This is a genomic window from Arthrobacter sp. DualSoilB13, from assembly GCF_055389195.1.
Genome location: NZ_AP035865.1, coordinates 3,370,264 through 3,485,155, shown reverse-complemented (window position 1 = coordinate 3,485,155; position 114,892 = coordinate 3,370,264). Strand labels below are relative to the sequence as shown.

The window sequence follows — 114,892 nt, the reverse complement described above, 5'->3', positions numbered from 1 at the left end:
TGCGTGGTCGTCATCGGTGGTGTTGCACGTGACGTCAACAACGATCTTCTCGTGGTGGGATTCCGTGACGTCCAGCGCGGTGATTGCTGCACCGGCGGCGCCGACTGCTGCGGCAAGTTCGCTGGTTGCGGTGAAGCTCGACGGTGCGGCGACGCGCAGGGTGATCGAGTTTCCGGGGCTCGGATTCGCCATTGAAATTCCTCCTGTTAGGCCCGTTCCCGGGCCGCCGTTCCAACTAAATGTTTTCGTATTATGGATATTATTATCTACAAAGTGGAAACACAACCCCCTGCTTGGTCATGTTCGGTGTCATCGCGCAGCTTGCACGCGTGCTGTATGTTGGGTGTTCTAAGCAATTCTTTTCACGATGCGGATAAGAGTTGTCGGAATCTGAGTCATTGGAGACAAGGGAATGGCTGAAAAAGCCTCCGGAGGCGTGCAGTCCGTTGAGCGCGTCTTTGAACTGCTGGAACTGATCACGGACGCGGGCGGAGACGTCACGTTGAGCGAACTCTCGTCGTCCACTGACCTGCCCCTGCCTACCATCCATCGCCTTTTGCGGACCCTGGTGTCCCTTGGCTACATCCGGCAGCTGCCCAACCGCCGCTACGCCCTGGGCCCGCGGCTCATCCGCCTCGGCGAAGGAGCCAGCAAGCAACTCGGCGCCGTGGCCCGTCCGCAGCTCAAGACCCTGGTGGAGCGGCTGGGCGAGACGTCCAACATGGCCGTCCTGGACTCGGACATGGTCATTTACGTGGCACAGGTCCCGTCCATGCACTCCATGCGCATGTTCACCGAGGTTGGCCGGCGCGCCCACACGCACGACACCGGCGTGGGCAAAGCAATTCTCGCCCAGCTGGATGACGAAGTGGTCCGTGGCATCGTGGCCCGCACCGGCATGCCCACTCCCACGGCCAAGAGCATCGGTGACATCGACTCCCTGCTCGCAGACCTGGCACTGATCCGTGAGCGTGGGTACTCCATCGACGAGGAAGAGCAGGAACTGGGCGTCCGGTGCTTCGCCATGGCCGTTCCCAACGCACCCACGCCGACGGCGATCTCCGTCTCGGGCCCGATCACACGCGTTGACCAGAGCTTCGCAGACCGCGCCGTGCCCATGCTGCGCGAGGCTGCCCTGGCGATCTCCGCGGAGCTCAACCAAAACTAACCCCCGCCTCCCGCGCGCGGAATGGCAAAAGATGGCAACGTTTCCCAGAAACATTGCCATCTTTTGTCGTTTCGGCGAGGTCCTGGAGCGGGCTAGTGGCCAAGCCGCAAAGGCGAGAGCCGCCGTCATACATTCCATGCAAAGGCGACAACAGGCGGCAGTGTCCCCCAAGGAAAACACTGCCGCCTGCTGTCATCTGCGGAAGGGTGCTAGTGCTCAGAAGCGCTGGACGTCTTGAGCGGGACTTCCTTGCCGTCGGCGTCAATCAGCTTGCCGTTCTCAAAGCGGTCGCCTTCGCTGAGGCACTTGATGTCCTCTTCGCTGACAACGCGGTCAGTGCCCGCCACAAACACCGACTGGTTGTCCGAGTTGCCGGCCTTGAAGTGGTTGAAAAGGATGTTCAGCAGAATCGCCATGACCGCTGCCGAGCTGATGCCGGAGTGGAAGATCGTGGCGAACCAGGAGGGGAACTGGTCGTAGAACTTCGGGGCGGCGATCGGGATCATGCCGAAGCCAATCGAGGCCGCCACGATGATCAGGTTCATGTTGTTCTTGTACTCAACCTTGGCCAGGGTACGGATACCGCTGGCGGCCACCGTACCGAAGAGCACGACGCCGGCGCCGCCCAGGACGGGCGTCGGAACCGCTGCGACTACTCGCCCAAGAATCGGCAGGAGGCCGAGGATCACCAGGATGAGGCCGCCGGCGCTGACCACGAAGCGGCTCTTGATGCCCGTGATGGCCACGAGGCCGACGTTCTGGGCGAAGGCACTCTGCGTGAAGGAGTTGAACAGCGGGGAGATGGCGCTGGAGAGCATGTCTGCGCGGAGGCCGTCGCCGATGCGGCGTGAATCAACCTTGGTGTCCACGATCTCGCCCACGGCGATGATGTCCGCGGAGGTTTCGGTGAGGGTCACCAGGATGACGATGAGCATGGAGATGATCGCGGCGATTTCAAACGTGGGAGCGCCGAAAGCGAACGGCGTGGGGAATGCGACGATGTCGCCCTGGCCAACCTTGGAGAAGTCAGCCATGCCCGCAATCAACGCGATGATGGTGCCGATGACCATGGCCAGCAGGATGGAGAGCCGGGAGATGGCGGCGTTGCCAACCTTGCTCAGGAGCAGGACAACACCCATGGTTGCTGCGGCCAGGCCGATGTTGGCCATGCTGCCGTAGTTGTCAGCCTTGGCGTTGCCACCCATGGCCCAGTTCGCGGCCACCGGCATCAGGGTGAGCCCAATGGTGGTGATGACTGTGCCGGTAACTACGGGCGGGAAGAATTTGATGATCTTGGAGAACAGGGGTGTGATTGCCAGGCCAATCAACGAGGCAACAATCACCGATCCGAACACCGCCTGGATCCCGCCGCCACCTTGGACAATCGCCACCATGGTGGAGACTCCGGCGAAGGACACGCCCTGGACCAACGGCAGTTGCGAGCCGAACCACGGGATGCCCACCGTTTGCAGGATGGTGGCCAGGCCGCCAACGAACAAACAGGCAGCGATCAACAGGCCGATGTCCTGTGAGTTCATGCCGGCCGCCGCGCCGATGATCAGGGGCGGGGCAATGATTCCGCCATACATGGTGAGGACGTGCTGGAAGCCGTAAGCGAAGGTGCTTCCGATGGAGAGTCGCTTGTCCTCGGGCCGCTCGGGTCGTCCTGCGCGTTCTGCGCGGGACGAGGTGGTATTCGCGGGGCGGGACTTCTTCTTGATGTTCATGGCAGACTTTCTGGGTTCATGGCAGACGTCTTCGTCTGGCTAACTGTGTCTGGCTAACAAATCTTTGGTTTTTGGGGTTGGCATTGTGTGCAGGTCCGGCCTTTACGGGGCGCCGTTGGGGGGACCTGCACACAAACCTTTGAGATGGTGCGGCTTAGTCCGCGTTTGGTGCGGGTTTAGCAGAAGCCGGCGATGCCGCTCCATGCCACCGGTGCAGCCTCGATGTTCTCGCGCTGGACCGTGGCTTCGATGAGGCCGTACGGGCGATCCGCGGCGAAGAAGACCTCGTTGGGGTTGTCCAGGCCGAACGGGCTCAGGTCAACCAGGAAGTGGTGCTTGTTGGGCATGGAGAACTTGATCTCGTCCACTTCGCTGTGTGCTTCCAGGACCTTCTTGCCCATGTCGAACAGCGTCTGCTGCAGTGCGTGGGAGTAGTTCTCGGTGAAGCCTTCAAGCAGGAGTGCTTTGATGTCCTCGTAGCTCTTGTTGAAGTCCGTGCCGGCGAAGTCCAGGTTGGTGTTGTAGCGCCAGCGGGCGGATACATCGGTGGCCAGGATGCGGTCGGTGGTCTCCGGCAGGGTGGTGTACTTGTCGCGCGGGTAGCCGACAAAACCGGACTGCGTGGTCTTCAGGACGGTCAGGTCCTTGAGGCCGCTGATGACGTGCGTGGTTGCGCCATCACGGACGACGACGGCGGTACGCACCTCTTGCCCGTTGCGGACGAAGCTGTGGTCGTGTCCCTCGCCGTGGGCCTGGATGCGATCCCAGCTGTAGGCTTCGGCTTCCCAGCGGCCGCCGGTGACCCAGTCAAAGCCGCCGGTGAAGTGGTCTGCGAGACGAAGCAGGAAGGACTCGGGTGAGCCGATGCCTTCACGGGCGAAGGCGTAAACCGTGTTCTTCTGGGTGTCGGTGGCAACGACGTGGCCGTTGTCGCCTTCGAGGTGGGCCGCCTGGAAGTCACCGCGCAGCTGCGAGGTGACGTTCAAGTCTTCGATGTGGTGGCGGTCGGTATCCCGGGTGACCTTGACGACGCGGACTTCTGCTTTGCCGTACTGGTTTTCGCCGAGGACGATGTTGTTGCTCATGGTCATATCCCAACTTCTGTGAGGTGGAACCTAGGTTCCATCAATGAAATTAAGCGCGTGTTTCCACTGCGTTTCTGGTGGAGCCGACCCAACAAAAAAAGAGCCGACATCCATTGATGCCAGCTCATTACGACCCTGCCTGCTGCTCTCAGGTTACGTGACCTACGCCACGAACTCATTCGAGAGTAGCGCACTATTTCGTCTTGTGTATACGGGTTCCCGTGGATCGTTATGAACCATCCAAATGTGACCGGGGCAACTCGGTATGGCTTCTCGGGGGTCTTGACGGCTCGTTTCCCGACTGCCTAGACTTTCCACATAACAATAAAAGTTTTCCGAAGAGCGGAAACTGGGTGCATGAGAAAGAGGAGGAACAGATGGACTCGAAGGATACGAACAACGTCGTGGAATTCCCGGCGCCGGGTCAGGAGCTGTACCTGCCTTTCGGTGCGACAGATCCGGACTTCTACATTCCGGCCGACTGCGACCGCAAAGCCGGCGGGTTCTCCCGTTGGCTGCGCGCGCTCCCTGTGTTCGGTCGGCAGCGCCCCTAGGCACTTAGGGGCGCGGACTCTGCGCAACAGAGCCAAAGAGGCGGGCGATACCTGGGGAGGTATCGCCCGCCTTTCCGCATGCTGCCTGCACCGCCTCCGCTCCGCCGCCCGTTTCGACCCTTCGCTGCGTAGGGTGCCGTGCGCGACATCGAGTGCGCAGCGAGCCCACGAATTGGGTGGCCCTATTCCCGGAGAGCGCGCAGGAGTCGAACCTTGAACTCGTGCTCGCGGAAAAGGTCCTGCCACGTGATCCGGATGAACCTCCAGCCGAGTTCCATGAGGGCCTTTTCGCGCTGGCGTTCCCGGTAGATCACTTCGTCGGTGGGGGCGTAGTCGAAGTACTTGACCTTCCCGTCAAACTCCAACGCCAACCTCTTCGCGCGCCACGCGAAGTCCAGGCGGTGTTTGCCCTTCTTGGTTGTTACCTCAACTTGCAGCTCAGGCATGGCGATTCCCAGCCGTAGGATCAGCTCACGGGTAAGCGTTTCACCTGGTGATTCCGATTTTTGATCGGCATTCTCCAGAGCCCTTCGAAGATTAATGACGCCATTCCGCCCACCCAGGCTGTGGCACATGTCCTGCAAAACAAGGGCGTTGGCACCCATCCTGAGCGCGTGGTCCACCACGATGAGGCATTGCTTGAAGTTGAGCATGAGGCAACAGTCCACGACGGTTCGTTCCAGGGACGTGCATGGCATGCCCTGCACGGTTTCCACCTCTAGGGGACTCAATGCCCCCGTGTGTGGAATAACGTCAACGCCGTGCGAAGTGCGGGATGGGGTTGTCACGGTGTTGATGTGTACGCGGTCATCCACATCCCAGAGAAACAAGCCGTGGAGGCGGGCGGCGGAGGTATGGCTGTAGACAAAGCCGCCGGCCGCCGTCGTGAGTGTTCCGTGGGCATGTGCGGCAATCAGCTGACGGCTTCGAATCCAGGGTTTCTGCGCCTCCCAGGTGCTGCCGCGGATGTAACAGCCTCGGCGAAGCCGGACCAAAACTCCGCTCCGCACCAAGGCTGCAATTTTCCGATCATTGAATCCGGCAGCGTGAAGTTCTTCTGTTCGCCACAGATCCATACCTTCAGGGAGTTTGCGCTGGGTAATCCTCGTCATCTGACCAGCCTCGAAGGTGCGCGGCTCGGGGAAAAGGATCCAATTGCCCTATGTGGAAAACGCCCGATTCGTGGAATCGCTGCGTGCTGTGCCGAACGCACGGCATAGTACGCAGCGAACCATCGAATCGGGCGAGGCCTCAGCGCCCCGGAGCTACCCCGCCACCAGCTTCCGGGCCGCGGCCGAGTGCTCAGCGATCAGCCCGGCCACGTCCAGCCCGGGAATCGCGCCATCAACAACCCGCCAAACACCCCCAACCATCACGCGATCAGCACGGTCAGCCCCGCAGAGCAACAACGCTGCCACGGGATCGTGGCTGCCGGAGAAACGCAGCTCGTCCGGCTTGAACAGGGCGAGGTCTGCTTGGAGACCCGGAGACAACTGGCCAATGTCGGAGCGCCCCAGGACTGCGGCGGAGCCACGGGTGGCCCAGCCGAGTGCACGTTCCACGGGAACGGACGCTCCGTAGCGGAGTCGCTGCAAATACAGGGCCTGCCTGGCTTCAAGGATCATGTTGGAAGCGTCATTGGACGCCGAACCATCCACTCCCAGCCCCACGGGAACACCCGCAGCCTCGAGTTCCAGGACCCGCGCGGTGCCGGATGCCAGGCGCATGTTCGACGTCGGGCAGTGGGCCACCGCTGTTCCGGCAGCACCCAACCGCGCAATTTCCTCGTCGTTGAAGTGGATGCCGTGACCCAGCCAGGTGCGTGATCCCAGCCAGCCCACGGACTCCAGGTAATCCACGGTCCGCAGCCCGAACATGGATTTGCAGAAGTCTTCCTCGTCGATCGTTTCGGCAAGGTGCGTGTGGAGCCGGACGTCGAACCGTTCGGCCATGGCGGCAGATTCGGCCATGATTTCCTTGGTCACCGAGAATGGCGAGCAGGGGGCAAGGGCGATCTGAACAACTGCCCCGTCACCCGTCTCGTGATACTTGCGAATCAGCCGTTCGCTGTCCGCAAGGATCGCCTCAGGTGACTGGACCGTGGTCCTGGGCGGCAGCCCGCCGTCGTCCTCTCCCAAGGTCATGGAGCCGCGGGTCAGCGTGGCCCGCATCCCCATGGCTCTGACCGCGGCCACCTCGATGTCGATTGCGTCTCCCATGCCGTCGGGGAAGAGGTAGTGGTGGTCGGCGGCGGTGGTGCAGCCTGAAAGCAGCAGCTCGGCCAGTGCCACTTGCACGGCTAGTTCGAGGCTGCGAGGAGTAAGCCGGGCCCAGACGGGGTAGAGGTTCTGCAACCAGGGGAACAGGGGAGCGTTGGCCACGGGACCCCAGGCGCGGGTGAGGGTTTGGTAGAAGTGGTGGTGCGTGTTGATGAGCCCCGGGAGAACCACGTGCCCGGATGCATCAAAAACGGTTGCGGGAGAAGAAGGCTGCCCGCCCGACGGCACCAGCTCAATGATGGTGCCGGAGTCGGAAACCACCAGGCCGCCGCCGGCGTCGTGGTCATTTGCGGTGAAGATACCCAGCGGGTTCTTGATCCAAAGAGGGGTCATTACAGGTTCCTTGTCTGGTCGGCATGTATGCGTTCCAGCTCAGTTAGGCCCTGTCTGCTGATCCAGGTTGCCGGACCGTCAGAACGCGGCCCAGTCCGAAAAGCGTAAAATGCTCGACGGCGGCAGTCAACGCTTGCGGGCGGGCTGCGGTCATATTCGGGCACCAGGACCGCAGAGCAAGTAATTTCGCATGACGAAATTAAGTTTTCAAAAAACTATGGCGCGGCTCACAAACCTGGTGCTACGCTCTAACTGCCAAAGGCGGGCACCCGGACCCCGGGAAGCTATCTACCAGGCGCAACTTAACCTTCATCGCACATGCTGAAGCCTGGTAACCAAGCTAACTGGAGCTCATCTCTGTGGCGCCCCCAAACAGGTCACCTGGCTTCCTCAGCACTAAGGAAGTCGCAACATGAGTACAACCGTCACGGCCGAGCAATTCCTGGCCACATCCATTGAGCTGGCAACAGCCAATGTCCTCAACAGTGGGGGCCCCTTCGGCGCCGTCATTGTCACCGCGGACGGACGAGCCTTCGAAGGCGTCAACCGCGTCACCGCCACGAACGATCCCACCGCACACGCAGAAGTCACGGCAATCCGTAACGCCTGCCGCGAACTGGGTACCTTCGATCTCAGCGGAGCAACCCTCTACACCAGCTGCGAGCCATGCCCCATGTGCTTGGCCTCCGCACTCTGGGCACGCGTGGACCGCGTGTTCTTTGCCGCAGACCGTCACGACGCCGCATCCGTTGGCTTCGATGACGCAGTCTTCTACGAATACTTTGAGAACGACAACCGGGACGCGCTGATGCCGGTAGCCAAGCTGGAACTGGGCGACCCCCAGGCTCCGGAGGCCCTCCAGCCGTTCACCACATGGAACACGCTTGATTCCAGGATTGACTACTAGGGCCCGGTGGCTGACATGACAATCCTGGACAATTCAGCTGAGAAGCAGGCTGCACTCTTTCCCAAGGGAGACGGCGCAGAGCCCACAGCTGCAAAGCACACGGCAACGGGCCTGGCGGATGGCAACAAGAAGCCTCCGGTGTCGAACTCCTTCCTGGATAAGTTCTTCCAGATCTCCAAGCGTGGCTCCACGTTGGCCCGCGAATTCCGCGGCGGCTTGGTCACCTTCTTCACCATGGCGTACATCGTCATCCTCAATCCGCTCATCCTGGGTGGTTTCTCGGCAGACAACGCCCCTGTGGACGTTGCCGGGGGGTGGCTGTCGGCTGCACAGGTTGGTGCCGTCACGGGCCTGACTGCCGGCGTCATGACCATCGTTTTCGGATTGGTGGCCAACCTGCCGTTCGGCCTCGCTGCCGGCTTGGGCATCAACTCGTTCCTCGCCGTCGCGGTCATTCAGGAAGTCACGTGGCCCGAAGCCATGGGCCTGGTGGTTATCAACGGCATCCTGATTGTCCTCTTCGGCGCTACCGGTGCCCGAACGGCGATCTTCAAAGCAGTTCCCAAGGAGCTCAAGGCCGCCATCACCGTTGGCATCGGCCTGTTCATCGCCTTCATTGGCTTCGTGGACTCCGGCTTTGTCCGCGCCACCACAGGCGGACCGCCGGTTCAGCTGGGGGACAACGGCTCCATCACGTCCATCCCCACCCTCGTCTTCATTGTGGGACTGCTGACCATGGGCATCCTCGTGGCACGCAAAATCCAGGGCGGCCTGCTGATCGGCATCGTCGCCACCACTGTCCTCGCCGCTGTAGCCGAGGCCGTGTTCCGGATTGGTCCCGGAAGCGCCCAGAACCCCGGCGGCTGGCACCTGAATGTCCCCATCCTGTCCAGCCAGCTCGTTTCGGTCCCGGATCTGAGCCTGGTAGGCCAGTTCGATCTGTTCGGCTCCTTCGCCAGGATCGGCGGATTGGCGGCCACCATGTTGGTCTTCACTTTGGTGTTCACCAACTTCTTCGACGCCATGGGCACCATGACGGGCCTGGCCAAGAGCGCTGGCGTGGCACACAAGGACGGTACGTTCCCCAAGCTGAAGTCGGCCTTCATTGTTGAAGGCATGGGCGCAGTGGTGGGCGGCGCAACGTCCGGTTCGTCCAACACCGTGTACATCGACTCGGCGGCGGGCATCGGCGAAGGCGCACGCACCGGCCTGGCCTCGGTGGTCACCGGCTTGCTGTTCCTGGGTTCGATGTTCTTCACACCGCTCACCTCCGTGGTTCCGCTGGAAGTTGCAGCTGCAGCCCTGGTGGTAGTGGGTGCCATGATGATGGCCCAGATCCGGGAGATCAAGTTCACCAAGTTCTCCATCGCACTCCCGGCGTTCCTGACCATCGTGACCATGCCCCTGACGTACTCCATCGCCAACGGCATCGGTGTCGGCTTCATCTCCTTCGCCGTCATTAGCGCGGCGTCGGGCAAGGCCAAGAAGGTCCACCCGCTGATGTGGGTTGTCACGGCGGGCTTCATCATCTACTTCGCCCGGGGCCCCATCAACGCCCTGATGGGCGTCTAGCCAGGAGCCCCACCCCGCGCCGGCGGGCACCATTCCGGCACTCCGATCGACGGTCCACCGGTACCCACCGCACGAATAGGCGTCCGCCGTCGTGGTCCTTCCCGACCTTTACGGACTGGAAAAGGCACGACGGCGGGCGGCGGCTGGTTACCGCGCGCTCCGTCAGGGAACGGGGGCAGGGAGATGAAGCCCTCGCCCCCGTTCCTATGAACTCTTGCTGATTGAACTTTTGCTGATTACCCGCGACTACCCCTCAACATCCTCTGTCAATGAGAATATGAGGCAAGATCGCGCACTGCTCCGGACGGGCCACCCGGCCGGGACACCTGGAATAAGGATGTGTTGCCATGCTGGATCTAATGCCTTCACTGGGCAGCTGGCGGCCTGCGGTCTCTGGCCAACTGTGTGCTGTGGCCACGATCGTAGGGACCGGCGGCTCCGTGCCGCGGCCCCTGGGGACCTCCATGATGGTCTCCGAAGACGGCGAAATCCTGGGCAGCTTGTCCGGCGGTTGCGTGGAAGGCGCCGTGGTTGAGGCGGCACTGGAAGCAATGCGCGACGGCGGCCCTCGCCTTGAGTCTTTTGGCTACAGTTCCGAGGACGCGTTCGCCGTTGGACTCACCTGTGGAGGGGAACTGGAAGTCCACATCCAGCCGCTCATGGCTGGATCGCCCGAACTTTCCGTGTTTGCTGAAGCGAAGCGTCCAGCGGCCCTGATCCGCCGGCTCGATGCTAAGGGCGGAGTCATGGTGGTCCATGACCCTGTCCGTTTCCGGGCCATGGAATCCGAGGAACTCGCCACTTTGCTGGGCGACCATCCCTCCACACTTTTCGCCGCCGCTGCCCAAGTGGAGCCACTGCTCCAAGGTGGCCGCGCCGGACTGGTCCGTCTGGCACCGCCGGAAGGGTGCATTGACGGGTGGATGACCACCGAAAGGCTGGCTATGCCTCCACAGGAAGAAACCCAGCCGGAACCGATCACCCTGTTCATCGAAAGCCGTTTGCCGGCCGCGCGGATGCTGGTTTTCGGTGCCAACGACTTCAGCGCAGCCCTTCTGCCTGCCGGGCAGCTCCTCGGCTACAACGTCACCCTTTGCGACGCCCGGCCTGCCTTCTCGACGCAGAGCCGCTTTGCCGGAGCAGAGCAAGTGGTCACCGAGTGGCCGCACCGCTACCTCGAATCCGAAGCCGCTGCAGGACGCATCGACGCCCGCACGGTGGTGTGCATCCTGACCCACGACCCCAAGTTCGATGTCCCCTTGCTCGAAAGCGCCCTCCGGTTGAGGCTGGCATATGTTGGGGCAATGGGCTCGCGGCGCAGCCACCGCCAACGGATCGACGCCCTGCTTGAGGCAGGCACGCCGTTGGAGTCCCTGGAACGGCTGCACTCGCCCATCGGCCTGAACCTCGGCGCCGTGACTCCTGCCGAGGTCGCCGTGTCCATCACGGCAGAAATCATCGCCCACCGCGGTGCCGGCGGACAAACCAGCACCCCCGGGTTCCCTTCCCTGAAGGACAGCACCGGCCCGATTCATCCAGCACCTCAACACCTCACTCAGGAGGACCCATGGACATGAACACCATCGAGGCCGTGGTCCCCACCACGGACCCGGCACAATGGCGCGACGGCGACGCCTGGCTCGCCGGAGGCACTGTCCTTTTCTCCTACGGCAGCACCGTCCTGAAGCGGTTCCTTGACCTCGGACAAGCAGGGTGGCCTGCCATCAGTGTCACGGATGCGGGCCTCGAACTGGCCGCCACCTGCACCGTCGCCGAACTTTACGCCCTGCCACGGTCCGCGGAAGCAGCCAACCGCGAATGGCCTGGACTTGCCCTGATCCGCCCGTGCTGCGACTCGTTCGTGGCCTCGTTCAAGATCTGGAACATGTCCACCGTGGGTGGCAACATTTGCACCGGCCTGCCGGCGGGGCCCATGACCTCACTCTGCGCAGGTCTGGACGGCATCGCCACCATCCTCAGCCCGGACGGCAGCAGCCGGGATGTTCCGGTGGCGGACGTCGTCACCGGGGATATGCAGACTCTCCTGGCACCGGGGGACCTGCTCCGCAGTATCCATCTTCCCGCGTCCGCATTGTCCGCCCGCGTCGCTTTCCGGCGTTTATCGCTTAGCAACCTTGGCCGTTCCGGTGTGCTCCTGATCGGGCGGCTCGATCCCGACGGCGCCCTGGTCATCACCGTCACCGCGTCCACTAAACGGCCTGTGCAACTGAGGTTCCCCGCAGGTCAGGTTCCTGACGCCGGGACGCTGGCTGACGCCGTCGGCGATTCCATTCCCTGGCCGCTGTACCACGACGACATCCACGGGCTCCCTGCCTGGCGGCGGGACATGACGTTCAAGCTTGCCGAGGAGATCAGGGCGGAGCTGCTGGGCGAGTCCATGAGCGTGTCCGGTGATTTTTGGCCGCCGCATAACACCTCACCCCAGCTGTCCACCCAGCCCACCACATCAAGCACCCAGCAGAAGGAGGCCCCGAATGGCAATTGAGATCAACGGAACTGCCTGGCAGGCCACCCCCCGCCCCGGCCAGTGCTTGCGCACGTTCCTCCGCGAAGAGGGCAATTTTGGCGTCAAGAAAGGCTGCGACGGCGGTGACTGCGGTGCGTGCACCGTGCACGTTGACGGCATGCCCGTCCACAGCTGCATTTACCCTGCTGTCCGTGCCGAGGGCAAAGCGGTCACCACCATCGAGGGCCTCGCCTCCGCTGATGGGCTGCACCCTGTGCAGGAGCAGTTCCTGGAGGCCCAGGGGTTCCAGTGTGGTTTCTGCACCGCCGGCATGATGATGACCGCTGCAACGTTCGACGACGAGCAGCGCGCCAACCTGCCCCGCAACCTCAAGGGCAATCTGTGCCGCTGCACCGGCTACCGCTCCATCGCGGACGCGGTCTGTGGCCACGGCAGCGATCACCAGCACGACGCCGGTGCGGACGTTTCGGGGGCCCAGACAGTTTCGGGGGCGCATTCCGTGTCGGGTACTCAGCCGCCAGTCGCTGTAGAAGCGACGCCGGGCCAGCTCGGCGACAACGTTCCGGCACCCGCCGGCCAGGCGATCGTCACCGGAACTGCCCGTTACACCCTTGATGTTCCGGCTGAGCAACTTCCGGGCTTGCTGCACATGAAGTTGCTGCGTTCGCCGCACCCGCATGCCCGGATCGTGTCCATCGACAAAGCGCCTGCTCTGGCAGTTCCCGGCGTCGTGGCGGTCTTCACTTATGAGGATGCTCCGCAGCTTCTGTTCTCCACAGCCCAACACGAGAATTACACGGACGACCCCGACGACACCCGTGTGCTGGACAACGTGGTGCGGTTCATCGGGCAACGGGTTGCAGCGGTGGTGGCTGAGTCCGTGGGCGCAGCCGAGGCTGGTGCGCGGGCCTTGGAAGTGCAGTACGAACTCCTGGAACCGGTGTTCACTCCGCAGGAAGCCATCCTCCCCGGCGCCCCGGCGATTCACGGTGAAAAGGACGGCGTCTTCTCCCGGATTTCCCGCCCGCATCACAACGTAGTGGCCGAGGTCCACGCCGAACTGGGTAGCGTGGCCGACGGCTTCGCGGCTGCCGACTTTATCCACGAGCACACCTACAAGACGCAGCGGGTCCAGCACGTGGCCATGGAAACCCACGCGTCCATTGCCTGGCTTGATGAGGATGGCCGCTTGATGATCCGGTCCTCCACGCAGGTTCCCTTCCTGGTGAAGAGGACCCTGAGCCGGGTGTTCAACCTGGCGCCGGAGACCATCCGCGTAGTTGCCGGCAGGGTTGGCGGCGGATTCGGCGGAAAACAGGAAGTCCTCACTGAGGATCTTGTAGCCCTCGCGGCCCTGGCCCTTCGCAGGCCGGTGCAGTTGGAGTTCACCCGCACGGAGCAGTTCACGTCAACCACCACCCGGCACCCCTTCACCATCAAGCTCAAGGCCGGCGCCAGCCGCGATGGGTATCTCACAGCGCTCCAGCTGGACGTCCTTACCAACACCGGCGCCTACGGAAACCACGCTCCCGGTGTGATGTTCCACGGCTGTGGAGAATCGCTGGCCGTCTACAAGTGTGTGAACAAGAAGGTTGACGCCCACGCGGTCTACACCAACACCGTCCCAGCAGGTGCTTTCAGGGGCTATGGGTTGAGCCAGATGATCTTCGCGATCGAGTCGGCCATTGACGAACTCGCCATCGGCATCGGCATGGATCCGCTCGAGTTCCGGCTCAAGAACATGGTTCGGCCCGGCGATCACATGCTCTCCACAACACCCGAGCCCGAGGAAGACGTCCACTACGGCAGCTACGGCCTGGACCAGTGCGTGGCGTTGGTCCGGGACGCGCTGGACCGTGGCAAGGAACGCTACCGCGCCGCGGGCTTGGATGATCTGGGGCCGGACTGGGTGGTGGGGGAGGGCTCGGCCTTGTCCATGATCGACACCGTCCCGCCCCGCGGCCACTTCGCCCACACCCGGGTGAGCCTGGAAGCGGACGGAAGGTTCGCCGTCGACGTCGGTACTGCCGAATTCGGGAACGGCACCACAACTGTTCATGCGCAACTGGCTGCCACCGCGCTGGCCACGACCGCGTCCAAAGTGACCGTGCGTCAGTCGGATACCGACCTCGTGGAGCACGACACCGGTGCGTTCGGTTCTGCCGGCACGGTGGTGGCCGGGAAGGCGACGCTCGGGGCCGCGCTGGAACTCGCCACGCGGATCCAGACGGTTGCCGCTTCGCTGACCGGAGCGGCCTTGACGGATTGCCGTTTGGTGGATGGCGCCGTTGAATGCGGCGATCGGGTGTTGTCTCTGACGGAAATCGTTGACGCCGCCCGGTTGCAGGGCGTTCGGCTCGCCACGGACGGCAACTGGGGAGGAACGCCGCGGTCGGTCGCATTCAACGTGCACGGGTTCAGGGTTGCTGTTAATACGGGAACCGGTGAGCTGCGGATCCTGCAAAGTGTCCAGGCCGCCGATGCCGGTGTTGTGGTGAATCCGCGGCAGTGCCGCGGCCAGATCGAGGGCGGCATTGCGCAGGCGCTCGGCGCGGTGCTGTACGAGGAAGTGAAAGTGGACGACGCCGGACGCGTCACCACGGACATCCTGCGGCAGTACCACATACCGTCGTTCGCGGACGTGCCCAGGAGCGAGGTCTACTTCGCAACCACTAACGACTCCACCGGCCCTCTGGGTGCAAAGTCCATGAGCGAGAGCCCGTTCAACCCCGTGGCTCCCGCCCTGGCCAACGCGATCCGCAACGCAACCGGAATCCGTTTCGGCGAGCTGCCCATCGCGCGGGACAAGATCTACCTGGCGCTCCGCGACCGCACCACTGCGCCCGTGTAACCCAACTCACCCACCCACCCGCACCCAACTGAGTCGCAGCAGAGCCCTCAAAACGCGCTCTGCTGCGACTTACTTGGGTGAGACGGTGAGCTCCATGAACACGCTGTTGGGATCCAGGGTGTAGTCCCCGAACGGCGGGCACTCCGTAAATCCGTGCCGGGCATATAGCCTGCGGGCAGGAGCAAAGTAGTCTTCCGTTCCTGTCTCCAGGCTCACGCGCTCGTAGCCCCGCCGGGCCGCCTCGGCCACAATGTGCTCAAGCATCAGCGTGGCCACACCACGTCCGCGGGCACTGGCTGTGGTCCGCATGGACTTGATCTCGGCGTGCCCGGAAGAGAGCACCTTCAGCGCCCCACATCCCAGCAGAACCCCGTCCTCGCGTGCAGTCCAGAACGTGATCGACTCGTGCGACAATGCCGAGTGGTCCAGGGCATGAACACTCTCCGCAGGGGAGGTGGCGAACATATCGGCCAAGTGCTCGCTCAGGAGCTGATGGACATCAGGGCGCGCGAGATCATCAGTTTCGATGCGGATCATGCCCCTAACTTACCCGCCTCTACCCGTCCAAAAGATGCAGTTGATCCTTGGTGTCCAGGTCTTCGCCGGAGCAGAGGTCGCTGCAGTCCACCAAGTCCACCAGGCCGGGATGCGCCTTGAGGAAGGAGCGCGCACCCGTGTCACCATTCGCGGCTGCGGCCGCTTCGGAGCGAAGCCCGACGTCGATAATCACCGGGTGCCTGCGTTTCAGGTGGCCGTGCTCATCAGGGTATGCGGCTGCGGTGACCCGGCCGGGACGGTGGCTGCCCAGCAGCCTGCTCACCGCCGTCGGGGTTAACCCGGGCTGGTCCACCAGCGCCACCATGATGCTGTTGCCTGGCGTGGCCGCGTCAATGCCGGCGCGGAAGGAACCGGCCATTCCTTTGGCCCAGTTCTGGTTCTCCACCACCGTATGAGTGCCCAAATCGGTGCTCCGCCGGACGTGGTCGGCCTCCGCGCCGAGCACCACCACAACTTCGCGGCAGCCGCCGTCGAACAGGGTGTCGGCCAAGACTTCCACCAAAGTCCTGCCCCGGAAGGGGAGCAGCGCCTTGGGGCCACGGCCCAGCCGTGTTCCGGCGCCTGCAGCGAGGAGCACGCCCGTGGTGGGGGCCGTGCCGGTGTCAGTCATATCCTCACGATACGCGCGGCGGTCCATGCGGTCTCTAGCTCCTAGGGGTTGTTTCCAAGAGATCTACCAAAATCGGTTGTAGATTACCGATCAGTAGGGCTTTTGGTCGCCAGAAATGGCCGATATGGTCTTTGAGGGAGTTATGAAGTCAGCTCGGTACGCAATGTCGCGTGAAAGAACAGGGGAACATGGCTGGCAGTTTTGAAATTCTCAAGGCAGGAACCAACTCGTTCCGGTTCCGGCTGACCGCGGAGGATGGAACGGTTGTGGCAGTGTCGCCACAGTTCCCGAATCTGAAAGCTGTAGTGGCTGGTATCAACGCAGTTCGCGAGAACGCGGCAACCGGCTTCGTGGTTGATAGAAGGAACCTGGGCACCTGAGCCCGTTTCCGCAAAACCCGTTCAACCACAAATTGGCGGCAGTGTTCTTCACGAACACTGCCGCCAATTGTGTTGTGCGGGCTGTTTAGGCGTCGCCGCCTGCTCCGCCGGTAGTACCGGCGTTCACGTCCAGCAACTTGTAGCGGTCAATGGCGTACGACGGCGCGCCCTCCTCTACCTCGCCCCTCGCCGCCAGCAACTGGAGGGTTTTGGCGACGATGGAGTGGGTGTCGTTTTTGAAGTAGCGGCGTGCGGCTTGGCGGGTGTCGGAGAAGCCGAAGCCGTCTGCTCCGAGGGAGGCGAAGTCGTTGGGGATGAATTGGCGGATTTGGTCGGGGACGGCTTTCATGTAGTCGGACACGGCGATGACGGGTCCGGTGGTGTCTTTGAGTTGTTCGGTGATGAACGGGGTGCGGGCGGGTTGGCCGGGGTTGAGGAAGGCGTGTTCTTCGGCGGCGAGTCCGTCGCGGCGGAGTTCGTTCCAGGAGGTCACGGACCAGACTTCGGCGGCGACTCCCCAGTCTTCGTTCAGGATCCGGGCGGCTTCGATGGCCCAGGGCACGGACACGCCGGAGGCGAGGATGTTCGCGGTGGGCCGGTTTGAGTCGCCTTGCGGGGCTTCTGCGAGGCGGTAGATGCCTTTGAGGAGTCCGTTGATGTCGAGGTTTTCCGGTTCCGCGGGTTGGGTGATGGGTTCGTTGTAGACGGTGAGGTAGTACATCACGTTCCGGTCTTCACCGGTGCCGTCAGTACTGTCGGGTCCGTACATTTCTTCGAGGCCGTGGCGGATGATGTGGCCGATTTCGTAGCCGTAGGCGGGGTCGTAGGTTTTCACGGCGGGGTTGGTGGAGGCCAGGACGGGGGAGTGTCCGTCGGCGTGTTGGAGTCCTTCGCCGGTGAGGGTGGTTCGTCCTGCGGTGGCGCCGATGATGAAGCCGCGGGTCATTTGGTCTGCTGCGGCCCAGAACGAATCCCCGGTGCGTTGGAAGCCGAACATGGAGTAGAACACGTAGATCGGGACCAGGGGTTCGCCGTGGGTGGCGTAGGAGGTCCCGGCGGCGGTGAACGCTGCCACGGCGCCGGCTTCGTTGATGCCGGGGTGGATCAGTTGCCCGGCGGGTGATTCTTTGTAGGCCAGGACGAGGTCGCGGTCCACGGAGAGGTAGTTCTGGCCTTTGGGGTTGTAGATTTTCGCGGTCGGGAAGAACGCGTCCATCCCGAAGGTCCGGGATTCGTCGGGGACGACGGGCACGAACCGGGCGCCGAAGTTCTTATCCCGCATCAGGTCCTTCAACAGCCGGACGAAGGCCATGGTGGTGGCGGCTTGTTGTTTACCGGATCCGCGTTTGGCGACCTCGTAGGATTTGGCCTCGGGCAGGGTCACGGGGGTGTGGTTGCGGCGGCGTTCGGGGACGAACCCGCCGAGCTCTGCCCGGCGTTCCATGAGGTATTTGATTTCGGGGGCGTCCATGCCGGGGTGGTAGTACGGGGGACGGTAGAGGTCAGCGTCGAGTTGGTCATCGCTGATGGGGATGCGGAGGTGGTCACGGAAGGCTTTGAGGTCTTCCATGGTCAGTTTCTTCATCTGGTGGGTCGCGTTGCGGCCCTCGAAGTGCGGGCCCAGGCCGTAGCCCTTGACCGTTTTGGCCAGGATCACGGTGGGTTTGCCCTTGAACTCGGTGGCTGCCTTGTACGCGGCGTAGACCTTGCGGTAGTCGTGACCGCCGCGTTTGAGGCCCCAGATCTGTTCGTCGTCCAAATCCGCCACCATGTCTTTGGTCTGCGGGGATTTGCCGAAGAAGTGTTCCCGGACGAACCCGCCGGACTCGGCCTTGTAGGTTTGGTAGTCACCATCGGGGGTTTCGTTCATGATTTTCACCAACGCCCCGTCCTTGTCCGCTTCCAGGAGGGAATCCCACTCACGGCCCCAGACGACCTTGATCACGTTCCAGCCCGCACCGCGGAAGAACGCTTCGAGTTCCTGCATGATCTTGCCGTTACCGCGGACCGGTCCGTCCAGGCGCTGGAGGTTGCAGTTGATCACGAAGTTCAGGTTGTCCAGGTTCTCGTTCGCGGCGAGCTGGAGCAGGCCACGGGACTCGGGCTCGTCCATTTCCCCGTCCCCCAGGAACGCCCAGACCTGCTGATCCGAGGTGTCTTTGATGCCACGGTTCTGCAAATACCGGTTGGACTGGGCCTGGTAGATCGCGTTCATCGGGCCGATACCCATGGACACGGTCGGGAATTCCCAGAAATCCGGCATCAGGCGCGGGTGCGGGTACGAGGACAGGGCATGGCCTTCTTTGGACTTTTCCTGACGGAACCCGTCCAAGTCCTCTTCCGTGAGGCGGCCTTCCATGAACGCCCGGGCGTACATGCCCGGCGAGGCGTGACCCTGGAAAAACACCTGGTCCCCGCCACTGGGGTGGTCCTTGCCGCGGAAGAAGTGGTTGAACCCCACCTCATACAGGGTCGCAGCACCGGCATAGGTGGAAATGTGCCCGCCGACACCAATATCGGAGCGCTGCGCACGATGGACCATCACCGCAGCGTTCCACCGCATATACGCACGGTACCGGCGCTCGAACTCCTCGTTCCCCGGGAACTGTGCTTCCTGGTCCACCGGGATCGTGTTCACATAATCAGTGGTCGTCACCATCGGCACACCCACCGACCTGGCACCAGCACGCTGCAACAACGAACGCATAATGTACTGGGCACGCTCGGTACCCTGCTCCGCGATCAACGCATCAAGGGACTCAATCCACTCCGCGGTCTCTTCCGGATCACGATCAGGCAGCTGGGCAGTCAACCCGCTGAGGATGTGTGAGGTCTCTTCTCCTGCAGCCACGTCCAACCTCTCTTCATTGAATGTCTGGGCGCTTGCTCTGTGGGGGCGCTCAAGGAATTTCGTATTGTGAGAATAAAATTCTGCAATTCGAGATTACGTCTGCTGATGGGCAGCGTCAACACGGATTGCGTAACCAAAACAGTCAACTGGGAAAGCAGTGCTCAAGCAACCGAATGTGACCCTGCATACACCGGGAACTCTTGACGTTACGTGACCTGAGTCATAAAGTGCTTTCACTATTCAATAACTAGATTCCGCATTATGGAATCAGTACGAAGTGGAGATCCACGATGCAGACGACTTCATCAGTCGGCGTCACTGAGACTCCGGGAGACAAAAACGCAGGTGGCCCCAACCACCCAGTGGTGGGAAACACTGACCTCTGCGCCATTGCTTCCGAAGCCGCAGGCCGTACCATCAGCCCCAGCCTTTACAACATTGACCTTGCGCCCACTAGGGCCAAGGGCCGCAAGTGGACCAGCTACAGCATCTTTACCCTCTGGGCCAACGACGTCCACAGCCTGGGTAACTATGCCTTCGCCATCGGCCTCTTCTCCCTCGGTCTGGGCGGCTGGCAGATCCTGGTAGCACTGGGTATCGGTGCCATTCTCCTCTTCGGGCTCCTGAACTTTTCCGGGTTCATGGGCGAGAAGACCGGCGTCCCTTTCCCGGTCATGAGCCGCATCAGCTTCGGTATCCGTGGAGCGCAGATCGCCAGCCTGGTTCGCGGCGCCGTTGCCGTGGCATGGTTTGGCATCCAGACCTACCTGGCCTCGGTGGTCCTTCGCGTGATGCTGGTGGCCATGGCTCCCGGTCTGAAGGACCTGGACAGCAACTCCATTCTTGGCCTCTCCACTCTGGGCTGGTTCTCCTTCGTGGCGCTCTGGATTGTCCAGCTGATCATTGTCAGCTTCGGTATGGAAATGATCCGTAAATACGAGGCCTTCGCAGGACCCATCATCCTGGTCACCATGGCCGCGATTGCCGTGTGGGTCTTCATCGAAGCCGGCGGTGCTATCCAGTGGAGCGGCATCAAGGGCCTTGAGGGGACCGAGATGTGGTTGACCATCTTTGCCGGCGGCGCACTGTGGGTCTCCATCTACGGAACGTTCGTCCTGAATTTCTGCGACTTCACGCGTTCTTCCGCCTCCAAGAAGTCAATCGTCAAGGGCAACTTCTGGGGCATTCCCATCAACATGCTGCTCTTCGGCGCAATCGTTGTGGTCATGGCCGGCGGTCAGTACAAGATCAATGGCACTGTGATCGAGAGCCCTTCGGACATTGTGGAGAGCATCCCCAATACGCTTCTGCTGGTCCTTGCCTGCCTGGCACTGCTGATCCTGACCATCGCCGTGAACCTGATGGCCAACTTCGTCGCTCCCGTCTACGCCCTGACCAACCTCTTCCCGCGGCACTTGAACTTCCGCAAAGCGGCGTGGGTCAGCGGCACCATCGGCCTGATCATCCTGCCGTGGAACCTTTACAACAACCCGATTGTGATCGTGTACTTCCTGGGTGGCCTCGGGGCCTTGCTAGGCCCGCTGTTCGGTGTGGTCATGGCCGATTACTGGCTGGTCCGCCGCGGCAAGGTCAACGTCCCGGAGCTCTACACCGAGGACCCCAAGGGTGCCTACTTCTACAAGCGCGGCGTGAACCCGAAGGCCATCATTGCCATGATCCCGGCCGCCGGCCTTGCCATCGCCATCGCCTTCATCCCGGGGCTGGCAGCAGCTGCCCCGTTCGCCTGGTTCATCGGGGCCGGCGTCGCTGCCCTGACGTACTTCGCTGTCGCGGATAAGAAGCAGGTCCACGAGGACGTATCCGGCGAGCCGATCGCCGTCGCGAGCACCCACTGACTCACCGAAAACATCAAGGCTCGCCCGTCCTCTCCGTTCCATCGGAAGAGGACGGGCGTTGCCGTCGAGAGGAAAACCATGCGCATCCTTGTAGCAAACGTGAACACCACCCAGTCCATGACGGAGTCCATAGCAGCCCAGGCCCGTGCAGCAGCTGCCCCCGGCACGGAAATTATCGGTATCACTCCGCGTTTTGGCGCCGACTCCTGTGAGGGCAATTTCGAAAGCTTCCTCGCCGCAATTGCCGTCATGGATGCTGTGGTGAATTATCCCGAACCCTTCGACGCTGTCATCCAGGCCGGCTATGGCGAGCACGGCCGCGAAGGCCTCCAAGAACTTCTGGACGTCCCGGTGGTGGATATTACCGAGGCGGCAGCCAGCACCGCGATGTTCCTTGGACACAAATACTCAGTGGTCACCACGCTGGATCGCGCCGTTCCGCTGATCGAGGACCGCCTGAAACTCGCCGGCCTGGACGCACGGTGTGCTTCTGTTAGGGCCAGCGGCATGGCCGTGCTGGAACTTGAGGAATACCCGGAGCGTGCTGTTGAGGCAATCGTGAGCCAGGCCGAACGAGCGGTACACCAGGACAAGGCCGAGGTTATCGTCCTGGGTTGCGGCGGCATGGCAGGGCTGGATGAGCAGATCGGCCAGCGCACGGGCGTCCCCGTGGTGGACGGCGTGGCTGCGGCAGTCACCATCGCCGAGTCCCTGGTCCGCCTTGGTCTGTCCACGTCCAAGGTGCGAACCTACGCCACGCCGCGCCCGAAGACTGTCATAGGCTGGCCGATAACTGCAGCCAAAGCCACAGCAGCCCAACCCGCTCAAGCTGCACACTGACTGCACCATCCTGAAAGGCAACCACATGACTGACTCCAGCCAGCCCGCAAACCCGAGGGTCGCCGTCGTGACCGGGGCCGGTTCGGGTATTGGGCGGGCCGTCGCCAGGCTCATGCTCGCCGAAGGTTACCGTGTTGCGTTGGCCGGGCGCCGTGAGGCGCAACTGTTGGAAACCGCCGGCGGTCATGCGGAGGCGCTAGCGGTTCCGTGCGACGTAACAGTGCCCGACGACGTCGCACGCCTTTTCGCGGAGGTCCGCCAGCGCTGGGGTCGGGTTGATGTGCTGTTCAACAATGCGGGCATCTTCGGCCCGGCCGGCGACGTCGGCGAGATCAGCGTGGAGGACTGGGAAGCAACGTTGCGGGTGAACGTCACTGGTTCCATGCTGTGTGCGGCCGAGGCTGTGCGGACCATGAAGGCCCAAGAGCCGCAGGGTGGCCGCATCATCAACAATGGATCCATCTCCGCGCACTCGCCCAGGCCCAGGTCCGTGGCTTATACGGTCACCAAGCACGCGATGACCGGCCTGACCAAGAGCATCGAGCTCGATGGCCGGGAATTTGGCATCACGTGCGGGCAGATCGACATCGGAAATACGCGCACCGAGATCATGGACACCATCGGCGTCGGGTCCGGCGCGCTGCAGGCTGATGGCAGCCGCAAGGTGGAGCCCATGTTCCCTGTGGAGGACGCTTCCCGCGCCGTGCTGATGATGGCCAACATGCCGGCGTCGGCCAGTGTTGGATCCTTGGTGGTGACCGCCGCCGGCATGCCGTTCGTAGGCCGCGGCTAGCGAGTTTTTGTACACATAACGCCCTCAAAATAGCCCTTTACGGGCATCTGCTGTACAAAAACTCCTGGCTGAAGCGAGTCATCTGTGGATAACCCTCCGACGCCTCGGCCGTTATGACTGAATGGGGCATGCGTCCCTTACCCGCTCTTCCTCCCGCACTCTCTGACCGCGCCTTTACGTTGGCTGAGGCTGATGAATTCGGCATTGCCCCGAAGAGACTGCGGGCATCGGACCTGCTAGTGCCCAGCAGGGGAATCCGGCTGCCGCGGCGAGTGCAGACGTTGCTGGAGGTTGCCCGGCCACATCTTGACCTCCGTCAGGGTGATTTCCTGAGCCACATCAGTGCCGCGGAGGTGCTCGGCCTACCGCTGCCTGCTTGGGCGCAGTTCAAGCCCGACGACGGCGGCCCGGTGACCGCCGTCGTCGAGCCTGTACCCTGGGGGCCAAAAAGCGGGCCCCACTTCCGGGAACCGGGGCGATTCATCCATCTATCTCGTCCAAGGAACGGATCGCTGCCTCGGCGTAGGGGAGTGGCTGGCCATCGCCTGACGTTGAGGGATGGGGATCTCACGGACCTGGAGGGCGCTGTCCTCACGTCTGTTGCGCGGACGTGGGTGGATCTGGCCTCGATGCTGCCCATGGAAGATTTGGTGGTTGCGGGCGATGCCATCGTCAGCGAACACGAACGCTCGTTCGGGCCTCCTCGGGTTGCCATGGTGTCTATGCCGAAGCTGCAACACTTCGTTGAGAAGGCCCACGGTATCCATGGCATTCGCAAGGCCCGCATAGCGTTGGATCTCCTGCGTGTTGGCGTTGATTCTCCCCCTGAAACAAAGCTGCGCTTGATGCTGGAAGATGCCGGACTGCCTGCCTTCGTTCCTAACTGCAGGGTTGACGATGCCCTTGGTAGGCCGGTGTGGACGGATCTCGGATGCCCGGAGTATCGGACCTGCCTCGAATACGAGGGTCTGCATCACCTTTCTCCAGAGCAGCAAGCGCTGGATGCGTACCGGGATCAGCGCGTCTCTGAGGCCGGCTGGCGCCAGGTCAAGATCAACAAGGTGGACATGAAGCACGGGAGGAAATGGGTGGTGGCCCGCGTGGTTCAAGCCCTCCGGAAGCAGGGGTGGAGGTCTTGAGTTTTTGTACAGATCCGGCCCTTATGAGCTACTCATCAGGGCAGTAGCTGTACAAAAAACCAATTGTGACTTCCGCATTATGGAAACATAATTTCCCCTTGCGGAATGGTGTGACCAGGCTTACATTTGAAAAACCCCCTCAAAATGTGGGGCTGTTCCCAACTGATTGGTTCAGATCAATGAAGATCCCAGACTCCGCGGCGCTGAAGGCGAGTTCGGCCCCGCAGAAGAAAAAGCGGCTGTACAAGTCGCTCTTTTTTCAAATCCTGATCGCCGTCGTCGCAGGTGTACTCATCGGTCATTTCTGGCCGACCATTGGGTCCGCCCTCCGGCCACTGGGTGATGGATTCATTCAACTCATCAAGATGATCATCGCCCCGCTGATTTTCCTCGTGATCGTCACGGGCATCTCGGCAGTGGGCGACGTCAAGGCGGTCGGAAGGGTCGGGGTCAAAGCGCTCCTGTACTTCACCGGCGCCACTCTTTTCGCCCTCGTCTTCGGGCTCATCGTCGGAAACATCGTTCAGCCCGGTGCTGGCCTTAATATCGACCCCGCTACGCTCTCCCAGGACGCGCTCAACGCCAAGACCGGCAATGCGCCTCCCAAGGACGCCGCAGCGTTCATCCTGGATGTCATTCCCGTCAGCGTGATCGGTGCTTTTGCCAACAACAGCCTGCTTCAGGTGCTGTTCTTCTCCGTCTTCTTCGGCGCAGCCATCGTGGTCATCGGCCGCGAACGTTGCATGCCGGTCATCAGCCTCATGGAGACCGTTCTGGAACTGATCTTCAAGATCATGTCCTGGATCATGAAAGTGGCTCCCATCGGTGCCTTCGGTGCCATGGCATTCATCATCGGCCAGTACGGTCTGGGCACACTCAGTACCTATGCCCTCCTGATAGCCGCCTGCTACGGCGCAGCGATTGTCTTCATCGCATTGCTGTTCCTGGTGGCCTGGAGCTTCGCCAGGGTTCCGCTGTGGTCATTCCTCAAGTACACCCGCGAAGAATTCCTGCTGGCACTCGGAACAGCCTCCACGGAAGCTGTCATGCCGCGCATCATGACCAAGCTGACCAACGCCGGTTGCTCCCGTGCCACCACCGGACTGGTAGTCCCTACCGGCTACTCCTTCAACCTGGACGGCGCCGCGATCTACCTGTCGATTTCGCTGCTGTTCCTGGCCCAGGCCTTCGGGCACAACCTCGATCTAGGCCAGCAGTTGGCGGCCCTGGGCGTCCTGCTCCTGACTTCCAAGGGCATGGCAGGCGTGCCGGGTTCGTCCTTCCTGGCACTCTCCGCCACGGCAGCAGCGCTCGGCATCTTCCCGGTGGCAGGCGTCGCACTCCTCCTGGGAGCCGACCGCCTCATGGACTCCATGCGCGTGGTGGTGAACCTGCTGGGCAACTGCGTGGCAACGTTCGTCGTCGCCAAGTGGGAGGGCCAGTTCGACCGCAGCGTCATGGTCCGCGCCTTCAACGGTGAGATCACCAATCATGACTCGGCCGTCATGCTCGGCAAGGAAGAAGTCTTCGAAGAACAGGAACTCCAGCGCATCAGCGAGGGCCAGGAACCTTCGCCGAAGTTCCGCGGCGGTCCCTCGGCGGACGACATCCCGCAATTCGAAATGAGCAAGCGCGGGCAACCATCCACCCCGGTCTGCCCGGACTGACCGGATAGTTTTTGTACAGCTAATGCCCTTAAGACGCCGTCTTAGGGGCATTAGCTGTACAAAAACTCTTAGAGGGGGAGCAGCTCCGAAAGATCGGCACGCAAGCCGGATGCACTCAGCCTGTGCTCCGAAACCGCGTCAGCCCACGCAATCCGTCCCGTCACCAGAGACAGCCAGGTGGCGGCGTCGCACTCGATCACGTTCGGGGGAGTGCCGCGCGTGTGGCGGGGCCCCTCCACGCATTGGGTGACGCCGAACGGCGGCACCCTGACTTCCACGGAGTTGCCGGGTGCGCGGGCGGTGACTTCCTCCAGGGAGTAGCGCACCGCCGTCGCAATTAAAGAGCGCGACGGCGGTGGCCCGGCAAGGCTGCCCGGCTCACCATCTGAAGGCTCGACGGCGGCCTGCCAGGCTGCCAGCGCAGCGCGGCCCTCGGAAACATCGACGCGGCGTCGTGCGACAGCCATGGTTTTTCTCCTCAGAAGTACTAGTCCAGCAGGGCGGAGACGGCGTGGCCCAGGCGGATCTTGCCAACCTCGTGACCGCCGCCAAGCACTGGCTCAACCACCCGTTCCAGGACATTGGAAACTGCCGGGATGTCCACGGCGCCGCTTACTGCAAGAAGAGTCAGCCCCACCAGGGACGTGGCCCGCAGGTTCCCGTCCAGCATTTTCACAGCTACGGTGGCGCCGGTGGGGGTTGCGAGGACAAGGACGCCCTCAGCCCCGATTTTGGCCAGGACCTCGAGTTCTTCCATGACGATGGTGTTGGACTCGCCTTTGCCTTGGACGGCCCAGGGGTAATCCAGCATGGAGGTGGCAATGGTGGCGGCACGCGCATTGGACAATTTATCACCGGGGGACTTGGCCAGGCGGGAGTAAGCCCGGGCGAGGCCGGTCAGCGAAATGGCGGCAACGGGTGCGCCGCAGCCGTCGATGCCAAGGTGGGAGATGGTTTCGCCGCTGTATTCCTCAATCACGGAGCGAACACGCTGTTGAAGGGGGTGATTGGGTTCAAGGTAGCTGCGCAGGTCCCAGCCGTTTTCGGTGCACGCCCATAGGAAGGCTGCGTGCTTGCCGGAGCAGTTGAAAGCCAGCCTGGATTGGCCGCGTTCGGAGCGGACCAGCCAGTTTCTAGCAGTCTCATCCTGGGGCCAGGCGGTGGGGCATTGGAGGTTATCTTCCTTAACGCCCGCTGCTTTGAGCATCCCCTCAACAATGTCCATATGGTCCAGGGACCCGGTGTGGCTGCCGCAGGCAACAGCAACCTGTGCGCCACGGAGGGGCACGCCGGACTGCATGGAGGCCAGGGCCTGGAACGGTTTGAGGGTGGAGCGGGCCATGATGGGAGCCTCGATGTAGCCAAGACGGGTGACCACCGAGCCGTCGCCGGCAAGGACCACGGCTGCGCCGATGTGCCGGGACTCAATAAAGCCACTTCGTTCGATCACTGCCAGTTCCACCGCGGACTCAACGTTGAACGTTTCATGCGAACTTATGGGCATACAGCCAAGTCTAGAGGCGTGCAGGGTCCGGTGAATGACACAGCTTAGGCCGCGCGCCCTTCACAAAGTACCCTTGAAGACTGTGAAGGTACTCGTCATTGGCCCAGGCGGCCGCGAACACGCCATTGTCCGCTCTCTGCTTGAAGATCCGAACGTTTCCGAGGTCCACGCGGCCCCGGGCAACGCGGGCATCAGCAAACTTGTTCCCACCCATGCGATTGACGGGAACAACCCGGAAGCCGTGTCCGCCCTCGCCACCAAGCTGGGCGTGGACCTGGTGGTGGTTGGCCCTGAGGCCCCCCTCGCCGCCGGTGTTTCCGACGCCGTCCGCGAGGCCGGCATTCCCGTCTTCGGTCCCAGCAAGGAAGCAGCACAGCTGGAAGCGTCCAAGGCCTTCGCCAAGCAGATCATGGCTGAAGCGAACGTTCCCACGGCTATGGCCCGCGTTGCCACCAACGTTGAGGAAGCCGCCGATGCCCTGGATACTTTCGGTGCACCGCATGTTGTTAAGGACGACGGCCTGGCCGCCGGTAAGGGCGTGGTGGTCACCAAGGACCGCGCGGAAGCCCTGGCCCACGCCCAGGCCTGCTTCGACGCCGGTGGAACCGTGGTCATCGAAGAGTTCCTGGACGGCCCCGAGGTCTCCCTGTTCGTCCTCTGCGACGGCCGCACTACTGTTCCCCTGTCCCCGGCACAGGACTTCAAGCGCATCTTCGACAATGACGAAGGCCCCAACACCGGCGGCATGGGCGCGTACACCCCGCTCGAGTGGGCTCCCGAGGGCTTGGTCCAGGAAGTCATCGACCGCGTGGCCCAGCCCACCGTGGATGAGATGGCCCGCCGCGGCACCCCCTTTGTTGGCGTGCTCTACTGCGGCCTCGCCCTGACGTCCCGCGGCACACGCGTCATCGAGTTCAACGTCCGCTTCGGCGACCCCGAGACCCAGGCCGTCCTGGCACGCCTCAAGACCCCGCTCGGTGCGCTGCTGCTGGCAGCTGCCAAGGGCGAACTGGACACCGCAGAAGAGCTGCGCTGGTCCAAGGACACGGCAGTCGCCGTCGTCGTCGCCGCCGAAAACTACCCGGACGCACCCCGCACCGGTGATCGCATCCGCGGCCTGAAGAAGGTTGACGAGCTGGACGGTGTCCACGTGGTCCACGCCGGCACCAAGCTGGACGACGAAGGCAAGGTGGTCTCCGCTGGTGGCCGCGTCCTCGCCGTGGTCGCGCTCGGTTCCGATCTGGTGGAAGCACGCGAAAAGGCGTACGACGGCGTTGAGCTGGTTCAGCTTGAAGGCTCACAGTTCCGTACGGACATCGGAGGCAAGGCCGCTCGCGGCGAAATCCGCGTGCCTTACACCGCAACCGGAACCATCCCGAAAGTGCAGGCTTGAGCATGACTGAGGGCATCCCCACCGGCGGCTTCGAAACCGAAACACTGGAACTTCCGGGCTGGACGCACGTCTACTCCGGCAAGGTCCGTGATCTCTACGTCCCGGCCGACGAAGCCATCACGGAAAAGATCGGCCAGGAATGCGTCTTGGTTGTGGCCAGTGACCGCATCAGTGCTTACGACCACGTGTTGAGCAGCGAGATCCCGGACAAGGGCCGCGTCCTGACGCAGCTGAGCCTGTGGTGGTTCGATCAGTTGGACGTTGAGCACCACGTGCTGGCGTCCACGGTTGAAGGTGGCGTTCCTGCCGCCGTCGAGGGCCGGGCCATGATCTGCAAGAAGCTGGACATGTTCCCGGTGGAATGCATCGCACGCGGTTACCTCACCGGTTCCGGCCTGGCTGAGTACAAGGAATCCCGCACGGTGTGCGATATCCCGCTGCCGGAGGGCCTGGTTGATGGCTCGCGCTTGGAGAAGGCACTCTTCACGCCCTCTGCCAAGGCCGAAGTGGGCGAGCACGACGTCAACATCACCTATGACGACGTTGTGGCCATGGTGGGCGACGACATCGCTGCCCGCCTCAGTGAGCTCACGCTGAAGATCTACACCCGCGCCGAGGAGATCGCCCGCGAACGTGGCATTATCCTGGCTGACACCAAGGTGGAGTTCGGCATTGACGCTGCCACTGGCGTGATTACCCTGGGTGACGAGGTCCTCACCCCGGACTCTTCACGGTTCTGGGATGCGTCCACGTACGCGCCGGGACAGTCGCAGCCTTCGTATGACAAGCAGTACGTCCGTGACTGGCTGACCTCAGCAGAGTCCGGCTGGGACAAGTCCTCTGACACCCCGCCGCCGGCTCTTCCCGCCGAGGTAGTTGAGCGCACCCGCGCCCGCTACGTCGAAGCGTATGAGAAGCTCACGGGCCGCACCTTCGCCTAACCGCACCCGACTTACTTGGGTTAGTCAGGCCTGCGAGTGTTCCTTCGCGGCACGGCGCTCGGCCAAGCGGATCTCCAAGACCGCGTCCATGGCCTGCTGGACCCGGTCCGAGGCTCCCGCCGCGCTGAAGTCATGCTGGGCCTCTTCCAGGAATTGGAGCGCCTCAGCGGCTTCCCCTGCTGCTTTCAAGGACTTACCCAGCAGCAGCGACACTTCGCCGGCGGTGTGCCGGGCCAGCACCTTGCGGTCCGCGTAGATTTCGCGGAGCTTCTCCACGGCTGCAGGGATGTCCCCGGTCAAGTACAGCCAGCGGGCGCGGATGAACGCGACCTCCAACTGGTCTGTCTTGTTTCCGCCCACAATGGACAGCGCGAGTTCCGCTCGTTCAATGGCGGACAACGTTTCCGGTTCCACAATCCCGGAGGACAGTCGAACGGCTGCTGAAGCCTTGTTGAAGCGGGCCCACAGCTCAATGTCGTTGGCGGGGGAGAGGAGCTTGGCTGCTCGCTCGTGGTGCTTGATGCCCTCAACGTAGTCGTGGCGCATGAAGGCGACGTTGCCCACCACCCAGGCCACTTCGCCTGCCAGCTGCGACATGGAGTGCTCGTCCATGTGCTCAATCATCGCCAGACAGTATTCCCAGGCCTCGTCCAGTTTGCCGCTCTCGGCAAGAGCACCGATCAGCGCGCGGTGCGCACCAATAATGAGCGTGGAACCCTTGGGCAGCTGCTCGCTGAGCTTGACGGCTTGCTTGGCATGCTCGACGGCGGTGGCCAACTGGCCTTGTCCGTGACACACCGCGGCAAGCATCTGCCAGGCGCGAACTCCAAGGCCGGCGGACTCCGTGGCCATGGGGTGTTCCAAGAGGTGCTCAACAATCTGTTGGCATTCCTTGAGCTGCCCTTGCTTCATCACACACTCGGCCTGCATGTACGTCATGTTCCACCAGGCGCTGTTGTTCTTGGCCTCAAGAGCGATCTGCGCTGCGGTTGCTGCGTGGCTGGCGGCGAGTTGATAGTCGCGGAGGTCCCAGGCCTGCCGGGCATACAAGCCGGCGAGGACGTACTCGGCATCACTGACGGAGACTGGTTGGCTCCACGCTTCAAGTGCTTTGGGCGCCAGTTCCAGCCGACGGGCGAGTTCCTCGATGACCTCGGCCGTAGGCTCGCGGCGACCGGTCTCCAGCAGCGAAATATAGCTCGGTGAATACAGGTTCTTGCCTAGCTCTGCCTGCGTCAACCCACGTTCGAGCCGTTCGGCACGTAGCTTCTCGCCGAATCCGTTTCCCACGGGTCCCTCCTACAGGTGTCTTTTGACCAAAACCTTGACAGTCTCTGTGGAAAACATTTTACAATGTATGTCAACAGGGACCGTGCAATTTCCGTAACGAATCCGACTCGCATTGGGGTACAACATCATGTTCAAGAAAATCATTGCTTCAGTGGCCGTGGCGGGCGCACTGACGCTGGCAGTTGCGGCTCCCGGTGTAGTCTCTGCTGCTCCCGCGGCAGATTCCAGCACAGTAAGCGCCATTGGCAACTGGCCGGACCCTATGCGGTCCACCACCACGGCGCCCAAGAAGGACAAGTCCGAGACGACCATCTCTACGATGTCCATCGGCAACTGGCCCGACCCTATGTAAAACAATTGTAGTAAAAGAAACCCCGGAGCGTGACGAGCGATGCTCCGGGGTTTTCTTTGTGCCCTGCCTTCGGTGGCCACTGAAATCATAGTGAGGCGCGGCGGGGACGCCAATCGGCACGATAGTACATATGGATAGGTGCGGTGCGTTGACAGACTTAAAACAAAAATGGCGCCGATTTCTCGACGCCATTTTCGTGTTTGGTCGGGATGACAGGATTTGAACCTGCGACCTCTTCGTCCCGAACGAAGCGCGCTACCAAGCTGCGCTACATCCCGATCCGCTGCGAAAGCAACTGTTCAAGAATAGCCGAAACGTCCCGTGATGCGAAATCGAGGAGCCGGTGTGCGTCGTCACAGCTGCGACGCTGCGAAAGCTACACCAGCGAGTCCCGCCACGCCCCATGCAACTGGGCAAACCGTCCGCCACCGCTAATCAGTTCAGCAGGGGTTCCATCCTCCACAATGCGTCCGTCGTGGACCACCAAGACCCTGTCCGCCGTCTCCACTGTGGAAAGGCGGTGGGCAATGATGATCGCCGTCCGAGCTCCCCTTCCGCCGGCCACTCCCTCCAACAGTTTGGACAATCCCTGCTGGACCATGCGCTCAGAAGGGATGTCCAGGGATGACGTTGCCTCGTCCAGGATCAGCACAGCCGGTGCGGCCAGGAAGGCGCGGGCGAAGCCGATGAGCTGTCGTTGACCCGAAGAAACCCGGCCACCGCGCTTGTTGACGTCTGTGTCGTAGCCTTCGGGGAGGCTCATGATGAACTCGTGGGCTCCCACTGCTGCAGCGGCGGCCTCGATTTCGGACCGCGACGCCTCGGGCCTGCCCAAGGCGATGTTGTCCGCCACGGAGCCGCTGAAGAGGAAAGCTTCCTGCGTCACCATCACCACTGCACGGCGGAGATCCGTGGTGGAAAGGTCCCTGAGATCAACACCGTCAAGGGTGATCGCACCGGAGGTGACATCGTAGAAGCGTGCCACGAGCTTGGCCAGCGTGGACTTGCCCGCTCCCGTCTGGCCAACCAGCGCAACAGTCTGCCCGGCAGGGATGTGCAGGTCCAGCTTGGGAACCACCACCTTGCCGTCGCTGTAGCCGAACTCCACGCCCTTGAAGTCGATTTCGCCGAGTGAGCTCTTCAACGGCACAGGGTTCTTCGGCGGGCGGACGGTAGGTATTTCCTCAAGAAGTCCGGACACCTTTTCCAGCGCTGCCTGGGCGCTCTGGAACGAGTTGTAGAACATGGCCATCTGGTCCACCGGCTGGAAGAAACGTTTAGTGGAGAGGATCAGTGCCAGCAGGACGCCGACAGCCAAGTCCCCACTCAGCACGCGGAAGCCGCCAAACAGCAGGACCACGGCCACACAAACATTGCCGATCAGCACCAAGCCCGGCTGGAAAATGCCGTTCAGGTTGATGGAGCGGACGGTGTTCTTGCGGTAGTCCTCAGCCAACTCGCCGTAACGGGATGCATTCTCGCGCTCTTTGCGGAACGCCTTCACCGCACGGATACCGGTCATGGTCTCCACAAAGTGCACGATCAGGCGCGCGGACACCACGCGGGATTCACGGAACGCGATCTGCGAATGCTTCTGGTACCAGCGGGCAAGGAAGAACATGGGCACGCCGGCTGCCAGGACAATCAATCCGCTGCGCCAATCCAGGGCAAAAACAGTCACAGCGGTGAACACCATGAACAGCATGCCGGAGGCCAAGGAGCTGACCCCGGAATCCAAGAGTTCACGCAACGCCTCAAGGTCCGAGGTTTGCCGGGCGATGATGCGGCCCGAGGTGTACTTCTCGTGGAACTCGAGGCTCAACCGTTGGGTGTGCCGGAAGACCCGCAGGCGCAAATCCAGAAGCATTGCCTGGCTGAGCCGGGCAGTGGAGGTCACATACAGCGCAGTCATCCCAGCAGTGGCGATCGCGGCCGCCAGGTACAACGAACCAGCAAGCACCAGGGGTCCGTTGTCGCCAGCCTGCAGCGCAGGCAGGGCGTTGTCGATGCCAAAGGCGATCAGCGCAGGCCCGGCAACCCGGGTGAGCTGCGAGACCACCACCATCGCAATCGTTAGCCAGAAACGCAGCCGCACGGGACGGATGAGTGAGGCAAGCAAGGTGAGCGACCGGCGTCGTACGGCTTTGCTGTCCGCTTTGGTGAGGTGTGTGTTGTCCTCGTTGGCCGTGCCAAAAGTTGCGGCGCTCATCGGCGGGCCTCCTCGGCTTCTTCGAGCTCGTCCAGTTCGGTGTCCAGGTCCTTCGGGCCGGCGTCCAGGCTGGCGATGACATAGCGGTAGTGATCGTTCTCGGCCAACAGTTCCGTATGGGTTCCGACGGCGGTAATGGTTCCGCCTTCGAGCAAGGCCACCCGGTCCGCCAAGGCCACCGTGGAAGGTCGGTGCGCAACGATCAGTGTGGTTGTCTCGCGGAGGACCTCGCGCAAACGGGCTTCCACGCGTTCTTCCGTGTTCACGTCGAGGGCGGACAAAGGATCGTCAAGGACCAACACCTTGGGCTTGGCGGCGATGGCTCGGGCTAGGGCAATCCGCTGCCTCTGGCCGCCGGACAGGCTCAAACCTTCCTCGCCGATCAAGGTGTCCACGCCGTCCGGCAACGAGTACGCGAACTGCGCCTGTGCCACGTCCAAGGCTTCGTCCAGGGCAGCGTCGCTGGGATTCGGGGCGCCCAGGAGGACGTTGTCCCGCACCGAACTGGAGAACAGTGTGGTGTCTTCGAACGCCACGGCAACGATCTTTCGCAGTTCGTCGATGTCGTAGTCGCGGACATCCACGCCGTCGATCGTCACCGCACCCGAGGTCACGTCATACAGCCGGGGGACCAGCTGGAGCAGGGCGCTCTTGCCGCTACCCGTAATGCCCACCAGGGCCATGGTCTCGCCGGGGCGGATGTCCAGGGTGACGTCGTGCAGGAGGGTACCGCCGTCGTCGAACCCGAAACCGGCGTGCTCAAAGCGCAAGGCGCCCTTCACGCTTACCGGAACCTTGGGCTGGTCCGGGGAGGTGATGGTGTTTTCCGTGTCCATCACCTCGAAGTGGCGGTCCAACGCGGTCTTGGCGGTCAGCGCCATGGCCAGCAGCATGCCCGAGAACTCGACGGGAGTGGCCACCACCGCGGCTGTGGCAAAGAACGCCACCAGCGCGCCGATGCTCAGTTGTCCGTTAGCCACAAGCATGATGCCCACCACCAGACCGACGCCCAGCGCCAACTCCGGCAGCAAGGTGACCACCAGCGTGAACCCGGCTTGCTGCTTGGCCTTGGCGATCTCGGTCTGACGAAGTTCCTCAGCCTGGCCGTTGAAGTTCTCCAGGGCTTCACGGCTCCGCCCAAAAGCTTTCAGGACGCGGATGCCGTGGACGGATTCCTCCACGGTGGTGGCGAGGTCGCCGGCCTGGTCCTGGCTGAGGCGGGTGACCAAACTGAAGCGGCGGCGGAAGCGGAACGAGTTGATCATGATCGGCACGGCCGCTGCAAGGAAGATCAGCGCCAGCTGCCAGCTCATGGAGAACATCACACCCACGCCGATGATCACCGTCAGCGTGGTGACTACCAACATGATGGCGCCGAACGCCATCCAGCGGCGCAGGAAGCTCAGGTCCGTCATGGCGCGCGAGAGCAACTGACCGGAACCCCAGCGGTCGTGGAACGCCACGGTGAGCTGTTGCAGGTGGCCGTAAAGGGTCACGCGCATCCGGGTTTCCACCGTGGTGGCGGGGTTGATGACGAACTGCCGGCGCAAGGCCACCAGCCCGGCTTCAGCAATGCCCAAGGCAAGAATCACGACGGCGGCGATCCAGACGGCGTCCGTGGAACCGCCGGGCTGCAGGGAGTTGTTGACCAGGACCCGCAGCACTTGCGGGATGGTCAGCGCGACGATGCTCGCCAGTAGGGCGCAGATGAGCCCCATGAATAGTCGGGGGAGGATAGGCCGCACAGGAGGGTACAGGCGGCCGACGGAGGTGAAAAATGACGTTTGCTTGGACATGCCCGCTTCTCAACAGCTGGATCTTCAGATGGTGCGGAGGTAGTTTCCCGTAGCAACTACCCTATGTCATGGCGTGATTCGTTTCACAGGACAACGCAACGTTGGTGAAATGTTTGACCCAGTTATTGAGGATCGTAATGATCCCCTGGCTTGGCTGCGGGGTACCTAATTGCGCGGCGTGAGCGTCAGCAGCACGGCTTCCGGGCGGCAGGCGATGCGGACCGGTGCGAAGCGAGACGTGCCGATACCGCCGGAGACGTTTACCGGCGTCGTGAAGCTATCGCTTTCCCAATCGTGGAGGCCTTTGGCGCGCCACGTAGGAAGGTCGCAGTTGGCCACCAGCGCCCCGTAGCCGGGGATGCAGATCTGGCCGCCGTGTGTGTGGCCGGCGAGGATCAGGTCTGCTCCGGCCTCGGTGAAGTGATCCAGCACGCGCTGGTACGGAGCGTGAATGACGGCCACCTTCAGGTGGGGGCGGGCGTCTTGGTTGACTGTTCCGCGGGGCCAGCCGGCATAACGTTCACGGCCAAGGTGCGGATCATCAACTCCCGAGAAATCGAATCGCAAACCGTTCAGCACCACTGACTGGGCGCGGTTGGTGAGGTCGATCCAGCCGCCCATTCCGAACGCCGAGCGGAGCTTGGGCCAGTCAAGGGCGATGGGGTCGGTTCGCATCCGCGAAGGACCGCGGAAGTAACCCGCCGGGTTCTTGATTCGCGGGCCGTAGTAGTCGTTGGAGCCCGGTACGAATACGCCGGGGAACTCCAGCAGTGGTCGAAGTGCCTGGATCAGGGGGTCGATGGCTTTGGCGTGGCTAAGGTTGTCACCCGTGTTGACCACAAGGTCAGGCTTGAGGTCTGCCAGCGATTGCAGCCACTGCGTCTTCTTGTCCTGGCCTGGGACGAAGTGAATATCGCTCAGGTGCAGGACCCGGAGCGGCCCGGATCCCTCCGGAAGAATGGGCAGGGTTTCGTGGCGGACCTCGAACTGGTCCTTCTCCCACCAGCCGTAAGCGGCGGCCGCTGCACCTGCTGCTGCGCCGACGGCAGCAGTGACGGCGAAACCGCGCCCGACGGTGCGGACGCGGTTTGCCAATGAATCACTGAAGGTCATGATCAGTTCTTGTTGCCGTTGCCGTTGCCGTTGTTACCGTTCCCGTTGTTGCCGTTACCGGAGGGCGGGGCGGGGTTGGGCGCTGTTGACGGCGTGTTGGACGGGGAGTTGTTCCGCTGCGGCGCGGGAGCCGTACCGAGCAGGTTCGATGGCGGCTGCTGGAACGGGTTGGTTCCGTACGCAGGTGCCACAGCCAACATGTAGTTGGTGAACTGCGGACCGGCGATCATGTAACCGTCGATTGAGGGGTAAAACTTGCCGTTGATGGTCAGGTTGCGTCCGTAGCGCGACTGATCAGCCAAAGGATCGCCGAACCAGGAGGCCGTTGCCAAACCTGAGGTGTAGCCCACTACCCAGGTGGAGCCGTTGGTGTCGTTGGTACCCGTCTTTGCAGCCACCGGGAAGTTCTTGGAGTTCAGCGCCGGACGGATCAAAGAGCCGGAACCTTCATCCAGCACCTTGCCCATGGCGTAAGCAACGCCGCGGGCCACTTCAGGCTTTACGGCATCTTTACAGCTGGAAGACTGGGCAGGAAGCTGAGCTCCGGACTGGTCCTTCACCGAGGTGATGGCAATCGGCTCGCAGTACTTGCCGTCGGCTGCGAATGTTGCAAAGGCTGCAGCCATGGTGAGCGGAGCCGTTTGCGTTGCGCCAATGAGGTTTGACAACCGTGTCATGGGAACCTGGGGGTTGGGATCCGTGACCTTGCCCGTATTGTCACGCGTGGGAAGACCGCCGTGGATGCCGGTGGCGTCCACAATTCCCTGAATGCCACAGAGGTCAACCTGAGCAGCTGAAGCAAAAGTCGCGGTGTTGATGGAGTTCATGAGGCCATAGAGGACAGTCATGTTCCGGTAGTAGCCCAAGTCCGAGTTTTGCAGGTCAAAGCTTCCCGGCACGTTGGCGTCATAGAAGCCGTCCGTCGGTGTAGGACAGGTGTTCTTCCAAGGGAAGTTGACGCCGTATTTACGTTGGGCCGCGTTGACGTTCTGGTTCATCGACTTGCCCTCGTTCAGCCACTGGGCAAACGTGAAGGGCTTCATGGTTGAACCGGGCTGAAACCCGCCAATGCCATTGAGGTCATTTCCGTCGGCGTCGAGGACGTCCACGTTGAAGTTCTGCGTCTGATCGAACTTGCCCTCTTGAGGCAGCCACACAGTGTTTTGCGCCATGCTGACGATCTGGCCGGTGCCGGGCTGGACGGAGACGATCGAGGCGCCCCACTTGTCCGGGTTTGCGCCCGCCGTCGCGTCAACCTGCTGCTGAGCTACGTTCTGTGCTGTCGGGTCGAGGGTGGTCTGGATGGTGAGGCCGCCACGCTGGACACGCTTGATGCGTTCTTCCTGGGTATCGCCGTAGGCAGGATTGTTGAACAGCAGGTGCAGCACGTAGTCACAGAAGTACGGCGCCATGGTGGCGTAGGCGCAGCCTTGGCGCGCCGGGGTGACCTGCGTGGTGACCGGGGTGGCAACAGCTTCGTCGTACTGTGCCTGGGTGATCTTGCCCTGATTGACCATGGCTGCCAGCACAAGATCACGGCGCACCTTGGCGTTGTCCGGGTTGGCAATCGGATCGAACGCAGAGGGGCTGTTCACAAGGCCGGCCAGGAGGGCCGCCTGCGGAAGAGTGAGGTCCTTGGCAGTGGTGCTGAAGAAGAACTTTGAGGCAGCTTCAATTCCGTAAGCGTCACGGTTGAAGAAGACGATGTTGAGGTAGCCCTCGAGGATCTGCTCTTTGGAGAACTTCTTCTCCAGGGCGATGGCGAGCTTCATTTCGCGGAGCTTGTCGCCCACGCCCTTGCCGCCACCGTTGAGTTTGACGTCTTCTTCGCGGTCGGACGCCACCAGGGACTCGTTGATGACGTTGTTCACGTATTGCTGCGTGATGGTGGACGCGCCCTGCTTGTTGCCACGGGCGGTGCTGACGATGGCTCGCATGATGCCGGTGGTGTCGATGCCGCCGTGCTCATAGAAACGGCTGTCCTCGATCGCGATGACAGCGTCCTTAATGAACGGGCTCATCGAATCCAAGGGAACCTTGGTCCGGTTCTCCGCGTAGATCGAGGCGATCGGCGTACCGTCCTTCGCCAGGATGGTGGTGTTCTGGCTGGGCGGATCCACCTGAAGTTCCGCCGGCAGAGTGTCAAAGAACTGAATTGAACCACTTGCGGCACTGCCCGAAACGGCGGCGGCGGGGACCAAAAGGCCCGCGACCAGGACGCCACAAATCGCGCTCACACCAAGGAAGCCTAGAATCTTTCCGAGGGTGGTGGCAGTGTCGAATAGTGGGTTCTTGCGAGTCACCATGTTTTCCACTTTACCGGCAAGGGCTAGGCTTTCTGTCATGACCAAATGGGAGTACGCCACGATTCCGCTCATTATTCACGCTACAAAGCAGATCCTGGACCAGTGGGGCGAGGACGGCTGGGAGCTCGTCCAGGTCGTCGGTGGACCCGATGGCAAAGGCCTCGTAGCATACCTGAAGAGGGAGAAGCAGTAATCATGACAACCCCCGCAGAAACCACGTCTGCCGCGGAATCCGGCGCCCCCACGTCTGCTGTTGAGCAGCGTCTGGCTGAGCTCGGGTTGACCCTGCCTGAGGTAGCCGCGCCGGTGGCTGATTACGTCCCCGCAATCGTTTCCGGCAACTACGTTTACACGTCCGGCCAGCTGCCCTTTATTAACGGCAAACTCGAAGCTACGGGCAAGGTCTCCCTCGGCGAGTTGGGCACGTCCGACGAACCCACTGTTGACCCGGAAGACGCCAAACGTTACGCCGCTCTCTGTGCCATTAACGCCCTCGCCGCAGTCAAGAGCGTTATCGGCGATCTGGACCGCGTCACCCGCATCGTCAAAGTTGTGGGCTTCGTAGCCTCCGAGTCCACCTTCACCGGACAGCCCGGCGTGATCAACGGTGCGTCCGAACTCCTCGGCCAGGTATTTGGCGACGCCGGCAAGCACGCACGCTCCGCCGTCGGCGTTTCTGTCCTGCCGCTCGACTCTCCCGTTGAAGTCGAGCTCATCGCTGAATTCAGCTAAGGAACCGGTTCACCCACGTGCCACAGCTTGCCCGCCGTCTGTTTGTACTGCCCCCGGAACTCGAAGGGGCAGCACAAAACTGGCTTGAGCTTGGCGAACGGACCCCCAGGGCCGCCCGCTACGCCTCCTCCGTTGTGCTGTTGCGCGATTCGCCCACCGGCTTGGAAACCTGGCTTGGATACAGGCCGGGTTCCTCGCCGTTGGGCGTTGTCGCGTTCCCGGGCGGTTCTTTGGACCCGTCCGACGACGACCCCGTCGGTTGGTTGGGCCCGTCACCCCAGCAGTGGGCTGAGCAGATGGGAACGGACGACGTCGGACTCGCCCGCCGTCACGTGGTGGGCGCCATCCGCGAACTCTTCGAAGAAACGGGTGTCCTGCTCGCAGGCCCTGACGCTTCTTCCACGGTCGAATCGAACTCCACCATTGACTGGATGCGCGCCCGCGAAGCCGTGGCCGCTCAGGAGAAGTCCTTCACGGAGATGCTTACCAAGCGCGGGTTGTCCCTCCGCACCGACCTCCTGAAACCGTTGGTGAACTGGCTCAGCCCGGACTTTGCGCACGCGCGTTTCAACACCCGGTACTTTGCCGCCACTGTCCCGGTGAACCAGCAGCCCAGCATCCTGGGCAGCAAGGGTGTGTGGGGCCGCTGGGTGTGTGCCTCCCAAGCCATTGCACTGCGGGACACCTCAGCACTTGGTGATGAGATAGGCCAGGAGAATACTGTGGGCCTCAAGCTCGGCCAGCTCCTGGTGCCGGGCTCGGAAATCATGCTCGAAAAAATGGCCAACGCCAACGGCTGTATCGCCTACCTGAGCTACAAGCGCAAAGCGCACGTGTACCAGGCGAAACTGGTGGATGAGGGTGGCATCCTCATGCTCGAGGTCGAAGCAGCCCGCACCGTGGCAGGGGAGCCCCAGCGCGAACGCTAGGCCTTCCGACGCTCTCTCACATCCCTCGGGTTTGAGCCGGTCGCTCTCTCACATCCCTCGGGTTTGAGCCGGTCGCTCTCTCACGTCCCTCGGGTTTGAGCCGGACGCTCTCTCACCGGCAAAGTCGTTATATCGAGTCAGCCAAGTAATCGATGGCCAGTTTGTAGCCCAGAACCCCCGCACCCACGATGATCGCGTTGCACACGCCGGACAGGTACGAATGGTGGCGGAACTCTTCACGCTGGTGCACGTTGGTGATGTGCACCTCGACGGCGGGCAGCTGCACAGCCGCCAAGGCGTCGCGAAGGGCCACGGAAGTATGCGTGTAGGCGCCGGCGTTGATCACAATTCCGACGGCGGTGCCTCGCGCTGCGTGGATGGCGTCCAGGAGGTCGCCCTCGTGGTTGGACTGAACGCAGTCAACAGTGAATCCATGGGCGGCCGCAGCTTTCATGGCCAATTGCTCCACGTCAGCCAAGGTGGACGTTCCGTACTTCTCCGGTTCGCGGGTGCCCAGAAGGTTCAGGTTGGGGCCGTTGATCACAAGGATGGTGCCGCGACCGGTTTCGGTGGCAGGAGAGGCTTCAGTCATGACTCCCAATCTATAGCGGTGCGGGAGTGCGCGGGAATTGTGCCCACAGGGTGAGCGAGGGTGCCCTGAAAACAGTCACCATGTGAGAGAGCGACGTCCAAACAGCCGCGTGATGTGAGAGATCGTTGGCTACTTGCGGGTGCACTGGCCAGCCGATACGGGACTGCTCAGACCGGGAGCCTGCGCAGCCACGGGTTCCAGGTCCGCCATGGTGAGCGCGAAGCCGAGAGCGGCGTCGGTGGTGGTCTTGGCGAAGATCAGGCCGGCCACCTGTCCCTGCGTGGTCAGCAGCGGACCGCCCGAGTTACCCGGCTGAACGTCGCCTGCCAGCCTGTAGACCAGCTCAGGCGAAGGATTGTTGCCATAAATGTCCGGAACCAGAATGGTTGAAATGCCTTGGACAGTGGCGGGCTTGGATTGGAAGGGACCGCCGTGCGGGTATCCCGCGAAAGCGGCAGAGCTGCCTGCGGGCAGGTCGGCACTCAAGGTCAGCGGGCTGGACTGCAGTCCGTCCACGGCCAGCACTGCGATGTCCCGCTGGGAGTCGAAGTAAACCACCCGACCCGGCAACGCGCCGCCGTCGGGGACTTCCACAACAGGCTGCGACACGCCCGCCACAACGTGCGCGTTGGTGACGACGCGCCCGGGCGAGACAACAAATCCGGATCCGGTCTGGTTCTGCCCGCACTCGAATGCGGTGCCGGCGATCTTGAGGACGGAATCCGCAGCCTGGTTCAGGGCAGGTGTGTCGGTTGACTCGTTGGGAACGGGCACCGGTGTGACAGGCCCGATGCCCTCGATGAGCTTAGGTATTCCGTCACCGATCACCGTGGACCGCAGCTGAGCCATGGTGCTCTTGACGGGCGTGGGCGTCAGGTTGTCGATGTAGCGAATGACGCGGGACTCGGCCAACTGCTGCGAAACGAACGGCACACCCAGAGAGCTGATGCTGAAGGCCAGCATGGACATCACCAGCGCCGCCACCACCACACTCACCACGCCGCCGATCAACCGGTCCACCGCATGCAGCGGCTTGATCCGCACGGCGTGGCGGACTTTACGCCCGATCATGGTGCCCAAGCCATGCCCCAAAGCAATAAGCACGACGGCGGCACCCACCGTGGCGGTCAGCCTCCAACCGCTGTCGGTCACCCAGCCGCTGACGAGGGGCACGGCCATGAAGGCAGCAATAGCGCCGACGATGAATCCCGCGATTCCACCCAGCGTGACCATAAAGCCGTTACGCAGGCCATAGATCAGGTAGGACAGCAGCATCAGAATCAATGCCAAATCCAATATCGTCAAGCCAAACACCAATGCTCCTCATAGCCGGGTAGCGCCAATTCTAGGTGTCCACCCTGACAACCAACCGTTAGTCCGATCACGATATGGGCCGTTTAGTCCGATGTGAGAGGCTTCAGAGTGGGTCGAATGCCCCGAAATCCGCGCCATTTCAGCGTTTCACGTGCCAAGTACGTCACAGAAGCTTAAAAATTCTGAAACAATGGCCTGAGCGCCACGACCGAAACTTATATTCAGGAGATTTCATGGACATCGAGGTATTGCGCCGCGCACCCCTCTTCGCCACCCTTGACGACGACGCATTCCGCTTGCTGACGGACGAACTCACCGAGGTGGACCTTTCACGTGGAGCGTCGGTGTTCCGCGAAGGTGATCAGGGTGACCAGCTCTACTTCATCGTTTCCGGCAAGGTAAAGCTCGGCCGCACGTCCCCCGACGGCCGCGAGTCGCTTCTGGCCATCCTCGGCCCGGGTGAGCTCTTCGGCGAAATGGCGTTGTTCGACCCCAGCCCGCGTACCGCCACGGCCACCGCCGTTTCGGAAACCCGTCTGGCCGGCCTCAAGAACGAGAGCCTCAACGCTCTGCTCCGCACGCGTCCCGAGGTTTCCGCGCAGCTGCTGCAGGCTCTGGCCCGCCGCCTTCGCCGTACCAACGACTCGCTGTCCGACCTCGTCTTCTCTGACGTCCCGGGCCGTGTTGCCAAGGCCCTCCTGGACCTGGCGGACCGCTTCGGGCGTCCTGCCACCGACGGCGTTCTGGTTGCCCACGAGCTGACCCAGGAAGAACTGGCCCAACTGGTGGGCGCTTCCCGCGAAACCGTGAACAAGGCACTGGCCGAGTTCGTCCAGCGCGGATGGCTCCGCCTGGAAGCCCGCGCCGTGGTGATCCTGGACATGCAGCGCCTCCGCCAGCGCTCACGCTAAACAGCTAGGAAAAAAAGCCGCCCCGGTTTCGCCGGGGCGGCTTTTTTGTCTGTGGATGTGAGAGAGGGTTCGGTTTTAGCCCGAGGGATGTGAGAGAGGGTCAGAGGGCCGTGAACCGCAGCAGGATGGCGTGCTCCGGGTTCAGGACGGGCGTCGGAAGGCCTACCTCGGCCAGGAACCGACCCGTTGCTTCGGCCCCGGACGCCAGCCAGGGTGCCGGCTTGGCCTCAATGAACGTGTGCCCGTGGTCGGCGTCACCCGGGGAGGGGAAGATGGCTTCCACACGGTATGCACGCGAAGGATCCAACCCCGGAATAGCCACACGACCGGGCTTTTCCGTAAAGCCCGTCCGCGTCTTCACCACAGCGAAGAGCGCCGCCGTGGCACCCACCGGGGTGCCGCCGTCGGACTCGTTAGCGACCACGCCGTGCACCATCAGCGACTCGTCCGGCACATCGGCGCGCACCATCCGTCCACTGTGGATGAGTCCGCGGTGTTCCTTGTAGAGGCCGATGAAGCGCTTGAGTTCCTGGCGCTCCGCCCCGGTGACGGAGCGGACATCCCACTCCATGCCGAAGTGACCGAACAGGGCGGTGATGGCCCTGAAGGAGAGGTCGTGCGTCCGCCCGGTAGTGTGCGATGTTGTGGGCCCAATGTGCCCGCCCACCAGCTCCGGCGGAACCACCATGCCGGTCCAGCGTTGGATGGTTTGCCGTTCCAAGGCGTCGTTGCAGTCCGAGGCCCAGATGCGGTCGGTCCGCTCCAGGATTCCAAGATCCACGCGGGCGCCGCCGGAGGAGCAGCTTTCGATCTCTACTCCGGGGTGTGCCGCTCGGAGCGCATCGAACAGCCGGTACGCCGCCAAGGTCTGTTCGTGTACCGAAGCCCGGCCCGCGTGGCCATGTTCCAGGAGGTCCCGGTTTTGGTCCCACTTGAGGTAGCTGATGTTATTCTCGCGCAGAAGAGTGTCCATGCGCTCGTAGATGTATTGCCACGCGTCCGGATTCACGAGGTCGATCACGTGCTGCTGCCGCCACTCAAGAGGCAGCCTGCCACCGTCCTTGTAGGACGTGGCTGAGGGCCCCACGATCCACTCCGGATGTGCCCGGGCGATGTCGGAGTCCAGGTTCACCATCTCCGGCTCCACCCAGAGCCCGAACTCCATGCCCCGGCTGGTCACGGCATCAATCAAAGGCGTCAGACCGCCAGGCCATACGGTTTCGTCCACGTACCAGTCGCCCAACCCGGCGTGGTCGTCACGGCGCCCGCGGAACCAGCCGTCGTCGAGCACGAAGCGCTCAACCCCAAGGTCGGCGGCCGACTCAGCCAGCTCGATCAGGGTGTCCAGGTTGTGGTCGAAGTACACCGCTTCCCAGGTGTTGAGGACTACTGGGCGGGCCTTACCGGAAACTGCCCCCACATGGTGTGGCCGCGAACGGAACCAGGCGTAGAAGGCCTCCGAAATCCCGTCCAAACCGCGGTCAGAGTATGCGGCAAACAGTGCCGGCGTGGTGTAGCTTTCCCCGGATTGCAGCACCACTTCGGCAGGTCCCAACAGCTCGGAGCCGCCCACCATGGTGCGGCCATCGGCAATGCTGTCCGCAAACTGCTCGTGGTTCCCGCTCCAGGCCAGATGTGTCGCCCACACCTTGCCGTGCCTGTTCCCAAAACCGGCAGTTCCAGCGGCGAGCAGCAGCGACGAGTCATGACCGGTGCGGCCGTGACGGCCCGTGCGGACCCAGGTCCCCTGCTGAATGGTCCTACGCTGCGGATGCCGCTCGCGGCACCAGCGGCCGGTCAGGTCCAGAAGTTCGACGGCGTCTGGCGCCACCGGGAGCATCGTCGCCAGCTCGTCTACTTGGAAAGGCGACGTGCCGTGGTTGCTGACCGTGTGCTTCAGTTCGAGAAGCCCGCCCGGGTGCAAGGTGAGGGTGGACGTGACGGAGATGCCGGCGTCGGGGTCCGCTTGGACAATCACCGCTGTGCCGCCATTCACCGTCGCACTCACAACCCGCAGGCGTACTGAGAAATCAAAGCCCGGCACGCCGTCTGTGAAGCGGTGCCCGCGAAGTCCTGGCCTGCCCTGCCACGATGACGACGCCTGGGGGAGGAGCCCCGCCGGGACGTTAGCGTCGATGGACGACGGCGGAATGGGCTCGTTGAGGATGGCAAGGTCAGGCAGTGTGTCGCCCAGATCGGCTCCCCAGTGGATGATCTCAGCCTCCCCGCGATGGGTGCTGATGACCAAGCTGGTACCTGCGGAACGGAGGTGGAGCGGTTGCATAAGGGTGGGTCGCTTTCATGTCGATGCGCCCCGAGGCGGGGCAGGTACGTGTGTTGCGAGGCCCGCTCCGCGGGATTCGGGTGGTTTATAACCCGCAGAGCGGGCCTCGCAACGGGATCTACTCGAGTTGAGTCTATGAGTGATGAGAGGCGTTCTACTTGAAGAGCGCGTTGACCTGTTCGTTCGCGGCTGTCAGCGAACTCGCCGGGGCCTTGCCGGCGATTACCGCGTCCACAGCAGGCTTCATGATTCCCGCAACCTTGGAGGCATTGTCCGTGATGGGAAGCATGAAGGTGGTCTTGTCCGCCACATGCTGGGTGAAGGCGCTGACATCCACGTTCTTGGCCTTGAAGGCCTCTGCAGCCTTCTCGGAGGAGGTGCTGATGGCCGGGAAGACCACGGCCTTGGAGGCCACAACGTCCTGGCAGGCGGTGGAGCCGAGGTATTCCACCCACTTGATGGCGGCGTCCTTCTTCTTAGTACCAGCCCACACGGAATCGGCCAGGCCGTTGAACATGGAGGCACGCTTGCCTTCGGGGCCCTGCGGTGTGGGGGCGATGCCGAGGTCGATTCCCTTGTAGCCGGTGTACTGGCCGATCATCCACGAACCGTTGCTGTTGATGGCTGCTTTGCCTGCTCCGAAGCTGTCGGCGGCGTTGGCGCCAACGGTGGTTTCAAGTTTGGGCATGTAGCCCTTTTCGGCGAGTGAGGCCCACCAGTCGATGGTGTCCTGGAGCCTCTTGTCGTCGTAGTTGAAATGGGTGCCCCACGGGTTCTTGTCAGTGGTGGTCCAGCCAGTGGTAGCGGAGAGGTAGCTCCACTGCGTCTGGCCGGCGTTCTCGGCATCGGAGCCGGGCAGCCCTAAGCCGTAAACGGCAACATTGTTCTTGTCGAAGCCTGCCTCGTCGCCGCGTTTGCCGTTCTTGTCCACAGTGAGTCGGGCGATTGCTTTCTCGTACGTTCCGCCGTCCTTCGGGTTCCAGGTCAGGGAGCCCATCTCTTCAGGGGTGATGCCGGCGTCGGTGGCCATCTTCTGGTTGAAGAACAAAGCCACGGTGTCCCAGTCTTTGGGCAGGCCGTAGCGCTTGCCATCTTCGCCAACCCAGAGGTCTGCGAGGCCTTCGTTGTACTGGGAAAGGTCTATCTTGTCCTGGGCGATGCTGTCGTCAAGGGCCACCAGTTGCTTGGTCTTGAGGAACTCCGGGTACTTGGAGAGGTGGTCCGTGAAGACGTCAGGTGCAGTGCCGGAGGCCATGCCGTTGGTGATCTTGGACCAGTAGTCATCCCAACCGGTTTGGGTGATTTTGACGGTGATGTCCGGATTGGCCTTGGTGAAGTCCGTGGCGCACTGCTGGTAGGCAGGGAGCTGGTTGGCGTCCCAGAGCCAATAACTGATCTCGCCCTTGGCGGCGTCTCCTCCGGAGCTTCCGCCGGCGCAGGCGGAGAGTGCGAGGACGGCGGCTGCTGCGACGGCGACGGCGCCGACTGCCTTCTTTTTCATCATGGTTGGTCCTTTCGGGACGGGAGGGTGCGAGCCGGCACAGGCCGGTTTTTGCGGGTGGAAAGAGAAAGAGCTATTTGGTGCCGTTGAAGCCGATGGAGTTGACAATCCGTTTGCCGAAGATGGCGAAGAGGATCAGCACCGGCGTAGCAGACACGAGCGTTGCGGCCATGAGCCCGGACCAGTCCGGTGCGCCTTGCGGGGACTGGGATTTGAAGACTCCGAGTCCCACGGTGAGCACCCTGGATTCCTCGGACGTGCCTACGAGCAGCGGCCAGAAGTATTCGTTCCACTGACCCATGAAGGTCAGAAGCGCCAGGGTGGCAATCGGGGCAGCGGCGTTGGGCATGATGATCTGGAAGAAGATCCGCCAGTGCTTTGCGCCGTCCAGCATTGCAGCTTCTTCAACTTCCCTGGACATGTTCAGGAAGAACTGGCGCATGAAGAAGATCGCGAACGGGGTCATGAACAAGTAGGGCAAAACGAGTCCGAGCATGGAATTCAGCAGGTCCAGGTTCTTGATGAGCAGGAAGTTGGGGAGGGCAGTGAAGATCGGCGGGACGAGCATGGTGGCAAGGAACAGCGAGAAGACTGCGTCGCGGCCTTTCCACCGGAGCCGGGAGAAGGCATAGGCGGCCATTGAGCTGAAGAACACGGCGCAGGCTGTAGTGATGCCGGAAAAGAGCAGCGAGTTCCAAAGGTACTGCCAGAAATTGATCGAAGCACCCGAGCCGCCTTCTGCGATAGCGTCGGCGGCACTTTGGAGGCCGAAGACCCGCTTGAACGCGCCAAGATTAAAGTCGGCGGGCAGCAGGTTGGCGGAGTTCGCTGCGAGGGAGCCGTTGGAAGACAGGGCCGTGCGCAGTACCCAGTAGAAGGGCAGGATGCTCACGGCGACGGCCAGGGCGAGGAGGGTCAGGGCGATGGCGCGGCGCCAGTTGAAGGGGCGGCTGAGCGGGCGACGCCGGCTGCCGTTCTTGGGTGAGGCAAGAGTGGTCATGGCGAGTCCTTAGTCCAGGTCCGACTGGTTGCCGCGGAGGAACTTCATCTGGATGAAAGCGACGATGGCGAGGATGAGGAAGAGGATCACAGCCAGGGCGGAGCCATAGCCGAAGTCCTGTTCATTGAAGGCGCGTTGATAGATGTAGAACTGCAGCACGCGGGTGGCGTTAACAGGACCGCCGGCCGTCGTGACGGCAACAGTGTCAAAGACCTGGAAAGAACCGATCACGGTTACTACCAGGACCAGTACCAGGACTGGCCGGAGCAGTGGCAGGGTGATCCGCCAGAAAGTGCTCATGGCCTTGGAGCCGTCGATGCTGGCGGCCTCATAGACACTGTTCGGGATTGCCTGGAGTCCGGCGAAGATCAGGAGAGCTGTGTAGCCCATGTGCCGCCACGTGTTGATGAGAGCCTGGGTGGGGATGGCCCATTGCTCGCTGCCGAAGAAGGCTACCCGGGGCAGCCCGGTCCATTCGATGATCTGGTTGATGATGCCGATCTGGTAGTCAAGCATCCAGAACCACAGGAGAGCCGCAATGACATTTGCCATCAGATAGGGCATCAGAAGCGCACCGCGGACGAGGGTGGACTTTGCGACGCGGTGCATCAGGATTGCAAGGCCCAACGCCAATGCCGTCTGAAGAACAATGTTGATCACCACGTATTCCGAGGTGACGCCCAAAGCGTTCCAGAACAGCGGATCCTTGGCTATGCGTTCGTAGTTCCGCGTGCCGATCCATTCCGGGTCGCCCAGGATGCTGTATTCAGTGAAGCTGAGGTAGATGCCCCGGATGGTGGGGACGAGGTAGAAGAGGATCAGTCCGAGCATCGCTGGAGCGATGAAGAAGAGTGCAACCTTGAGGTCCCCTACTCCGCGGAACCCGTCGGCTGGTTTCACCCGCTTGCGTGACTTCCGCGGCGCCCCGACGGAGGAGAGCTCCGGATCCGGTTGCTTGGTGAGCGTGGTCATCGTCGACCCTTTCGTGACTGTGATGTGCATAACAACTGGATGAGAATCTACACGAGTAGATTTGGTGATAGCAATAGCGGAGGCAAAATTTTGGTGAAAAATGTTCAAAGATGTTCTTTCTGTTGACTCGAGTAGATTCCGATGCAAAACTCGACAGGACAGTCACACAGGGACACAGCGGAGGCTGCTTTGGCAGTCCCAGGGAAGGTAAACAATGACGTTTTCGATCGGGGTTGTGGGTGCCGGGCAGTTCGGCAGCCAGTTCGCCCACCTGTTCAAGCTCCACCCGGGCGTCAGCGCGGTTTATGCAATAGATGAACTCCCTGAGCGGGCAGTTGCAGCGCAGGAACGCTGGGGACTGGACGGCGTAATGGGCAGCTTTGAAGAGTTGCTGGACTCCGACGTCGATGCTGTCGCCATCTTCACGCAGCGCTGGACTCACGGACCACTGGTAGAGCGGGCCCTGCGTGCTGGAAAGCACGTCTACTCAGCGGTGCCGATGGCCATATCCGAAGAGGAAATTGAACGGATCATTGAGGCCGTTCGAGAGACCAAACTGGTCTACGCCATGGGTGAGACCAGCTACTACAACCCCGCCACGGTCTTCGCCCGGCAACAACATGCAGCAGGTAAGTTTGGCCGCATCTTCTACACCGAGGGTGACTACGTCCACGACATGGACCTGGGCTTCTACGAGGCGTACCAATACAGCGGTGGTGATCGGTGGAAGGAAACCGCCAGCTACCCGCCCATGCTCTACCCCACCCACGCCATAGGTGGGGTCCTCGGCGCCGTCCCCGGCCATGCGGTCAGCGTCAGCTGCATCGGCGTGAAGGACCAGCGCGGGGATGGCGTTTTTGATAAGGACGTCAGCATGTTCGCCAACGACTTCTCCAACGCCACGGCGCTGTTTGAAATGAACGACGGCGGCGCGATGCGCACCAACGAGATGCGCCGGGTGGGGTACCCCTCCCACATCCGGGAGTCCCGCTTCCGTTTCTTCGGCACCGACGCCAGCTTTGAGCAACTTGCCACCACCACCGTGTGGCAGGACAAGTCCACCGTGGAAGACGTGTCCGAGCAAGTGGAAACCAAGCCCACCATGTCCCTGGATGACCCGGCCCTGGCGGACGTGGCGCCGGAGCTGCGCGATGCCTTTATCTCCGGGCTGGCTCCGGTCCATGACCAGTCCAGGCTTCCGCAGGAATTCCTCGGAGCGCCCAACGGGCACGAAGGAAGCCACCAATTCCTGGTGGACGACTTCGTCACGGCCGTAAACAACCGCAGCCTTCCTCCCGTTAATGCCTGGGTCGCGGCCCGGTTCACGTTGCCGGGCATCATTGCCCACGAGTCCGCGCTCCGTGGCGGGGAGCGCCTTCCCATCCGCGACTTCGGTGATGCTCCCGTGGAGTAGCTAGCATTTACCTCATGACAACTTCGGCGGTACAAACCTCGCGCGGCCCGGTTACACGCAAAGACGTGGCCCGGTACGCCGGGGTGAGTACCGCCGTCGTGAGTTATGTGGTGAACGGAGGGCCCAAGAACGTGGCCCCGGGGACGGAAGCCAAGGTTCGCGAGGCCATCCGCGTCCTTGGATACCGACCCAACGCTGCGGCCCGTGCCCTGAAGTTGGGATCCAGCGAGACCATTGGCGTGGTGGTTCCGGACAACACCAACCCGTTCTTCACTCAGCTGGCCCACGCTGTGGAAGATGCGGCCGCGGAACTTGGCTTCGGCATGGTGCTCACCAACTCGGATGGAAGCCTTACCCGCGAACGCAAGAACATCCGTACCTTGGCTGCCCGGCAGGTGGACGGGGTATTCCTGGCCAGCTGCGTGTTCGATCCCGATGTCACGGAACTGGAGGCCTCCGAAATCCCCTCCGTTTTGTTGAATAACGCAGGCTCACCGCCGGGAATCAACAGTGTGGGTGTGGACCTGGAAGCCGGTGCCCGTGCCGCCGTGGAACATCTGATAGGCCACGGCCATACGAACATTGGCTTGGCGATCGGCACCAATACGGGGAACCAACTGGACGGGCGCGAAGTAGGCTGGCTGGCCACTTTGCGTGACGCCGGACTGCCGGACGGACCCATGCTTCACGGTCCCTTCACCCGTCCGGGCGGGTACGAGGTAGGCAAGCGTTTCCTCTCCATGGCCAACCGTCCAACGGCGATCTTTGCCAGCAATGACATGCAAGCCATCGGTATCCTCAGGGCGCTTCATGAGGCAGGCGTCAGGGTGCCCGAGGACCTGGCATTGGTATCCTTCGACGGCTCCCTGGACTCCGAATACAGCTGGCCTGCGCTGACCACCGTTGCGCAGCCCGTCAAGGCGATGGCCGAAGCCGCTGTGCAGGCACTGGTGGGCAAGGGCCGTGGCGATGAGCTGAAACACCAGATCCTCTCCACCGAGCTGATCATCCGGCAGTCCTGCGGCTGCAAATAACCCGGGGATGACGACGGCGGTGGGCCGGGTTACGAATCCATGCTCGCGTACCGCTCCGGCCGGGCCAGCACCTGGCTGATCTGGGCCGTGCCGGCAGCGACAGCGAGCCGAACCAGCAGGAACCCCGCCGCGAAAACCCCACCGATGGTCAGGAACACCACGGGCTGGGTCAGCAGAACTGCGCCCGTCAGAGGCAGGACCAGGACGGCCGCTGCGGCAGCTGAAATGCCCGCTACCAGGAACAACGGCGACATGACGGCCTTGACCCTGGCTGCCACCATGAGTTTCTGCGGCATCCCCACGCGGTCCAGTGCCACCAGGGTTGAAGCCCGGTCCAGCACTGCCGCTGCCTGGTTCACGCCCGCAGAGCAGGCAACCATCAGGAACGAGCCCAGCAGGGTGATCATCACTCCGGTGTTGATGTCCCGGACAAGGAGCGTAGTTTCAGCGTCGCCCCCGGTTCCCATGGTGTCCGCCACCGCCATGCCGACGCCCACGAACACGCCCACAAAACTGGTCATCGCGACGCCCCCAACTTGCCGCCACGATTCTTTAGGGCTCTCCAGCACGGTCCGCGCGGCCAGCAGTTGCTCAGGCTTCTTGGCGTGTTTGAGTTGCGAGGACGCCCGCAGCCGCAGGATCCACGGTCCCATGAGGTTCAACGCCAGCAAAGCCAGGCCAAAGCAACCGCCCATCACCGCGATGATCACAATGAACGCGCCGAAGCTGCTGAGCATCCCCATAGCCACCACTCCGATGACCACCACCACAGCTGCGATGAGTCCGCGAACCCAGTGCGCGCCGTCGGCCGTTTGCCGGGTCCGGACACCTAACGGCGTCACCACAACTTTCCGCAGCCCCAACGCAGCGCTGGCCGCGGCAAGCACGCAGACTGCCAGGACGCAGCCGAGAATGGACGGCACCGACAACCACGCGTGGCTTCCGAGTGCCTGGCCGCGGAACTGGATCAGGCCCAGGAACGGTGCAATGCACGCATAGAGCCCCGCACCCGCCACAGCTCCCACGGCAGCGAGGACAGTGGACTCAATGACCGTCATCCAGACCACCGTTGCGCTGTTGGCGCCAAGCAACCGCAAGGAGGCCAAGCGGTCATCACGACGGCGGGCGGCGAGTCGGGCGGCCGAGGCACCGAGCGTCAGCAAGGGGATGATCAGCAGCACCATGGCGACGACGGCCAAGGCCTGGTAGGTGCCAGCGATGTCGTCGGACCAGGACCAGAAAACCTGTGAACCACCGGCAACGGTGAGCAGCAGGGCCGTAACCGTCCCGAAAGCGAGGATGGGAAGCCCGGCGTCGCGAAGACCGGCTTCCCGGAAGCTGCTCCCATTGCTTCGAGCCAGATACGGGGTGAGGCGCAGGGCCATGGAGAGACTAGACATTGAAGGCCCCCTTGAAGTTGGTGGTGGCTGGCGCGGCCGGGCCGGAAGCCGGAACTGTTCCGCTGTCTGCCACGATCCTGCCGTCGCGGAGCTCCACCACCCGTTGGCAGCGGGCAGCAACGTTGGGATCGTGGGTGACAACCAGAAGCGTGCGACCGTTGGCGGCTACTGAATGGAGGAGTACGTCCAGGACTTCGCTGGAGGTGGCCGAATCCAAAGCGCCGGTGGGCTCGTCGGCGAAGACAACCCTGGCGCCGGTGACCTGTGCGCGGGCGATGGCCACGCGCTGGACCTGCCCGCCGGAGAGCTCGCCCAGACGGCGCTGCTCCATCCCGGCGAGGCCCAGGGCTGCCAACCATTCGGCGGCCCTGGTCTCTGAAGTGTTGCGGTCCGTGCCGTTGAGCATGAGAGCCAGGGCCACGTTTTCCACGGCGGTGAGCTCCGGCAGCAGCATGCCTTGCTGGAAGACGAAGCCGAACTCCTCGCGCCGCAGCCGGGACAGCGCAGCATCCCCCAAGGTGTCCAGCCGCAACAGTACCGACGCCGTGTTCAAGGTGATCGAACCAGCGTCGGGCCTCAAAATCCCGGCGAGGCAGTGCAGAAGGGTGGTCTTACCGGAACCAGAAGGGCCGATGATCGCAATGGACTCCCCGGCATTCGCTATGAAGTCGACGCGGTCCAAGGCGATGCTGCCGGGGTAGTGCTTGGTGAGCTGCTGGGCGTGGAGGATGGCGTTCATATATCCAGCATCCTTGCGGGCCCTATCCCACGGCGTCAGTCCACCGGCTGAACTCCGTGGGCCGGTCTCCACCCGCGGTATGAGACCCAAGTGTTAACTACGTGGTTCAGGCCTCGGCGATCCGCAGCTTGGCCACGTTTTCGGCCAGCACACGCCGGGCGTCTTCACCAAGGAGCGAGTCCGTGATCAGCTCGTCCGCTTCTTCCAGCCGGGCGATCGAGGCGATGCCCACCACGCCCCACTTGCTGTGGTCGGCCAGAATAACCGTGCTCCGGGCCGAGGCCATGAACGCTCGGTTGGTCTCGGCTTCCAGCAGGTTCGGAGTGGTAAAGCCGGCGTGGGCATCCATGCCGTGGACACCCAGGAACAGGACGTCCAAGTGGAGTTGCTTCAGCGATGACGTGGCAATGGGGCCTACCAGGGCGTCCGACGGTGTCCGCTCGCCGCCGATCAGGATCACTGTGGACCCGAAGCGTGCCGGGCCGGACGACGAGCCGTGGTGGAAAAGATCGGCGATCCTCACCGAGTTAGTGACCACGGTGATGCGGGGCCCGTTGACGAGTTCCTTCGCCAAGGCCCAGGTGGTGGTGCCGGCGCCAAGGCCGATCGCCATGCCTTCCTGGACCAGGCTCGCGGCTTCCACCGCGATGGCGTGTTTCTCCGCGGGCAGCTGTGTGGACTTGAGTTCGAAGCCGGGCTCGTGGGTGCTGGCATCGCCTGGAAGCTTGGCTCCGCCGTGAATTCGCTCGACGCGGCCGGCTTCCTCGAGCGCTTCGATGTCGCGGCGTACGGTCATGGGTGAGACCCCCAGCAACTGGGCGAGGTCCGAGACCCGCACTACGCGTTCGCGCTGGACGGCGTCGATGATGGCGGAGTGGCGTGCTGCCTGAAGCATCAGGGCCTTTCTGGGGAACCTCGTCAAACATGGGGCTGAGTCTGGCTCCAGTGTAGGGTGCGGGGCCGCTACGGGCCGGTAAGGCACCGCACCACTGTCATAACGACGACGGCGCCGCTCGCCTGGGGAGGTGAGCGGCGCCGTCGTGAATTACCTACTTGCGGAGGGAGTCCGCAATCTGGGTCATGATGCCGGGGTCAGCCAGTGTGGTGGCGTCGCCGGTGTCGCGGCCTTCAGCGATGTCCTTGAGGAGGCGGCGGACGATCTTGCCGGAGCGGGTCTTGGGCAGTTCCGGGACGATCAGAAGCTGCTTGGGCTTGGCGATCGGGCCGATTTCCTTGCCCACGTGGTTGCGGAGTTCCAGGACGGTTTCGTCGCCGTTGTTCGCGGCGTCACCGCGGAGGATGACGAACGCGACGACGGCCTGGCCGGTGGTCTCGTCCGCGGCACCTACCACTGCGGCTTCGGCCACCGACGGGTGGCTGACCAGGGCAGACTCGATTTCGGTGGTGGAGAGGCGGTGGCCGGAGACGTTCATGACGTCGTCCACGCGGCCCAGGAGCCAGACGTCGCCGTCTTCGTCCTTCTTGGCGCCATCACCGGCGAAGTACATGGCCTCGAACCGGGACCAGTAGGTGTCCTTGAAGCGCTCGGGGTCGCCCCAAATGCCGCGCAGCATGGAGGGCCACGGTTCGCGGACCACCAGGTAGCCGCCTTCACCGTTGGCTACCGGCTGGCCGTTTTCGTCCACGACGTCCACGGCGATGCCGGGCAGCGGAACCTGCGCCGAGCCGGGCTTGGTGGCGGTGACGCCGGGCAGCGGCGCGATCATCTGCGCACCGGTTTCGGTCTGCCACCAGGTGTCCACGATCGGTGCCGGGTTGTCCTTCTTCTCGCCGTTCTTGCCGGCGTTGGCGCCTATGACGTCCCGGTACCACATCCACGCTTCGGGGTTGATGGATTCGCCCACGGAGCCCAGGACGCGGATGGAGGAGAGATCGTACTTGTCCGGGATGCCCCGGCCCCACTTCATGAACGTCCGGATCGCAGTGGGGGCGGTGTAGAGGATGGAGACCTTGTACTTTTCCACGATTTCCCACCAGCGGCCCTGGTGCGGGGAGTCCGGGGTGCCTTCGTACATGACCTGGGTGGCGCCGTTGATGAGCGGTGCGTAGGTGACATAGGAGTGGCCGGTGACCCATCCGACGTCGGCGGTGCACCAGTAGACGTCCGTTTCCGGGTGGAGGTCAAAAACGGCCTTGTGCGTGTACGCGCCCTGGGTGAGGTAGCCGCCGGTGGTGTGCAGGATGCCCTTGGGCTTGCCGGTGGTGCCGGAGGTGTAGAGGATGAACAGCGGGTGCTCGGAGTCATGCCCGACGGCGGTGTGCTCGGTATCTGCCTTGTCTACGGTGTCGGACCACCAGAGGTCGCGGCCTTCCACCCAGTTGACGTCCTCGCCGTTGCGCTTGACCACCACAACGTTTTGTACGGTGTGGCCTTCTTTGGAGAGGGCTTCGTCCACCGCTGGCTTCAGGGCACTCGGCTTGCCGCGGCGGTAGGTGCCGTCCGCGGTAACAACGAGCTTGGCTTCGGCGTCCTCGATCCGGGAACGCAGCGCGTCCGCGGAGAATCCACCGAACACTACCGAGTGCACGGCCCCGATCCTGGCGCAGGCAAGGAGCGTGATCACGGCTTCAGGGATCATGGGCAGGTACACGGCCACGCGGTCGCCCTTGGCCACGCCCAGGGACTCGAACGCGTTGGCGGCCTTCTTGACCTCTTCGGTCAGCTCCGCGTAGGTGTAGCTGCGGGTGTCCCCGGGTTCTCCTTCGAAGTAGATGGCCACGCGGTCGCCCAGGCCGTTTTCCACGTGCCGGTCCAGTGCGTTGTAAGCGGCGTTGATCTCGCCGCCCACGAACCACTTGGCGAATGGCGGGTTGGACCAGTCAAGGGCTTCGGTGAAGTCCTTGTCCCAGGTCAACAGCTCACGGGCCTGCTTAGCCCAGAACGCGGGACGGTCCGCTTCTGCCTCAGCATAGGCGTCGGCGCTTGCGACCGCGTTCGCGGCGAACTCTGCAGAAGGGGCGAACTTGCGGTTCTCGTGGAGGAGGTTTTCAAGCGCCTCGACGTGCGGGGCCGATCCGTTGTGAGCTGTTGAAGCTGCAGCGGTGGCCGTGGATCCGGTGGTGTCCTGGGACATGGTGAACCTCATCATTCATCGATCTTTGCTGCGCGGATCCTGACGTGAGGTCCCCGCCCGGGCCGTCGTCGGCGTCGAGCGCTTCCCCCAAGGGTCCGCAAAGTGCTGTCCGGCATCAACACTATCGCTTCAAGAAGTCGAACGTGGGCGTCGTCACAAATGCGGCCGTGAGCGGCACGGATTTAGCGACGAATGGCGGCTGTGGCGGTGGGGAACCGTTTACATGACGCACGACGGCGGCACCGGGCTGCCGTTGCTGGCGGGCTTACTGTCGGCCACATTCTGTAAGGAACCTTGGAGTTTGCTGTGGGCGAAGCCGTATGGCCGTTTTCAGCTAGAACCCTGTCAGGGGGGTGGCATAGGCTGAAGAAGTCTTGGGACGCACTTCTGGCGTGTCCGGTTCACTGCGGAGTCCCGCGGAGGTCGCCGGGCCGGACTGTCCAAGACGCCGCCGTACGAAGGAGATATAGATGAACCAGCTGAGCCCAGGCCCGCACGACTCACACCCGACGGGACCGGACACCGCGGCTGGAACGGTCACCGCTGCGGGTGGAAACGCTGCTGACGGCACCGCTGTTGGGAATCCGGCGACGGGTACGTCCGGAACTCCTTTCAAGAAGGACACTGCTGCCAAGAACGATGCTCCTAAAAACGACGCTGCCAAGTATGACGCCGTCGCTGGGCCGTTCACCATCCGGGATCTTACTGTTTTCGGCTCCACGCTCCTGATGTTCGTTGCCTCGCTTCTGCCCATGTTCGGGGAGCGCTACAACCTGTGGAACCTGGGTAACTTGTTCTTCCTGCTGCTGGGAATCCTGCTGCCGCTGGTTGTGGTGGCTCTCTTCGTAGCCCGCAGGCTGCAGCCGGGTACTATCCTCCGCATAGGTTCGCTGTCCGTTGACCAGTTCGCGTCCGTGGTTGCCTCGTTTGCGTTCCCCTTGTTCTTCCTGACCATTGCCAACTCGTTCAACGGCAGCGTACTGCTGGGCCTGGTCGGCTCCGTGGGTCTGCTGGCAGCGACGGTTCTGGCCCCGCATCTTCCGTGGCTTTCCGCCGACTTCAAGGGCCGTGCTGAAACGCCGGCGCACGTGGTTGCCCGCGAAGCAGCAGTGCCCAGCCGCAAGCCGGCTGCTCCCAAAGCACCGAAGGCGCCCACCACACCCAAGCCCGCAGACGCCACAGGTTCAAGCGGCGGATTCCGGAGTTCAACCCCCGGATACCAGGGATCGGCACCCGGTTACCAGGCTCCCGCTCCGCACGTTTCCGGTACAGCGGCTGCAGCAGCCTCCACGGGTGCTCCCGGTGCAGGTGCCGCGACCGGCGCCGCAACGGGCGCAAGCCCCTTCGCTCCGCCGGCCAGCTACGGAACATCGCCGTCGCCGGCAACTGAAGCTTCCGCCGTCGTGCACGCAGCTGACGCAAAACCTGCGGACGGTAGCGGCTATGCAAGCAGTGGACCCACAGGAAGTGGGCCCGCTACTGGCAGCACCGCTGCCACTGAACCCGCTGCTGCCGCTTCGCCCGCTACGTCTTCGCCTGAGAAGGCCGAGCCCGTTGGCGAGCCTGGCGCTAAGGATGCCCACGTTCCTGCCACGGGTTCAGCGGCTCAGCCCGCCACTACCCAGCACACGGCCCAGCCCGCTACAACCCAGCACGCCGCTCAGCAGGCGGCCCAACCAGCGGCCCAGCAGCCGTGGGTTGCCACCATGGCAACGCCCATTGTTTCCGGTGATACGCGCAGGGTGAGCGACTCGATCGGCGCTACCGTGGACCCGGCCAGCCGACCGGAAGAGTCCGATTCGCCGCAGTATGAGGCTTTCTGGTTCGCTGTTGCACAACCCAGGATTGCGTACGACGAACACTCGGGGACCCCGGCCTTCACCATCGAACCCGGTGGATGGGTTCTGGCCCTGGAAGACCGCGGCCATGAGTTCCTGGTACAGGACACCGACGGCAAGGTTGGGGTTCTTCGGGAGCTCAGCAACATCGAACGCGGCTAAGCAGGGACGCCGTGGCCATCGCCGAAGCTGGTTCGCTGCTCGCGCTCAAACGCCGGGCACGGAAGATCAATAGGGTTCTCGCGGAGAAGTATCCCTACGCGCATGCGGAGTTGGATTTTAGGAACCCTTTTGAACTGGTGGTGGCCACTGTCCTTTCCGCCCAAACCACCGATGTGGCGGTCAACCAGGTCACCAAGATCCTGTTTGCCCGCTACCCGGATGCCCGCGCCATGGCTGAGGCGGATCCCCTCGAGCTGGAGACAATACTCCAGCCGACGGGCTTCTTCCGTGCCAAAGCACGGAACGTTTTGGCGCTCAGTACGCGGCTCGTAGATGAGTACGACGGCGTGGTCCCGGGACGTCTCGAAGATCTGGTGACGCTCCCGGGCGTCGGGCGCAAAACCGCCAACGTGGTCCTGGGCAATGCCTTTGGTGTCCCCGGGATCACGGTGGACACTCACTTCGGCCGGCTTGCCCGCCGATTCGGGTGGACGGCCTCGGACGATCCTGTGAAGATCGAGTTCGACGTCGCCGAACTGTTTGAACCCCGGGACTGGACCATGCTCTCGCACAGAGTGGTGTTCCACGGACGCAGAGTCTGCCATTCCAGGAAGCCGGCCTGTGGTGCCTGCCCGGTGGCAAGCCTCTGCCCGAGCTACGGCGAGGGCGAAACTGATCCCGTCAAGGCAGCCAAATTGTTGAAGTACGAGCTAGCGCCGGGCAGCGAAGCTTTGCTCGAGAAGCTCCTGGCCGAGACGCACAGGGCAGCGGAGATCCGCATGGAATCGCAAAGGAGGCCCGGGTGACCGCGCTTGAGGAACTGTCCGCGCTGGTTGCTCGCTTCGATGAGGGCCAACAGCAGCACTCGGCATTGTGGGAGCAGCTTCCCGTCACCCCGGAAACAAACCGCGCCGCGGCAGTCCTGATGCTTTTCGGTGTACTGGACAACATCCCTGCCGAGTCGGGGCGGCCAATAGCGCCGGCGGACCTCGATGTTCTGCTGCTGGAACGGGCACATACCCTGGACGACCATCCGGGTCAGGTGGCGTTCCCGGGCGGCAGCGTGGACGAGGAAGATGAGTCGATCGTCGCCGCAGCCCTTCGTGAAGCAGTGGAAGAAACCGGCTTGGATGCCAGTGGTGTCCGGGTTCTTGGAGTCATCCCGGAGCTTGGGCTCATCCGGAGCAACTTCCGTGTGACACCTGTGCTGGCATGGTGGGATGCGCCGTCACCGGTTCGCGTGGTGGACTACGCCGAATCCGCTCAGGTCTTCAGGGTACCGGTGCGCGACCTTTTGGACCCGGTCAACCGTGTCACTGCCACCATCTCGAGGTTCGGCCGCACCTATACCAGCCCAGGTTTCACCGTCAATGGTGTGCTCGTGTGGGGCTTCACGGGGATGGTCCTCAGTGGCCTCTTCGACGAACTGGGCTGGACAGTTCCCTGGGATAAAGACAAATTGCGGGACATAGACCTTTAGGTGGTCCGTCGAGGCTTACGCTGCCTCGCGGGCTTTTACGCTGCCTCGCGGGCCGTCGTGGACCGGTCCACGATCAGACCGGTGGCGGCGTTTTCCCGTACGGCGTTGATGCCGGCCACAACACCCTCGAGGTGCGGGAACGTGGGTGACTCGGCAACCACCGTACCGTCGGCCGCTGTAAGGCGGAACCGGTAGCCCTCGGCATTGTCCTTGAGAATTTCAAACCTGCCAGCCATCGAATGCTTCCCCCTTGTGATGCTGTTTTGATTCTGCGGTGGACCAGCAAAAGTATCCACATCATGAAACTATCCAGAACCCGGGCGGAACCAAAGCTACTTTGCGGTACCTGTCATGGGCGGGTCATCCCGGCTCATATAGCGGGATGTGACTGGATAGTGCCGCTGCATCAGGCTATGGTCCGCTACTTCGCTTTGTCGTAGGAATCGACGACGGCCAGGCTCACTGGAAACTCCACAGGGATCCGTCCGAACATAAGTTCCTTCGCCGATGCTGCCGCTTCTTCGATGGCGCGGATACAGGCGTCCACGGCGTTCACTGGAGCGTGAATCATCACCTCATCGTGGAGAAAAAAGACGAGTTCACCGCTGGGTGAGCCTTCGGCGCGTAAGGTTCGCAGCCGTCGTCGTAATTCTGCCAACCAGCAGGCCGCCCACTCAGCAGCCGAGCCCTGCACCACGAAGTTGCGGGTGAAACGGCCCCGTGATCGGGCAAGATTGTCGGCGCGCCGCTGTTCCTCGGCGGTGGTGGATTGCTGGCTGCGCAGCCAGCCGGGCGACGGCGGTGGGCTGCTTCTGCCCAGCCGGGTGGTGACGGTTCGGCCTGCTTCGCCCTCGCGCGCTGCTTGCTCCACGAAGCCGACAGCGCGTGGATAGGTCCGCGTGAGCTGCGGCATAAGCCGCCCCGACTCGCCCGTGGTGGCGCCGTAAATAGCTCCCAGCAGGGCAATTTTCGCCTTGGCCCGATCACCCCCAAAGCCTTGGGCTGCGATGCCTGCGTAGAGGTCCTTGTCCCGTGCTGCCTCTGCCATTTTCGTGTCTTGGGCCAGCGCCACGAGAACACGCGGCTCCAGTTGGGAGGCGTCGGCAACAATGAGCTTGTGCCCGGGATCCGCATGGACCGCTGCCCGGATATTTCGCGGGATCTGGAGGGCGCCGCCACCGCGCGAAGCCCAACGCCCCGACACAACCCCACCCACCACATACTCGGGATGGAACCGCCCGTCACGCACCCAGGCGTCCAGCCAAGACCAGCCGTTGGCGGTGTGCAGCCGGGAAAGCTTCTTGTAGGCGAGCAACGGCTGAATGGCCGGATGCTTCGATTCCTGAAGCTCCCACTGCCGGGTACTTTTGACCTCGATCCCGTTCCGGTGCAAGGCGCGCATCAGATCCTGCGGGGAATCCGGATTCAGGCCGGGGGAGTTGAGGATGCTCCTGAGCTCGGCGCAAAGAGCCTCAAGTGCCGGCGGACGGTGCCCCAGCGGCGGCCGGGGCCCTAGGACATCGGCAAGGATTTGCTGATGCAACTCTTCTCGCCAAGGGACGCCGGCGTGCTGCATCTCCAGGGCGATCATCGCGCAAGCGGACTCAGCGGCGAGCAGTAACTGGAGGCGCTGTTTCTGTTGGTGGGCCTCGGAGACTTGTGAGACCGCGTGCTGTTGGGCCGCGAATTCCTCCCTGAGTTCAGCCAACCCCACTTTGGGGTTGGACTGGGCCAGGTCCTCGAAGAGAGCGCCCTGGTCTGCGGGAGGCGGTGGGGGCTGAAGAGCGCGGGGTGGTGCGGAGTCGTCGTCCTGCGTGAGTTTGACCGCATACCGGGCATAATCCGTGTGCGCCGTGAATTCGGAGTGGGCAAGGATGGCTCCGCAGAGCACGAGGTCGTGGCAACGCTCCAGCTCTATGCCATGGTTTAGCAGCTCCGGATACCAGTCCTGGGCGCGGTGCCACACCCAGCGGGGCCGCTGGGTTTCGAATTCACGCACGACGCCGGGCAACTCACCCCGGGTGAGGACGCGTGCGTCTGCAGTGGCCTTGCCGGTGGGGGAGATCCTTTGTATGGCTGCGCCTTGCTGGTGGGCGGCGAGCAGCAAATACATGGTGTCCATTCTGCCCTGTGCGGAGGTGTGCTGTTGCTGGGAGGACTGCTCCTCCACAACTTCCGGCCGCACTATGTTGTGCACATACGGGAATTCGAACCTTATGTTGGTTTGCCGATTCAACCAGTGTGGACGCCATGAGCAAGCGAGATCGTCGGCAGAGGCAACCCGCACACATCCAGCAGACCACTGACAATTACGGGCACCCCCACAAGAAAGCAGTTGAAGGGGACCCGGACGGATCTTGGCTGCCACGCGAAGCCGTCGGCATTCTGCTCGTTTCCGCTGACTCCTACCTTCAGGAAGAGGCCAAACGGATAGTCGCGGCTGCAGGGGGGAGTCTCCGTTTAGCCGCGGACGTGGCCGAAGCCGTCCACGGCTGGGACAATGCCGACGTCGTATTGGTAGGCAGCGATATTCAAGAGTTGCCGCCCAGGCGAAGGGCTCCCACTGTGTTGCTCGGCAAAGCCTCTGAAGGTGATGGGCTATGGAGTTTGGCCGCGTCGCTTGGAGCTGAGCGGGTCGCTGTCCTTCCCGAGGCCGCCGGCTGGCTGGCTGAACACCTCAGTATGTCCGGCTCACCGGACCCTGGGGGGACGGTCATCGGAATCATCGGCGGTAGTGGTGGGGCGGGAGCTACCACTACCGCAATCTGGCTTGCCCAGGCTGCGGCAGGGCATGGCATCAGCACCGTGCTCATCGATGGCGACCGCTGGGGTGGAGGCCTCGAGCTGGCAGTGACGGCGGATGAGGTGCCCGGCCTCCGATGGCCGGACTTCGCCGAAACCCGGGGAAGCATTGATCCTTCCCAATTCCGGGATTCATTGCCCGTGGCTGGCGGATTCGCATACCTGTCCTGGCCCGGGACGAGGGAACCGGTCCACATCCCGGCGGTCGGCGCTGTGGCTGCTGTTGTTGACGCTGCACGCCGGAGCTTCGAACTCATCCTCGTGGATATCGGACGCAGCGTTGAGGGGCTGGGAACGCTTGCATGGGACTGCGACAGGATCCTGGTGCTGACCACGGCCCACCTTAAGTCTGCAGTGGCGGCCGCGCGCGTCCTCAACGAACTCCCACCCATAGATGCAGGACTCTTGATCCGGGGAAGCGGCGCCAGTTCAGTGGATGCGCCACTGATCGCCGAGTCGCTTGGCTTGCCGCTGCTGGGTGTCCTACCGGAGATGCGTGGTGTAGCGGCCAGCACTGAGCTGGGGCGATTGCTGGAGATCGGACGCCGAAAACCAATCAGGCGCTTAGCCGGTTCCGTCCTGGAACTGAACGGGGCCGCCCAGTGAGCCCCTTTGCCGACGGAACCCGCCGCCGGCAGAGCCGCAGGCTGGACTCGGTTCTTCTTGAAACGGTGCGGGAATCGGTGCTCGCCGGGAGCGGACCCGTGACACCTTCCACTGTCGCCGCAGCCGTGCAGGCAAGCGGCAGACTACTGGGTACCGCCGGAGCGTTGGAGGCGGCTGAGTCCATCAATGCTGAACTCAACGGACTGGGTCCTCTTCAGCCGCTCGCACAGGATCCTGGCGTCACTGACATTTTCGTCAACGGCCCCGACTCCGTCTGGTTTGACCGCGGGAACGGCCTGGAACGTACATCTGTTTACTTCGACACCGAGCAACAGGTCAGATCGCTGGCCACCCGCCTGATCTCAGCCGGGGGAAGACGGTTGGACGATGGCTCCCCCTGCGTGGACGTCCGGCTCAACGGCGGATACCGGGTCCACGCAGTCCTTGCTCCCATATCAACGGCAGGGACGTTGCTGTCCATTCGAATCCGCCGGGACGAAGTGTTTACCCTCGCCGAGTTGCGGGAATCCGGCATGTTTTCGGAGCACGTTGAGTCGGTTCTTCGTGCCGTCATGGCCAACAAACTGAGTTTCCTCATTAGCGGTGCCACCGGCTCAGGAAAGACAACCCTGCTCTCCACAATGCTCGGGCTGAGCCATCCGGCGGAACGTTTAGTACTGATAGAGGACGCCGCAGAGCTCAACCCTGTTCACCCGCATGTTGTCACGCTGGAATCCCGCCACGGAAACCTTGAGGGCGGAGGTGCACTGGACCTCGGAGAACTGGTCCGCCAAGCACTGCGCATGCGGCCGGACAGGCTGATCGTGGGGGAATGCCGTGGCGCTGAAGTCCGCGAATTGCTGACCGCACTCAACACTGGGCACACCGGTGGTGGTGGCACTATCCACGCCAACACCGCAGAGGCCGTGCCGGCACGGTTGGTGGCCCTCGGCGCCTTGGCGGGGTTGAACGCCGAAGCCGTTCGGTTGCAGGTCTCTAGCGCCCTTGACGTCGTGATCCACGTAGACCGGACACCGTCGGGACGGAAGGTCGCGTCCATCGGAGTAGTCACAGACACACGGCAACAGCAAAAGGTTGTGCCGGCCCTCAGCTGGAGCCCGGCAGGAATGACGCCAGGGCCGGCATGGCCGGAACTTGCCTCCCGGCTCTCGTTGGCACCGCTGGAGATGGACCATCTACCAGCACAGGAAGTCGACCGGCCTGAACCTGATGATCCGCCACGACGCAGGTCCCGGAAGACGGCCAATCCAACATCAACCGGGTCACGTCCGGTGGGGATGCATGACTTCGGTGATATCCGGTGATTGGCCTCTTCGTCCTGGTTGCGGCGCTCGCGGTTTGGTTGCAGTTCACAGGCCACAGGGATGGAATCAGGCGTCTCCGGACGAGGCTGGGGGAACCAGCGGGCCGGACCTTGCGCACCGATGCCCGTCCCATGACGCGGCGCGGAGGTCCAAGGCCGCGAAAGCGTCCGGAGCCCTTGTCACTTGTGGTGTTGGTGCAGCAGCTCGCAGCCCTCCTGCGCGGCGGACGGGGAGCTTTCAGGCTGTGGGAGGAGCTATGGATAGTCCACGGTGCAGGGCAGCTAGCGGACAATGGCGCGGGTTCGGCAGCAGCAAAGGGAAACACCGGGCTTTCCCACCCGTCCCTGCAAGTTCTAGCAGCAGCGCGGGCAGCATCCACGGTGGGAAATTCGCCGGCCGAAGCCATCCGGGGCACAGCCGCAAAAGCGTATCCGCAACGCGGAAGTTCTGAGCGCCGCGTGTGGATGGAGTTGGCAGCATGCCTGGACATCGCGGAGACCAGCGGCTGTCCGTTGGCTGACCTCCTCACCCGGTTTGCAGCGCAGTTGGAGGCCGAAGAGGACTCCGAGGCTGCCCGTCAGACGGCGCTCGCAGGCCCCAAAGCTACCGTGCGCCTGTTGTCATGGCTCCCGGTATTTGGACTGGGGCTGGGGGTGGCATTAGGCGTGGATCCGGTGGGGATCTTGTTGAACAACTTCCTGGGTGTTGCCACCTTCGCGGTTGGTCTGCTTCTCACAGCGGCGGGTCGTGTATGGTCATCGCGGCTGGTCGCATCCGCGATCGGAGCCTACTGATGCACCAGACGCCGGTGTTAGTGATGATCGCGGTCATGGTGCTCGCAGCAATCCTGAGCTTCGCGGCGCCCGCACGGTTGGGAACTCAGTTGACGTCCCGGGGAAGGGACTCAGCAGCGGCGCAGGAGTCCTCCGCATCAACCCCACCGGAACAGGAAGAAGACGGACTGCGCGATACGGCAATGATGCTGGAATTGGTGGCTTCCATGCTCGACGCCGGAGCCGGAATCGGGCGGGCATTGGAACTTATCGCCAAGTGCGCGTCTCCTCCCATCAGGAATTCCCTCCGGCCCGTTGTTGCCGCGCTGGCCCTCGGTGCCGACTGGGAGACTGCCTGGCGGACGCCCACCAATCACGCCCCTGAAGTGGTCCGCCTCAAGGATGCGTTGGCTTTCGCGGCGCTGACTGGTGCGCCGTCTGCCTCTATCCTCTATGCACAAGCGGCGAGGGAACGGCGCGAGCAGTTCCGGGCCGCGGAGAAGCGGGCAGCTGCCTTGGGCGTGAAGCTTGTAGTTCCTCTGGGTCTCTGCTCCCTGCCTGCTTTTATCTGCCTTGGCATTGTCCCGGTCCTGATCGCCATGCTCCCCTCGGGGTGAAACGGGGAGAGGGCCGTCAACGCCACAACCTTTCCTCCACACCCAGCGGGACGGGACGGGTTATCCACTTGCGGAGAGCACCCACTTCCGGGCCTTTCCGGAACACGGAAGAGTCGGTTCTGTCAGCAGAGAGCTGGCACTTTATGGAAAGGAAACCACCATGAAAACACTGTCCGCTACGCTTCCAGGCCTCCTGAGTGATATGCCGCGGGATCGGCCGGTTCCCGCTGAATTCCTTGGGGCTCCCTTCGAGGAACCACAGACGACCCAGCATGAGGAACTCTCCGAGTACGAGCTCGACCACAACGATCCCGAGCGATTCGGTTTCGAGGACGAGCTCCTGCAGTTAGGACTCGGCTTCGGGGATCTTGCGGAGTCCGAGGACGGCCCATGTGAGGACGAAGGCTTCTGGTCAAGGTTAAGCACACGGACAAAGCTGACGGGCTCGGAAATGGGCATGGCCACGGCCGAGTATGCCATTGCTACCCTTGCCGCCGTAGGCCTGGCGGGTTTGTTGGTAGTTATCCTCCGGAGCGAAGAGGTCCGCGGCTTCCTGCTCAACCTGATCCGTACGGCGTTGTCCCTGCCATGACCGCTCTGCTGCCTGCCGACAGGAGATCCCGGAATGCAAAGGAAAAGGGTGCTGTCACTGCGGAGTTCGCGGTCGCTTTGCCGGCCGTTGTGTTGCTCCTGGCATTCCTGCTGGCAGGCGGCGCCGCAGGTATCACCCAACTCAGGCTGGAGGAGGCGGCGAGGGCAGGAGCACGAGCCTCGGCGCGGGGTGAGGCCTCCGGCTCGGTGGATGGGATCGTCAAGCGGCTTGCCGGGGGAGGCGTTACGTCGTCAATAAACGGGGACGGCGAGTGGGTCACAGTGACTGCTTCCTCGGCAGTTGGCGGGGCTTTGGGCCCGTTGATCCCATGGACGCTGAAGGCCTCGGCTACAGCACGGGAAGAAGTGGTCACCCCGTGAAAAACCTTTGGCCAAACACCGAGCATGAAGGCGGCGCTGGCACCGTGCTGGCGCTGGCCTTGGGCGCGGTGGTCATGCTGCTGTTGCTGGGCTTGCTCCTACTGGCGCAGGCCGGAGTGATGGCATCCCGGGCGGCGTCTGCGGCTGACCTGGCAGCGCTGGCCGCCGCAGATGCGGCCCGGGGGCTTACGTCCGGGGAGCCTTGCGCCGTTGCCGCAAGTGTGGCCGGGAAGCACGATGCAAAGATCACGTCCTGCAGTGTTGCTGGTGGGGTGGTGGAGGTCGGCACGGAGCTGGCCCATCCCTTCCAGTGGGGCGTTGCCACTGGCCGCGCACGAGCCGGACCTCCTCCTTAGCAGCTAACAGGGCCAAGCACACAGGCTTCGTGCCGGGCGGCTGGCTTCAGGGAATCTAGCTGGCGTCCTTCAACAGGACGTTCAGGAGGGTGATGGCGGCTGCCTTGTCCAGCGGGTTGTTCTTGTTGCCGCACTTGGGGGACTGAACACAGGACGGGCAGCCGGCATCACACTCACAGGCCTTGATGGCTTCCCGGGTGGCTGTCAGCCATATCTTGGCCTTCTCAAAGCCCCGCTCAGCGAACCCGGCGCCACCAGGGTGGCCGTCGTAAACGAAAATCGTTGGTACCCCTGTGTCGGCATGCAAGGCAGTGGATACCCCGCCGATATCCCAGCGGTCGCTGGACGCCACCAAAGGGAGGAGCCCAATTGCAGCATGTTCAGCCGCATGCAGCGCCCCGGGGAACTCCGCTTCCACCAGCCCGGCTCCGTGCAGCGAACGGTTGTCCACCACGAACCACACGGCCTTGGTAAACAGGTCCCTTGCTCCCAAATCGAGGGGTTCCTCGCCGAGGATCTCATTGGAAATCAAGGCCTTGCGTTGGAAGGAGACCACTTGGGTAGTTACTTTGACGTCCCCAAAGTGCACGGTGATGTCGCCCCACTGGACGGAACGGGAAGTTTCAAGGACCTCGATCTGGGTTACGTCCCGTGCCGTGGTGTAGAAGTCGGGGTTGACCCGGCGCACCATCACGCAGTGGTCGGCTTCGTTGAGGTCCTCCACCAGGTAGCTCTCGCCTTGATGGACGTAGATGGCACCCGTGTGCGCCTGGTAATGGGTTTGCGGCGAGTCCATGGTTCCCAGGAGGGACCCGGTTTCAGCGTCAACGATGCTGACAGGACCGCCGCCGTCGGCCCGGAGGTTCACCATGCCTGCGGCACTCTCAGGGTGGGTCCAGAACCATCCGGCGGGCCTCTTTCGAAGGTACCCCTGCACTACCAAACGGTCCAGAAGCCCCTCGGCAGTCGGCCCAAACAGGTCAAGCTCGGCGGGTCCGATCGGCAATTCGGCTGCTGCCGCGCACAGGTGCGGGCCAAGGACGTACGGGTTGCCGGGATCGAAGACGGTGGCCTCAACCGACACGTCAAAGATGGCCTCGGGATGGTTCACCAGATACGTATCCAAGGGGTCATCGCTTGCCACGAAGGCGGCAATGGCGTCCTGCCCTGCCCGTCCTGCGCGGCCGATCTGTTGAAAGAGCGAAGCCCGCGTGCCGGGCCATCCAGCTACCAGCACGGCATCAAGGCCCGAGATATCGATGCCAAGTTCCAAGGCGGAAGTGCTGGAGACCCCCAGCAATTGCCCGGATCTCAACGCCTGCTCCAAAGCCCGCCGCTCCTCGGGCAGATACCCGGACCGGTACGCGGCCACGCGCCCGGGAAGACTGGGATCCACCTCGTCCAGCAGTCTCTTGGTGATGGATGCAATGGACTCCGCCCCGCGGCGGGACTTGATGAACGCGATGGTCCTGACGCGCGAGGAAACGAGGTTGGCCAGGATGTCCGCAGTCTCAGCTACGGCCGTCCTCCTCTGCTTGGCGCCGTTCTCGCCCTTGACGTCGGTGAGGGCCGGTTCCCAGAACGCCACCGTCGTGGAACCGTGGGGCGAGCAGTCTTCGGAAACTTCCCGGACGGGAGCGCCGATGAGCCGCCCAAAGGAAATCCCGGGGTCCGAGGCCGTGGCGGAAGCGGCAATGAACACCGGCTCGGGGAAGGAGGTCCCAGCCCCGTAGTAGGCGCAGATCCGGCGGAGTCGTCGCATCAGATTGGCCACGTGCGAGCCGAACACGCCGCGATAACTATGTGCTTCGTCTACAATCACGTAGCGCAGCCGCCGGAAGAACCTGGCCCACCATGTGTGGTTGGGAAGGATGCCGAAGTGCAGCATGTCCGGGTTGGCGAGGATGAAGTTGGCGTGGTCACGAATCCACCGTCGGGAGGAGACGTCAGTATCCCCGTCATACGTTTCAGCCCGGACCGTGGGTAACTTCAGCGAGCGGATTGCTGCCAGCTGGTCTGCTGCCAAGGCCTTGGTAGGGGATAGGTAGAGCGTAACGGCGCCGTCGTCGTGGATCTTGCCGGGATCTGACAAGACCCGCAACTCGGAACGGTGTATCGCATCCAACGCCGGCAACTGGTAGGCGAGCGACTTTCCCGAAGCAGTTCCCGTGGCAATGACAACATGCTGTCCGGAATGAGCGAGGTCTGCCGCCTGGATCTGGTGTCGGTACGGTTCGTGGATGCCCAGGGAACCGTAGGCTGCCACAACGTCCGGATGGACCCAGCCGGGCCAGGGCTCATTGACCGCTTTCCGGGCGGGGATGGTGTGGACATGGCGCAGCTGCTCAGGGTCCGGCGTCCGGCCCAGCAAGGAGATCATTGAATTTGGTGCAGCCACCGAATCATTCTGTCACTGTGCGGGGACGCCAACAGCGGCACCCTGGGGGCGCCGCCGTCGGGCATTGCTTTTGGTTGGGAGGTTCTATGCTCCTGAGAGGTCCGATCCTTCGGTGCCGCTGGACATCATAAGGACGTGGCACACCACGTCCCATCCCAGATGGGAGTAGAGCTTTTGGCCGTCCAGGGATGCCAGGAGCAGGCCGTTCTCCACATCGTGCGCGAAGGCTTGTGCCGCCAAGGCCTTCATGATGAAACTGCCCAAGCCGCGGCGTTGAAAATCGGGTTCGGTGACGATCTTGTCGAAGATGGCCGTGCCGTTGACCACATACACCCGGCCGCTGGCAGCCACCTGCTCGCCGGAATGGACCACCGCGTAATGGACACCGTTGGATTCCGAGGTAGCCAGCTCCAGATCGTCGTCAGGGAGCCACGGATCCTCGGCATCCTGAGTTTCCATGTCCACGATCATCATGGTCTGGGACGCGGAGGTCACCGTCAGTCCGCGCTGTTCAGCGAGGTATTTGTACCGTTGGACATCGTTGGTGAGGATCGTCAGGACCCGGGTTGGAGCTTCTGCCGTCTTGTCAGCCAGGACGGCGAATTCTTCGTCTGACGGATCGTGGGCGAAATACTCCCAGTCACCGGTTTTGTCGGCGCGAAGTGCGGCAGGGAAGCGGCCCTCTTGGCGTAGTTCATAGCCGCGGCAGCCGGACCAGCCGGCTACCCAGACTTCCAAGAGGTGCGCAATGTCTTCAACCAAGGCGTCTGGACTCATGTAGAGAGAGTATGCCAGCGCATCATGAAGCAACAGAGCCACGTCAGCCCGGGGATGGTTGCTTATGGAATTGTGACTTCCCGACCACGGTCCCTCAGGCAAACCTGCCCGGAACCCTGCTTGGAATCCGGCACGGGAGGCGAGGATTTTACTGCACCAAGTACCCTTTAATAGTGGCTCTGAACCGAATTGTGCTCTTCTATGGCTTTACTCCGATCGCCGACCCCGACGCCGTGCGTCTGTGGCAGCGTGCCCTCTGCGAAAAGCTGGGTCTCACCGGCAGGATCCTGATCTCAAAGGACGGCATCAACGCCACGGTGGGCGGCGAGCTCAACAACATGAAGCAGTATGTGAAGACCACCCGTGAATACAAGGGCTTTCATGGCATCGACTTCAAGTGGTCAGAGGGGGGCGCTGCAGATTTCCCGCGCCTCAGCGTCAAAGTGCGCGATGAGATCGTGTCGTTCGGTGCGCCCGGTGAGCTGAAGGTGGACGCCAACGGCGTGGTGGGCGGCGGAAAGCACCTCCAACCGGAGGAACTGCACGCATTGGTGGATGCCAAGAAGTCCAGTGGCGAAGACGTGGTGTTCTTTGACGGCCGCAACGCGTTCGAAGCCCAAATCGGCAAGTTCAAGGACGCAATCGTCCCGGACGTGGACACCACCCACGATTTCATCAAGGAACTCGATTCGGGCAAGTACGACTCCCTCAAGGACAAGCCCGTTGTCACCTATTGCACGGGCGGTATCCGCTGCGAAGTGCTGTCCAGCCTGATGGTCAACAGGGGCTTCAAAGAGGTGTACCAGCTGGATGGCGGGATTGTCCGCTACGGCGAGACCTTCAAGGATCAAGGCCTGTGGGAGGGCTCTCTGTACGTCTTCGATAAGCGCATGCATGTCGAGTTCAGCGAGGAAGCCAAAACCATTGGTGAATGCGTCCGCTGTGCGGCTCCCACCAACAAGTTTGAGAACTGCTCAAACCTCAGCTGCCGTACTTTGACCCTTTACTGCGCGGAATGTGCCTCCAGCCCGGAAACACTCCGCTGCCCCGGAGGCTGCGAAGCCGCCTGACGGCCGGTTCAGAGGCGGCTCACCCGGTACGCGAAGTTGGAGTCCGATCTGGACCCCACCGTGATGGAGAGTACTGCGTCCTTTTCCAACTGGACTACGCTCACGCGGGCATTGGCGCACCCCAAGGTCAGATCCACCAGCTTGGCCTCGCCCAACGCGACGCTGAAGGTAACGCGGCGTGTTCCGCGGCATGCCAGCGTCACCGCGTACGTTCCGCCAGGCAGCTGCACAGTCTGCTCAGACTTGGACTCGCCGGGGTTGAGGTAGCCGCTGCTTGAGTAGAAGGACTGTCCCTGGGACTCAGGCAAAGCCATTTTGGCCCACTCTTCCAGTGCCTCGCCGGTGACTGTATCCTCCAGCGCGGGGTCGGGCGGAAGAACAACATTGCCGGCAGTGGATGTAGGGCTGGCATCCGGCCTGCCATCCTCGTCAAAGGTGTATTCGCAAGCCGTCAGACTGCTGCTCAGCGCAATAAGGATCACGACGGCGGCCCTCACCGGCCGTTGCGGCATCACCGAGCGAGCTGCCTTGCTGCCCATGGACTGACTTTACGCCCGTACAGCCGCAAGCCAAAGGCCTGCCGGGGGCGGGCATCGGCCAGGTCCTAGGCAGCAGCAGCGACCACGTGGTAGGCGAAGATCAGCGGGGCATCGACGCTACTTGTAGAGATGTTCAAAGTACCGGAAACGGGCATTTTGATCTTCACCACGTCAAGGCTGCCGTTGCAAGCGGCGGCCGCGTCTGCGATCTTGGTGCCGCCAGAGGAAACCGCAAAATAGGCTTTGCCGCCACCATCACACGCCATGGTAAGCGTGTAGCTTCCGGCCGGAACGTTGGGAGATTCCTTGACCAAGGGGTCACGGTTGAGGATTTTGCCGGAGTCCTCCAGCACTACGCCACTCGCCGCGGGGAGGACCTTTTCCTTCCAGGCAGGAACGTCGGCATCTTCGATATTAACCGGTGCCTGGCAGCCGCAGACTCCCAGCAGCGCCGCAGTGGTGATGGCAACAAGGCCCGCGCGGCGCCTTGTGGAGGAGAAGTTGAGCATGAATCCAACGCTACCGGGTTCCTGCAGGGAGCTTTGTCCACCCCTGCCCATTCCGCTTGGCCAGGTTCCCGATTGTCCACATAGGACCCGATTGTCCACATAGGACAGGTTCAGCATCCCAGGGCACGGCACGCCGCCCCTACACTTGCAAGGTGACTGACACAGCTTCCTCCTTTACCTCCGGCAACACTGACGATGCTCCCCGCAGCGACCAACCCCAACTGCTGTCGGCGCTTGCCGCGGACCTTCGTGCACTCTCCTACACAGTGGATGGTGTGGCTGAACTTCTGGGGACCTCCGCCTCTGAAGCACTCGGCAGGGACCAGCTCATCCCTGCTCTGCTGGCCAGCGAGCGGCACATGGACTCTCAGGACCCGGCCCTCCGATCGTCGGCAGTTGTCGTTCGCCTGTGGTTGTTGGCCGTTCCGCAGTCTGTGGCGGACATCGATTCCGCTCTCCCCGGCATCCGCACTCATGGACTTGCGGAACTGGGGCTCGTCACAGTGGATTCAGGGGTGGTCAAGGCCAAAGTGGACCTGCGCCCTTACGGTTGGGACGCCAATGCAGACGGCAGTGGCGGCGCGGAACTCTGGGTTGCCAGCGACCTCGCAGCCCACCAACAGCCGGGAGTGTTGAGGCATGATCATGTCCTGGGGATCGGGCGCGCCTCCACCACGCTGGTGCAGACCACAGTCAGGAAGCACATCAAACGAGCGCTGGACGTGGGCACCGGCTGCGGTATCCAAACGTTCCACTTGCTCCATCACTGCGACCATGTGACGGCCACGGACATTTCCGAGAGGGCACTCGCTTTCACACGCTTTAATCTTCTGTTGAACGCTGCGGAACTGGAGCTGGACCCCGAAAACCTGGAGGGCAGGGTGAGCCTGCGGCATGGGTCGCTTCTGGAACCGGTGGCAGGGGAACAGTTCGGCCTGGTGGTGTCCAATCCGCCCTTCGTCATCACTCCGCGAACGGGTGGTGAATCCTCCTCCGACCAGTTCACCTACCGCGACGGCGGGCTTCCGGGGGACGACATCGTGGCTTCCCTTGTACAGTCCCTGGCGGAGGTCCTGGAGCCCGGCGGCATAGCGCAGATGCTGGGCAACTGGGAGATAACCTCTGGTTCGGACTGGAAGGACCGGCCCCAGGCATGGCTTAGGAACTCAGGTTTGGACGTCTGGTTTATTCAACGGGAACAGGTTGGCCCTGAGCAGTACGCGGAGACGTGGCTTCAGGATGCTTCCCAGAACCGCGAGGACGGGCAATACCAGGACGCGTACGCGGCATATTTGGATGATTTTTCTTCCAGGGACGTTGAGGGAATCGGCTTCGGCATGATCTGGTTGCGTCGCCCGGCGCAAGCGCTCGGGGCCGTCATCAACCGCTTCGAGGAAATCACGTACCCGATCGAACAACCCATCGGTCCCCATCTCGGCGCCGCCGTGGAACGGGCTGACTGGGCTGCTGCACATTCAGTTTCCTTGGCGCACTTGGTGGTTGCCGAGGATGTCACGGAGGAAAGGCACCAACGTCCAGGGGCTGCCCATCCGGGGGTCATCCTGCTCCGGCAAGGGGCAGGGCTTCGGCGGACCAACCTGCTGAGCACCGAACTCGCCGGTTTCGTCTCCGCATGCGACGGCCAATTGTCCGTCCGGCAGATCACTTCGGCCTTGGTATCGCTCCTGGGCGGGGGCGAGGGCTTCGATGAAGAGGCTTTCCGCGAAGGACTCTTCCGCGACGTCACCAACCTGGTGTTGGACGGATTCCTCCTTCCGGACCCGGAGCAGGTGGGCGAATGATCCGGACTACGGCGCGCTCATCAAGTGCCGGACCTCCGGGAAGTGACCCTGACTACACTGATGAAGTGACTGTGAACAACGAAACATCCCAAGCGTCAGGAGACGTTCCTCGACGGAAACGTGCCGAGAAGACGGTTGTGATCACCGATCCCAAGGCCATCCGTGCTTTGGCGCATGCCGCCCGGCTGGAGGTCATCTCTGAGCTGTACGCCACACAGGTCAGCCACACAGCCACCGAACTCGCTGCCAGGACAGGCCTGACGCCCAGTGCAATGAGCTACCACCTCAGGGCTCTCCAAAAGTGGGGCATCGTGGCTCCGGCGGAAAATGCGGGCGACGCCAGGGAACGCCGCTGGAAGGCAGCGGGAACAGACTTCACCATCTCCGGAGGCAGCGTCGCCAGTCCTGAGATAGCCGTCGTGGACCTTGAGCTGGATGCCTTCCGACGCAGGGCTTCTGCATTCGCCAGGGCCCGCGGCGAACGCCGGCAGCGGGGGGAAACCGGGGAAGAACCGGCAGCGGTTGTTCTCTCCAGCAACTTGTTGTATCTGACCAACCCGCAGCGCAGGGAACTTTTGGACAGAATCCGCGCGGTTCTGCGGGAGTACGAACTTGAGGATCCCACTCACATACCCGAAGGTGCCGAACGTGTGGCAACCTTGTGGTCAATGATCCCGGACGACCGCTTAGCGCCCGGTCAGTAACAGCCCGCCGGACCATCGAATGTCCGTCCTTGTTCCGCACCAGAACGCAGGATTCTGCAAACTATGGTGAACTAGGCCAATATGGGCACCAGCCCAATTACACATTTTTTCTGTAGGAGCACCGTGCCCAGCAAGGCAAAAACCGGCAAGAAACTCGTGATCGTGGAGTCTCCCGCCAAGAGCAAGACCATCGCCAAGTATCTTGGCGAGGGCTTCATCGTCGAGGCTTCGATCGGCCATATCCGGGACCTCCCGCAGCCATCTGACCTCCCTGCCGAACTGAAGAAGACCTCGCTGGGCAAGTTCGCAGTAGACGTCGAAAACGACTTCAAACCGTACTACGTTGTCTCCCCGGACAAGAAGAAAAAGGTTGCCGAGCTCAAGGCCCAGCTGAAAGACGCTGACGCGCTCTACCTCGCAACCGATGGGGACCGCGAAGGCGAAGCCATCGCGTGGCACCTCCTGGAGGTCCTCAAGCCCAAGGTTCCCGTCTATCGCATGACGTTCGGTGAAATCACCAAGGAAGCCATCCACCGCGCCATGGACAACCTCCGTGACGTCGACACCGCTTTGGTGGATGCCCAGGAGACGCGTCGTATTCTTGACCGCCTCTACGGCTACGAGATCTCCCCCGTGTTGTGGCGCAAGGTGGCCCGCGGGCTCTCGGCTGGCCGTGTGCAGTCCGTGGTGACCCGCATGGTGGTGGACCGCGAACGTGAACGCATGGCCTTCCGCGCAGCGTCCTACTGGGATCTCACGGGCCAGTTCGGTTCGGACTCGGGTTCGTTCAAGGCAAAGCTTGCCGCCGTGGATGGTTCCAAGGTAGCCAGCGGCCGGGACTTCAATGACAACGGGCAGCTGACGTCCTCCAACGTGGTGCACCTCAACCAGGAACTTGCCACCTCTTTGGCTGCCGGACTGGAAAACGCTGATTTCCGTGTCCGCTCCGTAGATACCAAGCCCTACACCCGCCGCCCTGCCGCGCCGTTCACCACCTCCACCCTGCAGCAGGAAGCCGGCCGTAAGCTCCGCTTCTCCTCCAAGAGCACCATGCAGGTTGCCCAGCGCCTGTATGAAAACGGCTACATCACCTATATGCGTACGGACTCATCCGCCTTGAGCGATGAAGCACTCACCGCAGCCCGCCGCCAGGCTTCCGAGCTGTATGGTCCCGAGTACGTTCCCCAGAGCCCCCGCGTTTACGCGAACAAGGCTGCCAACGCCCAGGAAGCTCACGAGGCCATTCGTCCCGCGGGTGACTCGTTCCGTACGCCGGCGCAGGTTGCCAAGCAGCTGAGCGGTGACGAGTTCCGCCTGTACGAGCTCATCTGGAAGCGCACCGTGGCCTCCCAGATGGCTGATGCCAAGGGTTCCACTGCCACCATCCGCCTCGGCGCAGTGGCCGCTGACGGCCGCGACGCCGAATTCTCGGCTTCCGGTACGGTCATCACCTTCCCGGGCTTCCTTGCAGCCTATGAAGAGGGCAAGGACGAGAGCCGCGGGGACGATGATTCCGACGAAGCCCGTCGCCTGCCGAACGTTTCCAAGGATGATTCCCTTACGGCTTCGGAGATCGTGGCTGTCGGCCACGAAACGTCCCCGCCTCCGCGTTACACGGAAGCATCGCTGACCGCTGAGTTGGAAAAGCGTGGCATCGGCCGCCCGTCCACCTACGCGTCCACCATTTCCACCATCCAGGACCGTGGCTACGTCCGTAAGCAGGGCTCCGCTTTGGTTCCCAGCTGGATCGCGTTCTCTGTGATCCGCTTGCTGGAACAGCACTTCACGGATTATGTGGACTACGAGTTCACCGCAGACATGGAAGGGGATCTGGATAAGATCGCCAACGGCCAGGCTGTGGGCGCTGCCTGGCTCAAGCACTTCTACTACGGTGAAGATGCAGACCCCGGCCTGCTGAGCATCGTCAACAACCTTGGCGAAATCGATGCGCGCGAGATCAATTCCGTGCCGATCGCCGAGGGCATCACGCTGCGTGTGGGCAAATTCGGCCCGTACTTGGAAAGCTCCATCCCCACCCTTGATGCGAAGACCGGCGAAGTGGTTGAGTCCGCGCGGGCCAACGTCCCCGAAGAACTCGCTCCGGACGAACTCACGGCCGACAAAGCCAAAGAGCTCATGGAGACGGCGGCCCCCGAGGAACGGGTTCTGGGAACGGACCCGCACACCGGCCACACCATCGTTGCCAAGAACGGCCGCTATGGCGCGTACGTCACTGAGATCATCCCGGAGATGACCGAGGAACAACTAGCCAACCAACCGGTGGAGTATTACAAGAACGGCAAGCCCAAGCCTCCCAAGAAGCCGGTGAAAGCCAAGCCGCGTACGGGTTCCCTGTTCAAGTCCATGACCGTGGATACGGTCACCTTGGATGAAGCGCTTGCCCTGATGAGCCTGCCCCGGGTCCTCGGTGAGGACGCGGACGGCAACCCCATCACGGTGCAGAATGGCAGATTCGGTCCGTACCTGAAGAAGGGCACGGACTCCCGCTCCATAGGTTCGGAAGAGGAGATCTTCACGATCACCCTGGAACAGGCCCTGGAGATCTACTCGCAGCCCAAGCAGCGTGGCGCCCGCGCGGCCGTCCCGCCGCTGGCTGAGTTTGGTCCGGACCCCGTGTCCGAGAAGAACATTGTGGTGAAGGAAGGCCGTTTCGGCCCTTACATCACTGACGGCGTCACCAACATCACCGTCCCGCGCTCAACCTCACTTGAGGAGTTGACTCGGGAACAAGCCGTTGAGCTGTTGGCGGAAAAGCGTGCCAAGGGACCGGTCAAGCGGACCACCACCCGCAAGGCGCCGGCCAAGAGGGCAACAGCCAAAAAGTAGCTTGAATGACGGCCGGGGCAGCACTCACGAATTGCGTCCCGGCCGGCATCGTGGTCGAGTAGAACCATGACTGAACAGACCGTTTCACCGGATAGTGAACCCTTGAACGACCTCGAGGCCAAGCTGGCCTCGGCCGAACAGCCGGACGCTAACCCGGTGGACGTCATCCTCGCTTTCCTGAACAACGAGGTTTACCTCGTCAGCTCGGAAGCTGTGGACGGCCCGGACTCATCGGTGGAGCCCTTGGTGCTCTCGAACGCCGACGGCCAGCCTGTTTTGGCCGTCTTCAGCCACCCGAGCCGCGTCGATGACCGCTTCCTCGAGGCAGCCCCGCACGTTCTGGGCACCATGGGCTCTGCCATCCTGGGCAACATCGGGGACGAACTGGGCATGGTCATCAACCCCGGGAGCGAATTCGGCTTCGAAATCGATCCCGAGGGCATTGCCAACATTCGCCGCGACTTCAAGCGCGCCGACGAAGCCGGGGAGCCCGCCGAATAGGGCCCGCCCAAGCTGTCGGGAACCAATCGACCGGCGAAACGTCTTGGCTAAGTTGCTTCGCAGGCTTCGAATCGGTGAATAATGGCAGAATGCGTCTTGGCGTTCTCGACATCGGGTCCAACACCGTCCACCTACTGCTGGTGGACGCTCACCCTGGCGCGCGTCCGGTAGCTTTCGCTTCCCACAAGCGCCCGCTTTCTCTGGTGCAGTACCTCGACGGTGACGGCAACATCAACGACGCCGGACAGCACGAGCTCATTGAATTCGTCCTGGAGGCCTGGGAGTTCGCGGCCAGGCATAAGGCCGAGGACCTCCTTGCGTTCTGTACCTCGGCCATTCGGGAAGCAACCAATGGCCCCGAGGTTCTGGCCCTGGTCAAGCACGAAACCACGGTGACCCTCCAGGAACTTACGGGCAGCGAAGAAGCCTCCATGACGTTCTTCGCCGTACGCCGTTGGTACGGATGGGGCGCAGGTCCCATTCTTGACCTGGACATCGGGGGCGGCTCGTTCGAAATGGCGTATGGAACGGACGAACTTCCTGAGCACGCCACGTCAGTTCCCCTTGGTGCCAGCCGTTTGACGCGGGACTGGCTCCACGACGATCCGCCTACTGCCAAGAGCGTCAAGGAACTGCGCCGGTATATCCGGTCCACGTTGAAGCCCGTGGTCCGGGACTTCCACGAGCTGGGCCGGGCCAACTTGGTGGCTGGCACGTCCAAAACGTTCCGGTCGTTGGCGCGCATCGCCGGTGCAGCCCCCAGCGGGGCAGGACCGTACGTTAAGCGCGAACTCCACGCAGCAGATCTGGGACTGTGGGCGCAACGGATTTCGGCCATGACAGTGGAGGACCGGTTGTACCTTCCCGGCGTTTCCGACGCCCGTGCCCGCCAGTTACTGGCGGGAGCCTTGGTGGCTGAAGCGGCGCTGGAACTCTTCGAATTCCCCAAGATGGAAATTTGCCCCTGGGCCCTCCGCGAGGGCCTGATCCTGCGCCGCCTGGACCAGTTGGTCTTTGAGGAAGCATTGGACCCGGCGCCGCACGTGGGGAAGCGTAAGAAGGATAAGTCAAAGAAGAAGGCAGCAAAGGAAGCCGGCAAGGCTCCTGAAAAAGATGAAGAACCCCACCCGGGGTTCAAAGAATTCCCGGTCCCTGTCAACACACCGTCCCCAACACCGGTCCCAGCCCCTGTGGCAGGCGGGCTGGCCTCCTGAGATGAGCAACGACGTCGAACCTGAAGTGAATGCCCGCCAAATCCCCGTGGCGCTGTCCAGCGCGTCCGTGTATCCCCTGAGCGTCCATGACGCCTTCGCCGTGGCGCAGGATCTGGGCTACGAGGGCGTTGAGGTGATGGTCACCAACAATGCGGTGAGCCAGAACCCCGATGCCCTGATCCAGCTGAGCCACCGGTACCACCAGGAGATCGTCTCCATCCACGCGCCTACTTTGCTGTTGACGCAGCAGGTTTGGGGCACGGCGTGGAACAAGATCGAAAAGTCCTGCCAAATGGCCGCGGATGTCGGCTGCGACACCGTGGTGGTTCACCCGCCGTTCCGGTGGCAGTCCAATTACGCGGAGAACTTCGTAGAAGGCGTGCGTGAAATCGCTGCGAGGTACCGCGTTCGGATCGCCGTGGAGAACATGTACCCGTGGCGGGTCCGTGGGCGTGAGGCGGTGGCCTACCTACCGCACTGGGACCCGTTGGGCCAGGATTACGACGACGTCACGTGGGACTTCTCGCACGCTGCCACTGCCGGGGCCAACAGTTTGGAAGCCATCAAAGCGCTCGGGAACAAGCTCCGGCACGTCCATCTCACCGATGGCTCGGGTTCGGGCAAGGACGAGCATCTGGTGCCTGGCACTGGAACGCAACAATGCGCCGATGCCTTGCAGCACCTGGCCGCCACCGGTTTTGACGGCGTAGTAGTAGCGGAGATTTCCACCCGCAAGGCCAAGGTTGCGGGGGAACGTGAGGAAATGCTGGCTGAAACGTTGCGTTTCGCCCGGCAGCACCTCAGCGTGCCGTCGCTGCGCAGCGTAGACAACTAGCCGGCGTCGGGCGCTGGACCCGGCGCCCGACGCTGGAACGCTGTGTTAAAAGCGAAAGCACCGGCGGCCGAATCGGGAAATGGGGGAAAACCCGCCCGGCCACCGGTGCTGCTGGCGGACATCCCCATGCCCGCCTTCATCACTCGCACCCTCAATGAGGTAACTACTAAGTTACGGACCAAGCATGAGTGCTGCCTGCAATAACCTTGGGAGCAAGCTGGGAATCCGGCATTCGTTAGACCCCGTCCACGGCCAACTGCAATGATGGAGCCATGAGCAACCGAATCGCATTCCTTGGCTGTGGATCCATGAACGAGGCAATTCTGGGAGGCCTTGTCGCCGCCGGGACGGACCCTTCGGACATCGTCGCTACCGTGCGCCGTGCAGAACGCGCCGATGAATTGGCCCAGCGCCACGGGGTCATGGCCATTGCAGGCGAGGAAGAGCCGGACAACAACAAGCTGGCCACCAAGGGCTCGGGCATGGTCATCCTGGGCGTCAAGCCGGTGGGCATCCTTGACCTGGCCCGGGAGATCGGCCCCGCGCTGGCGAAGGACACGATCGTTGTCAGCGTCGCGGCTGCCGTCTCCATCGAACAGCTTGAAGCGGCATTGCCGGATGGGCAGCCGGTGATCCGCACCATGCCCAACACCCCCGCACGGCTGGGTCGTGGGGTCATCTCCGTCTCCCCAGGTACCCATTGCACATCTGAGCAGCTCGAAAGGGCCAAGACGGCGTTCGCCGGGGCGGGAACAGTGGTGGAGATTCCTGAAGAGCAAGTGGATGCGCTCTCTGCTATCAGCGGCTCCGGGCCGGCCTACGCTTTCTATCTGGCTGAGGCCATGGCTGCTGCCGGCGTCGAACTTGGCCTGGACCAGGAACTGTCCGTGATGCTCGCCCGCGAAACGGTGGCAGGCGCGGGTTTCATGTTGGCTGAGCCGGGAGCGGACCCCACACAGCTGAGGGTCGCCGTCACCAGCCCCAACGGCACCACCGAGCGCGCCATTGCGGCCTTTGACGACGGCGGCATCCCCAAGATCATCGCTGACGGTGCACGCGCGGCAGCGGCCCGTGCAGCTGAAATCACCAAACAGCTCGGCTGATTTTTTGTACAGATAACGCCCCTAAAAGAGCGTCTAAAGGGCGTTAGCTGTACAAAAACTCCAGCTGGATTATGGCCGCGCCGCGAAGCGCTCCAGCAAGTCCACGTGTCCGGACACGATCAACATGTCGTGGCCGGACACCTTGGTTTCCGGGCGGGCGTAGGTGAAGTCCTCGCCCGGAGTTTTTACACCTACGATCGTCACGCCGTACTTCGAGCGGACTTTGGATTCTTCCAAGGTGAAGCCCACGGTCTCCTTGGGCGGGTACATCTTGACGATTGCGTAGTCGTCGTCAAACTCGATGAAGTCCAGCATGCGGCCGGACACCAGGTGTGCTGCACGGACACCGGCGTCGGCCTCCGGGTAGATCACGTGGTTGGCGCCGATCCGGGTGAGGATCTTGCCGTGCGAGGGCGTGATGGCCTTGACCCACAGGTGTTGAATGCCCAGGTCCACCAAGTTCACGGTGATGAGCACCGAGGACTCGATGGACGTACCAACACCCACCACCGCCGAACTGAATTCCTGGGCGCCCAACTGGCGCAGCGCATCGATGTTGGTGGCGTCGGCTTCCACCACGTGAGTGAGGACAGGGGCCCACTTCTGGACGAGGATGCGGTCACGCTCAATAGCCAGGACTTCACGGCCTTGCTTGACCAGTTGCTCTGCGGTGGCGGAGCCGAAACGGCCGAGGCCAATGACCAGCACTGGTGAGTTGTGGGCGGGGCGGTTTGCTGCCCCTGTGCTACTAGCCAATGATTGGCCTCTCTTCCGGGTAGTGGTACAGCTGGCTGCGTTGGCGAAGGGCCAACCCGGCCGCCAGGGTTACGGTGCCTACGCGTCCTGCGAACATGAGGGCGGTCAGGACATAAACGCCCGACGGCGGCAGCTCGGCACTGAGGTTAGTGCTCAGTCCCACGGTGGCGAAGGCGGAAATGGATTCGAAGAGCACCCTGTCCAGGGAGGCGCCGCTGATGGAGAGCAACAGGAAAGCGGCAACTGAGACCAGGGTGGCTCCGGCCACGATTACGGAGATCGCCACGCGCATAGTTCCTTGGGGAATGGTGCGTCCGTAGACCTTGACGTCGGCGTCGCCGCGCGCTTCAGCCATGATGGCCAGGAACATCACCGCGATGGTTGTCACCTTGATGCCGCCTGCGGTGGACGCGGATCCGCCACCGGCAAACATGAGGGCATCGGTGAGGAGCATGGTGGTGGACTCCATGTGGTTTTGATCCACCAGGTTGAAGCCGCCGGAACGGGTCATCACGGAGGCGAACAAGGAATGGATCACTTTGTCGCCCATGCTCATATGGCCGATGGTCCGTACGTTGTCCCACTCCATCAACGCCCACAGGACCGTGCCTGCCGCGAGCAGGATGAAGGAGACCTGGATAGTGAGCTTGGTGTGGAGGTTCCACTTCTTCCAGTTGAGCCCGTTCTGCTGCAGCACCATCACCACGGGGAAGCCAAGGCTGCCGAGGAAGACGCCCAGCATCAGCGGAATGAGGATCCAAAGATCTGTCTCGTAAGGGACGATGCCATCGGAGTGCGGCGTGAATCCAGCGTTGTTGAACGCGGAAATCGAGTAAAAAACGCCGTGCCACACCGATTGCCAGAAGCTCTCGCCAAGCACCATGAAGCGGGGGATCAGCACGATGGCCAGAACGGCCTCAATCACCACTGACGTTACGATGACGATCCGGAGCAGGGTACCCACCTCGCCGAGCCTGCCCGCGTTGTTCATGGCTTCCTGTGCGATGAGCTTGCCGCGCACGCCCAGCCGTTTGCTGACCATGAGGGCAAGCAGGGAGGCCAGCGTCAGGGTGCCGAGGCCACCAACGAAGATGCCGATCAGGATGACCAGCTGACCGAAGAAGGTCCAGTGAGTGGCGGTTGAAACTACAGTGAGCCCGGTGACGCAGACAGCGGAAACCGCCGTGAACATGGACTGGTGCAGAGGCGTGACCGTGCCGGCCGCAGAAGCGGCGGGCAAGGACAACAACCCGGTGAAAACCAGGATCACCACGGCAAAGACGGTCAACGCCAAACGCGCGGGCGAGGTGTTGGCAATGTTGTCGACGAAGTCGCGCACGCGCGTGAAGATCCAGAGACCTTCCCGCTCCTGCTGGTTGGGTTGCCAGTTGGTCGGGCTCGTGGACCGCGACTGGCTTTGAGACATGGCGCTCTTCCTCGGTTGAACAAGCTTTCCTGAGTAGTAAACCACTATTCCCACGGCGTAACCGGGCGGAAGGGTACTCCGGGCTCAGGTAGCCTGTTCTGGATGAACTCAAGGCTTGGAACAACAGCTTCCAGCATTACGCGCTCCGCACTGCCAACGACGGTGGTGTGGGATGCAGCCATGACTGCCTACAACTTTGGTCCGGGTCATCCCATGGCGCCGCAGCGGCTTGAGCTGACAGCGCGGCTCGCCGAATCACTGGGCCTGTTCAACCACAACCATGTGGCCGTTCAGGCACCCACGGTGGCCACCGACGTCGAACTTTTTTCCGTCCATAGCCGCGAATATGTGGAGGCTGTACGCCGGGTCAGTGCTGATCCTTTCGCTCCTGAGGAGGATCGCGGACTGGGAACGGAGGACGATCCCGCGTTCGCCGGCATGCACGAGGCCAGTGCCCGCCTCGCGGGCGGTTCGCTGGTTGCAGCTGAGGCCATCCTTAGCGGCCAGGCCGTGCGCGCTGTGAACTTCAGCGGCGGGATGCACCATGCCGCGCGTGAGCGGGCCAGCGGCTTTTGTGTCTATAACGACGTCGCGCTGGCCATCCAACGGCTGCTCGACGGCGGCGTGCAACGGGTGGTGAGCATAGACGTCGATGCGCACCACGGCGACGGTACGCAGAGTATTTTCTGGAACGACCCCCGCGTCATGACCATCAGCCTGCACGAAACCGGGCTCACCCTTTTCCCCGGGACCGGCTTTGCCAATGAAACCGGAGGCCCGCATGCCCCTGGGACGGCGGTCAACGTGGCACTCCCCGCCTTCACCGGCGACGCCGCCTGGCTCCGGGCTTTCCATGCGGTGGTGCCACAGCTTGTTGGGGCGTTCCAACCAGAAGTCATCGTCAGCCAGCACGGCTGCGATTCCCACCGGGATGACCCCCTGACGCACCTCAACCTCAGCGTTGATGGGCAGCGTGAGGCGGCCTCCGCCGTCGCCGGACTTGCCGCCCGCTATTGCGACAACCGCTGGATCGCTACCGGCGGGGGCGGCTACGACGTCACCGGTGTTGTGCCCCGGTCCTGGAGCCATCTGATCGGCATGGTGACCCAACGGCCGGTGCCGCTGAAAACACCCGTGCCGGAAGCGTGGCGGAATTACGTGAAGGAAACGTACGGCGTGTGGGCTCCGGAGTCGATGGGCGATGACGTGGACGTCTGGTGGCGCTCCTGGGAAGTTGGTTACGATCCCGCGGATGAGGTTGACCGGACCGTTATTGCCACGCGCAAGGAGATCTTCCCCCTCTACGGCCTGGATCCCTGGTTCGACTGAGCGGTGCCGGTCTGGCTAGGGCCTGTAGCGCCACGAAACAGGGATGCCAATTGGCGTATATGTCGCTAGGGTGTAAGGCATGGTGACTGACGACGTATTTGCCGTCATAGCTGAGGCAACCAGGCGCGATATCCTGGTCTCCCTCCGCTCTGGGGATAAAGCTGTAGGCGAATTGGTGGAAGAACTGGCTGCGAGCCAGCCCACCATTTCCAAGCATTTGAAAGTGCTCCGTGAGGCAGATCTCGTCAGCATGCGCGCGCAGGGCCAGAAGCGTTTCTATGCCCTGAATCCCAAGCCGCTGGCCGGCGTCGCCAGCTGGCTGGAAACGTTCGACGTCGGCACCCCGGCGCCCGCAGTCGTCGCACCTTCGGAGGTGCCGGCCGCAGCAGTGCCGGCCGTAGCGGTGCCGGCCGCTGAGCCTTCCGCCGAGCCGGCGGCCGCTGAGCCTTCAGCCGTTGGTGCCCCCGCTCCGGAGGTCCCGCCTACCCGTGCGGACGCCGTAGGCCAAGCTGTCAAGGTTCACGCGAGCGGAACGCCGGTCACGTTGGATCCGTCCTCGGACGATACTGTGCCCCAACAGATCGGCCGAACCGTTGGCCGCGCTGCCACTAAGGCCGCTGATCTTTTGGCGAATCTTCCGAACCTGCCTAACCTTCCCAAGTTCGGCCGTAAGCGATAGTCGTACCCGACTTAACGTGATCCTCATCACATTGTGAGTTTTTGTTAATCTCTTGTTTCCTTGAGTTTTCAACGATTTTCTACAGTTGTGTTAACTCCGCGATGTGGGTCACATTGGCTTCGGATGGAGATCCCACGTCCCTCGGTGCAACCATGAGCGGGACTGATCGTCTCGCCGCTGGCCGGCGCACTGAGGATAGGAAGACGCATGGATTCAAGGCTGGAAGCTGTCCGCGACACTGTGTTGGCGCGGAACCCGGGGGAGAAGGAATTCCACCAAGCCGTCACTGAGGTCTTTGAAAGCCTCGGCCCTGTGCACGATCGTCATCCTGAATTCCTTGAAGGCGCTGTTCTGGAACGCCTGTGCGAACCGGAGCGCCAGATCATCTTCCGTGTGCCCTGGACCGATGATGCCGGCCGCGTCCACGTAAACCGCGGGTTCCGTGTGGAGTTCAACTCCGCCCTCGGCCCGTACAAGGGTGGGCTCCGGTTCCATCCCTCGGTGTACCTGGGAATTGTGAAGTTCCTCGGCTTCGAGCAGATTTTCAAGAACGCGCTCACCGGCATGCCCATCGGCGGTGGCAAGGGTGGCTCGGACTTCGATCCCCGCGGGCGTTCCGACGCTGAGATCATGCGGTTCTGCCAGTCCTTCATGACCGAGCTGTACCGTCACATCGGCGAGTACACCGACGTCCCGGCCGGCGATATCGGTGTGGGTGGGCGCGAAATCGGCTACCTCTTCGGCCAGTACAAGCGCATCACCAACCGCTATGAATCCGGCGTCCTCACGGGCAAAGGCATCTCATGGGGCGGTTCCCTGGTGCGTCCCGAAGCCACCGGCTACGGTACGGTGATTTTCGCCCAGGAGATGCTCAAAACCCGTGGACAGTCCTTCGACGGACAGCGCGTTGTGGTGTCTGGCTCGGGTAATGTGGCCATCCATGCAATCGCCAAGGCGCAATCCCTTGGTGCCAACGTGGTGGCGTGTTCGGACTCCGCTGGCTACATCGTGGACGAAGCCGGGATCGACGTCGCGCTTCTAAGCCAGATCAAGGAAGTGGAGCGTGGTCGCCTCACGGACTACGCCGCACGCCGGCCGGGCGCCAGCCATGTTGCCGGTGGTTCTGTGTGGGACGTGAACGGCACCGTGGCCTTGCCCTGCGCCACGCAGAACGAACTCGACGGCGACGCTGCGGCCAAGTTGGTCAGCAACGGACTGATCGCCGTGGCTGAGGGTGCCAACATGCCGTCCACACGTTCTGCCGTATCCGTGTTCCAGGAAGCCGGGATCCTGTTCGGTCCGGGCAAGGCAGCCAATGCCGGTGGTGTGGCTACATCTGCCTTGGAAATGCAGCAGAATGCCAGCCGTGACTCCTGGTCCTTTGAGCACACGGAGCAGCGGCTCACGGAGATCATGGTGGGCATCCATGATCGCTGCGCCCAAACCGCGGACGAATACGGTGCGCCCGGAAACTATGTGGTGGGCGCCAACATCGGTGGCTTCGTCAAGGTAGCCGACGCGATGCTCGCCCAAGGTCTGATCTAACACTTTTACCCAGCTGGGTAGCAGCAGAGCGCGTTTTGAGCCGGCCTCAAAACGCGCTCTGCTGCTACCTACATGGGTGACGGTCAGCGCTGGAGTAGCCGCACGTGGTCCGGGTTCAGGTCCGCCACCTTGCTGACGCCCAGCAGCGCCATGGTGCGGGTCATGTCCTTCTCCAGGATCTGGATGGTGCGGTCCACGCCCTCACGTCCACCGGCCATCAGGCCGTAGAGGTAGGCGCGGCCGATCAGTGCGAAGTCGGCGCCCAGGGCCAGGGCTGCCACAATGTCTGCTCCGCTCATGATGCCCGTATCCAGCATGACCGCGGCCTTGCTGTTGTCCGCCTTCAGGGCTGCGGTAACGTCCGGGAGCAGGTGGAACGGAATGGGGGCGCGGTCCAGTTGGCGTCCGCCGTGGTTGGACAGGATGATGCCGTCGGCACCGTGATCCACAACCTTGCGGGCGTCCTCCACGGTCTGAATGCCCTTGACCACCAGCTTGCCCTTCCACGTTTCGCGGAGCCAGTCCAGGTCCTCGTAGGTCAGGGTGGGGTCGAACATGGAGTTGATGAGGTCAGCAACGGTGCCCGTGTACCGGGAGAGCGAGGCGAATGTCAGTGGCTCGTGGGTGAGGAAGTTGAACCACCAGGCCGGGCGGTACGAGGCGTCCAGCACGGTCTTGATGGTCAGTGCCGGCGGGATGGTCATGCCGTTGCGGACATCGCGGAGACGGGCGCCGGCAACGGCGGTGTCCACGGTGACCATGAGGGTGTCATTGCCGGCCTTGGCGGCGCGCTCGATTAGTTCCAGGGAACGGGCGCGGTCCGTCCACAGGTACAACTGGAACCAGTTCCGGCCGTTGGGGGCGGAAGTGGCCACGTCTTCAATGGACGCCGTGCCCATGGTGGACAGGGTGTATGGAATTCCGGCGGCTTCTGCTGCCTGGGAGCCTGCATATTCGCCTTCGGACTGCATCATGCGCGTGAACCCTGTGGGCGCGATGCCGAACGGAAGGCGTGATTCCTTGCCCAGGATGTCCGTACGGAGATCAATCTTCGAGACGTCGCGGAGAATTCCGGGCCGGAACTCTATGTCCTGGAACGCCTGGCGTGCACGGCGGAGAGTGATTTCTTCTTCGGCAGCACCGTCGGTGTAATCGAAAGGCGCCTGCGGGGTGCGGCGCTTGGCGATCTCGCGCAGTTCCCAGATGGTGCTGGCACGCTTCAGGCGGGCGGTCTTGCTGAATTCGGGCTTCTTGAACTGCATCAGCGGCGCCAGATCGGAGACCTTGGGAACGCGGCGCTTCAGTGCCGGTGGAAGCACGACGGCGGGTCGCGGCTGTGCGGGACGGGTCACGGTTTCGTCGCTACCGGCATTGGCTGGCGCAGCCGTGATCTTGGGGTCGAGGGTGTCGGTCATGCGGTTCTCCCTTGAATTCTGTGGTCCTACCACTGTGGTCTAACCACACTGTAATCCATGTGGTTGGACCACATCAACTAGTATTCCGGTATGCGTACCCACGAGTTGGTCCTGCAATGGATCGAGAAGCAGCTGTCTGACGGAGACCTCGCCCTGGGGGGACGGCTGCCGGGTGAGCGCGCCATGGCCGAACAACTGCAGGTTTCCCGGACCTCGGTGCGAGAGGCTGTCAGGATCCTTGAGGCAATGGGCGTGGTCCGTGCCGGTGTGGGGTCGGGTAAGGACGCCGGCACGGTGGTGATCGCCGAGCCGGGGTCGGCTCTGGGGTCCACGCTAAGGCTTCATGTTGCTACGCGCCATCTCCCGGTAGCGGACATTGTGGAGACCCGCGTCCTGCTTGAATCCTGGGCTGCGGAACGGGCTAAGGTGGGCGTGCCGGAGCTGGAGGAAGCGGCTGCGCTCCTGGATGAGATGGATACGGCGCCTGACATCGACACTTTCCTGGCCCTTGATGCCCGGTTCCATGTGGCCTTGGCTCAGGCCGCGGGAAACTCGGTGGTCAGCGCGATGATGGCCTCGCTCCGGGGTGCGATCGAGAACTATGCAAGTGAGCTGACGGGACACCTCCCGGACTGGGAAACAACCTGCGCAAGGCTTCGCTCCGAACACCGTGCCATCCTCGCCGCCGTGAACATTCACGACGGCGGCAAGGCGGCTGAGCTTGTTGCAGCGCACATCCAGGGCTTCTACAAAGAGGCGGGAGTGGGCTCCAACCCATCGCCGAAGTAGAGTGCCCCGCGTTGTTTTAGGAGGCGGGCGTGAGTGCGGGCGCCGCGGTGCTCTTGCGGATCTCCACCCGGGGTGAGAACTCATCCTGCGCCTGGGTGGCAGTTTCGCCCGCCTGTTGTATCTGTTCGCGCATCCTCCGCCAGGCCAGGCTTCCGAGCTCGTTGATGGGCACAGCTGCCGTGGTCAACGGGGGCGTGGTGTATTTGGCGAACGGGATGTCATCGAAGCCGGTCACGGAAATGTCCTCCGGAACGCGGACGCCGCGCTCGTGCAAGCCGCTGAGCAGGCCCATGGCCACCAGGTCATTGAAGGCCAGGATTCCGGTGGCGCCGCTGGCGATGATGGCCTCGGTGGATTCGTGGCCGGAGTCGAAGTTGGAGCCACCATAGAGCATCTGCAGCTCGATTTCCGGGTGTTCTGTCCGGAATTGGTCCAGGCCAACAAGGCGCTGGCGGTTGGATGCGCTGTGCTCCGGGCCGGAGAGGAACACCAGGCGGCGGTGCCCGAGTGATACCAGGTGGTGGGCCAGTTCCTGGATGCCTTGCCCGTAATCCACGCTCAGGCTCGGCGTGTTGGTGGCAATGGTGGTGCGGTTGATCAGCACCAGTGGGTGCAGGGTGGGCGCTAGTTCTTCCAGCTCCGCATCGCTCATGCGGGGGGCGCAGAGCACTACGCCATCGCAGCGGCGTCGGGCCTCGCCGGCAAGGATGGCTTCTTCGCTGGTAACTTCCGAGGAATCAGCAATGAGGACGCGGTACCCGTCCTGGGCCGCGGCGATGCTGAGTCCACGGAGGATTGCCTGGAACGTGGGGTTGGCCAGGTCCGGAACTACGATCCCAATGGTGTCAGTTTTTCCGAGGGCCAGGCTGCGCCCCACCGGATTGGGCTGGTACTTCAATTCAACAGCGGCGGCCCTGACCCGTGCGGCAATGCCGGGGTCCACGGCGGCGTTACCGTTCATGACGCGTGACACGGTGGCGTGCGAGACGCCCGCCTTCTCTGCGACATCGGCAATGCCAACGCGCCTGTTGGTGTTCCTGCGTGCCATGTGGCCCCTTCCCATTGGTCGCCTCCCGCATGCTCCGTCGTTGGAGCAGTGGTTGACGTGACCACCAGAGTCTTGATACAAAGCTTATAACGCTCTGAGAAAACGCTTTCTCATGATTCTTCCCATACGAAGCCGGGCCGTCAAGCGGTTCACTCCTGCCTTTTGAAAGGGGCATTCAATATGGTCAACGTCGACTCAGCTGAGACCCAGACCGCATCTGCCGCACCCGCAGCCCAGACTGAAGGCCCCCACCGAACCCGGATAGCGCTCATTGGCACCGGTGGCCGCTCAGAGATGTACATCCGGGCCATCTACGGACAGCACTCGGACGTCGCTGAACTTATTGCGCTTTCCGACGTCAACCAAGGCCGGGTGGACTTCTACCAGGACCTCATCAAGGAACTGGGCGGAACGGAGCCGGTGGCATCCTTCGAACCTGGCCAACTCACCAGCTTCATCCGGGCAAACGGCATTGAGCGGGTGATCGTCACCACGCCCGACTACACCCACGCGGACTACATCGTGGAGGCACTTGAGGCGGGTGCCGACGTCGTGGTGGAAAAGCCGCTCACCATCGACGTTGAGGGCTGCCGCCGGATCACCGACGCAGTGGCCAAGACGGGCCGCAACGTGGTGGTCACGTTCAACTACCGCTACTCGCCGCGCAACAGTGCGTTGAAGGAAGTTATCCAGAACGGCGTGATCGGGAAGGTAACGTCCGTCGACTTCAGCTGGGTGCTGGATACCGTGCACGGCGCTGACTACTTCCGCCGCTGGCACCGCGAGAAGAAGAACTCCGGCGGCCTGCTCATTCACAAGGCTTCGCACCACTTCGACCTGGTCAACTGGTGGATCAACGATGTTCCGGAGCGCGTCTTTGCCTCCGGTGGCCTGCGCTTCTACGGCGACAAGAATGCAGCCGAACGTGGCCTGGGAGCCCGTCCGGAACGCGGCACCGTTGATGGCCTTGAGTACGATCCATTCCGCCTGGACATGCGCGACGACGAGCGCCTGAAGGCCCTGTACTACGACAACGAAAAGTTTGACGGCTACATCCGTGACCAGGACGTCTTCACCGAGGGCATCACTATCGAGGACAACCTCGCCCTGGTGGTTGACTATCAGGGCGGCCCGACGCTGAGCTACTCCCTCAACGCCCACAGCCCGTGGGAAGGTTACCGCGTCACCGTCAACGGCACCGAAGGCCGGGCTGAGCTCGAAGTGGTGGAACGTGCCGCCGTCGAATCCAGCACCGATAAAAAGACCGTGGTGGATCCGAGCGCCACTCCCATCGAGGAAGAGGACGCCGTACGCCGCATCGGTGAACGCCTGGTAGTCCAGCGCCACTGGGAAGCAGCCTACGAAGTCCCTATTATCAACGGCGAAGGTGGCCATGGTGGCGGCGACAACCTGCTGCTCTCGGACCTCTTCAACGGCCCCGGCCTTGATCCGCTGGGCCGCCCGTCCGGCTACATTGACGGCCTCCGTTCGGTGTCGGTGGGCATCGCCGGCAACAAGTCCCTGGACACCGACCTTCCCGTCCGCATCAGCGAACTTGGCCTCGGCGCCGACCTCAGCCGCGGCCAGGACTGACCAGCCAACAGAAACCAGGAAACGCACATGAGCAGGATTTTTGTCACCGGCGGTTCCGGCCGGCTGGGCCGCAGCGTGGTGGCCGGACTGGCCCAGGCCGGCCACACCGTGATTTCGGTTGACCGGGATGCCATTCCGGCAGAGCACTTGCCGCCCGGAGCCGAGCAATACACCGCAGATCTGCTGGCGCCGGGGGAGGCGGAGCGGCTCATCCGGGAAACAGCGCCCGACGCCGTCATCCACCTCGCTGCTATTGCGGTACCTTTCAGCGCACCTGAGGATGTCATTTTCAGCACGAACACCCGGCTCGCCTTTGCGGTTGTCAGTGCGGCCACCGACGCCGGTGTCCCGAAGATCGTGACGGCGTCCAGCCCCACCGCCCTGGGCTACGGTTCACCGGCCGGGTGGCTGCCGCCGTCGTTCCCCTTGGACGAGCAGACGCCGCCCAAGCCGTGGAACGCCTATGCGCTGTCCAAACTGATCGCCGAGCAAACCGTGCAGATGTTCGCGGCCGCGCAGGGCGAGAAGATTCGTTATGCGGCATTCCGCCCGTGCTACGTCATCTCGCCGGAGGAATGGGAAGGTGCGCTGACGCAGCAGGGACACACTGTCCGCGAGCGCCTGGATGATCCTGCGCTGTCCGCTCCCGCCCAGTTCAACTATGTTGACGCCCGGGACGTAGCCGATTTCCTGGATGTGCTCCTGGACAAGATGGACTCGATCCCCAACGGCGAGGTGTTCTTCGTTGGCGCGAAGGATGCCTTGGCCACGGCTCCGCTGGCAGAGCTCTTCCCGCGGTTTTTGCCGGGTAGCGGTCCCATCACCGGGCACCTTTCCGGCACCAGTCCGGCGTTTTCCATTAGTAAGGCCCGGGAATTGCTGGGGTGGGAGCCCAAGCGCTCGTGGCGCAGCGAACTCACGCCTCCCTACCAAGGCGCCGACACCGCGTCTGACCAAGAGAACCAACAAGCAGCACTCAATGACGAGAATCCCGCGCGCCTGGTGGCAGCGGGAGCAACAAAGGAGACCCCATGAACTTCGACGGCGTACTGTTCTTCCCCGTCACACCCTTCGCCGAGGACGGCAGCGTGGACGTTGCCCTGTTGAAGGAGCACATCACTTCCCGGCTTCCGTTCGGCCCGGGCGGCGTGTTCCCTGCTTGCGGCACCGGTGAATTCCATGCGCTCTCCCTGGATGAGATCCGCACGGTGGTGACCGCCGCCGTCGAGGCCGTTGCGGGAGCGGTGCCGGTGGTTTCCGGTGCGGGTGGTCCGCTGGGTCACGCGATCGCTGCAGCCAAGGTTGCTGAGGAAGCCGGTGCGGACGCCCTTCTGGTGCTCCCGCCGTATCTGGTGACCGGGCCTACCGATGGCGTGGTGGCTTACGTCGAAGCCATCGCGGCCGCGAGTAGCCTGCCGGTGATCGTGTACCACCGTGGGACTGCCAAGTTTACCGCCGAGGCCATCACCCGCCTGACGGCCAACCCCAAGGTTGTTGGATTTAAGGACGGGATCGGCGATGTGGGCCTGGCCCAGGAAATCGTGTCGGCCATCAACGCCAGCGGTCGCACCGACTTCGCACTCTTCAACGGCCTCCTCACGGCGGAACTGACCCAGGGCGCCTACCGCGGCCTCGGCATCCCGCTGTATTCCTCGGCTGCTTTCGCCATGGCCCCCGAAATCGCCAAGGCCTACTACGACGCCTATGTGTCCGGTGACGAAGAGCGCCGCCACGCCCTGCTTGAAGGTTTCTACGCGCCGCTGGTCCGGCTCCGCGACCAGACTCCTGGCTTCGGCGTCTCATTGATCAAGGCTGGCTTGCGCCTCGCCGGGCTTCCTGTCGGTCCGGTCCGCCCACCGCTGGTGGACCCCAGCGAGGAACAGCTCTTGGAGCTCAAGTCCATCCTGGCCAAGGGCCACGAGCTGGCCGGCCGCTGATGCCCGCCCGCATCACGGGCCTCTCCACCCGGCTGATCACGGTCCCGCTGCTGCGCAGCTGGGGCGTGGAGGCGCCGGAGAACCATGTGATTGTCACCGAGCTGACCACGGACGACGGCGGCACGGGCCACGGCTTCTCGTGGACACCCACCATTGGTCCCCATGCGGTGAAGGCCCTGCTGGATCACGACATCGCCCCGTTCATCCTGGGGTTGGAAGCGAATCCGGAGATCGTGTGGGACCAACTCTGGAAGAGGCTTCACGAGGCTGGCGGGGGAGGACTGACCACCATCGCGATGGCCGGCGTGGACCTGGCGCTGTGGGACCTGAAGGCGCGGCAGGCCGGGACGTCCGTCACGGGGCTTTTGGGCCAGCGCCAGGAATCCGTGGAGGTGTACGGCTCCGGAGTGAACCTGCATTACACCTTGGAGCAGCTGGTGGAGCAGGCGCAGCGCTGGGTTGCTGCGGGACACAACGCGGTGAAGATCAAAGTGGGCAAGCCCGAGCTTCGGGAAGACGCCGAGCGCGTTGCTGCCGTCCGCCAGGTGATCGGCCCGGACCGGCTGCTCATGATCGACGCCAACCAGCGCTGGGACCTGGCCCACACGTTCCGTGCATTGGATATCTTGGGGGAGTACGGACTGGAGTGGTTGGAGGAGCCGATCCGTGCCGATGACCTGTGGGCCTACCGCCGCCTGCGCAAGCACTCCCCGGTGCCCATTGCCCTGGGCGAGAACGTCCACACCATCTACCGCTTCCGCGACTTCATCGAGGCCGAAGCGGTGGACATCATCCAGCCCAACATCGTCCGGGTGGGTGGTATTACCCCCTTCCGGAGAATTGTTGAACTGGCACGGGCCAACAGCATCCGGGTTGCTCCGCACCTTCTTCCGGAACTCTCCGGACAGTTGGCCCTCACCCTGGCTGAGGCCGTGAGCGTTGAAGACGTGGAGGATGCCTCGTTCCAGCAGCTGGGCATCCTGGCAGGACCTTCTCCGATCCGGATCCACAACAGCCGGCTCACCTCGTCCGGCCTTCGCGGGCTTGGCTTCGACTTCAGCTCTACGCCGCACACAGCAGGGCCGCACGCACCTGAGGCGGCAGCCCCAGAGCATTCCGCCCCTGAGAGTAAAGGAAACCGCATTGAGTACAGCAACTCTTGACCTGACCGCCGTTACAGCGGCAGCTACCGAGGCGGCAAAGGTGACCGCAGCGGCCTCCGACGCCGAGCGCGCCGCTTGGCTGACCGCCGTCGCCGACGCTTTGGACGCCAACGTCACCGAACTGGTGGCCATTGCCGATTCCGAGACGAGCCTTGGCACAGTCCGGCTCACAGGTGAGGTGGCGAGGACCAGCGGGCAACTGCGGTTGTTCGCCAACGTGATCACTGAGGGCTCGTACCTCGAAGCCGTCATCGACCACGCCGACCCAACGGCAACTCCGCCCAAGCCCGACCTTCGCCGCATCCTGCGTCCGATTGGTCCGGTGGCCGTGTTCTCGGCGTCGAACTTCCCGTTTGCGTTTTCCGTGGCGGGCGGCGACACCGCGTCCGCGTTGGCCGTTGGCTGCCCGGTGATCGTCAAGGCGCACTCGGGTCACCTCCGCCTGTCCCAGCGGACCGCCGAGATCGTCACCGAAGCGCTGGCAAAGGCCGGAGCCGCGGACGGAATCTTTGCCCTGGTTAGTGGCCGGGAGGCCGGTACTGCCTTGGTCCAGGATCCTGCCATCAAGGCCGTCGGCTTCACCGGCTCCATCCCGGGCGGGCGCGCGTTGTTCGATCTCGCGTCCTCCCGGCCGGAGCCCATTCCTTTCTACGGCGAGCTGGGCAGCCTCAACCCCGTCGTCATCACTGCGGACGCCCTCGCGGAACGAGGACAGCAACTCGCCGCCGGTCTGGCTGGGTCCTTCACCCAGGGCGCCGGCCAGTTCTGCACCAAGCCCGGGCTGGTCTTCATCCCCGAAGGCACGGACTTTGCTTCACACCTGGCCGAGGCCAGCAAGGACAAGCCCACCGCTGCCATGTTGACCGAGCGGATCGCAGAGGCCTACCCGGACGGGCTCCGTAACGTCGCAGACCAGCCGGGTGTCGCCGTCGTCAGTGGCACCGTCCAGCAGGACAGCCTGGCCGACGGCGCCGCGCCCGTGGTGTTCTCCACCAGCGCCGCCAACGTGTTGGCACGCCCGAATGAACTGTTGGAGGAGTGCTTCGGCCCCACCACGCTGCTCATTGAGTATGCCAACCAGGAAGAACTCTCCGCGGCACTCGCGAAGGTCCCTGGCAGCCTCACGGGCACGGTGCACGCCCAGCCGGGCGAGGATGTCTCCGCCCTTGTGGAGCAGCTCAGCGGTCTGGCCGGGCGGGTCCTGTTCGATGGCTGGCCCACGGGTGTCGCCGTGAACTGGGCCCAGCAGCACGGTGGCCCCTACCCGGCTACGACGTCCCTGTTCACCTCGGTGGGCGCTACTGCTGTGCGCCGCTTCCAGCGTCCGGTGGCTTACCAGGACGCCCCGGAAAGCGTGCTGCACCCTGCCTTGCATGACGCCAACCCGCTGGGCATCCCGCGGCGCGTGGACGGCGTACTCACGCTCAGCTAACCCCGGCTACCGCTCCCAAACCCGACCACCCGCACCCAACCGAGTCGCAGCAGAGCGCGTTTTGAGCCCTCAAAACGCGCTCTGCTGCGACTCGGTTGGGTAAGAGCACACGATGAAGGGGCGGGGTCACCAACACGGTGACCCCGCCCCTTTCGGGTTGCTTACGGGCGCAGCGTCAGCGGACGACGACGGCCGTCAACTGGGGTGGTCGGCCACCGTTCGTCGACGGTCAGGACGCGCATGCCGGATTCAGTGAGCAGCACCGTGTCCTCGATCTTCACACCGGGGCCGGACGGGTTCCACGTGAAAGGCTGGTTGAGCACCACGGTATCCGTAACGTCTGCGGTGACCCGGGGATCGCGCCCCGCATAGCCGGCCGGGCCGCCCTGGTGGTGAAGCGTCCACTGGTCCTCGCCAAAGCCGTGCCGGAGGTATGCCAGTTTGATCTCGGCGAAGATCTCATTGAGGCGGGCGCCGGGAACCGTCGCCCGGAGAATGTCCGCCTCAACTGCGGCGATGCGGGCCTCGGCATCGAGCTCCTGGGGAGTGCCGGCGTCGAATGCTACCCAACGGGTGACGTTGGCAACCAGTCCGTTCCGACGGGCGCAGACCACAGCCATGGCGCGGCGTCCGATGGGGGAGTGCGTGGCCAAGGGGTGGCGGAAGTCGCTGCGGGACGCTCCGTTGCAAAGGAGGACCAGCGGCTCGGCTCCCACCGAAACAATCCGCGCGGCCAGCTCCGAGACGAGCTGGAATTCCGTGGTTTCCGGCGTCGCAGCAGCAAGGACATCGGTCATGGCGGCGGCTGCGTCGGCGGAAAGTTCGGCGTAGCGGGCCGTCTCGCCGGGAAGGAGTTGCTGCCGGGCCGCTCGCAGTTCAGCGGTCACAGCCGCTTCCAGCAACGGGTCGCCGTCAAGGGCCAGCCCGGCCGCGAAGGCCTGCAACTGGCCATGCCAGGGAACCGTGTCAAGGCTGACGTCCTCGGGCAATTCTTCAGCTGCGATCCGGCCGGCCTCGTTGTTGAACGTGACCAGGTGATCACCGGTGCGGTCGACCAAGAGGGCGGCAATGGGGTCGCCGGCCAGGCTGATGTGCACACGGCTGCCGTCCAGGTACCAGGTAAGGGCTGTGTTGGATGTCAGTAGCAGCGAGTCGCGACCCGCAGCGTCCATGATGTCCAACACGCGCCGGCGCTTCACTGCACGGTCGGCGACGTTGCCGGGCGCAGTCAGAGGGCCGGGTGCAGTGGGCTGGCTTCGCGCAGTGACTGCGGTCAGAGCTGGCGTGAATTGAGTAGGCGTGGTCATGCCGGTTCCCCCAAAGTTGTGATGAGTTGTTCAATGTCTTGTGTGGCCAGGAAGCCGTCCGTGATGAGGACGGTGACGGTTCTGTGGACAGGTTTTCCCGGTTCGGCGGTCACCGGGGTGTCCCAGGCCAAGGACAGCCCAACCCCGGGGTACCCCGAGTGCCGCACGAACCACGGATCCGGTGCCTGCGGTGAGGCAAGGAACACGAGGGTTGCCGGGCGTCCCAGCCCGGGGACGCCGGTGACGGGCGTAGCGGTGGCTGTGCCGGCGTCGAACGTTCCGGACCAAGCCAGCCATGGCGCCACGGTGCCATGTACGGCGTCCTCGCCCCGCGCGTCCGGTGTCCAATTAGTCGCGTCGCCAACCTTGGGGAGCCGCCAGAAGAAGCCGCCGTAACCACCTTGCGGCCGCCCGTTGGAGCCCGGGCTGCCCAGCAGCACCGGACGTCCTGTGGCTGAGTCCAGTGTGAAGTCCAGCGTCAGTTTCCACGTTGAATGTCCGACGGCGGACCAGCGCCACTCGCGCTGTTCGCGGAGCACGGGTGTGCCGTCCGGGCCGATCCAGCTCAGCTGTTCGCGCCTGTGTCCTTCACTGTGCTCCGCGGACTCTGTGACGATCCTGCCGTGATCCTTACGCCAAACGTACGCTCCGGCGTCGCGGGTGTAGGTCCGGCCGCCCCAGAAGTTGATGCCGTCCACGTCCTGGAGGGCCACTCCCGCCCCGAGGTGCCACACATGGTCCTCTGGCACGTGGTCCGTGACCACGGTTCCCGCCAGCGTCCGCACCGGGTGGAGGTAGGGGCGGGGGGAGGACGTAGGCCGGATCCGGGTCCCGTCCTGCAGGGTAGCGACAGGGACGCCATTAACGTGCAGAGTTTCATAGGCTTGCAGGGCGGGCTCGTCGGAAACGGTCCAGGGCGCTCCAAGCTCCGCGAACGTGGCCTGCCCCAGGGCTGCCCGGCGGATCAGCGATTCGATGCCATGGACCACGGGGTGGGCGGCGTCGCCCTCACCTTCCCAGGTGATGAATTCCGGGTGGATCAGCCGGGGAGCATCTGCTGTGCGGATGGCCTCCAAGACAGAAACGTAGGCACCCGATCCGGACAGCGGGCTGAGCAGATCCCGCTCCGTGCGGGCGGCCAGCAGGTTCTCCAGCAGGTCGGTCCGCCCAAAGGTCTCCGTCCGGGTGCCTTGGGGGGAGGTAACCTCCACGCGGTCCTCCGTGTAGAAGAGGGTGAGCTGACCGAGAGTCCCGTCAATGGTGACCGTCGGCGCGGACTGCACGGGCGCGCACAGGGTCAGGGCGCACGTCAGCACAGTACTTCCCGCAATCCGGACCCGCACCACGGACGTGTCGTCGCTTTCGGTGTGGTTGGCGCGGTACAAGTCCGTCTCCACGGAATCAACGTCCGCCACAGTCCGCGCACCAGCTAGCCGGAGACCGGTAGCCACAGCATGTGCCAAGGCATTGGTGGCCACTCCGTCCACCACGTCGGTCCCGTTGAGGCCCCGCTTGCCGGCCCATCGTGACCGCTTGAAGTACGCCTTGTTCCGCAGCCACAGTCCGGTAGCGCTGATGCCTCGGACATCGCCGATCTCGCCGGATGCCACCACGGCCTCGATTGCGGGCAAAGCCTCCGAGCCCAGGCTCTGAAAACCCACCTGCACCAGACGGCCGGCGCTCGCAGCCGCCTCCATGAGCTCCTCGAATTGGGCCATGGAAGCCACCGGCGGTTTTTCCAAGTACACGTTGGCACCTGCGTTGAGGGCGGCGAGGGCAAGAGGTGCGTGGGTTTGGATGGGGGTGGAGACGATGACCACGTCCGGTTTGGTACCTGCAGCCAGGAGCTCGTCAAGGGAAGCGAAGACCTTCACCTCCGGGCCCAGCGTTCCGTCCGCCGGGGGCAGGGGATCGGCGACGGCCACCAACTCCAAGACGCCGTTGGCACTCAGCCTGCCGAGGTTGTCCAAGTGCCGTTCGCCGAAACCGTGCACGCCCACCAGCGCGATGCGCGGGAGCCGGGCAATGCGCTCGGTGGTGGCGGTCAGGGGTTGTGTCATGAGGCTGTCCTAGCGGGGTCAGGTGCGTGGGTAGCGGTGGTGGGGCGGGGCTGCAATGCGGAGGTGAGGAACGCGGCGGCCTCGTCCTGCATGGCCCGGGTGAAGACGTGTGGTTCCTGCCAAGAACTTCCGGTGTAGCGGGCGGGCATGCCCTCCACTAGATGCTGGTGCGCGTCGCGCATACCCCGTTCCGGGAACAGGGGGTCATCCAGGGCGTATTGGACCAGCACTTTTTCGGCAGTGGAACGGATGGCCAGGTCCGGCCAGTCACCCAGCCCGGCCAGGCCCGGAGAGTGCAGTAACCAGGAATGCGCGTCCAAGTATGAGGGCAGGAGTGACTCGAAGGTGGTCATCATGCACGTGACCACGTAGCTGCGGATCAGCGGGCTCAGGGCACCGAGTACCATCGCCCGTCCGCCGCCGCCGGAGAATCCCAGGCAACCGAGCCGATCCCTATCCACGCCCGGCAGGGACGCGAGGACACCCAGGGCCGCGAGGTCGTCATGCGCAACGGTCCCGGCCACGGTGGTCCCGATCAGCGTTGCGGCTTTCGCCACGGTTTCCTCGTGGGAAGCCGCCGCGGCGTCGTAATGTTCCGCCACGGAAAGTTCGACGCCGGCCTCCCGCCATAGTGCCTTCCGGCCGTTGACGGCGTTGGCAGTCCGCCACGGAAGGGGATCGAGTTCAAAGCGTCGGCTGCCCCACATGAAGGCATCGTGCGCAAGGACGGCAAAGCCCTGCCGGGCCAACCACGTGGCGAGTGCCCGGCCGCCGTAGAGCTTTGCCCTGACGTCCAGGGGCGGCAACGCAAGCGACGAAAAACCGGAGCCGACCGCCGCGGAGGTGCCGCCCTCGTTGCCTTCCGGGTTGTGTTCGAACCGCACCAGCCGCTCAGCGCCGTATGCCTTGATTCCGCCATGGCAGTGAAGGGCGAGCAGTCCGGGCTGCGGGCCGGTTGCCCCGGCGGGTCGTACGAACCAGGCGGATGTGGCAGGGCCGAAACCCAACTGCCACTGCAGATGCGAGGTGATGACGCCGTCGTGCTCCGATTCGGCAAGCACTGTGTACTCAATGTCTGGTATTACGGCGGGCACGCCAAGGGTGTCGGCAAGTTGTCTGGCTTCTGGTGGGCCGGCGGTGAGCTCGGCAGCGAATCGGTGCTTGGCTGCATAGGCCGGCCAATCCTCGTAACCAGCAAGTGCACTGGGTCGGGTGGGGGATGCTGCCATGTCAACGGTGGTCATGGCAGGCGGAGTCGGTGGGGAACAATAGTGTCCTGCCTTATCGATGCGGAAGGTGTGCTCCAGCGCACGCCGGGCTTCGTCAGCGTGGAAAAACAAGTTTTGGCGGCTTCGCAAGAAAACGCTTTCTCAAAAATTAGCAAAAGGCTGTACAAGGGTCAAGAAAACGTTTACTTTGATACGGAGCCGCTGAAACCCGGGACCTCGATCCTGGCACCTCAGGAGGGAACGCCGGAAGGTCGGCGTCCCGGAAGGCAAGTACCAACCAGACTCGATGTCCGTGGATGGCCACGATGACCAAAGGAGACCACATGGCCGCTGTACTACGCATGGGGACGCCGCGAAGCGTCCGCGGGCCTGTGAGGGGGAAGCGATGAGCGCTATTGGCGAACTCTCCACGATGACCCGCCGTAAGGGCCCTGCTACCAAGGAAGAGAAGAAGGCGAACGGCCGGGATAACAAGGCTGCGTATATCTTCCTCTTGCCGTGGTTGGTGGGGTTGGTGGCTATTACCATCGGTCCGATGCTGATGTCGTTGTATCTGTCGTTCACGGATTACAACCTGTTGCAGCCCCCGGAATGGGTGGGCCTGGATAACTTCGTCCGGATGTTCGGTGATGCGCGCCTGCATAACTCGCTCGGCGTGACGTTCACGTATGTGCTGGTGGGTGTGCCGTTGCAGTTGGCGGTGGCGTTGTTGATCGCATTGGTCCTGGACAAGGGGCTGCGTGGCCTTCCGTTCTACCGTTCAGTGTTCTACTTGCCCTCACTGTTGGGCGGTTCAGTAGCGATCGCTATCTTGTGGAAGCAGATCTTCGGCACCACGGGCTTGGTGAACCAGGTCCTGGCGATGGTGGGCATCCAGGGGCCCGGCTGGATCTCCGATCCCGGGACCGCGCTGGGTTCGATCATCCTGCTGCACGTGTGGACGTTCGGTGCCCCGATGATCATCTTCCTTGCCGGTCTTCGGCAGATCCCGGTGATGTACTACGAGGCCGCCAAGGTGGATGGTGCCACCACGTTGCAGCAGTTCTGGCGGATCACGCTTCCGATGCTGAGCCCCATCATTTTCTTCAACCTGGTGTTGCAGATCATCGGTTCGTTCCAGTCGTTCACGCAGGCGTTCATCGTCTCCGGCGGTAACGGCGGCCCGTCCGACTCCACCATGTTCTTCACCCTGTACCTGTACCAAAAGGGCTTCGGCCAGTTCGATATGGGTTACGCCTCAGCGATGGCCTGGTTCCTGCTGGTCATCATCGGTGTCTTCACTGCCATCAACTTCATCGCTTCAAAGTATTGGGTGTTCTACGATGACTAAACTCCAGAGCCTTCCCGCAGCGTCTTCCTCCGACGCCAAAGCCGGCCAGTCCGGCAAGAGCCCGCGCCGCCGCGAATCCCGGGGGAACCTGGCCTTCAGCCGCTCTGCCCGGACCAAGGGCCTGATCAAGCACGCCATCCTGATCCTCGTGGGCGGTGTGATGATCTACCCGCTGCTGTGGATGGTGGTCTCCTCCCTGCGCCCCAACGACCTCATCTTCCGCGAACCCGGCCTCTGGCTGGAGAACCTGGAAATGAGCAACTACACCGATGGCTGGTCCGCGCTGACTCACCCGTTCGGGCACTATATGATCAACTCCGCGGTCGTGGTCCTGGGCTCGATCGTTGGCAACCTGGTTTCCTGCTCCATGGCGGCCTATGCCTTCGCCCGTTTGCAGTTCAGCGGTAAGAAACTCTTCTTCGGCATCATGCTGCTGACCATCATGCTGCCCTTCCATGTAGTGATCGTGCCGCAGTACATCCTGTTCTCCCAGATTGGCTGGGTGAACACCTTCTGGCCGCTGATCGTGCCCAAGCTCCTGGCCACGGACGCGTTCTTCGTCTTCCTCATGGTCCAGTTCATCCGCGGCATCCCCAAGGACCTCGACGAAGCAGCCCGCATTGACGGTGCCGGCCACCCCAGGATCTTCCTGCGCGTGATTCTGCCTCTGATGGTCCCGGCCCTGGCAACCACCACCATCTTCACGTTCATCTGGACCTGGAATGACTTCTTCGGCGCACTGATTTACCTCACGGACCCGGACATGTTCACTGTTCCCGTGGCCCTGCGCGCCTTCGTTGACTCGCAGTCGGCAACCAGCTGGGGATCGCTCTTCGCAATGTCCATCGTGTCCCTGCTCCCGGTGTTCCTAGTGTTCCTCTTCGGCCAGCGATTCCTCATCAAGGGAATCGCCACCACCGGCATCAAGTAGGCCGCCGGCTTCTCTGAAGGGGGCGGTTGGTCCCGCCCCCTTTTGCTGGATACCGCTGTAGGGCGTGCCCGTCGACGCCGGTGCGTGCCGACTGCATGGCTGCATGCCGCCGTCGACAATCCAACAACTAAGACAAGTTGATATCTTGTAATACAAGCATGTGACTTGTATCATAATGACCAGTAAGAAAACGCTTTCCCAATCGCATCAGGATCAATGAAGATCGGAGACAATAGTGCCGGTACATCCCAAGGGTGAAGCAGTCGCCCCCGCAGAAGAGTCGGGAACCGCAGCCCTCAAGGCCCGGGCCCCCAAGGCAAGGCGTAGAGTTCGTGCCTCAGCCCTGGTGGCAGCAACAGCTGCTGCAGTTCTTGCCCTCACCGCTTGCGGCGGTGGGGGTTCCGAGGCCAAGAGTGCTGACGGCAAGGTGGAGTTGCGCTTCTCCTGGTGGGGCAGCGACAAGCGCGCCCAGGTGACGCAGGCTGCCATCGCCGCCTTCGAGGCCGAAAATCCCAACATCAAGATCAAGCCGGAGTATGGCGACTGGAGTGGCTACTGGGACAAGCTGGCTACGCAGGTGGCAGCTAATGACGCCCCGGACATCATCCAGATGGACGAGAAGTACATCACCGAGTACTCCACCCGCGGAGCCTTGCTGGACCTCTCCAAATATCAGATCGATACCTCAAAGCTCGACAAGGCCGCGCTGGAGGCCGGACAGGGCGAGGACGGCCTGACCGGTATCGCTGCAGGCATCAACGCCGCCACCATCCTGGCCAACCCGGCAGTGTTCGAGGCTGCCGGAGTCGCTATCCCCGATGACAAGACCTGGACGTGGGAAGACTTCGAGCGCGTCGCCGCCGAGATCACGGCCAAGTCGCCCAAGGGCACCTACGGCGCAGCCGCTTATGGTACGGATGAAGCTTCCCTCGGGGTGTGGCTCCGCCAGAACGGCAAGTCCCTCTACACCGAGGACGGCAAGCTTGGCTTCGAGCCCTCGGACATCGCCCAGTGGTGGGGTTTCCTGAAGGAACTCAGCGAGAAGAAGGCTGTTCCCTCAGCGTCCGAGGTTGTTGAAGCCGAGGCAGCCCCGCTGGACCAGAGCGGCCTGGCTACGGGTAAGAACGGACTGGCCTTCTGGTGGTCCAACCAGCTTCCGGCCTTGGAGAAGGCGGCAGGCGGAGAACTGCAGATCATGCGCTTCCCGTCCAAGACGGGCAAGGCTGAGGACTCCAAGCTCTGGTACAAGGCTTCGCAGTTCTGGTCCGCATCATCACGCACCAAGCACCCTGAAGAGACGGCCAAGTTCATCAACTTCCTGGCCAACGACGTCAAGGCTGGCGAGGCACTTCTGGCCGACCGCGGCGTGTACCCCAACTCGGAGGTCCGCGAGGCCATCGCTCCCAAGCTGGCCAAGGCCGACGTCAAGGTTGTCAGCTTCATTGACGCGATCAAGGACGAACTTGGAGAGGCTCCGGCAGCACCGCCGAAGGGTGCGGGAGCCATTCAGGAGATCATCAAGCGCTACACCTCGGAGGTCCTGTTCAACAGGCTTTCCACCGAAGAAGCCGGCAAGAAGGCGGTGGATGAAATGAAGTCCGCCATCAGCTAGATTTCGCACCGTAAACCGCGCCCCGGGCGAATCATTCGTGATCCGTCCGGGGCGCGGTTTTTGCGTGTGCTGTCCCTTCTTGGGTCAGTCTTCCGCGATGACGGCCACGGCTCCGGCGGGTACCACCCCAGTGAAGCGTTCGCCGCTGAGCAGTTCGCCGCCGTCGGCCTTCACTGTGACGTCTTCCCGGCTGTGGTTGATGGCAAACAGGAAGGTGCGGCCGTTCGCGGCGCGCCGTCGGACAAGTTCGACGCCGGAAGAAACCTCAGCAACGGGTGTCACCCCTGCTTCGTCCACCAACCGGGCGGTGAGTGCGTCGATGCCTTCGGGGTCGGGGAGGGTTGCGAGGTACCAGGCTGAACCGGTGCCCACACTTCGCCGCGTCAGGGCCGGGACATCGGTGAGCGGGTACTCGGTGAAGGCTGCCAAAACTTCCGTATCGCCGGCGGCACGCACGTTCTCGCTCCACACGGATCCCACTGTTCCGGAGTCAAATACCGTGCCGTCGCTCAACGTGACCGAGGTACCGGGGAAGAGCGGGTGAAATTCTTCACCCCGAACGCCCAAAAGTTCACGGAAAGCGCCCGGGTAGCCGCCCAATCGAACGTGGTCCCGTTCATCAACAATGCCGCTGAAGTAGCTGATCAGCACGGTGGCGCCACCCTCCGCGGCTGCCGCGATGGAGGCGGCCGCTGAATCCGTGACGGCGTACAACGTGCACACCAGGATGAGGTCATATCCGGAGATGTCCGATGACGGGTGAACGAAGTCCGCAGTGATCCCGCGCTTATAGAGGGAACGGTGGAACGCCCGCATGGTGTCCAAATACTTCAGTGAATTGCTCGGGTGTGAGTCCAGCTCGGAGGCCCACCAGGCTTCGTAGTCGAACACGATCGCGACCCGCGAGTCCACGCGGGAGCCTTTGACGGATTCCAGCCTGGACAGCGCCTCGCCGAGGTCCACCACGTTACGCCACACCTGCGTGTCGCGGCCGCCGTGGGGGACCATGGCGGAGTGGAACTTCTCCGAGCCGGCCTTGCTTTGGCGCCACTGGAAGAACATGACGGCATCGGCGCCGCGGGCCACATGCGTCAGGGAATTCCGGAGCATTTCGCCGGGCATCTTGGGCTGGTTGTGCGGCTGCCAGTTGACCGCCGACGTCGAGTGTTCCATGAGGATCCACGGCTCACCGCCGGCTACACCGCGGGTCAGGTCCGCGCTGAACGCGAGTTCGATTTCCCGCTCCGGGTCAGCGGCCACGAGGTAGTGATCGTTGGCGATCACGTCCATGTCTTTGGACCAATCGAAGTAGTCCAGGGCCTTGGTGGCGCTGGAGACCATGAAGTTGGTGGTCGCCGGAACGTTGGGGGTGACGTCACGGATCACGGCCAGCAGCTCGCGGTAGTAGTCGATGAAGGCCCAGGAGTTGAAGCGCGCGAAGTCCAGCTGTTGCCCAGGGTTCAATGTAGTGGGAGCTGCGCCCGGCGGGATGATCTCGTCAAACGATGCGTAATGCTGGGACCAGAACGCCGTACCCCAGGCCTCGTTGAGGGCCTCGATGGAACCGTAGCGCCGTTCCAGCCAAGCGCGGAAAGCGGTTGCGTCTTCCTCGCCATGGAACTCGCCAACGTGGCAGCCAAGCTCGTTGTCCACGTGCCAGAGTGCCAAGGCCGGGTGGTTTTTGTAGCGTTCGGCGATGACCCGCGTCATGGCGGTGGCGTACCTGCGGTACACGGACGACGACGGCGTGTAGTGGCGTCGCGAGCCACGTTCAAGCCGGATTCCTTCCGCGGTAACGGGCAGGATCTCGGGGTATTTGCGGGCCAACCAGGCAGGGGGAGAGGCTGTGGCGGTTGCCAGGGCCACCTTAATTCCGGCTCCGTGGAGGTTGTCCATGACATCGTCCAACCAGCCGAAGTCGTAGTTCCCTTCATTGGGCTCCAGGAGCCCCCAGGAGAAAATGCCGACGCTGAGGAAGTTGACCCCGGCTTCTTTCATGAGCTCAATGTCCTCAAGCCGGATGTCCTCCGGCCACTGCTCGGGGTTGTAGTCGCCGCCGTATGCGAGTCCGTCGATGCTGTTCCAGACGGATGGACTGCGTGGGATTTCGGGGGAAGTCAAGGGGACTCCTTCGTCAGGTGGGCCGTGCTGGTACTGGAGGTACTGAAGGTATGAATGCAGCGTACCGGTCAAATTGCGATCTTTGGAAAACGCTTGCCCAGATCCGCCATTAGGGATATTGTATCGATTCAGAAGGAGTGTAAGCGAAGTCACTACCACGTTGTAGAGAACTCGGAAGCTTGCACCAACTGAGCAAGGAGGCTCTTATGTTCGATAGAAGGAAATTCCTCACCACGGTGGCTCTGGGCACCGCATCTGCCGCGTTCCTGTCCGCTTGTGGCCAATCCTCAACGGCAGGACAGACGGGTTCCGCGGAGAACCCCGTCACCATCACCTACACCTGGTGGGGCAACGATGACCGAGCTGAGCGCACCCGCAAAGCCATTGCGCTCTTCGAGTCCAAGAATCCGGACATCAAGGTCAACGGCAACTTCTCCGACTTCGCAGGCTACTGGCAGAAGCGTGCCACCGAAGCCGCCGGTGGTGGCCTGCCGGACGTGATGCAGTGGGACCTCTCCTACCTGCGTGACTACGGTCAGCGGAACCAGCTCCTGGACCTTGGCACCGTCAAGATCAACACGGACGCATTCGACAAGTCGCTCCTTCCCTCGGGCCAGATCCGCGGCAAGACCTACGGCATCCCCACCAGCACCAACGCCTTCGCGGTCTACTACGATCCCGCCAAACTCGCTTCCTTGGGAATCGCAGAGCCCGATGGCACGTGGAACTACAAAGAATTCAACACCTTCCTGGCCGAGGTTGGCACCAAGGGCAACGGCACGTTGTTCGGTGGCACCGACTACACCGGCATTTGGTGGAACTTCAACATCTGGCTGCGCCAGAACAACATCCAGGCCTTCACCGAGGACGGCAAGCTTGGGTTCTCCAAGGACGATCTGAAGAAGTGGTGGAACCTTACCGCGGACCTGCGCGGTACCGGGGCAATTGTTGGCGAAGACAAGGCCACTCAGTTGCTGCCCAAGTCCCCGTTCGGATCCAATGTCACTGCCACGGAAGTTACGTGGGACAACTTCATGGCCGGCTACCTCGCTGACAGCGGTGCCAAGGAACTCAAGCTGGTTCCTGTCCCGTCGGATGACCCGGACAACCTGGGCCTGTTCCTCAAGCCGTCCATGCTCATGGTGGCCAGCGCTAAGACCAAGTACAAGGATGCTGCCGCCCGCTTCATTGACTTCATGGTCAACGATCCCGAGGTGGGCCAGATCTTCAAGACCTCCCGCGGTGTTCCTGCGTCCAAGACCCAGCGCGACGGCACCACTTTCGAAGGCACGGACAAGCTCGTGGTGGATTACGAGAAGTCCATCGAGAAGTACCTCAAGGACGCCCCCGAGCCGCCCATCGTCGGTTTCGGCACCCTGGAGTCCACGTTCAAGCGCGTCACCCAGGACCTCAACTACGGCAAGCTCACCGTGGACGGCGCAGTTGATGCGTGGTTCAAGGAAGCCGAAGACCTCATCAAGCAGAACGCCTGATACAGGCTTCATAACTGACGGACTGATCCTGTGACTCAAAGCCCAACCCTGAGCAGGCGCACCGCTTCCGCTCCCACGCCGCCGCGTAAATCGCGCCGGCGCGGGGCGGACGCTCGCGCCGGCTACACGTTCCTGTTGCCCTGGCTGCTGGGATTCATCGCCCTGACCGTAGGCCCGATGATTTCCTCGCTGTACCTTTCCTTCACCAACTACAACCTCTTCGATGCCCCCAAGTGGATCGGCTTCGATAACTACGTCAGCCTCTTCCAGGACGAACGGTTCCTGCAGTCGGTGGGCGTGACCATGCAGTACGTGGTCTTCGGTACTCCGCTGAAGCTCGCGGCGGCGTTGGCGATCGCGATGCTGCTCAACAGCAAACGCAAAGGCCAGGGCTTCTACCGGTCCTCGTTCTACGCCCCGTCCCTGATCGGCGCGTCGGTGTCCATCGCGATTGTCTGGAAAGCCATGTTCGGCGATTCCGGCCCCGTGGACCAAGGCCTGTCCTTCTTCGGGATCAACCTCGGCGGTTGGGTGGGCAACCCCAACATGACCATGGGCATGATGATCCTGCTGACCGTCTGGCAGTTCGGCGCCCCGATGGTCATCTTTCTGGCCGGCCTCAAGCAGATCCCTGCCGACCTATACGAGGCAGCCTCGATGGACGGCGCCGGCCCGGTGCGGAAATTCATCAACATCACCTGGCCCATGCTCTCCCCGGTGATCTTCTTCAACCTGTTGATGGAAACCATCCACGCGTTCCAGATCTTCGCCTCGGCCTACATCATCTCCAACGGTGAAGGCGGCCCGGCAGGTTCCACCCTCTTCTACACCCTCTACCTGTACTTGCGCGGTTTCTCCGATTTCCGGATGGGCTACGCCTCGGCGATGGCCTGGCTCCTGGTGATCGTGGTCGGCATCATCACGCTGATCTTCTTCAAGACCTCCAAGTCCTGGGTCCACTACAGCGGTGATGCAAAGTGACAACCATGGCAACCCCCACCCAGAACCAACCAACAACAACCACCCCGGCGCCGGTCTATAACCCGAAGTCCGAATCCACCACGGTCAAACGGATCAAGAGCACCATCTTCCACATCGTGGCCCTGGGCTTGGTGGCGATGGTCCTCTACCCGGCCCTGTGGATGATCTCCGCGGCGTTCAAGCCGAACTCGGAGATCGGCGGCGCCAACAACGCGCTGTGGTCCAACAATTTCAGCTTCGATAACTTCGCAACGGCCATGGAAGGCATCGGCGGGGTCTCCACCCTGACGTTCTTCACCAACTCGCTGATCCTGGCCGTCGGAGCTGTCGTCGGCACGGTCCTCTCGGCGTCCATTTCCGCTTACGCCTTCGCCCGGATCAATTTCCCCGGCCGTGGACTGTTCTTCGGCATGATGATCGCCACTCTGCTGCTGCCCTTCCACGTGGTGATCATCCCGCAGTACATCGTGTTCCAGCAGCTTGGCCTCGTGGACACCTACGTGCCGCTGCTGATCGGCAAGTTCCTCGCCGCGGACGCATTCTTCGTGTTCCTCATGGTCCAGTTCATGCGCGGCCTCCCGGCCGAACTCGACGAAGCCGCCCGCATCGACGGCGCCGGACACGTCCGGATCTTCGGGTCCATCATGCTCCCGCTGATGAAACCGGCCCTGATCTCCACCTCCATCTTCTCCTTCATCTGGAGCTGGAACGACTTCCTGGGCCCGCTGCTCTACCTGAACACTCCGGACAAATACCCGCTACCCCTGGCGCTGCGGCTCTTCGTGGACCAGACCCAGAGCTCGGACTACGGAGCCATGATCGCCATGTCCGTCCTGGCGCTCCTGCCCGTGCTGGTCTTCTTCCTGGTCTTCCAGCGCTACATCGTCGAAGGCGTCTCAACCCAGGGTCTCAAGGGTTAAGGAGTAGCAGAGAATGAGCACTATGAACGCCACAGGAAAGTCCTCGGGGAACCCCGGGATTCCGGTCAACCGTTTTGCCCTCTTTGCCGAGACCATCCTGGCGGGAGTCATCGTGCTCCTCCTTTCCGTGCCGTTGGTGACGGCGCCGGCTGCCTACGCGGCCGGCGTCGCGCACCTGGAAAGGCACCTCAGCGGCAGGGATGATTCCCTGCGAAGCCTGTGGGGCACTTTCCGCCGTGCGCTGCCCGGCAGTTGGAAGATCGGCATCACGACGGCGGCAGCCGCCGTCGTGATTGTCCTGAACCTGTTGCTCGCCCTGGTAGGTCAACTGCCCGGCCGGGCAGCGATCCTGCCCGCCACGCTGATCCTGGCTGCGGCCGGCGCCGTGCTGTTCCTGCGTATCGCCGCCAACTGGAGCGGGAGCGTGACCTGGAGCGGCGACGCAGGCCAGCAATCCGCCGACGTTCCCGGCCCGCAGCGCTGGGCTGCCGCGTATGCCAATGCCAAGGCCGACTCGCTGCGCGACTGGACCGGATCCCTGCTGCTGCTCGCGGCCGTGTTCATGACGGTGGTCTTCGTGTGGATGCTGCAGGCCCTGTTCGTGATCGTCCCCGGGACCCTGGTTCTGGCCGCTGCCGCCATCAAAATCCGCGCCAATCGCTGAGTTTTTGTACAGCTAATGCCCTTTAGGAGCGCACTTAAGGGCATCAGCTGTACAAAAACTCCACAAGAATCCGTCCCGAACCGCTGAATCGAGCAGAACACTCCGTGTCGCCGCGCCCGTTCCCACTGCGCCCCAAATCCACCGCCCCGCGTGCCCGATCCACGGACAGCTGGCATTACCCGCTGAGGCATCACAACTACCGGATCTTCGTCACTCTCTCCCTTGTAGGAAGTGGCGGGGTGTGGATGCAACGCCTCGCCCAGGACTGGCTGGTGCTGCAGCTCACGGGGAGTCCGGCCGCCGTAGGTGTCGCCGTTGCACTCCAGTTCCTGCCCATGCTGGTGGTGGGTCCAATCAGCGGAGTGCTGGTGGACCTGTTCCCTAAACGCCGCATCCTTCTGGTTTGCCAGTCCGTCGCCGCGTTGCTGGCCGCAGCTTTGGCTGTGTGGAACGCGACGGGCGGCACGGACGTCTGGGTGGTCTATGCGTCCTGCATAGCCCTGGGAATCACCAGTGCGATCGATGGACCGGCACGGCAGGTCTTTGTCAACGAGGTAGTGGGCGACGCCGGACTGCCCGCCGCAATCGGCCTCAACAGCGCAATAGGGCAGTTGGGGGCCATGGCAGGCCCCGCTCTGGCAGGGGTAGTCATTGCCCAGGCCGGTTCAGCAGCGGCTTTCGCGGCCAACGCTTTGATAGGGGTTTCGGTCCTGGTGATGATCGCCTCCATCAGGCCCGGCGAACTGCACCATTCTCACGAGCCCACTGAGCCGGGTGCCCGGCGCGGCCAGATCCTGGCCGGTTTCCGCTTCGTCATCGCTCGTCCGCCCCTGCTGCTGACCATGCTGCTTGCGGGCTTACTGGGTGCCTTTGGCATGAACGGGCCCGTAGTCCTCGCCGCGTTCGCTGACGGAGTGTGGCATAGCGGTCCCGCAGGCTTTGGGCTCTTCAATACCGTCAGCGCCTTGGGCGCACTGGCAGGTGCGCTGGTGGCCACGCGCATCAAACGCTTTGGACGAAAAGGGATTGTGGCCAGCGCCGGGCTTTTCGGCTTGACGCAAGCCCTCGCTGCCGTGATGCCCACCCAGGAGTGGTTTGTGTTGATGCTCATTGTGGTGGGTTTCATGACCCTGGTGTTCCTCACGAGCGCGGCAACGGCGGTGCAGCTCGAGGCCGGCGCCAGCGTGCGTGGCAGGGTTCTGGCCCTGTATTTCCCGCTCCTGCTGGGTGGCCATGCTTTGGGCGGTTTGCTGGCCGGCTGGCTTACAGAAGACTTTGGGGTCCGCACGGGACTGGTTGTCACGGGCGCACTGGGCATGGTGTCGGCGGCAGTGATTGGCTTGCTGCTGTGGCTCTACTCGGCTCGCCGGCGCGCCTAGCCACCCCCCACAAGCCGGCTTTTGTCCGTCCTCCCTGTTGATGAAAAGTGACGAGGACGGACAAGCGCGCTACATCCTGACGCTGCCCACCAGGTCCTCGATCTCCGCTGCGTCCAACGTTCCGTCGCTGATCCACACCGTGTTGGTCCGGGTGATCGAGTCACCTGCAGCCAGTTCTACGGCGGTGTCCCACGCCAGCGCCGAACCCACTGCGGGGTAGCCGCTGCACCGAACGAACCACGGGTCCGCCGACTCCAAAGGTGCGCCGAACACCAAAGTGGCAGGGCCGCCGTCGAACTCTCCCGTCCAAGCGAGCCACGGCGCCACCGAGCCGTGCACGGACGGCTCACCCTCGGCTGTGGAGGAGAAGACGCGCGGGGCGGTACAGACTGGAAGCCGCCAGAAGAATCCGCCGTAGCCGCTGCCGGCAGCCCCATGCGAACCGGGACTGCCCAGCGAAACATCCACGACGGCGGTAAGCCGGGTCTGAATGTCGAGTCGCCATGTGCGGGCGTCCAGGGGCGTGCGGCTCAGGGAACGGCTTTCCTTCAGGACCAGTTCACCGTCTGCTGCGAGCCAGCTGAGGTCAAGCGTGGTGTGGTCTTTTTCCCGGGAGATGCTCGCCGTTTCGATCCTGCCGTGGTCCTTCGAGTCCACGTACCTGCCCGTTGTTCTGCGGTAGCTGCGGCCGCCCCAGAAGTTGCTGCCGTTGACGTCCTGCAGGGCAAATCCTGCGCCGAGGTGCCATACGTGGTCTGAGGGCAAGTGATCCGTAACCACCACGCCGGCTTGTGTGGTCACCGGGTGCAAGTAGGGCCTCGGGGAGAGATCCGGCTCGAGGGTGCTTCCGGAGCGCAGGACGGCGGCGCTGTTGTTGGAGGCGTCAGCGTTGGCGTCCACGTCAGGGGAGAAGAGTGCCTCGGCACCAGCGGTGACCGGCAGAGCCCAAGGAAGTCCCAACTCGGAGAAGGTAGCGTGGGCGCGGGTGGCGCGTTCCAGGATGTCCTCAATGTTCGGAATCACTGCGTGGGCTTGCTCGCCCGTTCCTACCCAATTCACGCATTCCGTGGGAATCAGCGCAGGTGCCTCTGCTGTTCGGATGGCTTCCACTACCTTCATGAAGGCGCCGCTGTGATCGAGTGGGCTGAGCAGCGGCGTGCCGTGGGACAGGTGTTGGAGGAGGTTCTCCGTGAGATCGTCTCGACCGAACGTGTGAGCGGTTTCGCCCGCTTCGGTGCGGACCGTCACCCGGTCCTCCGTGTAGTGGAATATTGCCGTGCCTTCAGTGCCGTGGAGCGTGACATACGGTTCCACGGATTCGGTGGCGCACAGCGTGAGGGCGCAGGTGATGGGCAAACCGTTGATGGTCCGCATGCGGATCACAGAGGTGTCGTCCGCTTCGATGTCATTGGCGCGGTAGAGATCGGTGTCCACGGATACCAGATCCGCTGCTTCCCTGGCTCCGGCAATGCGGAGTGCGGTGGCAATCGCATGAGCCAGCGGATTGGTCGCCACGCCATCCACCACATCCACGCCGTCGAGGCTGCGTTTGCCTGCCCAGCGGGACCGCTTGTAATAGGCCCGATCCCGGACCCAGCGTCCCGTAGCGGAAATCCCCTTCAAAGTGCCGATACCCGGCAACTCTTCCGCCGCATCCCCGCCGGCCAGCTTCTCCAACGCTGCCAAGGCATGGGATCCGAGGCTCTGAAAACCGATCTGAACGCTGCGGCCAGCCTTTGCCGCCGCTTCCTGGAGGCGGAGGAAGTCGCTCATCGAGGCAACCGGGGGCTTCTCCAAGTAAAGATCAGCCTCGGAAGCAAGAACGGACAGCGCCAACGGGGCGTGGGTCTGGATGGGAGTTGCCACGATGATGACGTCCGGTCTATGCTCGCCGGCCAGCAGTTCGTCCAGATTGGCATGCACTGCCGTGGTGGCCGGCAAAGCTCCGGGTGCCGGCGGATTCGGGTCGGCCACGGCAACAAGGTCCACCAGGCCCTGGCTGCTTAGCCGCTCCAGGTTGCGGAGATGGTGCGTGCCGAAGCCG

At 62.9% G+C, this 114,892-nt stretch carries 97 protein-coding genes and 1 tRNA gene (2 of these 98 running past the window's edge); 57 read left to right on the top strand and 41 right to left on the bottom strand.

What is annotated here, in order from left to right:
- Window positions 1-192 carry the beginning of an NAD-dependent malic enzyme gene (locus ACZ5J0_RS16005; protein WP_142937992.1) on the bottom strand. The gene continues 1,209 nt to the left of window position 1, outside the view, so only the first 192 of its 1,401 coding nucleotides appear in the window; it begins with the start codon at window positions 190-192; its stop codon lies beyond the left edge, outside the window.
- 220 nt (window positions 193-412) lie between these two features.
- Here ACZ5J0_RS16005 and ACZ5J0_RS16000 point away from each other — a divergent pair, with 220 nt between their 5' ends.
- Entirely contained in the window at window positions 413-1,168 is a 756-nt protein-coding gene (locus tag ACZ5J0_RS16000) for an IclR family transcriptional regulator (protein WP_142937993.1), read from the top strand.
- Window positions 1,169-1,377: 209 nt separating this feature from the next.
- Here ACZ5J0_RS16000 and ACZ5J0_RS15995 read toward each other — a convergent pair whose 3' ends face one another.
- Complete coding sequence (locus tag ACZ5J0_RS15995; RefSeq protein ID WP_187697098.1) at window positions 1,378-2,895, bottom strand: nucleobase:cation symporter-2 family protein; 1,518 nt, start codon at window positions 2,893-2,895, stop codon at window positions 1,378-1,380.
- 176 nt (window positions 2,896-3,071) lie between these two features.
- Window positions 3,072-3,986, bottom strand: coding sequence for a factor-independent urate hydroxylase (gene pucL / locus ACZ5J0_RS15990; RefSeq protein WP_187697099.1), 915 nt, complete (start codon window positions 3,984-3,986; stop codon window positions 3,072-3,074).
- A 371-nt stretch (window positions 3,987-4,357) separates the two neighbouring features.
- Between pucL and ACZ5J0_RS15985 the strand changes: the two genes are divergently transcribed.
- On the top strand, window positions 4,358-4,534 hold the full coding sequence (locus ACZ5J0_RS15985) for a hypothetical protein (RefSeq protein WP_014922716.1): 177 nt from the start codon (window positions 4,358-4,360) through the stop codon (window positions 4,532-4,534).
- 182 nt (window positions 4,535-4,716) lie between these two features.
- On the opposite strand, the gene ACZ5J0_RS15980 is transcribed toward ACZ5J0_RS15985, so the two are convergent.
- Together ACZ5J0_RS15980 and ACZ5J0_RS15975 are read right to left on the bottom strand one after the other, a co-directional pair.
- Window positions 4,717-5,646, bottom strand: a complete 930-nt coding sequence (locus ACZ5J0_RS15980; protein ID WP_250820362.1) for a type IV toxin-antitoxin system AbiEi family antitoxin domain-containing protein — start codon at window positions 5,644-5,646, stop codon at window positions 4,717-4,719.
- A 153-nt stretch (window positions 5,647-5,799) separates the two neighbouring features.
- Window positions 5,800-7,146: an 8-oxoguanine deaminase gene (locus tag ACZ5J0_RS15975; RefSeq protein ID WP_464093510.1), complete on the bottom strand. Its 1,347-nt coding sequence runs from the start codon at window positions 7,144-7,146 to the stop codon at window positions 5,800-5,802.
- 412 nt (window positions 7,147-7,558) lie between these two features.
- Between ACZ5J0_RS15975 and ACZ5J0_RS15970 the strand changes: the two genes are divergently transcribed.
- The 5 genes from ACZ5J0_RS15970 (at window position 7,559) to ACZ5J0_RS15950 (ending at window position 14,964) form a co-directional block, all read left to right on the top strand.
- Window positions 7,559-8,053, top strand: coding sequence for a nucleoside deaminase (locus tag ACZ5J0_RS15970; protein WP_142937997.1), 495 nt, complete (start codon window positions 7,559-7,561; stop codon window positions 8,051-8,053).
- A gap of 15 nt (window positions 8,054-8,068) precedes the next feature.
- Window positions 8,069-9,625, top strand: a complete 1,557-nt coding sequence (locus ACZ5J0_RS15965; RefSeq protein WP_250820365.1) for an NCS2 family permease — start codon at window positions 8,069-8,071, stop codon at window positions 9,623-9,625.
- 347 nt (window positions 9,626-9,972) lie between these two features.
- Window positions 9,973-11,202, top strand: a complete 1,230-nt coding sequence (locus tag ACZ5J0_RS15960; RefSeq protein ID WP_464093509.1) for an XdhC family protein — start codon at window positions 9,973-9,975, stop codon at window positions 11,200-11,202.
- Window positions 11,193-12,131, top strand: a complete 939-nt coding sequence (locus ACZ5J0_RS15955) for an FAD binding domain-containing protein (RefSeq protein ID WP_464093508.1) — start codon at window positions 11,193-11,195, stop codon at window positions 12,129-12,131. The genes ACZ5J0_RS15960 and ACZ5J0_RS15955 overlap by 10 nt, the downstream gene beginning before the upstream one ends.
- Window positions 12,121-14,964: a molybdopterin-dependent oxidoreductase gene (locus ACZ5J0_RS15950; RefSeq protein WP_464093507.1), complete on the top strand. Its 2,844-nt coding sequence runs from the start codon at window positions 12,121-12,123 to the stop codon at window positions 14,962-14,964. Before ACZ5J0_RS15955 ends, ACZ5J0_RS15950 begins: the two co-directional genes overlap by 11 nt.
- A 69-nt stretch (window positions 14,965-15,033) precedes the next feature.
- Here the strand turns inward: ACZ5J0_RS15950 and ACZ5J0_RS15945 are convergent, their stop codons facing one another.
- A complete protein-coding gene (locus ACZ5J0_RS15945) occupies window positions 15,034-15,501 on the bottom strand; it encodes a GNAT family N-acetyltransferase (RefSeq protein WP_223940877.1) in 468 nt (155 codons plus the stop codon).
- Between the two features lie 19 nt (window positions 15,502-15,520).
- The gene (nboR, locus tag ACZ5J0_RS15940) at window positions 15,521-16,159 is read right to left on the bottom strand and encodes a nicotine blue oxidoreductase (protein WP_142938003.1); all 639 of its coding nucleotides are present in this window, start codon (window positions 16,157-16,159) and stop codon (window positions 15,521-15,523) included.
- Between the two features lie 161 nt (window positions 16,160-16,320).
- Here nboR and ACZ5J0_RS15935 point away from each other — a divergent pair, with 161 nt between their 5' ends.
- On the top strand, window positions 16,321-16,512 hold the full coding sequence (locus tag ACZ5J0_RS15935; protein ID WP_044569301.1) for a YegP family protein: 192 nt from the start codon (window positions 16,321-16,323) through the stop codon (window positions 16,510-16,512).
- An 85-nt stretch (window positions 16,513-16,597) separates the two neighbouring features.
- On the opposite strand, the gene aceE is transcribed toward ACZ5J0_RS15935, so the two are convergent.
- Window positions 16,598-19,363, bottom strand: coding sequence for a pyruvate dehydrogenase (acetyl-transferring), homodimeric type (gene aceE / locus ACZ5J0_RS15930; protein WP_464093506.1), 2,766 nt, complete (start codon window positions 19,361-19,363; stop codon window positions 16,598-16,600).
- Window positions 19,364-19,653: 290 nt separating this feature from the next.
- Here aceE and ACZ5J0_RS15925 point away from each other — a divergent pair, with 290 nt between their 5' ends.
- From ACZ5J0_RS15925 to ACZ5J0_RS15905, 5 genes are all read left to right on the top strand, one after another.
- Window positions 19,654-21,219 (top strand): NCS1 family nucleobase:cation symporter-1, encoded by a 1,566-nt coding sequence (locus ACZ5J0_RS15925; RefSeq protein WP_142938014.1) that lies wholly within the window; start codon window positions 19,654-19,656, stop codon window positions 21,217-21,219.
- Window positions 21,220-21,297: 78 nt separating this feature from the next.
- Window positions 21,298-22,059 (top strand): aspartate/glutamate racemase family protein, encoded by a 762-nt coding sequence (locus ACZ5J0_RS15920; RefSeq protein WP_464093505.1) that lies wholly within the window; start codon window positions 21,298-21,300, stop codon window positions 22,057-22,059.
- Window positions 22,060-22,084: 25 nt separating this feature from the next.
- Complete coding sequence (locus ACZ5J0_RS15915; protein ID WP_464093504.1) at window positions 22,085-22,852, top strand: SDR family oxidoreductase; 768 nt, start codon at window positions 22,085-22,087, stop codon at window positions 22,850-22,852.
- Between the two features lie 128 nt (window positions 22,853-22,980).
- Entirely contained in the window at window positions 22,981-23,991 is a 1,011-nt protein-coding gene (locus ACZ5J0_RS15910) for an endonuclease domain-containing protein (RefSeq protein WP_464093503.1), read from the top strand.
- A gap of 179 nt (window positions 23,992-24,170) precedes the next feature.
- Entirely contained in the window at window positions 24,171-25,658 is a 1,488-nt protein-coding gene (locus tag ACZ5J0_RS15905) for a cation:dicarboxylate symporter family transporter (protein WP_142938017.1), read from the top strand.
- A gap of 68 nt (window positions 25,659-25,726) precedes the next feature.
- Here the strand turns inward: ACZ5J0_RS15905 and ACZ5J0_RS15900 are convergent, their stop codons facing one another.
- Together ACZ5J0_RS15900 and ACZ5J0_RS15895 are read right to left on the bottom strand one after the other, a co-directional pair.
- Entirely contained in the window at window positions 25,727-26,125 is a 399-nt protein-coding gene (locus ACZ5J0_RS15900) for a sterol carrier family protein (RefSeq protein ID WP_166842418.1), read from the bottom strand.
- Window positions 26,126-26,145: 20 nt separating this feature from the next.
- Complete coding sequence (locus ACZ5J0_RS15895) at window positions 26,146-27,162, bottom strand: asparaginase (protein WP_464093502.1); 1,017 nt, start codon at window positions 27,160-27,162, stop codon at window positions 26,146-26,148.
- Between the two features lie 34 nt (window positions 27,163-27,196).
- Between ACZ5J0_RS15895 and purD the strand changes: the two genes are divergently transcribed.
- Window positions 27,197-28,555, top strand: coding sequence for a phosphoribosylamine--glycine ligase (gene purD / locus ACZ5J0_RS15890; protein ID WP_464093501.1), 1,359 nt, complete (start codon window positions 27,197-27,199; stop codon window positions 28,553-28,555).
- Window positions 28,556-28,557: 2 nt separating this feature from the next.
- Entirely contained in the window at window positions 28,558-29,496 is a 939-nt protein-coding gene (locus tag ACZ5J0_RS15885; protein ID WP_091470380.1) for a phosphoribosylaminoimidazolesuccinocarboxamide synthase, read from the top strand.
- Between the two features lie 24 nt (window positions 29,497-29,520).
- Here ACZ5J0_RS15885 and ACZ5J0_RS15880 read toward each other — a convergent pair whose 3' ends face one another.
- Window positions 29,521-30,786: a helix-turn-helix domain-containing protein gene (locus ACZ5J0_RS15880; RefSeq protein ID WP_024818003.1), complete on the bottom strand. Its 1,266-nt coding sequence runs from the start codon at window positions 30,784-30,786 to the stop codon at window positions 29,521-29,523.
- Window positions 30,787-30,913: 127 nt separating this feature from the next.
- On the opposite strand from ACZ5J0_RS15880, the gene ACZ5J0_RS15875 reads away from it, so the two are divergent.
- Complete coding sequence (locus tag ACZ5J0_RS15875; RefSeq protein WP_142938020.1) at window positions 30,914-31,138, top strand: hypothetical protein; 225 nt, start codon at window positions 30,914-30,916, stop codon at window positions 31,136-31,138.
- A gap of 201 nt (window positions 31,139-31,339) precedes the next feature.
- Here ACZ5J0_RS15875 and ACZ5J0_RS15870 read toward each other — a convergent pair.
- The 5 genes from ACZ5J0_RS15870 to ACZ5J0_RS15850 all read right to left on the bottom strand — a co-directional run bounded on the left by ACZ5J0_RS15870 (window position 31,340) and on the right by ACZ5J0_RS15850 (window position 38,601).
- A tRNA-Pro gene (locus tag ACZ5J0_RS15870) sits at window positions 31,340-31,416 on the bottom strand.
- Between the two features lie 98 nt (window positions 31,417-31,514).
- Entirely contained in the window at window positions 31,515-33,347 is a 1,833-nt protein-coding gene (locus ACZ5J0_RS15865) for an ABC transporter ATP-binding protein (RefSeq protein ID WP_464093500.1), read from the bottom strand.
- Entirely contained in the window at window positions 33,344-35,143 is a 1,800-nt protein-coding gene (locus ACZ5J0_RS15860; RefSeq protein ID WP_464093499.1) for an ABC transporter ATP-binding protein, read from the bottom strand. Before ACZ5J0_RS15860 ends, ACZ5J0_RS15865 begins: the two co-directional genes overlap by 4 nt.
- 165 nt (window positions 35,144-35,308) lie before the next feature.
- Complete coding sequence (locus tag ACZ5J0_RS15855) at window positions 35,309-36,256, bottom strand: metallophosphoesterase (protein WP_464093498.1); 948 nt, start codon at window positions 36,254-36,256, stop codon at window positions 35,309-35,311.
- Between the two features lie 2 nt (window positions 36,257-36,258).
- Complete coding sequence (locus tag ACZ5J0_RS15850; RefSeq protein ID WP_166842422.1) at window positions 36,259-38,601, bottom strand: transglycosylase domain-containing protein; 2,343 nt, start codon at window positions 38,599-38,601, stop codon at window positions 36,259-36,261.
- Between ACZ5J0_RS15850 and ACZ5J0_RS15845 the strand changes: the two genes are divergently transcribed.
- Genes ACZ5J0_RS15845 through ACZ5J0_RS15835 form a run of 3 tightly spaced genes read left to right on the top strand, consistent with a single transcriptional unit; the run spans window position 38,600 to window position 40,223 of the window.
- Complete coding sequence (locus ACZ5J0_RS15845) at window positions 38,600-38,755, top strand: DUF4177 domain-containing protein (RefSeq protein ID WP_011775990.1); 156 nt, start codon at window positions 38,600-38,602, stop codon at window positions 38,753-38,755. The two genes, ACZ5J0_RS15850 and ACZ5J0_RS15845, sit on opposite strands and share 2 nt — an antisense overlap.
- A 2-nt stretch (window positions 38,756-38,757) precedes the next feature.
- Window positions 38,758-39,294: a RidA family protein gene (locus ACZ5J0_RS15840; protein WP_142938025.1), complete on the top strand. Its 537-nt coding sequence runs from the start codon at window positions 38,758-38,760 to the stop codon at window positions 39,292-39,294.
- A 17-nt stretch (window positions 39,295-39,311) separates the two neighbouring features.
- The gene (locus ACZ5J0_RS15835) at window positions 39,312-40,223 is read left to right on the top strand and encodes an NUDIX hydrolase (RefSeq protein WP_464093497.1); all 912 of its coding nucleotides are present in this window, start codon (window positions 39,312-39,314) and stop codon (window positions 40,221-40,223) included.
- A 127-nt stretch (window positions 40,224-40,350) separates the two neighbouring features.
- Here ACZ5J0_RS15835 and aroQ read toward each other — a convergent pair whose 3' ends face one another.
- On the bottom strand, window positions 40,351-40,815 hold the full coding sequence (gene aroQ, locus ACZ5J0_RS15830) for a type II 3-dehydroquinate dehydratase (RefSeq protein ID WP_166841849.1): 465 nt from the start codon (window positions 40,813-40,815) through the stop codon (window positions 40,351-40,353).
- A 129-nt stretch (window positions 40,816-40,944) separates the two neighbouring features.
- Window positions 40,945-42,129 (bottom strand): MarP family serine protease, encoded by a 1,185-nt coding sequence (locus ACZ5J0_RS15825; RefSeq protein ID WP_464093496.1) that lies wholly within the window; start codon window positions 42,127-42,129, stop codon window positions 40,945-40,947.
- A 233-nt stretch (window positions 42,130-42,362) separates the two neighbouring features.
- Between ACZ5J0_RS15825 and ACZ5J0_RS15820 the strand changes: the two genes are divergently transcribed.
- Entirely contained in the window at window positions 42,363-43,040 is a 678-nt protein-coding gene (locus tag ACZ5J0_RS15820; protein WP_011775987.1) for a Crp/Fnr family transcriptional regulator, read from the top strand.
- 100 nt (window positions 43,041-43,140) lie between these two features.
- On the opposite strand, the gene ACZ5J0_RS15815 is transcribed toward ACZ5J0_RS15820, so the two are convergent.
- The 4 genes from ACZ5J0_RS15815 to ACZ5J0_RS15800 all read right to left on the bottom strand — a co-directional run bounded on the left by ACZ5J0_RS15815 (window position 43,141) and on the right by ACZ5J0_RS15800 (window position 48,797).
- On the bottom strand, window positions 43,141-45,324 hold the full coding sequence (locus ACZ5J0_RS15815) for an alpha-galactosidase (RefSeq protein WP_464093495.1): 2,184 nt from the start codon (window positions 45,322-45,324) through the stop codon (window positions 43,141-43,143).
- Between the two features lie 154 nt (window positions 45,325-45,478).
- Entirely contained in the window at window positions 45,479-46,828 is a 1,350-nt protein-coding gene (locus ACZ5J0_RS15810) for an ABC transporter substrate-binding protein (protein ID WP_464097202.1), read from the bottom strand.
- Between the two features lie 70 nt (window positions 46,829-46,898).
- Entirely contained in the window at window positions 46,899-47,825 is a 927-nt protein-coding gene (locus tag ACZ5J0_RS15805; RefSeq protein ID WP_464093494.1) for a carbohydrate ABC transporter permease, read from the bottom strand.
- 9 nt (window positions 47,826-47,834) lie between these two features.
- Window positions 47,835-48,797, bottom strand: a complete 963-nt coding sequence (locus ACZ5J0_RS15800; protein ID WP_464093493.1) for a carbohydrate ABC transporter permease — start codon at window positions 48,795-48,797, stop codon at window positions 47,835-47,837.
- A gap of 214 nt (window positions 48,798-49,011) precedes the next feature.
- On the opposite strand from ACZ5J0_RS15800, the gene ACZ5J0_RS15795 reads away from it, so the two are divergent.
- Both ACZ5J0_RS15795 and ACZ5J0_RS15790 read left to right on the top strand, forming a co-directional pair.
- The gene (locus ACZ5J0_RS15795) at window positions 49,012-50,211 is read left to right on the top strand and encodes a Gfo/Idh/MocA family protein (RefSeq protein ID WP_464093492.1); all 1,200 of its coding nucleotides are present in this window, start codon (window positions 49,012-49,014) and stop codon (window positions 50,209-50,211) included.
- Window positions 50,212-50,225: 14 nt separating this feature from the next.
- Window positions 50,226-51,245 (top strand): LacI family DNA-binding transcriptional regulator, encoded by a 1,020-nt coding sequence (locus tag ACZ5J0_RS15790; protein ID WP_142938033.1) that lies wholly within the window; start codon window positions 50,226-50,228, stop codon window positions 51,243-51,245.
- 29 nt (window positions 51,246-51,274) lie between these two features.
- Here ACZ5J0_RS15790 and ACZ5J0_RS15785 read toward each other — a convergent pair whose 3' ends face one another.
- The 4 genes from ACZ5J0_RS15785 to acs form a co-directional block, all read right to left on the bottom strand.
- Window positions 51,275-52,645 (bottom strand): FtsX-like permease family protein, encoded by a 1,371-nt coding sequence (locus ACZ5J0_RS15785; RefSeq protein WP_464093491.1) that lies wholly within the window; start codon window positions 52,643-52,645, stop codon window positions 51,275-51,277.
- A complete protein-coding gene (locus tag ACZ5J0_RS15780; RefSeq protein ID WP_464093490.1) occupies window positions 52,638-53,384 on the bottom strand; it encodes an ABC transporter ATP-binding protein in 747 nt (248 codons plus the stop codon). Before ACZ5J0_RS15780 ends, ACZ5J0_RS15785 begins: the two co-directional genes overlap by 8 nt.
- Window positions 53,385-53,490: 106 nt before the next feature.
- Complete coding sequence (locus tag ACZ5J0_RS15775; RefSeq protein WP_464093489.1) at window positions 53,491-54,279, bottom strand: DeoR/GlpR family DNA-binding transcription regulator; 789 nt, start codon at window positions 54,277-54,279, stop codon at window positions 53,491-53,493.
- A gap of 154 nt (window positions 54,280-54,433) precedes the next feature.
- A complete protein-coding gene (gene acs / locus ACZ5J0_RS15770) occupies window positions 54,434-56,479 on the bottom strand; it encodes an acetate--CoA ligase (RefSeq protein WP_464094742.1) in 2,046 nt (681 codons plus the stop codon).
- Between the two features lie 470 nt (window positions 56,480-56,949).
- Between acs and ACZ5J0_RS15765 the strand changes: the two genes are divergently transcribed.
- From ACZ5J0_RS15765 to ACZ5J0_RS15755, 3 genes are read left to right on the top strand one after another with little or no spacing between them, the layout of a single operon-like run.
- Entirely contained in the window at window positions 56,950-58,479 is a 1,530-nt protein-coding gene (locus ACZ5J0_RS15765; protein ID WP_464093488.1) for a hypothetical protein, read from the top strand.
- Window positions 58,480-58,490: 11 nt separating this feature from the next.
- The gene (nth, locus tag ACZ5J0_RS15760) at window positions 58,491-59,285 is read left to right on the top strand and encodes an endonuclease III (RefSeq protein WP_142938037.1); all 795 of its coding nucleotides are present in this window, start codon (window positions 58,491-58,493) and stop codon (window positions 59,283-59,285) included.
- A complete protein-coding gene (locus ACZ5J0_RS15755) occupies window positions 59,282-59,959 on the top strand; it encodes an NUDIX hydrolase (protein WP_142938038.1) in 678 nt (225 codons plus the stop codon). Before nth ends, ACZ5J0_RS15755 begins: the two co-directional genes overlap by 4 nt.
- Before the next feature lie 35 nt (window positions 59,960-59,994).
- On the opposite strand, the gene ACZ5J0_RS15750 is transcribed toward ACZ5J0_RS15755, so the two are convergent.
- Together ACZ5J0_RS15750 and ACZ5J0_RS15745 are read right to left on the bottom strand one after the other, a co-directional pair.
- Window positions 59,995-60,195 (bottom strand): YegP family protein, encoded by a 201-nt coding sequence (locus ACZ5J0_RS15750; protein ID WP_142938039.1) that lies wholly within the window; start codon window positions 60,193-60,195, stop codon window positions 59,995-59,997.
- A 185-nt stretch (window positions 60,196-60,380) separates the two neighbouring features.
- Complete coding sequence (locus ACZ5J0_RS15745; RefSeq protein WP_166841840.1) at window positions 60,381-62,072, bottom strand: bifunctional 3'-5' exonuclease/DNA polymerase; 1,692 nt, start codon at window positions 62,070-62,072, stop codon at window positions 60,381-60,383.
- Between the two features lie 137 nt (window positions 62,073-62,209).
- Between ACZ5J0_RS15745 and ssd the strand changes: the two genes are divergently transcribed.
- The 7 genes from ssd (at window position 62,210) to ACZ5J0_RS15710 (ending at window position 67,410) form a co-directional block, all read left to right on the top strand.
- Window positions 62,210-63,367 (top strand): septum site-determining protein Ssd, encoded by a 1,158-nt coding sequence (gene ssd, locus ACZ5J0_RS15740; protein WP_243753250.1) that lies wholly within the window; start codon window positions 62,210-62,212, stop codon window positions 63,365-63,367.
- Entirely contained in the window at window positions 63,364-64,692 is a 1,329-nt protein-coding gene (locus tag ACZ5J0_RS15735) for a TadA family conjugal transfer-associated ATPase (protein WP_464093487.1), read from the top strand. The genes ssd and ACZ5J0_RS15735 overlap by 4 nt, the downstream gene beginning before the upstream one ends.
- A 185-nt stretch (window positions 64,693-64,877) precedes the next feature.
- The gene (locus tag ACZ5J0_RS15730; protein ID WP_464094741.1) at window positions 64,878-65,486 is read left to right on the top strand and encodes a type II secretion system F family protein; all 609 of its coding nucleotides are present in this window, start codon (window positions 64,878-64,880) and stop codon (window positions 65,484-65,486) included.
- Window positions 65,486-66,082: a type II secretion system F family protein gene (locus tag ACZ5J0_RS15725; RefSeq protein WP_464093486.1), complete on the top strand. Its 597-nt coding sequence runs from the start codon at window positions 65,486-65,488 to the stop codon at window positions 66,080-66,082. The genes ACZ5J0_RS15730 and ACZ5J0_RS15725 overlap by 1 nt, the downstream gene beginning before the upstream one ends.
- A 160-nt stretch (window positions 66,083-66,242) precedes the next feature.
- Window positions 66,243-66,674, top strand: coding sequence for a DUF4244 domain-containing protein (locus tag ACZ5J0_RS15720; RefSeq protein ID WP_464093485.1), 432 nt, complete (start codon window positions 66,243-66,245; stop codon window positions 66,672-66,674).
- A complete protein-coding gene (locus tag ACZ5J0_RS15715) occupies window positions 66,671-67,054 on the top strand; it encodes a TadE family type IV pilus minor pilin (RefSeq protein ID WP_464093484.1) in 384 nt (127 codons plus the stop codon). The genes ACZ5J0_RS15720 and ACZ5J0_RS15715 overlap by 4 nt, the downstream gene beginning before the upstream one ends.
- Window positions 67,055-67,128: 74 nt before the next feature.
- Window positions 67,129-67,410, top strand: a complete 282-nt coding sequence (locus tag ACZ5J0_RS15710) for an Rv3654c family TadE-like protein (protein ID WP_464094740.1) — start codon at window positions 67,129-67,131, stop codon at window positions 67,408-67,410.
- 55 nt (window positions 67,411-67,465) lie between these two features.
- On the opposite strand, the gene ACZ5J0_RS15705 is transcribed toward ACZ5J0_RS15710, so the two are convergent.
- On the bottom strand, window positions 67,466-69,790 hold the full coding sequence (locus tag ACZ5J0_RS15705; RefSeq protein ID WP_446698047.1) for a DEAD/DEAH box helicase: 2,325 nt from the start codon (window positions 69,788-69,790) through the stop codon (window positions 67,466-67,468).
- A 102-nt stretch (window positions 69,791-69,892) separates the two neighbouring features.
- The gene (locus ACZ5J0_RS15700) at window positions 69,893-70,585 is read right to left on the bottom strand and encodes a GNAT family N-acetyltransferase (protein ID WP_166841835.1); all 693 of its coding nucleotides are present in this window, start codon (window positions 70,583-70,585) and stop codon (window positions 69,893-69,895) included.
- A 173-nt stretch (window positions 70,586-70,758) separates the two neighbouring features.
- On the opposite strand from ACZ5J0_RS15700, the gene trhO reads away from it, so the two are divergent.
- Window positions 70,759-71,655, top strand: a complete 897-nt coding sequence (gene trhO, locus ACZ5J0_RS15695) for an oxygen-dependent tRNA uridine(34) hydroxylase TrhO (RefSeq protein WP_142938048.1) — start codon at window positions 70,759-70,761, stop codon at window positions 71,653-71,655.
- An 8-nt stretch (window positions 71,656-71,663) separates the two neighbouring features.
- Here trhO and ACZ5J0_RS15690 read toward each other — a convergent pair whose 3' ends face one another.
- Window positions 71,664-72,194 (bottom strand): hypothetical protein, encoded by a 531-nt coding sequence (locus ACZ5J0_RS15690; RefSeq protein ID WP_142938049.1) that lies wholly within the window; start codon window positions 72,192-72,194, stop codon window positions 71,664-71,666.
- A 65-nt stretch (window positions 72,195-72,259) separates the two neighbouring features.
- On the bottom strand, window positions 72,260-72,703 hold the full coding sequence (locus ACZ5J0_RS15685) for a hypothetical protein (RefSeq protein WP_223940853.1): 444 nt from the start codon (window positions 72,701-72,703) through the stop codon (window positions 72,260-72,262).
- 152 nt (window positions 72,704-72,855) lie between these two features.
- Here ACZ5J0_RS15685 and ACZ5J0_RS15680 point away from each other — a divergent pair, with 152 nt between their 5' ends.
- The 7 genes from ACZ5J0_RS15680 (at window position 72,856) to proC (ending at window position 81,709) form a co-directional block, all read left to right on the top strand.
- Window positions 72,856-74,505, top strand: coding sequence for a DUF7059 domain-containing protein (locus tag ACZ5J0_RS15680; RefSeq protein ID WP_142938051.1), 1,650 nt, complete (start codon window positions 72,856-72,858; stop codon window positions 74,503-74,505).
- The gene (locus tag ACZ5J0_RS15675; protein WP_464093483.1) at window positions 74,502-75,209 is read left to right on the top strand and encodes an ArsR/SmtB family transcription factor; all 708 of its coding nucleotides are present in this window, start codon (window positions 74,502-74,504) and stop codon (window positions 75,207-75,209) included. The genes ACZ5J0_RS15680 and ACZ5J0_RS15675 overlap by 4 nt, the downstream gene beginning before the upstream one ends.
- A gap of 123 nt (window positions 75,210-75,332) precedes the next feature.
- Window positions 75,333-78,056 carry a type I DNA topoisomerase gene (gene topA / locus ACZ5J0_RS15670; RefSeq protein ID WP_166841834.1) on the top strand — a complete coding sequence of 908 codons (2,724 nt, stop codon included), beginning with the start codon at window positions 75,333-75,335 and terminating at the stop codon, window positions 78,054-78,056.
- A 66-nt stretch (window positions 78,057-78,122) separates the two neighbouring features.
- Window positions 78,123-78,557 carry an SseB family protein gene (locus ACZ5J0_RS15665; protein WP_142938054.1) on the top strand — a complete coding sequence of 145 codons (435 nt, stop codon included), beginning with the start codon at window positions 78,123-78,125 and terminating at the stop codon, window positions 78,555-78,557.
- An 89-nt stretch (window positions 78,558-78,646) separates the two neighbouring features.
- Window positions 78,647-79,771, top strand: coding sequence for a Ppx/GppA phosphatase family protein (locus ACZ5J0_RS15660; RefSeq protein WP_166841832.1), 1,125 nt, complete (start codon window positions 78,647-78,649; stop codon window positions 79,769-79,771).
- A gap of 1 nt (window position 79,772) precedes the next feature.
- A complete protein-coding gene (locus ACZ5J0_RS15655) occupies window positions 79,773-80,606 on the top strand; it encodes a sugar phosphate isomerase/epimerase family protein (protein WP_166841831.1) in 834 nt (277 codons plus the stop codon).
- Window positions 80,607-80,878: 272 nt separating this feature from the next.
- Entirely contained in the window at window positions 80,879-81,709 is an 831-nt protein-coding gene (gene proC, locus ACZ5J0_RS15650; RefSeq protein WP_142938057.1) for a pyrroline-5-carboxylate reductase, read from the top strand.
- Between the two features lie 69 nt (window positions 81,710-81,778).
- Here the strand turns inward: proC and ACZ5J0_RS15645 are convergent, their stop codons facing one another.
- Window positions 81,779-82,417, bottom strand: a complete 639-nt coding sequence (locus tag ACZ5J0_RS15645; RefSeq protein WP_464094739.1) for a potassium channel family protein — start codon at window positions 82,415-82,417, stop codon at window positions 81,779-81,781.
- 40 nt (window positions 82,418-82,457) lie between these two features.
- Complete coding sequence (locus tag ACZ5J0_RS15640) at window positions 82,458-83,891, bottom strand: TrkH family potassium uptake protein (RefSeq protein ID WP_142938058.1); 1,434 nt, start codon at window positions 83,889-83,891, stop codon at window positions 82,458-82,460.
- Between the two features lie 102 nt (window positions 83,892-83,993).
- Here ACZ5J0_RS15640 and ACZ5J0_RS15635 point away from each other — a divergent pair, with 102 nt between their 5' ends.
- The 3 genes from ACZ5J0_RS15635 (at window position 83,994) to gdhA (ending at window position 87,444) form a co-directional block, all read left to right on the top strand.
- Window positions 83,994-85,220 (top strand): acetoin utilization protein AcuC, encoded by a 1,227-nt coding sequence (locus ACZ5J0_RS15635; RefSeq protein WP_464097201.1) that lies wholly within the window; start codon window positions 83,994-83,996, stop codon window positions 85,218-85,220.
- Between the two features lie 79 nt (window positions 85,221-85,299).
- Complete coding sequence (locus ACZ5J0_RS15630; protein ID WP_464093482.1) at window positions 85,300-85,899, top strand: ArsR/SmtB family transcription factor; 600 nt, start codon at window positions 85,300-85,302, stop codon at window positions 85,897-85,899.
- A gap of 207 nt (window positions 85,900-86,106) precedes the next feature.
- Window positions 86,107-87,444 (top strand): NADP-specific glutamate dehydrogenase, encoded by a 1,338-nt coding sequence (gene gdhA, locus ACZ5J0_RS15625; protein WP_464093481.1) that lies wholly within the window; start codon window positions 86,107-86,109, stop codon window positions 87,442-87,444.
- A gap of 83 nt (window positions 87,445-87,527) precedes the next feature.
- Here gdhA and ACZ5J0_RS15620 read toward each other — a convergent pair whose 3' ends face one another.
- Entirely contained in the window at window positions 87,528-88,859 is a 1,332-nt protein-coding gene (locus ACZ5J0_RS15620; protein WP_464093480.1) for an alpha-hydroxy acid oxidase, read from the bottom strand.
- A gap of 90 nt (window positions 88,860-88,949) precedes the next feature.
- Here ACZ5J0_RS15620 and ACZ5J0_RS15615 point away from each other — a divergent pair, with 90 nt between their 5' ends.
- Window positions 88,950-89,648, top strand: a complete 699-nt coding sequence (locus ACZ5J0_RS15615) for a FadR/GntR family transcriptional regulator (RefSeq protein ID WP_223940849.1) — start codon at window positions 88,950-88,952, stop codon at window positions 89,646-89,648.
- Between the two features lie 16 nt (window positions 89,649-89,664).
- On the opposite strand, the gene ACZ5J0_RS15610 is transcribed toward ACZ5J0_RS15615, so the two are convergent.
- Window positions 89,665-90,696: a LacI family DNA-binding transcriptional regulator gene (locus ACZ5J0_RS15610; RefSeq protein ID WP_166841818.1), complete on the bottom strand. Its 1,032-nt coding sequence runs from the start codon at window positions 90,694-90,696 to the stop codon at window positions 89,665-89,667.
- Between the two features lie 180 nt (window positions 90,697-90,876).
- Between ACZ5J0_RS15610 and ACZ5J0_RS15605 the strand changes: the two genes are divergently transcribed.
- From ACZ5J0_RS15605 to ACZ5J0_RS15585, 5 genes are read left to right on the top strand one after another with little or no spacing between them, the layout of a single operon-like run.
- Window positions 90,877-92,289, top strand: coding sequence for a Gfo/Idh/MocA family protein (locus tag ACZ5J0_RS15605; protein ID WP_464093479.1), 1,413 nt, complete (start codon window positions 90,877-90,879; stop codon window positions 92,287-92,289).
- A gap of 27 nt (window positions 92,290-92,316) precedes the next feature.
- A complete protein-coding gene (locus ACZ5J0_RS15600) occupies window positions 92,317-93,324 on the top strand; it encodes an NAD-dependent epimerase/dehydratase family protein (protein ID WP_142938066.1) in 1,008 nt (335 codons plus the stop codon).
- Window positions 93,321-94,226 carry a 5-dehydro-4-deoxyglucarate dehydratase gene (locus tag ACZ5J0_RS15595; protein WP_166841815.1) on the top strand — a complete coding sequence of 302 codons (906 nt, stop codon included), beginning with the start codon at window positions 93,321-93,323 and terminating at the stop codon, window positions 94,224-94,226. Before ACZ5J0_RS15600 ends, ACZ5J0_RS15595 begins: the two co-directional genes overlap by 4 nt.
- Entirely contained in the window at window positions 94,226-95,389 is a 1,164-nt protein-coding gene (locus tag ACZ5J0_RS15590; protein ID WP_166841814.1) for a mandelate racemase/muconate lactonizing enzyme family protein, read from the top strand. Before ACZ5J0_RS15595 ends, ACZ5J0_RS15590 begins: the two co-directional genes overlap by 1 nt.
- Complete coding sequence (locus ACZ5J0_RS15585) at window positions 95,370-96,821, top strand: aldehyde dehydrogenase (NADP(+)) (RefSeq protein WP_464093478.1); 1,452 nt, start codon at window positions 95,370-95,372, stop codon at window positions 96,819-96,821. The genes ACZ5J0_RS15590 and ACZ5J0_RS15585 overlap by 20 nt, the downstream gene beginning before the upstream one ends.
- A gap of 161 nt (window positions 96,822-96,982) precedes the next feature.
- On the opposite strand, the gene ACZ5J0_RS15580 is transcribed toward ACZ5J0_RS15585, so the two are convergent.
- The 3 genes from ACZ5J0_RS15580 to ACZ5J0_RS15570 are packed head-to-tail and all read right to left on the bottom strand — an operon-like array spanning window position 96,983 to window position 101,432.
- Complete coding sequence (locus tag ACZ5J0_RS15580) at window positions 96,983-98,128, bottom strand: M24 family metallopeptidase (protein WP_223940845.1); 1,146 nt, start codon at window positions 98,126-98,128, stop codon at window positions 96,983-96,985.
- Window positions 98,125-100,188, bottom strand: a complete 2,064-nt coding sequence (locus ACZ5J0_RS15575; protein ID WP_464093477.1) for a DUF6807 family protein — start codon at window positions 100,186-100,188, stop codon at window positions 98,125-98,127. Before ACZ5J0_RS15575 ends, ACZ5J0_RS15580 begins: the two co-directional genes overlap by 4 nt.
- Complete coding sequence (locus ACZ5J0_RS15570) at window positions 100,185-101,432, bottom strand: acetylesterase (protein ID WP_464093476.1); 1,248 nt, start codon at window positions 101,430-101,432, stop codon at window positions 100,185-100,187. The genes ACZ5J0_RS15575 and ACZ5J0_RS15570 overlap by 4 nt, the downstream gene beginning before the upstream one ends.
- 370 nt (window positions 101,433-101,802) lie before the next feature.
- Between ACZ5J0_RS15570 and ACZ5J0_RS15565 the strand changes: the two genes are divergently transcribed.
- From ACZ5J0_RS15565 to ACZ5J0_RS15555, 3 genes are all read left to right on the top strand, one after another.
- Window positions 101,803-102,747 (top strand): carbohydrate ABC transporter permease, encoded by a 945-nt coding sequence (locus ACZ5J0_RS15565; protein ID WP_142938071.1) that lies wholly within the window; start codon window positions 101,803-101,805, stop codon window positions 102,745-102,747.
- A complete protein-coding gene (locus ACZ5J0_RS15560) occupies window positions 102,740-103,678 on the top strand; it encodes a carbohydrate ABC transporter permease (protein ID WP_464093475.1) in 939 nt (312 codons plus the stop codon). Before ACZ5J0_RS15565 ends, ACZ5J0_RS15560 begins: the two co-directional genes overlap by 8 nt.
- Before the next feature lie 235 nt (window positions 103,679-103,913).
- Window positions 103,914-105,290 (top strand): ABC transporter substrate-binding protein, encoded by a 1,377-nt coding sequence (locus ACZ5J0_RS15555; RefSeq protein ID WP_142938073.1) that lies wholly within the window; start codon window positions 103,914-103,916, stop codon window positions 105,288-105,290.
- An 84-nt stretch (window positions 105,291-105,374) separates the two neighbouring features.
- On the opposite strand, the gene ACZ5J0_RS15550 is transcribed toward ACZ5J0_RS15555, so the two are convergent.
- The gene (locus tag ACZ5J0_RS15550) at window positions 105,375-107,411 is read right to left on the bottom strand and encodes a beta-galactosidase (RefSeq protein ID WP_464093474.1); all 2,037 of its coding nucleotides are present in this window, start codon (window positions 107,409-107,411) and stop codon (window positions 105,375-105,377) included.
- Between the two features lie 206 nt (window positions 107,412-107,617).
- On the opposite strand from ACZ5J0_RS15550, the gene ACZ5J0_RS15545 reads away from it, so the two are divergent.
- From ACZ5J0_RS15545 to ACZ5J0_RS15525, 5 genes are all read left to right on the top strand, one after another.
- Complete coding sequence (locus tag ACZ5J0_RS15545; RefSeq protein ID WP_464093473.1) at window positions 107,618-108,904, top strand: ABC transporter substrate-binding protein; 1,287 nt, start codon at window positions 107,618-107,620, stop codon at window positions 108,902-108,904.
- A gap of 30 nt (window positions 108,905-108,934) precedes the next feature.
- A complete protein-coding gene (locus ACZ5J0_RS15540; protein ID WP_464093472.1) occupies window positions 108,935-109,885 on the top strand; it encodes a carbohydrate ABC transporter permease in 951 nt (316 codons plus the stop codon).
- Window positions 109,882-110,805, top strand: coding sequence for a carbohydrate ABC transporter permease (locus ACZ5J0_RS15535; RefSeq protein WP_166841806.1), 924 nt, complete (start codon window positions 109,882-109,884; stop codon window positions 110,803-110,805). The genes ACZ5J0_RS15540 and ACZ5J0_RS15535 overlap by 4 nt, the downstream gene beginning before the upstream one ends.
- Window positions 110,806-110,827: 22 nt before the next feature.
- A complete protein-coding gene (locus ACZ5J0_RS15530; protein WP_464094738.1) occupies window positions 110,828-111,469 on the top strand; it encodes a Poxvirus protein I5 in 642 nt (213 codons plus the stop codon).
- Between the two features lie 104 nt (window positions 111,470-111,573).
- Window positions 111,574-112,848, top strand: a complete 1,275-nt coding sequence (locus ACZ5J0_RS15525; RefSeq protein ID WP_464093471.1) for an MFS transporter — start codon at window positions 111,574-111,576, stop codon at window positions 112,846-112,848.
- A gap of 69 nt (window positions 112,849-112,917) precedes the next feature.
- On the opposite strand, the gene ACZ5J0_RS15520 is transcribed toward ACZ5J0_RS15525, so the two are convergent.
- Window positions 112,918-114,892, bottom strand: partial view of a DUF6807 family protein gene (locus ACZ5J0_RS15520; RefSeq protein WP_464093470.1) — the 3' portion only. Its footprint extends 143 nt past the window's final position; only the last 1,975 of its 2,118 coding nucleotides appear in the window; its start codon lies off the right edge, out of view; its stop codon occupies window positions 112,918-112,920.

Coding starts and splice junctions, on each gene's coding strand:
- ACZ5J0_RS15845 (WP_011775990.1), top strand. CDS start 38,600: ATGACCAAATGGGAGTACGCCACGATTCCGCTCATTATTCACGCTACA.
- ACZ5J0_RS15750 (WP_142938039.1), bottom strand. CDS start 60,195: ATGGCTGGCAGGTTTGAAATTCTCAAGGACAATGCCGAGGGCTACCGG.
- ACZ5J0_RS15925 (WP_142938014.1), top strand. CDS start 19,654: ATGCAGACGACTTCATCAGTCGGCGTCACTGAGACTCCGGGAGACAAA.
- ACZ5J0_RS15660 (WP_166841832.1), top strand. CDS start 78,647: ATGCGTCTTGGCGTTCTCGACATCGGGTCCAACACCGTCCACCTACTG.
- ACZ5J0_RS15570 (WP_464093476.1), bottom strand. CDS start 101,432: ATGACCACCGTTGACATGGCAGCATCCCCCACCCGACCCAGTGCACTT.
- pucL (WP_187697099.1), bottom strand. CDS start 3,986: ATGACCATGAGCAACAACATCGTCCTCGGCGAAAACCAGTACGGCAAA.
- ACZ5J0_RS15710 (WP_464094740.1), top strand. CDS start 67,129: ATGCTGCTGTTGCTGGGCTTGCTCCTACTGGCGCAGGCCGGAGTGATG.
- ACZ5J0_RS15590 (WP_166841814.1), top strand. CDS start 94,226: ATGCCCGCCCGCATCACGGGCCTCTCCACCCGGCTGATCACGGTCCCG.
- ACZ5J0_RS15865 (WP_464093500.1), bottom strand. CDS start 33,347: ATGAGCGCCGCAACTTTTGGCACGGCCAACGAGGACAACACACACCTC.
- ACZ5J0_RS15630 (WP_464093482.1), top strand. CDS start 85,300: ATGGTGACTGACGACGTATTTGCCGTCATAGCTGAGGCAACCAGGCGC.
- ACZ5J0_RS15850 (WP_166842422.1), bottom strand. CDS start 38,601: ATGACAGAAAGCCTAGCCCTTGCCGGTAAAGTGGAAAACATGGTGACT.
- ACZ5J0_RS15565 (WP_142938071.1), top strand. CDS start 101,803: ATGAGCGCTATTGGCGAACTCTCCACGATGACCCGCCGTAAGGGCCCT.
- ACZ5J0_RS15580 (WP_223940845.1), bottom strand. CDS start 98,128: ATGACCACGCCTACTCAATTCACGCCAGCTCTGACCGCAGTCACTGCG.
- ACZ5J0_RS15965 (WP_250820365.1), top strand. CDS start 8,069: ATGACAATCCTGGACAATTCAGCTGAGAAGCAGGCTGCACTCTTTCCC.
- ACZ5J0_RS15700 (WP_166841835.1), bottom strand. CDS start 70,585: ATGAGTCCAGACGCCTTGGTTGAAGACATTGCGCACCTCTTGGAAGTC.
- ACZ5J0_RS15960 (WP_464093509.1), top strand. CDS start 9,973: ATGCTGGATCTAATGCCTTCACTGGGCAGCTGGCGGCCTGCGGTCTCT.
- ACZ5J0_RS15690 (WP_142938049.1), bottom strand. CDS start 72,194: ATGGGCAGCAAGGCAGCTCGCTCGGTGATGCCGCAACGGCCGGTGAGG.
- ssd (WP_243753250.1), top strand. CDS start 62,210: ATGAGCAAGCGAGATCGTCGGCAGAGGCAACCCGCACACATCCAGCAG.
- ACZ5J0_RS15955 (WP_464093508.1), top strand. CDS start 11,193: ATGGACATGAACACCATCGAGGCCGTGGTCCCCACCACGGACCCGGCA.
- ACZ5J0_RS15935 (WP_044569301.1), top strand. CDS start 16,321: ATGGCTGGCAGTTTTGAAATTCTCAAGGCAGGAACCAACTCGTTCCGG.
- ACZ5J0_RS15560 (WP_464093475.1), top strand. CDS start 102,740: ATGACTAAACTCCAGAGCCTTCCCGCAGCGTCTTCCTCCGACGCCAAA.
- ACZ5J0_RS15545 (WP_464093473.1), top strand. CDS start 107,618: ATGTTCGATAGAAGGAAATTCCTCACCACGGTGGCTCTGGGCACCGCA.
- ACZ5J0_RS15795 (WP_464093492.1), top strand. CDS start 49,012: ATGACGTTTTCGATCGGGGTTGTGGGTGCCGGGCAGTTCGGCAGCCAG.
- ACZ5J0_RS15895 (WP_464093502.1), bottom strand. CDS start 27,162: ATGCCCATAAGTTCGCATGAAACGTTCAACGTTGAGTCCGCGGTGGAA.
- ACZ5J0_RS15765 (WP_464093488.1), top strand. CDS start 56,950: ATGAACCAGCTGAGCCCAGGCCCGCACGACTCACACCCGACGGGACCG.
- ACZ5J0_RS15665 (WP_142938054.1), top strand. CDS start 78,123: ATGACTGAACAGACCGTTTCACCGGATAGTGAACCCTTGAACGACCTC.
- ACZ5J0_RS15805 (WP_464093494.1), bottom strand. CDS start 47,825: ATGACCACTCTTGCCTCACCCAAGAACGGCAGCCGGCGTCGCCCGCTC.
- ACZ5J0_RS15675 (WP_464093483.1), top strand. CDS start 74,502: ATGATCCGGACTACGGCGCGCTCATCAAGTGCCGGACCTCCGGGAAGT.
- ACZ5J0_RS15635 (WP_464097201.1), top strand. CDS start 83,994: ATGAACTCAAGGCTTGGAACAACAGCTTCCAGCATTACGCGCTCCGCA.
- ACZ5J0_RS15595 (WP_166841815.1), top strand. CDS start 93,321: ATGAACTTCGACGGCGTACTGTTCTTCCCCGTCACACCCTTCGCCGAG.
- ACZ5J0_RS15910 (WP_464093503.1), top strand. CDS start 22,981: ATGCGTCCCTTACCCGCTCTTCCTCCCGCACTCTCTGACCGCGCCTTT.
- ACZ5J0_RS15820 (WP_011775987.1), top strand. CDS start 42,363: ATGGACATCGAGGTATTGCGCCGCGCACCCCTCTTCGCCACCCTTGAC.
- ACZ5J0_RS15855 (WP_464093498.1), bottom strand. CDS start 36,256: ATGACCTTCAGTGATTCATTGGCAAACCGCGTCCGCACCGTCGGGCGC.
- ACZ5J0_RS15970 (WP_142937997.1), top strand. CDS start 7,559: ATGAGTACAACCGTCACGGCCGAGCAATTCCTGGCCACATCCATTGAG.
- ACZ5J0_RS15615 (WP_223940849.1), top strand. CDS start 88,950: ATGCGTACCCACGAGTTGGTCCTGCAATGGATCGAGAAGCAGCTGTCT.
- ACZ5J0_RS15775 (WP_464093489.1), bottom strand. CDS start 54,279: ATGCTTCAGGCAGCACGCCACTCCGCCATCATCGACGCCGTCCAGCGC.
- ACZ5J0_RS15840 (WP_142938025.1), top strand. CDS start 38,758: ATGACAACCCCCGCAGAAACCACGTCTGCCGCGGAATCCGGCGCCCCC.
- ACZ5J0_RS15800 (WP_464093493.1), bottom strand. CDS start 48,797: ATGACCACGCTCACCAAGCAACCGGATCCGGAGCTCTCCTCCGTCGGG.
- purD (WP_464093501.1), top strand. CDS start 27,197: ATGACACAGCTTAGGCCGCGCGCCCTTCACAAAGTACCCTTGAAGACT.
- ACZ5J0_RS15810 (WP_464097202.1), bottom strand. CDS start 46,828: ATGATGAAAAAGAAGGCAGTCGGCGCCGTCGCCGTCGCAGCAGCCGCC.
- ACZ5J0_RS15790 (WP_142938033.1), top strand. CDS start 50,226: ATGACAACTTCGGCGGTACAAACCTCGCGCGGCCCGGTTACACGCAAA.
- ACZ5J0_RS15685 (WP_223940853.1), bottom strand. CDS start 72,703: ATGCTCAACTTCTCCTCCACAAGGCGCCGCGCGGGCCTTGTTGCCATC.
- ACZ5J0_RS15950 (WP_464093507.1), top strand. CDS start 12,121: ATGGCAATTGAGATCAACGGAACTGCCTGGCAGGCCACCCCCCGCCCC.
- ACZ5J0_RS15915 (WP_464093504.1), top strand. CDS start 22,085: ATGACTGACTCCAGCCAGCCCGCAAACCCGAGGGTCGCCGTCGTGACC.
- ACZ5J0_RS15985 (WP_014922716.1), top strand. CDS start 4,358: ATGGACTCGAAGGATACGAACAACGTCGTGGAATTCCCGGCGCCGGGT.
- acs (WP_464094742.1), bottom strand. CDS start 56,479: ATGTCCCAGGACACCACCGGATCCACGGCCACCGCTGCAGCTTCAACA.
- gdhA (WP_464093481.1), top strand. CDS start 86,107: ATGGATTCAAGGCTGGAAGCTGTCCGCGACACTGTGTTGGCGCGGAAC.
- ACZ5J0_RS15995 (WP_187697098.1), bottom strand. CDS start 2,895: ATGAACATCAAGAAGAAGTCCCGCCCCGCGAATACCACCTCGTCCCGC.
- ACZ5J0_RS15575 (WP_464093477.1), bottom strand. CDS start 100,188: ATGACACAACCCCTGACCGCCACCACCGAGCGCATTGCCCGGCTCCCG.
- aroQ (WP_166841849.1), bottom strand. CDS start 40,815: ATGACTGAAGCCTCTCCTGCCACCGAAACCGGTCGCGGCACCATCCTT.
- ACZ5J0_RS15640 (WP_142938058.1), bottom strand. CDS start 83,891: ATGTCTCAAAGCCAGTCGCGGTCCACGAGCCCGACCAACTGGCAACCC.
- ACZ5J0_RS15705 (WP_446698047.1), bottom strand. CDS start 69,790: ATGATCTCCTTGCTGGGCCGGACGCCGGACCCTGAGCAGCTGCGCCAT.
- ACZ5J0_RS15920 (WP_464093505.1), top strand. CDS start 21,298: ATGCGCATCCTTGTAGCAAACGTGAACACCACCCAGTCCATGACGGAG.
- ACZ5J0_RS15860 (WP_464093499.1), bottom strand. CDS start 35,143: ATGTCCAAGCAAACGTCATTTTTCACCTCCGTCGGCCGCCTGTACCCT.
- ACZ5J0_RS15720 (WP_464093485.1), top strand. CDS start 66,243: ATGAAAACACTGTCCGCTACGCTTCCAGGCCTCCTGAGTGATATGCCG.
- ACZ5J0_RS15780 (WP_464093490.1), bottom strand. CDS start 53,384: ATGAACGCCATCCTCCACGCCCAGCAGCTCACCAAGCACTACCCCGGC.
- ACZ5J0_RS15975 (WP_464093510.1), bottom strand. CDS start 7,146: ATGACCCCTCTTTGGATCAAGAACCCGCTGGGTATCTTCACCGCAAAT.
- ACZ5J0_RS15620 (WP_464093480.1), bottom strand. CDS start 88,859: ATGACCGACACCCTCGACCCCAAGATCACGGCTGCGCCAGCCAATGCC.
- ACZ5J0_RS15715 (WP_464093484.1), top strand. CDS start 66,671: ATGACCGCTCTGCTGCCTGCCGACAGGAGATCCCGGAATGCAAAGGAA.
- nboR (WP_142938003.1), bottom strand. CDS start 16,159: ATGGACCGCCGCGCGTATCGTGAGGATATGACTGACACCGGCACGGCC.
- ACZ5J0_RS16000 (WP_142937993.1), top strand. CDS start 413: ATGGCTGAAAAAGCCTCCGGAGGCGTGCAGTCCGTTGAGCGCGTCTTT.
- ACZ5J0_RS15900 (WP_166842418.1), bottom strand. CDS start 26,125: ATGGCTGTCGCACGACGCCGCGTCGATGTTTCCGAGGGCCGCGCTGCG.
- ACZ5J0_RS15885 (WP_091470380.1), top strand. CDS start 28,558: ATGACTGAGGGCATCCCCACCGGCGGCTTCGAAACCGAAACACTGGAA.
- ACZ5J0_RS15785 (WP_464093491.1), bottom strand. CDS start 52,645: ATGTCTAGTCTCTCCATGGCCCTGCGCCTCACCCCGTATCTGGCTCGA.
- ACZ5J0_RS15600 (WP_142938066.1), top strand. CDS start 92,317: ATGAGCAGGATTTTTGTCACCGGCGGTTCCGGCCGGCTGGGCCGCAGC.
- ACZ5J0_RS15655 (WP_166841831.1), top strand. CDS start 79,773: ATGAGCAACGACGTCGAACCTGAAGTGAATGCCCGCCAAATCCCCGTG.
- ACZ5J0_RS15725 (WP_464093486.1), top strand. CDS start 65,486: ATGCACCAGACGCCGGTGTTAGTGATGATCGCGGTCATGGTGCTCGCA.
- ACZ5J0_RS15815 (WP_464093495.1), bottom strand. CDS start 45,324: ATGCAACCGCTCCACCTCCGTTCCGCAGGTACCAGCTTGGTCATCAGC.
- ACZ5J0_RS15875 (WP_142938020.1), top strand. CDS start 30,914: ATGTTCAAGAAAATCATTGCTTCAGTGGCCGTGGCGGGCGCACTGACG.
- ACZ5J0_RS15945 (WP_223940877.1), bottom strand. CDS start 15,501: ATGATCCGCATCGAAACTGATGATCTCGCGCGCCCTGATGTCCATCAG.
- ACZ5J0_RS15905 (WP_142938017.1), top strand. CDS start 24,171: ATGAAGATCCCAGACTCCGCGGCGCTGAAGGCGAGTTCGGCCCCGCAG.
- ACZ5J0_RS15610 (WP_166841818.1), bottom strand. CDS start 90,696: ATGGCACGCAGGAACACCAACAGGCGCGTTGGCATTGCCGATGTCGCA.
- ACZ5J0_RS15605 (WP_464093479.1), top strand. CDS start 90,877: ATGGTCAACGTCGACTCAGCTGAGACCCAGACCGCATCTGCCGCACCC.
- ACZ5J0_RS15530 (WP_464094738.1), top strand. CDS start 110,828: ATGAACGCCACAGGAAAGTCCTCGGGGAACCCCGGGATTCCGGTCAAC.
- ACZ5J0_RS15980 (WP_250820362.1), bottom strand. CDS start 5,646: ATGACGAGGATTACCCAGCGCAAACTCCCTGAAGGTATGGATCTGTGG.
- ACZ5J0_RS15745 (WP_166841840.1), bottom strand. CDS start 62,072: ATGTATTTGCTGCTCGCCGCCCACCAGCAAGGCGCAGCCATACAAAGG.
- proC (WP_142938057.1), top strand. CDS start 80,879: ATGAGCAACCGAATCGCATTCCTTGGCTGTGGATCCATGAACGAGGCA.